This is a genomic window from Myxococcus guangdongensis, from assembly GCF_024198255.1.
GTDB classification, from domain to species: Bacteria; Myxococcota; Myxococcia; order Myxococcales; family Myxococcaceae; genus Myxococcus; species Myxococcus guangdongensis.
Window position 1 is genome coordinate 1 of the sequence record NZ_JAJVKW010000012.1, and the last position, 115343, is coordinate 115343.

Below are 115343 nucleotides of genomic sequence, written 5' to 3' on the forward strand. Positions count from 1 at the left end.
TGTCTCCGTCCAAGTCTCCATCCTTGTCCGGATAGAACATTCGCGGGGCTTGCGCATTGCATTCGACACCATTCTGGGCGGCATTGCAGACGACCGTCCCAGTGCAACTCAGGTTGTTGCAGGAATTACCCTTCGTGGTGAAGGTCTCGTCAGTATCTCCGTCGCAGTTGTTATCTTTGTTATCACAAAGCTCCGGTTTGCCAGGTGCGACGCTAATGTCATCGTCTCTGCAGTCGAACGGAGGCCCCGAAGGATATTGCTTGTACTTCGCTCCAGGCGAGTCACATTGAACGGTGGCGCCTGCTCGCGGCACCCCGTCACCGTCATCGTCCAGATACCAGTTCTTGTCGAAGCCTTCGTCGGTACGCCCGTCACAGTTGTTGTCTTCGTTGTCGCAGACCTCGGTCTTGCCGGGAGCGATGTTCTCGTTGTCGTCCTTGCAGTCCCCGCCAACCGTCGCATATCCACGGACACCGGCCACTGGGGCACAGTGCTGGATCGCCTCGCCACCCACCCCGTCTCCATCCAAGTCCCGGAACATCGCAACCAGAGGCAGTCCCTCGTCGACCCCGTTACGACAGTTGTTATCCTTGTCGTCACAAACCTCCTGCTGCGAGGGGTTGCGCATCGCGTCCCCATCGTCGCAGTCGGTGCCGCCCTTCCCCGCCTCGCTCGAAACAGCGACAAACCCGTCCCCATCCGCGTCCGGGGTCTCAAGCTCCACGGTCCTCTTCGGCTTCGCCCCCGTCCCCGAGAGGTCGACCACCAGGCTTTTCTCATCCACCTGCTTGCCGCTGCAGCCCTGCTCGTGCGCGCGGACGGTGACTCGAACGTCCGTCCCCCACCCCTCCCGTAGGAGCACCGCCAACTTCAGCGGGGGTGCCTGATTCGCGAGCTTCTCTCCGTCAAAGGAGTGCGTCAGCACATTCTCCGCATTCGCTTCATCGACGGCCTGCATCACGATGCAGCCCTTCTTGAAGCTGGGAGTGTAGGCAATGTCGATGGCGACGTTCGCCTGCTCCTTGTCTTTGGAGCACGCGACCAGCAGCAACGGGAACAGGAATAGGGCTATGCGACGCATGGGGCCGCACTCTACCGCACCCCTCCGTCCCCTGGCGCTCTCCTCGTACTCCGCGCCCCCTTGCCGTCAGCCTCCCGGCAAAAGTCCCACCCTGCCGTCCCGGCTCCCCCTTCCCCCAGCATTCCAAGGTTCCGAGCGCCACATCCACGCACCCAGGGACACCAGGGGCCCTGCGGCCCCCGGCATCCCCAAGGCTGTCGCCTACTTACACGTGAAGGACCACCGACACGTGCCCGACAGGCACTCGCGGCCAGAGCCGCAGGCCGCCCCTCGGCCCTTCTTGTTCTGGCACTTGCCCGAGTTCAGCCCCCAGCCACAGTACTGGCTCGCACCACAGTGCGAGTCGCTGTCGCACAGGCAACTGCCCGTCGGATTCAGGTAACAGTCCGCGCTGCAACGGTCCGTCCTGCACTCCCTATCCGACTTGCACGTCTCCCCGTACCCCTTCGAATCCGGCGTGTAGCACCACCCCACCGCGTTCGCACACCCGCCACACGCCCCCGACTGGCACTGCCCATCCCGACTGCATGACACCCAGTCCGCCTTCTTCGGCACACAGTCGTTGTCCGCCGGATTCCCCGGCGTGTCCTTCTGGCAGTACCCCACCCCGCCACAGTCCTCGTCCCCGTTGCACACACACCGCCCCTTGATGAGGCTGCACAACACCGACGAACACTGCTCCGTCAGGCACTCATCGTCGAACCGGCACTGCTCGTTCATGTCCTTGCTGTCCGGCGCGTAGTGCTTCCCACACACCGTCGGGTACGCCGCCTCCCGGTCCTCCGGCTTCACCCACGCCGCCACCCCCGACGTGTCGATGTCGTTCGCCGGGTCCGCCATCCCCACCCGCGGCAACGCCGCCCGCTCCCACATCCGGATGAACGTCTCCGACGAGCCCGTCAGCCCCGCCGTGTTCACCCCCAGGTTCTTCAGGTCCTTCACCATGTCCGGCAACAACCCCACGTGCGCCAGACCCGCCTCGTCGAACGCCGTCCCCAACCGCCCAGGCCCCTGCAGCTCCTGCTGACGCGCCTGCGCGTCCGCCTCCGCCTCGAACCCCGCCGAGCACGCCCCGTGGTCTCCGAACCGCGGCCGCGTCTGCTGGATGAACCCGTTGAAGTCCGCGCCGAACGCCATCGGAACCTTCAACCCCTGACGGCCAAACTCGTACGCCTGCGCGAACGAGCGCGTCGACCCCTGGCAGTTGTTCGCCACGCCGGACTTCGTATACGTCCGCGTCTCGTCATGCGCCGTGCGCAGACCGAACATGCCGCCCGTGCGCCGCAACATCTGCACCACCCACGCCGGCGTCGTCTTCTCGTTCTCCGCCAGCTTCCCGTTCATCACCTCACGGAAGTGCCCGTGGCTCACGTACAGCGGGTAGTACTTGTTCGTCTCCGCCACCGAGTACGCATCCTGGATGCCCTTCTCCGACAGGTGCGCCAGGTCGATGAGCATCCCCTTGTCCATCATCGCCTGCACCAGCTGCCGCCCCTCGCCCGTCAGACCCTTCGTGTTCTTGCAGCTCCCATCCACGTCGAACCCCAACGTCATCCCGCCCACCGTCAGCCCACAGTCCGAGTCGATGTGACAGTTCTCCAGGAACTGCGCCGCCTGGAAGATGGCGTTGTGCGGCGCCGCGCCACCGAACCGGTTGTCCAGCTGGTGCACCGGCTGCAACGTGCGCACCCCCAACCCGTGGAAGCGCTCCAGCTCCGCTCGCCAGTCCCTCGTGCCGAACAGCTTGCTCGTCTCGATGGACAACACCATCGCCAGCTTCCCCTCGCCGATGATGCGTCGCGCGTCCGCCGGCGTCAGCGCCAGGTCCACCCAGTCCCGCGTCGCCGCGAAGTCGCGCGCCTTCTGCAGCTGCACCTCCACGTCCATCATCTCGTCGCACGCCCGCGTGCGGTTCTGCGGCGGCAACGCATCACACAGGAAGCCGTTGCTCACCGCCGACACCACCACCAGCGACATGCCGCCCTGGTGCGCCTGGCGCAGCCACCCCTCCCACGACTGCTGGTGCGCAATCGTGTCCCAGCGCGGCCACTCGCTGTTCGGGTTGCGCCGCCCGTCGTGCAGGCCCGTGTCGCCCTGCGTGCCCTCAATCTTGCCCAGGAACTCCGAGCCCACCGCGCCCGCCACGCCGAACAGCTGCGACAGCACCGGCACCCCGCGCAGGTCGATGTTCTTCGAGTTCGGACACAGGTTCAGCAGGTGGCTCAAGTCCATCCGCACCCGCGCGTGGTCGCTCTCCGGCCACCCTCCGTCACACCGCGTGAGCGCGTCCGTCACCGTGCCGTGGAACCAACCACCACCAAACGCCTCCTCGGCGAACATGTGGTGGTGCAGCTCCGCGAAGCCCGGCACGCCGGCCAGCCTCGCCGTCTTCTCTGTTTCAGCCTCCGCGGGTGACGAGGGGCTCTCGCCCTCTTCGACAGGCACGCAGGACAACGCGGATGCCATGACCAAGGTGGTACACCATCGCAGCAGACGCGGACGGGACATGGGGGACTCCCTTCAGGTGGAGATCCCCACTTAGCGACACCTCACACCCGGAGTTCAAGCCAGTCGACGCCATGCCGTGACTGACGCAACGCTGATGCACCGCGTCGCGAATCAGGGGCCCGCGGGCTCCGACACCACGGGGGCCTCGTAGACGGGCGGCACGTAGGCTGGAGGGATGTATGCGGTGGCTCGCTGTCGCAGCGCGGGGGAGGCGACGGCGAAGCCCTCGGGCAGCATGCGGAGGATTCGCTCCCTGCGGTGACGGGAGCCATCCAGCCGGCGCTCGAGCTCCGCGCGCTCCTCCTTCGTCTCCTTGTCCTGCGGGGCGGGACGCGCGGCCAGCGTCGCCAGGCGCTCCGTCACCGCCTCCAGCTCCCGGTCGATGAGCACCGGCTGGATGTTGCGTGTCTCCTTGCGCTTGCGGCCCACGGCGTTGTTCTCAATCCAGACGGGCAGCACCGCGACGTCGCCCAGCACCACCCTCGACTCCGGGCTCGGGCGCGTCAGGGAGACTCGCAGCAGCATGGAGTCTCGCTTGTCGCCGGCCACGCCCTTCTTCGGCTTGGGCGCGTGGAGATAGAAGCGGTCCTGGTTCGCCACCAGGTTGCCGAGCGAGAACGCGATGAGCCCTCGCCGTCCGTCCGCGGTGGTGTAGCCCTCCAGCGGCTGGAGCACGTGGGGATGATGCCCCACGACGGCCAGCGCCCCCGCGTCCAGCAGCGCCTGCCCCAGCTTGCGGTCATCCGGGTGCGGGCTGTCCGCGTACTCGACACCCCAGTGCACCAGGACGATGAGCGCGTCACACTGGGCCGAGAGCTCGCGCACCTTCTGCGTCACCTCGTCCGTCGTCAGGCCTCGGTGGAAGCGGTGCTGCGGGTACGGCACGAAGGCCACGTGCGGCGCCTCGGCGTCCTTCGGGTTGCTGAAGCCGTTGAGCCAGCGCGTGAAGGACAGGAAGCCCACCTTCATGCCCCGCACGTCCATGAAGACGGGCTCCCACGCGGCATCCCTCGTCGCGCCCGTCCCCGTGTGGCGCAGACCCATCGCATCCAGGTGTCGCAGCGTCTCCACCAGGCCCGTGGGGAGCTGGTCCCTGGCGTGGTTGTTCCCGGTGGACACCACCTTCACGCCGGCGCGAGCCATGGCGCGGGCCATGGCCGACGGTGCGTTGAAGAGCAGCTCGCGCGTCACCGCCTTCTTGTTGTCCGTGACGGGCGTCTCCAGGTTCAGGACGCCGATGTCCGCGGTGCGCAGCACGTCCGCGATGGGGCCGAAGATGTGGTCCCAGCCCTCGTTGTTGAGCGACGGCGAGGGCCCGCCCTCGGGAGGCTCGGCGCCGTTGCGCGCGTGCAGCTTCGCCACCGTCTTCACCTCCCCATGCGGAATCACATCCCCGCCGAACACGAGCTCGACGTGGGTGGGCGCGGCGGCGAACAGCACGGGGACCAACAACAAGACAGGCGAAGGCACGCCCACACCTTAGTCCAGCCCCACCACCCGCACGGAATCCCCCGCCCCCGCGGGCTCGACGCGGTGTTTCATCGAATCCCTCTCTTGGAGGATGAGAACAAGAAGGGCCTCTCGACCGACGTTTGTCTTCCCGGCCCGCCGCGCGTTCGGTGTTCTGCAGCCCCTGACGGAGCCCGTTTTCCGAGGGAAGCCCAGCAGGCAGGCATCAATCTATGGGCCGAAAACCTGTTCTGCGACCAATAGATTGGTGGTATCCTCCACGGCCCACGCATGCCTCGACAGAACCTGACCCAGGAGACGATTCCCCTCACAGTGACCCGGTCAATCACCACCCTGGGCGCCAACATCACTCGCGCTCGGCTTCGTCGCGGACTGAAGCAAGTCGACCTCGCGAAGAAGACAGGGCTGGCCCTGGGCACCCTCAAGCGCATCGAGGCGGGAAGTCCCACCACCGCCATCAGCGCGTACTTCGTGGTGTTGTGGGCCTTGGGGCTCGAGCGCGAGTTCGCGAATCTCGCCTCTCCTGACCGTGACGAGGAAGGAAAGACACTCGAAGCCGCTCGCCAACCCAAGCGGGCCTCTTCCTCGAGGAGCTTGGATGCCGACTTCTGAAGCCCTCCGCTGTTACGTCTACATCCAGCTTCCGGGTTCGCTCGACGTCGTCACCTGCGGGCTCTTCGAACAGAGGGACGGCGTCGGTCGCTTCGTCTACGGAAGGAGCTACCGGTCCAATCCCCTCGCCGTCGAGCTGGAGAAGTTCGACCTCCCCCTGGGCTCGAACACCTTCGAGACCGCCAGGCTCGGCGGCATCTTCGGCGCGCTGAGGGACTCCTCTCCGGATGCCTGGGGACGCACCGTCATCGAGCGTCAGCTCGGCCGCGCGGAACTCACCGAGGTCGACTTCCTCCTGCACTCGCCCGAAGACCGTGCGGGAGCATTGTCCTTCGGCGTCGACACCGCACCACCCGCGCCCATCCACCAGTTCAACAAGGTCCTCCAGTTGGACGTCCTCATGCGCGAAGCAGCTCGCATCGAGCAGGGCCTCGCGCCATCGACGCCCCAGGTGGACTCACTCATCCAGCCCGGCAGCTCCCTGGGTGGCGCACGGCCCAAGAACGTCGTCGAGGACGACGAGGGCCTGTGGGTCGCCAAGTTCCCCGCGCGCAACGACCGCTGGAACAATGCCGTGGTCGAAGCCGGCATGCTGCGATTGGCGCAAGAGTGTGGACTGCGCGCCGCCTTCGGCAGAGTCCTCTCCGTCGCCGGACAGGATGTCCTGCTGGTGCGTCGCTTCGACCGGGAACGCGTGGACGGCGGCGGCTACTTGCGACACCGCATGGTCAGCGCGCTGACCGTCCTACGTGCCGACGAGAATCCACTGGACCGCTCGAAGTGGTCCTATCTCCTGCTCGCGGACGAACTGAAGCGCTGGGTCGCCCATCCGGACCAGGACCTGCGGGAGCTGTTCTCCCGCATGGTGTTCAACGCGCTCATCTCGAATGTCGATGACCATCCGCGCAACCACGCGCTCATCGCCCCAGGCACGGCGTGGAACCTCTCTCCCGCCTATGACCTCACACCCGCACCCCAGGCCAGCATCGAGCGGGACCTGGCCATGGAGGTCGGGAGCACGAAGAACCGCCGCGCCAACCGCACCAATCTGCTCAGCGAGTGCGGTCGGTTCCGCGTGTCCCGTGACGAAGCGAGCCGGCTCATCGACCAGATGAAGGCCACCGTGTCCGCGCGCTGGCGTGACGTCGTGACGGAATGCGGAGGCACGGCGGCCGACCTGAACGCCATCTCACGCGCGTTCGACTACGAGGGTTTCGAGTACACCCCCTGAACACCTCCAGCGCGAAGGCCCGCAGGCCCACGCGCCGGAGGTCCTCCTCACACAGTCCTCAGTGGACCACGACGGAGCCGACGTAGGCGTGGTGCTTCGGGTGGCACTCGTCGCCGACGTCCTGACGCTTCAGCGCTCCCGTGAAGACCTGGTCCGCCTGCCCCGCCCGCTTCACCGTCACCGAGTAGGGCACCGGGCTCGCTTCCCCCGCCGCCGGGTGGAAGTTGGCCGCCTTCAGGCACACGTCGTACGTCCCCGCCGGCGGCGTCGTCCCCGCGGCCCAGGCCACGTTCTCCGGCCCCATCCCGCTCGCCACGTCCCCCTCGAACCGCCCCTGGTCCGTGGCAACGCCAGGCCCCGGGTTGCCGTAGGACACAATCTTCCCCGTCGGCGTCCGCACCACCAGGTCCGCGTCTCCGTCCCGACCCCACGTCGCCGTGAACCGCAGCGGCTCCCATCCGCCACCACCACCGCCCACGCACACGCCCGACGCGCACGTCCTCCCCGCCCCACAGACGTTGCCACAGCAGCCGCAGTTGTTCGGGTCCGACGACAGGTCCGCGCACACCGAGCCGCACTGGACCCTCGGCGACATGCAGCTCGCCGGATTGCACTCGAAGCCCCCCGGCGTGTTCACGCACTGCTCACCCGCCGGGCACGTGTCCATCCCCATCGCGCACTCGTCGATGTCCACACACGTGAAGCCATTGCCCGTGTAGCCCGGCCGGCACGTGCACGTGTAGCTGCCCGGCGTGTTCGCGCAGTGCGCGTTCGGCGAGCACCGCGCCGCGCCGTTGGTGCATTCGTTGACGTCATGGCACACGCTCGGCTGGCCCAGGCACGTGTAGCCCGGCTCCATCTGGCACGTGGCGCTACAGCCATCACCCGCCACCCGGCCTCCGTCGTCACACTGCTCGCCCGTCCCCACCATCCCGTCCCCACAGAGCCCTGTCCCCGCGCTCCCCGTGGCCTCCACCGCGTCCACCTGGTACAGCGACAGCACCGCGCCTCGCAGCGTCACGTAGCGGTAGGGCGCCGGCTGGATGTACGACACCAGCGTGGAGTGCGTCCCCAGGCCCAGGTCGAGCAGCTGCGCCTGCCCCGTCGCGATGATGCTCATGTCCGAGCGCCGGAACTCCACCTGCGTCACCACCCCCAGCGACAACCCCTGGTAGTAGATGCGCAGGGGCCCCGTGCCCTCCTCGCCCTGCCCCATGTCCAAGGTCAGCGCGCCGCCCAACAGGCTCAGGAAGCTCGCGGTCTGCCCGTCCGGCGCCCCCACCGCGTTCTGCGGATTGGCCACCAGCGTGACGCCACTCTGGACCACCGCGTTCGCGTAGTTCGGAGCCAGCGCCTGCTCCCGCGTCACCACGTCCTCCGTCGGCAACGTGTCTTCCTCGAGCCCGACTCCGCAACCACCCACGACGAATGCGAACGCCGCGCTCAACCAGCGCGACGCCGTGACACCACGATCGACCTTCATGTCTTGCTCCATTCCGCTTGTCTGGCTGGACGGAAAAAGCCCGCGTGCAAGCAGATGACGTCGGGGATTTCCGTCGCCCCCATGGAACGCATGATGGATTTTTCCTGCCGCGATTTTCCGCGAGCAGCCCCTCACGCCGTGCGCGAGCCGACATGCCAGCCGCGCAGGCCCGCCTGGGCGAGAGACAGTCGACATCCTCATTGAACCTTCGTCATATTCATAGACATGAGCACCAACATGTCTCTCTTTTCGAGAACACGGCAGACACATGTTTCTCGAAACATGACGACATGGTTCATGTCAGACCCACGGGTCCACCCGGAGACCCCTCCCGGATGGACCGCGTGTCTCAATCAAAGACAGACACGATTCGGCTCAGCGCCCGGCGTGACGACTCCGGAGCATCGCGCCCAGGAGGGCCAGCACGCCCCCGAGCAACAGCCCGCCACCGGTGGACGTGGCAGAACAGCCTCCCGACGACGTGTCCCGCGACACACAGGACACGTTCGCCGAGACGACGACGTCGTGCTCCTGGCCGTCCACGGAGACGACGTAGTGCTCCTCCTCGAAGCGCTCCTCGACCTGCCCCTTCCGCAGCGGGTCCTCGCGCTTGTCGTTGGCGAAGTAGAAGGAGACCTCCTCGTTCGGCAGGAGTTCCTCGTCACAGACTGTCGCGCCCTCACAGCCCGCCAGGGGCCAGCCCACCAGCGTCACGGGCTCGTCACAGGCATTGCGGATTCGGCTGGTGCCACACGTGGCGTAGGTGGAGATGATGAGGCACGGCTTCTCCGACACCACGCTCTGTCGCTCGGTGACGCAGTCACACGGCTCGCTCTCGGCCCGGGCCGGCCACGCCGAGCCCACCACCACCGCCGCCAACACCATGGACAGACCCCGGGGAATGAACGTCGTTCGCATCCTCGAAACCTCCGCCTCGAATGTCGGCCCCTGCGCGGGTTCGCATCCTGACCCCTCACGGAGCGCGGAGCCAGACATCGTTGCCCAGGGCAACCTTCTCCACCCAGACAGCCTGTCACCCGACGTCCGGCCCGGGTCCACCCAGCCCACCTGCCTGGCGCGGACCCGGGCCTCGTGTCACGGATAGCTGACGGACGCGATGTGGCCATCCTCGCCCGGGGCGCACTCGAAGGAGCGCGGGGAGACGGTCACCTGCCCGGTGATGACGAGGTCCGCCTGTCCGAGGCGTCGGACCCTGAGGACATAGGGCACCGGCGTCTCGGGGCTCGGGGCGGGAGAGAAGCTGACGGAGTACAGGCAGACGTCATAGGTCCCGCTCGGTGGCGTCCGTCCCGAGGCCCAGAAGACATTCTCGGGGCCCATGCCCCCCATGGCATCCACGTCCAGCTCGCCGAAGTCCGTCCCCTCGTCGGGGCCTCTGTTCGCGAAGAAGATGCGCTTGCCCGTCGGCGTGTCGACGGCGAGGTCCGCGTCCCCCTCCCGTCCCCAGGTCGCGGTGAACTGGAGGGTGCCCGTCCCCACGCACGTGCCCACCGCGCAGTTGCGGCCCGGTCCACAGGCGTTGCCGCAAGCGCCACAGTGGCTGTCATTGCTGCTCGGGTCGACACAGACGCCGTCACAGACGAGCCGCGGAGGCAGACAGGCCGGTGCCTCGCACTCGAAGCCGCCCGGCGTGTTGACGCAGACCTCCTCCGGCGCGCAGGTGTCGGTGCCGTTCGCGCACTCGTCGATGTCCTCGCACACGCTCGGCGCGGAGCCCTCGCACGCGTAGCCCGGCTCCACCTGGCAGACGCTGTCGCACCCATCCCCGGACTGCTGATTCCCGTCGTCACAGACCTCGGCGCCGCCCACGCGTCCGTCACCACAGAAGGCGTACCCCTCGGCCTCCACCGCGTCGACGCCGTACAGGCCGAGCACGGAGCCGCGCAGCCGCACATAGCGGTAGGGCTTGCCTGGCTTGGGGTTCAGCACCACCGCGACGTGCGTGCCCAGGCCCAGCTCCACCAGGTGCAGCAGGCCCGTCCCGATGAGCGCGCCGTGCGCATCGAGGAAGTCCACCTGCGCGACCAGGGCCAGCGACAGGCCCCGGTAATACACCCGCAGGTCGCCCATCTCCGGCTCGCCCATGTCCAGCAGGAGCACCGTGTTCAACACGGACACCAGCGTCGCCACCTGCCCATCCGGAGCGCCCACCGCGCCGTTCGGGTTCAACACCACGGCGCTCGTCCCCGGCGCCACCGCGTTCGCATACGGGTGCGCGGACAGCGCCTGCGCCTGGCCCGACTCCGGGCGCTCGTCAGGCGCGATGACATCACACGCGCCGAGCAGCCCCAGCCCCAACGCGCCCCACAACAAGACCGACGACCTTCCATCCAGACGATTCGCCACTTCGCGCTCCTGGCATCCCCCCGGAATTGGGGACGGCCATGCTGCTCGCCGTCCTCCGCGGGCCCCGTTGGACCCTGGGACAAGGCTGATGGATGTCGAACCCTTGGCCCCGCATCCCACCCCGCTGCCGCGCGACGCGGGCCCGCCCCAGCGCTTCCGCGGCGGGCCCAGGCACCTCACGTCACGGCGAAGGCTGCCAGCTGAAGGTCCCGATGCGGGCCTCGCTGTCCTCGGTGCACTCGAACGAGGCCGGCGGGGCGCTCAGGCGTCCGGTGATGGGGGAACATCCTGCCCGTTGCTGCGTATCCGCAGGGTGCAGTCCACCGGCGCCGTCTCGCCCATCGGCGGGTCGAAGCCCTGGGCGAGCAGGCAGACCACATACGTCCCGCGCGGAGGCGTCTGCCCCCGGGCCCAGAAGACCGCCTCGGGCCCCTGGCACTCGAAGCCACCCGGCCCCAGCCGCATCCTCCGCGCATCATCGTGTCCCTCGGCCCCCCGAGGAAGGCCAGGCCCGGCATGGGCTCACGGCCCCCAGGAGGGATGCGAGGCGATTCGGCCCCCGCGCCCGCGACAATCAAAGACACAGACGCCCCTGGGCCCGAAAGAACCCGGGGTCATCCATGACAGGCATTGGCGAGCGTCAGGTCTTCGTGCCGAAGAGCCGGTCGCCCGCGTCGCCCAGGCCCGGGATGATGTAGCCGTGCTCGTTGAGCTTCTCGTCCACCGCGGCGGTGTAGACGTGCACGTCCGGGTGATGCTCCCGCAGGTTGGCGAGTCCCTCCGGACAGGCCAGCAGACACACGAAGCGCAGCGAGCCGGGCTTGCTGCGCTTGACGCGCTGGAGCGCCGCCACCGCGGAGTTGCCCGTGGCGAGCATCGGGTCACACACCACCACGTCGCGGTCCGCCAGCTGCCCAGGCACGCGGTAGTAGTACTCCACCGGCGTCAGCGTCTCCGGGTCGCGGTACAGGCCGATGTGGCCCACGCGCGCGGAGGGCACCAGCTGGAGCATGCCGTCGAGGATGCCCTGACCCGCGCGCATGATGGCCACGAGCACCAGCTTCTTGCCCTCCAGCACCGGCGCGCGCATGGGCGCCATGGGCGTCTGGATGTCCTCGTCGCGGACCTTCAAGTCCCGCAGCGCCTCGTACGCCAGGAGCAGCGAAATCTCCTGGAGCAGCGAGCGGAAGGTGGCGGTGCTCGTCTCCGTGCGCCGCATCAGCGTCAGCTTGTGCTTCACCAGTGGATGGTCCACCACGGTGCAGTTGGGGAACTCCATTGCGTCCCTCCCTCGTCGGGCCTGCGGGTTTTCAGAACACCGTTCCGTCGCTGTCCACGCGGATGGGCGGCACGCCGCCGGGGCGCGCCTCGGCGGCCACCTTGCGCCCCGCCGTCCACGTGCCTCCCTGCAGCACCTTGCCCAGGGGCAGCTCCTCCGCGCTCATCCCCAGCCGGCCGCGCACCAGCGCCGCCACCCGGTCCAACAGCGCCACCGTCAGCGCGCGCCACTCGACGATGGGCTCCTCGCTCGGGCGCAGGGCCTCGCTCGTGAGCCGCGCGTCCCGGGGCACCAGCACGCCCAGGTCCACGAAGAGGCCGCCGTTGCGGTACTCGGGCAGGCCGGTGAGCCCGTCCAGCTCCACCACGCGCACGCCCGCCTCCTCCAGCGGCTCCACCAGCGAGTACGTCAGCCACTGGGACAACTTGTGGAAGGGCACCAGCGCCTCCACGCCCTCCACCGGGCCCAGCGCCGAGTGCGGCCACACGTCACCCAGGTTGACGGCGTCCACCATCACCCGCCCCGGCCAGATGGGCCCCAGCTGCTCCAGCACGTGCCCCAGCAGCTCCGAGGCGCGCACGCTCTTGCCCTGCGCGACCACCAGGTCGAACAGCGTCCCGGGCCGTGGCAGCACGCGCCCCAGGCCGTGCATCAGGTGCAGCCGGCCCTCGAGCCCATCCAGTGGATTCGACTCGGAGACCTGGAGCCCCCGCGCGAGCGCGTCGAGCGACAGCCGGCTCAGCCCCTCCGCGTCCGCGCACAGCGGCCGGGCCGGGTCCGACGAGAAGACGCCGTCCATGAACATGCGGAAGCTGGCCACCGCCAGCCCTTCCGAGCGCGCCCACGTCTTCCCACCCTGCTCGACGTAGCGCCACTTGGGGCCGCTGCCCGCGTCCAGCAGCACGCTCACCACGGCCAGGTCCAGCTTCGCCCGCGCGCGCTCCTCGGGCGACACGTCCTTCAGCCGCGCCTCCAGCTCCGCCACGCGCGGGACGCCGCCCGCGTCGAAGTGACGCCAGCGGCTGTGCAGCGGGATGTCCAGCGTGGGGTACGCCTCGCGCGTGACGGCCAGCACCGTGTCCACCACGGCCGACAGCCGCGCGGGCTCCACGTGGAAGTGCGTGAGCTTCCCGGCGAGCCCCAGCTCCAGCAGCTGGTGGCAGCGCTCACGGATGGCCGCGGGGGTGCGCAGCCACGCGACGGCCGGGGACACCTGCGTCCTCCCCACGGGCCGCTCAGACATCGAGGCCCCGTCCCTTCACCTGCGCCAGCCCCACCGCGTCCGCCACGGGGCCCTTGGTGAAGTAGCCCGCCGCCTTCTTCGCCTCCATCTCCACCTTCGCGTCGGCGGGGACCAGCTCCTCGGGAATGGGCACGCGCTCGAGGATTTCGATGCCCGAGCGCACAATCGCGTCGTGCTTCATGTCGCTCATCGACACGAAGCGGTGGATGCGGGTGATGCCCAGCCAGTGGAGCACGTCCGGCATCAGCTCCTGGAAGCGCATGTCCTGCACGCCCGCCACGCACTCGGTGCGGTGGAAGTACGTGGCCGCGGAGTCGCCGCCCTCCTGGCGCTTGCGCGCGTTGTAGACCAGGAACTTGGTGACTTCGCCCAGCGCGCGGCCCTCCTTGCGCAGGTAGACGATGATGCCCGCGCCGCCCGCCTGCGACGTGCGCACGCACTCCTCGATGCCGTGCGCCAGGTACGGCCGACAGGTGCAGATGTCGCTGCCGAACACGTCCGAGCCATTGCACTCGTCGTGCACGCGCACCGCCAGCGGGATGTCCTTGTTGGACACCGAGCGGATGTCGCCGAAGGCATACAGCGTGAGCCCGCCGATGGGCGGCAGGAAGACGTGCAGGTCCGGGCGCGTAATCAATTCCGGGAACATGCCGCCCGTCTGCTCGAAGAGGCCGCGGCGCAGCGCGCTCTCCGTCAGGCCGAAGCGCCGCGCGATTCCCGGCAGGTGCCACACCGGGTCCACCGCGGCCTTCACCACCTTGATGTCGCCGTTGGCGGTGAGCAGGTCGCCGTCCGGGACGAGCCGGCCCGCCTCCACCGCGTCGCGCAGCTCCGGCAGGTTGATGTGCGCGCGGGTGACGGCGATGGTGGGACGGAAGTCGACGCCCTGCTCGTAGAAGGGACGGAAGGCCTGCGGCGCCACCGCGCCCCACGGGTCCAGGGAGACGATGCGGTCCGGGTTGCTCCAGGACGGATGCGGGCCAATCTCCGCGGCGGGCGAGGTGTCCTTCAGGTCCGCGCGGTGGTCCTGCGGCAGCATGCCCGCGGCCACGGCGAGCGCGCGGTAGACGGCGTAGGAGCCCGCGTGCGTGCCGATGACGTTGCGGTGGCCGGGCTCGGTGAGCGTGGCCACCACGGGCCCTCGGCGCAGCGGCTCCGCCTCACCCCAGCGGATGGGCACGCTCGGCGTGTCGCCATCCGGATGCGAGGTGAGACGGATGGAATTGAAGGGCTTCTTGTCTGCCATGGGAGCGCCCTCCTTGCGGGCGCGACTGGAGCTCGTGCGAGGAGACGCTCAGCTCATCCACGAGCCGTCGGTGCGAGCCGACCACTTGCGGGTGACCTTCTTGAGCTGCGTCCAGAAGTCGAGGCTGGAGACGCCGGTGATGTCGCCGTGGCCGAAGCGCGACTCACCGGTGCCGCCGAAGGAGAACGGCTCGCGCGGGACGGGCACGCCCACGTTGACGCCCACCATGCCCGCGCGCACGCCCTCCACCGCCGCCTGCGCCACCGCGCCGCTGGTGGTGAAGATGGACGCGGCGTTGCCATGGGTGGACGCGTTCTCCACCGCGAGCGCCGCCGACAGCGTGGGCACGCGGATGATGGACAGCACCGGGCCGAACAGCTCGCGCCTGGCGGCCTCCATGTCCGGGCGCACGTGGTCCAGGATGGACGGGCCCAGCCAGTTGCCGCCGGCCCACGCCTCGCCCACCGGACGCTTGCCGCGCCCGTCCAGCGTGACGCGCGCGCCCTCGGTGGCCGCGCGGGCGATGGCCGCCTCCAGCCGCTCCACCGCGCCCTTGTCGATGATGGCGCCCATGCCGGGGCCCACCTCGAGCCTCGCCGCGCGCCGGGCGATGTCCTCGAGCAAGGGCTCGATGTCGCCCACCGCCAAGAGCACGCTGCCCGCCATGCAGCGCTGGCCCGCGCAGCCGGTGAACGAGTCCACCACGGCCTGCGCGGTGAGCTCCGGGTCCGCGTCCGGCGCGACGATGAGGTGGTTCTTCGCGCCGCCCAGCGCGAGCACGCGCTTGCCGCGCTCACCGCCGCGCGCGTAGAGCTGCCGCGCCACGGCCGACGAGCCCACGAAGGCCAGCGCCTTGACGTCCGGGTGCGCCACCAGCGCGTCCACCGTCTCGCGCGCGCCGTGCACGACGGAGAAGACGCCGGGGGGATAGCCCGCCTCGCGCATGAGTTCGCCCAGCGCGCACGCGGTGAGGGGCACCTTCTCCGACGGCTTGAGGATGAAGGCGTTGCCCAGCGTCACCGCGATGGGGAACAGCCACATGGGCACCATCGCCGGGAAGTTGAACGGGGTGATGCCCGCGACGATGCCCAACGGCTCGCGGCGCAGCTCACACGTGACGCCCCGGCTGACCTCCAGGTGCGCGCCGCTGTCCAGGTTCTGCAGGGACAGCGCGAACTCGCACACCTCCAGACCCTTGAGCACCCCGGCGCGCGCCTCCGCCACCGTCTTGCCCGCCTCGCTCGCGGCCAGGTGGGAGAGTCGATTCAAGTCCCGCTCCAGCAGGCTCCGGAAGCGGAACAGGGGCTGGGTGCGCTCGCGCGGCGACAGGTTGCGCCACAGCGCGGCGGCGGGGCGCGCGGCCTCCACCGCCTGCGCGACACCCTCCGCGGGCGTGAGGGGAACCCGGCCGATGACGGTGCCGGTGTAGGGGCTGCGGACATCGAGCAGCGTCGCGCCCTGCGGCACCAGCCACTCGCCTCCCACCAGGTTTCGACACGGAACGACGCTCTCGGGAAGCTCGACGAACGACAAGCGCACACCCCAGACATGGCAACGAGGACGTGCGCTTCATCGTATCCGCGAACACAGACATCACCGCAACCCACCCCGGCGCCGCCCGCCAGAATGCCGGGCGACTGTCCTGCACCCAGGCACTCCACCTGTCGGGAACAGGACCCGCCTCACGCAAAGACATCCGACACCGACTCCAATGCATGGCGTCATGGGCCGCGCCGCGTCATTCATTGACGGGTGCGGGCGGACTCAGGCGGCGGTGTTGTCTTTCACGCGCTCGCGCCGGGGCCCAACCACCCGCGGAGGCGGGCGAGGACGGCGGAGTCCTCCGCATCGTGGGGGAGGCCCAGGCGGCGCGACTCGGCATACAGCGCGAGCGCGTATTCGAAGCGCTCGGTGGCCATTCGCGAGTCGCCCTGCTCCAGGTGCAGCTCGCCGTCCTCGGCCACCAGTCGCGCGAGCACCTTGACCCGCATCGGGTCGCCCAACAGGCGCGCGGTGGACGCGGCGTCCACCATCAGCAGGGCCGAGTACTCCATCCCCAACGTGTCGAGCGCCGTCGAGCGGATGAGCGCCGCCGCCTCGGCGAAGCGCTTCTCCTGACGGGCCTTGAGCAGCCGCGACAGCGCGGCGGCGAACTGCTCGATGAGACGCTCGACGTAGTCCTTGCGGATGGACATGGCCCGCCCAGGCTCGCGCCTTCCGACGCGCGGACACAAGCGCCCCGGCGCCGTGGGCGTGTGCACCTGGATGAACCTCCGCGACAGGTGTGGCCTTCCCACATCACGGCCTGTGCTCCGACCTCGCCCGCGGGAGGAGAGGTCCTGGCGGACACCTCACATTCGGGAGGTGGGAGCCACGGCACGTCTGTCCTGGAGCAACCAGGCGACTGACGCGAGACGGCGAGAACCTCGGAGTCTGGAGGAGCTTGGGTACACTTGCAGGGAAGGGTGCGCCAGGAATGACCAAGAACGACACAGGCGACAGGGGCGAGGGCTCCGTCGGCACGGGCAGCGACGACGAGGGAACCGCCTCGCTCGTCCCGGCGCCTGCGGACGAGGGGACGATGTCCCTGGGCACGGGCGACAAGCTCGAAGGGCCCCTGTCCCTGGGCACGGGCGGCGAGCACGAGGGGACGATGTCCCTGGGCACGGGCGACAAGCTCGAAGGGACCCTGTCCCTGGGCGCCGGGAGCTCGGGTGCGGGCTCGGGCGCCCGCGGCGCGGGAGACCGGGACGTGGCCTCACGCTCCTACGGAACCGGGGACCGGGAGGTGGGCTGGAGCTCGCACGGTGACGACTCCGCCACGGGGCCCGACGAGGCGCGCCGCCGGGCGCCGCCCTTCTCCCAGGTGGGCCGGTACGTGCTGCTGCGCCGGCTGGGCCAGGGCGGCATGGGCGTGGTGTACGCGGCCTATGACCCGGATCTGGACCGGAAGGTGGCGCTCAAGCTGCTGCACCCGGACGGCCGTCACGACGAGTCCGAGGAGGCGCGGGCGCGGCTCTTGCGCGAGGCGCAGGCCATGGCGCGCGTCTCCCACCCGCACGTCATCCCGGTGTTCGACGTGGGCATGTGGGGCGATCAGGTCTTCGTCGCCATGGAGCTGGTGGATGGCGGCACGCTGGCGTCGTGGCTGAAGGAGTCACCGCGCTCGTGGCGCGAAATCCTCACGCGCTACGTGGACGCGGGCCGGGGCCTGGAGGCCGCGCACGCGGCGGGGCTGGTGCACCGCGACTTCAAGCCGGCCAACGTGCTCATCAGCCGCGCGGGCCGCGTGTACGTGATGGACTTCGGCCTGGCGCGCCCCATCGGCGAGATGCGCGAGGAGGACCCGCTCCCCGAGGAGACCCGCGAGACGCTCGCCTCCAGCCGGCGGATGCTGGACACCACGCTCACCGGACACGGCGCGCTGGTGGGCACGCCCAACTACATGTCCCCGGAGCAGTTCCGGGGCGCGACGTTGGACGGACGCACGGACCAGTTCAGCTTCTGCGCCGCGCTGTACGGCGCGCTCTACGGCGCGCGCCCCTTCGACCCGGGGAGCGTGAAGGCCTACGTCGTCTCGAGCATGGGCGAGACCTCCCAGCGCACCGAGTCGCTCGCCACGCCCGCGGGGGCCCTGGCGACCACCGCCACCCGGCCGCCGCCGCTCGCGGTGCGCGAGCCTCCGCGCGACTCGAAGGTGCCCGGCTGGGTGCGCGACGCGGTGCTGCGCGGCCTGTCGCTGGAGGCCGACGCGCGCTTCCCCTCCATGTCCGCGCTGCTGGAGGCCCTGTCCCAGGAGCACAACAGGCTCCAGCGCCGCCGGTGGGTGACGGCGGCGGGCGCGCTGGGCACCACGCTGGCGCTGACGGCGGGCGCGGCGTGGCACCAGTCGCGGACGTGCGTGGACGCGGGCGCGCAGATGGACGCGGCGTGGTCACCCTCCACGTCGGAGAAGCTGGCCACCGCGTTCGAGGCCACGGGCCGCCCCTTCGCGAAGGCGATGGCCGAGCGCGTGACGCACGCGCTGGGAGACTACGCGCAGGCGTGGAAGCAGCAGCGCGTGCAGGCCTGCGAGGCCACCCAGGTGCAGGGCGTGAAGCCCGAGGAGCAGCTGGACCGGCAGTTCGTGTGCCTGGAGCGCCGGCGCAAGGACTTCACCGCCACGGTGTCGCTCTTGTCGAGCGCGGACGCGGCGATGGTGGAGAAGTCGCTGGACGCGGCGCTCGCCCTGCCCGCGTTGGGGGAGTGCGAGGACGCGGAGGCGCTCGCCTCGGCGCAGCGGCTGCCCACCGACCCTCGGCGCCGCGCGGACATCGAGGCGCTGGAGGAGAAGCTCTCCCACGTGCGCGCGCTCATGGACGCGGGGAAGCACCCCCTGGCCCTGGAGGCGGTCAAGCCGCTGATGGCGCCCATCGAGGCCACGGGCCATCTGCCCTTGCGCGCCGAGGCGCGGTACCTGAACGGCTGGCTGCTGGAGCAGACGGGGGAGTCCACCGAGGCCGCGAAGCTGCTCTCACGCGCCGTGTTCGACGCCGAGGCCGGCCACGCGGACCGGCTGAAGGCGACGGCGCTCAACAAGCTGCTCTTCGTGGAGGACGGGCTGCGGCACTTCGAGCCCGCGGCGCGCTGGGGCGAGCTGGCCGAGGCCACCCTGGAGCGCATGGGCGGAGACCCGGTGCTGCTGGGCGACGTGCGCGTCAATCAAGCCAACCTGGCCATCACGCAGAACCAGTTCGACGTGGCCAAGGCGCGCGTGGAGGAGGCCCGCGCGCTCTACGCGAGGGAGCTGCCGGAGGAGCACCCCAAGCGCGCGCGCACCACGTTCCTGCTCGCGCACGTGGTGAACTCGCTCGGCGACCCGGCGCTCGCGCTGAAGCTGATGGAGGAGGCGCTCCAGAAGACCACCGCCGCCATGGGCCCCCAGCACCCCGACGTGGCCCGGCGCCACGGCCTGTTGTCCATGACGCTGCGAGAGCAGGGGCAGGACGACAAGGCCCTGCCCCACGCGCAGGCGGCGGCGGACATCTTCCAGGCCCTCTACGGCGCGGACAACCTGAAGCTGGCGGAGGCGCTCGACGAGGTGGGCATGTGTCAGCTCGCCCTGCGCCGCTTCGAGGACGCGCTGAAGACGTATGAGCGCGCGCTCGCGATGAAGCAGAAGGTGCTGCCCCCCGGCGACGACAAGCTGCAGTTCTCCCTGGACGGCGTGGGCCAGGCGCTGCTCGGGCTGGGCCGCGCGGGCGAGGCCGTGAAGCCGCTGCGCGAGGCGGTGGGCTTCCCGTCCGTGCCCCCGGACGCGCTGGCGGAGTCCGGGTTCGCGCTGGCGAAGGCGCTGGCCCAGACGGGACAGGTGCCCCAGGCGCGCGAGGAGGCCGCGCGGGCCAAGGGGTGGTTCACGGAGGCGGAGCTGCCCGAGCGCGCGGGGGAGGTGGACGGGTTCCTCGCCTCCCTGCCCGTGGAGAGGAAGGCCGCGCGGCCGGTGCGCGCGCTGGTGCGTCCCCGGAAGAGGTGACACGCGTGGAAGGTGGCACCCCCGCCGGGGCGTGCTACCGTCCGCCCCCGTGTCGCTGCCGCCGGACGAGGAAGAGGCGAACCTGGATGCCACGGCCACGCTGACGCGCGGACGGGCGGGTCAGGTGAAGATGGTGCTCCGCATCCTCTCGGGTCCGGACTCCGGCAAGGTGCATCCGCTCCGACAGGGCACGCACGTGGTGGGCAAGGCGCCCACGTGCGACATCATCCTGGCGGACAAGGCCGTCTCCCGACAGCACCTGCGGCTGGAGGTGCATGACGAGCACGTGGTGGCCACGGACCTGGAATCGCACAACGGCTCGTTCTGCGAGCGGCTGCGCTTCACGTCCCTGGAGCTGCGCCCCGGCTCCGTCATCACCCTGGGCACCACCGAGCTGAAGCTGATGCCCGAGGACACGCGCGAGCGCGCCGTCCTGCTGTCGGACAAGGACCACTTCGGGGCGCTCGTCGGGCAGAGCCGCAAGATGCGCGAGGCCTTCACGCTGCTGGAGCGGCTGGCCCCCGGCGGCGCGGACGTGCTCATCCAGGGCGAGACGGGCACGGGCAAGGACCTGTGCGCGGAGGCCATCCACCAGCAGAGCCCGCGCAAGAAGGGCCCGTTCGTCATCGTGGACCTGGCGGGCGTGCCGGGCACGCTCATCGAGAGCGAGCTGTTCGGCCACGTGAAGGGCGCGTTCACCAGCGCGCAGACGGACCGCGCGGGCGCCTTCGAGCGCGCGCAGGGCGGCACGGTGTTCCTGGACGAGGTGGGTGAGCTGCCGCTGGAGCTGCAGCCGCGCCTGCTGCGCGTGCTCGAGCGCCGGCAGGTCAAGCGCGTGGGCGCCAACGACTACCTGTCCGTGAACATGCGCGTGGTGGCCGCCACGCACGTGAATCTGGAGCAGGCGGTGCAGCAGGGGAAGTTCCGGCGGGACTTGTTCCACCGGCTCGCGGTGCTGCGGGTGAGCCTGCCGCCCCTGCGTGAGCGCCCCGAGGACATCCCGGCCCTCATCGACCACATGCTCAAGCAGACGGGCCGGGCGCCCAGCGCGCTGTCGGTCCAGACGCGCGCGCTGCTGGCGCAGTACCCCTGGCCCGGCAACGTGCGTGAGCTGCGCAACGTGGTGGAGCAGGTGGTCAACCTGGGCGAGGAGGCCCTGCCGGAGCTGGAGTCCTCCGGCGAGGCGGGCGCCAAGGTCGAACTGGACCTCCCCTTCAAGGAAGCCAAGGAGCGCCTCATCGAGGGCTTCGAGCGCGACTACCTGAAGAACCTCCTGGAGCGTTGCGAGGGGAACATCTCCCGGGCCGCCCGAGAAGCGGACATTGACCGTGTCTACTTGAAGAAACTGCTGCGCAAGCACGACCTGGATACGGGGCGGGACCCTTAACGCGGAGGGACTTTCGGGTTAGAGTGGGATGACGACGTACCCCTATTGTCCCTGGAGGCCCCCCCGTGCGAATCCCCCTCTCTCCGACCCTGGTGAGGACCCTCGAGCAGCCACGCGTCGACGTGGCGACGACGCCGGGGGCCGCATCCTCCGGGACGGGCACGGCGACGGCTCCCGAGGTGACGCCGGTGGAGGCGCCCTCGGACGCGTACGGCGCGCAGGAGGCCCAGCTGAACGAGTGGGCGCAGCGCTTCGGGGCGCTGGCCAACGCGGTGGGCACGGCGTCCGCCGCGACGCAGCCCCAGCAGGTGGCCTGCGTCGCGGACCTGAGCTCCATGAAGGTGCCCCAGCTGGGCGGCCCCGCGGAGGGCTCGCCGTCGGTGCTCCAGCAGACCAAGGACTCCAACTGTGGGTCCGCGGTGGCGGTGATGCTGGGCAAGGACAAGGGCACCACGGGCGCGAAGCCGTCGACGGCGACGGAGACGATGGACGCGCTCGAGTCGCGCTTCACCAACGGCGACGGGACGACGCCGCACGAGCTGTCCAACATGATTGCGCACGAGGGCGCGGAGGTGACGCAGGCCTCCGGCTCCTTCGACAAGAAGCTGATGGATGACGCCCTGGCGCGCGACGGCAAGGCCGCGGTGCTGGTGGACTCCAACAAGGTGGACCCGAACGCGAAGGACGCGGGCAAGGGCCGCGCGCACTGGGTCACCGTCGATGGCAAGGACGCGCAGGGCAACTACACGGTGAAGGACCCGGGGACCGGCAAGAGCGTGAAGATGGACGCCGGGGCGCTCGAGGACGCGGTGAGCACCGCCTGGAGCGAGCACAACGGCGGCGGCATGCTCGTCGTCGAGCAGGCCGCGGGCACCACCGAGGCCGAGCGCGCGCAGCGGGGCGGCGAGATTGCCACCGCGCTGGGCAACTCCGATGGCGGCGGCTCCCGCAAGGCGGCCTTCGCCCGCGAGTCCTCCTGAGCCGGGGGCCTCACCCGGGCCGCGCGTCACGCTCGCCGCGAGCGCTGGCGGACTGACGCGCGGAGCAGGACCCGCATGGAGCAACCTCGTCCACGGGCGTCTCTCTTCAGACGAAGAGCAGCTCGACGGCCTGGAGCCGGAGCAGCTGCTTCGCCAGCTCCTGAACGCGCTCCACCTCCGCGTCACCCAGTGGCTTTCGCAACGCGAGCTTCAAATCCGTGGAGGCGCGGAACAACAGCGTGCGCACCTGCGCGTTGCTGAGCATCGGGTTGAGCGTGCGCAGGTGGCCCACGAGTGAGCCCAGCTGCTGCAGCGTCAGGCCGGCCACCATCACCTGCGTGGCGCTGCCCTCGTCGGCGAAGCGCGCGACGGCGAGCTGGCCCGGGGACAGCAGCAGCGAGCGGGTGAAGTCCGGCTCGCACGTCAGCTGGAGCCGGGCACACTCGGCCACCATCGGGCCGGTGTCGTGGCCCTCGATGACGGTCTGGATGCGGGCCGCGTCGTAGCGGGTGAGCACCGCCTCGTACGCCGCGCGGACCTGCTTGCCCGGCTCCGAGCGCTGGAACACGTCGAAGGCCAGGTGGATCTCCTCGCGCAGCAGCTCGAGCAGGTACGCGTCATCCACGTTGGCCGGCACCCCGAGCACCTCGGTCAGGAAGGCCCGGTCCTCGGGCGTCCCGGCGGCCACCGCCCAGAACTCGAGCGTGATGGAGCTCTCGCTCATCATGATGGGCACGGTGACCACGCCCTGATGGCGCCCCGGGGCCTGGACGAACTGGGAGAGCTTGGCCTCCAGGTCGGCGTAGCCTCGCATCAGCCGGTCCATCACGGCGGCCCGCACCCTCGCGCGGCCTTCTCGCGAGGCCGGCGTCTCCTCGCGAGGCGCGCGCTCCGCGATGTCCTGCTCACGCGGAGCCTGTGCGGAGGAGGACTCTCGCGCGGACTGCGGCGTCGGCGCGGGCGCCTGCGGCTCGGCGCGCGGGGACTGCTGCGCACCGGCGGGCGTGGACATCGCCGCCTGTGCGGGCTTCGCCGCCATCCCCGTGGAGGTGCCCGTCGGGGGCGCCGTGCCGAGCGCCTCGGCGCCGCCCTGGGTGAAGCCCTCGAGCCCGCCGGAGCCGCCGCGCTGGGCGCCGGCGTCCATCCCGTCGCGGTGGACACCCCCCTGCGCGCCCTGCTGCGCCTGTTCACCCTCGGCGGGGCGGGCGCCGGTCTTCCCACCCGTCGCGGGCTTGCCGCCGGTGCCCTTCGCCTGGGTGGACTTGTCCGACTTCTTCGCCTCCGCGGGCTTCGCCTGCTCGCGCGCCGCCTCCTCCCTCGCGGACCGCGTGGGGACTCCGGGACGGGGGGCATTCTGCGGGAGGCGGACGCTCATGGAGGGACACGGCCGGCGCGCGCGGCGCCGGTGGAACTCAGGTGAGGTTCTTCATGCGGACGACCAGGTTGCTGTCACCGCTGCCCAGCGTGCTCGCGTCGTCGGTGGGGATGACATAACCCTGGTCCGCGCCGACGTGCTTGCGGAAGAAGTCTACCACCGCCGGGTCCTTCACCTCCGAGGTGGTGGTCTTCTTGATTCCATACACCGACCCGTCCTCACCTCGGGCCTTCACCGCGTCCGGCGCGGAGGCGAGCAGGTTCTCCAGCGTCCCGGACGTCCGGCCACCGCTGACGGGCTGCATCGTCATCGCGGTGTTGTGCCCCTCGATGTAGCTGACGTCGTAGTAGGTCTTGCCGAAGCCCCCGTCGAACTTCACCTCGCCGAGCGTGGCGTTCTTCCCGTCGCCCGACGTGCTGCGGAAGTTGCCCGACCACCCCTCGGGGAACTTCACCGTGCGGTTCTCGCCCGGCTGGAGGGTGACCGTGTCCACCGCCTTCTCACCCGCGTTCGGGGTGAACTGGATGGTCATCGGCTTGTCGCCGTCGTTGTAGAGCGAGAGCGTGTTGCCGTCCCTCTTCGCGCCCTGCGAGTCGGAGACCTTCTCCTTCGCGCCGACCGCCTCCGCGCCGGCGGCGGGCTGGCCGATGGAGGGGGCCGCGGCCTTGCTCACGGCGGACGGGGCCTGGGCACCGAGGCTCGGGACCTGCTGCGGGCCCGCGGAGGGGGCCTCGGCGCAACCCGCGAGCGCTCCCGGACCCGCGAGGCCGTCCAGCGGAGGCACGCCCGTGCCGCCCTGCGCGCCCCCCAGCGGGGGCACGCCCGTGCCGCCCTGACCCTGGGCGCCACCGAGCACCTGCGCCAGCTCATTGAGGGCCTCCAGCTGCGAGGCGAGCACCTTCACCAGCTTCTGGAGTCCCTCCGCGCTCTTGAGGCCGCCCGTCTCGAAGCGGTCCTTCTGGAAGAGGGACTGGGCCGAGGGCGCGTTCATCGGCGTCGGCCGCGCCGCCTGCGACACCGACTCGGCGCGGGACGACAGCGAGGGCGCGACGGGGGAGACAGCGGAGCGGGAGATGGGGGAGAGCGCCATGACGAAGTCCTCGGGAGCAGGGCTGCGAGGGCTGAACCAGGTCAGCCGATGCACCTGCCTTGAGCACGGCGTGTGCCAGGGTCCCCGGCTTCCCTACCTCGCGCCAAGCCCCTGGAATCACGGCGGAAGCCAGCGATTCCAGGGCCAGGAAAGGCGCGCTCCTGATGACCGCCGTCGAGGGCCTGATGACCGGTGTCATCAGGGCGGCGGCCACCGGATGACGGCTACTTCAGGCGCAGCACATAGGCCTCGAGGAACACCGTGGGCAGGTTCATGTCGCCCTCGGGCGCGCGCACGTAGCCGCGGGACATGTACATGCGCGCGACGCCGACGGCGCCGCGACGGACGTGCAGACACACCGCGTCCACGCCCCAGCGCCGGGCCAGGTCCTCCGCGGCGTCGAGCAGCGGTCGCGCCAGGCCCTGGCCATGCACCTTCACCGCGGTGGCCAGCCCCCGCAGGTCCGCCGCGCGAGGCAGCCACGCCTCCGAGCTCGGCGCGCCGGGAGGAAAGAGGGCCACGGTGCCGATGACCTCGCCCTCGAGCTCGGCCACCAGGAGCGAGGCAATCTTCCGTCGAGAGGCCACGTCGCGCAGCTCGCGCTTGCGCTCCTCCGTGTAGACCACCTCCGGCAGCTTCTTCGCGTACTGGGTGATGAAGGCCTCGACCAGCAGCTCTCCCACCACACCATCGTCCTCGGGCCGAATCTCTCGGATGACGGCCCGCCCCACCACGTCCTGGGTGCTCATGCCCCGAGCCCTTACCACGCGTGGCGCGTCACTGTCCGGGGCGCGTCCGACGACGCACCGCGAGTCCTCGGCCCGCTCACCGCGCCGCCCTCGTCAAGCTCGCGCCCGGCGCCGGTGAGCATCGCCACCCGGAGGACGCGGTGCTTCGCGAAGCGCGCTTCGCGCTTGTGCATCGCGTTGCGCATTCCGCGCGTCCCAGGGGTTGTCATCTCGCCGGGTTGCCGCCGGCACATCCCTTGCCATTGGGGCCACGCAACCATGAACCTCCACTCGTTGCGTCACGGCGTCCTGAGCGCACTCGTCGCACTCCCCCTCCTCGCCCACGCCCAGGAGGACGCGCCGCCCTCGCCCTTCCTCGACGCCGCCACCGAGGTCGAGGTCGACCGCTGGACACGGTCCTTGAACCTGGCGATGCGCGGACAGTCGTTCTCGTTCGACGAGTCGCCCGCCGGGTTCCCCCTCCTCACGGTGAGCATGGAGCAACAGCTCTTGCGCTACCTGTCCCTGTACGGGGGCCTGCACTTCACGGTGCGCCTCGACACCTTCGGAGGGCAGGTGGGCACCCGGGTCTTCTTCAGCCAGACCTTCAACGAAGGCGTCTTCGTGTCGGCGCAGGCCAGCCACTCACTCATCGAGGTGGACTCCCGCACGGACGGCACCCGCACCTCATTCGGCGGGCTCGTGGGCTATTCGCATGCGCTGGGCCGACGGTGGCTCATCTCGGCGGGGGCCGGCGCACAGACCACCCGCACCCGGACAAAGACCGAGCCGCCTCCGAGCTCCTTGGGGCCACCCTGCATCCTCTATTGCAAGCAGGCGGCGCCCGCGCAGGAAGAAGAAGGTGTCTCGAAGACGGAGTCCGTGGAGCCCGTGCTGCAACTGGCGCTCACGCTCCGGTTCTGACGCCCAACCCCCTCCCAGGCCCACGCCATCATGAGCCCCGACCTGATTCGACGCAGCCTCCTGAGCGGGCTCGTCGCCCTGCCCCTCCTCGCCCAGGCACAGGGAGACACGGCCCCCTCACCACGCCCCTCCGAGCACGCACCCGCGGACCTCGAGTCCCGGACCTGGGCGGTGAACGTGGGAGCGCGGAGCCACGCCTGGGAGTTCGACCGGAGACGCGCCAATGCGCCCATCCTCATGGTGAGCATGGAGCATCAACCCTTCCGGCACCTGTCCATCTTCGGCGGCACCCACTTCGGCCCGGACATCCACATCGTGGGCGCGCAGGTGGGCAGCCGCCTCTTCTTCGGCGAGACGTTCCACGAAGGGGTCTTCGTCTCGGCGCAGGCGAGCTACACCCTGTTCACCGTGGACGACGACACGTTCGGCCGACGCTCCTCCGTCGGCGGGCTCGTGGGCTATTCGCATCCCCTGAACACCCGGTGGCATCTGTCGCTCGGCGTGGGAGTCCAATCCACGCAGACCCGGACGACGACCTATCCTCCCCGGCCCCTGCTCTGCCCCTTCGGCATGTGCGGCCCCACCTCCGCGCCACGCACCGAGCGATGGGAGGGCGAGGAGCCGCTCGTGCAGTTGGGCACCACGTTCCAGTTCTGAGACACGGCGCCGCGCTCACAGGTAGTCGCTGATGAACCAGGGCAGCTTCTCGCCCAGCCGCTGCAGCAGTCCGCGGCGGCGCCAGCCGTCCCAGTGGATTTCGCGTGAGTGGAGCATGTCCTTCTCGAACGCGGCGGCGAGCGACGCGGCCAGGGCCGGGTCCTCCACCACGAGCGAGCACTCGTCCGAGGTGCTCAGCGCCAGCGGGTCCATGTTCGTCGAGCCCACCACGGACAGGTCCTCGTCCACGAGCATGGTCTTGGAGTGCATCATCGACAGCTCGTACTCCCAGATGCGCACCCCACCCTCGAGCAGCCTCGCGTAGGACGCGCGCTGCGCGGCGTGCACCGGCGCGATGTCGTGATGTCGCCCGGGCACGAGCACGCGCACGTCCACGCCCTGCTTCACCTTCTCCAGCAGCATGTCGCCGATGGCGTCGGAGGGGATGAAGTACGAGTTGGAAATCCAGAGGCGTCGCTTCGCGGCGGCGATGGTGAGCAGCGTCATGCGGCGCGCGTCGGAGAGGAAGCGGTTCTGCGTGCTCGCGACGAAGCCCGCGCGGGCCTCTCCTCGGGGGGCGAGCTCCGGGAAGGCCTCGGATGGAAGGAAGTCTCCGCCCGCCTCCTGCCAGTTCTGCGCGAAGGCCACCTGCATCTCGCGCACGGCGGGCCCCTCCGCGCGCACGCTCATGTCGCGCCAGGACTCGGGCCCCTCCGCGTCGCCGAGCCAGCTTCGCCAGATGCCGAAGCCCCCGGTGACGCCGACCTCGCCATCGCGCACCACGAGCTTGCGATGCAGGCGCGTCTTGATGCGCGCGGCGTCGAGCGAGGGCAGGGCGCCCTGGATGGGGCGGAAGATGCGCACCTCGCAGCCCGCGTTCGAGAGCGCGATGCCCACGGAGTCGAAGTTGACGCTGCCCAGCGGGTCCACGAGCACGCGGCACGCGACGCCGGGCTGTCGCTCGCGCAGCGCGCGCACCAGTCGCTCCGAGGGCTCCCCCGGGCGCCAGATGTAGCTGGCGATGTGGATGCTGGAGCGCGCGGCGCGAATCTCCTCGTCCAGGACATCGAAGACGCGGCCGTTCTCCACCAGCTCCACGTGGTGGCCGGGCGTGAGCGCGACACCCAGGGACTGGAAGAAGGCCAGCGAGCGCGTCTCGTCGGCCGCGGTGGGCAGCGCACGCAGCCGGAGGTCGTGCCGATGATTCGGAGCATGGCACCCGGCGACGAGCAACGCGACGAGCACGGAGCAGGCCAGCTTCACCTTCGGAAGCTAATGGCGCTCCGCCATCGCGGCACCTGCCATGTGACACCGCGAGCGCAAACACGGCGTCCACCGGACAACATCTCGGCGCGAGCACAGTGTGTGACGCACGTCACTCGGACGGCGCACGGTGGAGCGGCGCCGCGCGCGTGCGCACCCTCCCCGTTCCTCCTCCGGCCCGAGCGCGCATGTCACGACACCTGGTCCTCTCGAGCATCTGGCTCCTCGTGGGCGCGGGCCTCATGCCCCAGGCGTCACGCGCCGATGTTCCGCTGCGAGCCTCTCGGCTGGAGCCCACCACCCCGCCCCCACTCGGCGCGAGCAGCACGTACCAGCCCACCCGCCCCGAGGACGCGCCCCTGTCCACCGGCGCCTGGGTCGCGCACGGCGGCATCGCGCTGCTACCGCTCGGCGGCATCTGGGGCGCCACGCGCGTCGGCGGTGACACCCGCCTGGGCGCCACGAGCGCGCAGACGGCCGCGGGGATGCTCGGGGGCTACCTGCCCTCGCGCCTGCTCTTCTTCCGCCCCGCCACGCCGGGCAGCGGACGCTGGATGGACCTGGAGGTCGCGGCCGTCGGCGGAGGCCTCCTGCTCACCCCGCCCCTCGCCGCGCTCGGAACCTGGGGCCTCGGAGAGCTCGCGTTCGGCCGCGGCGAGGACAGGGCGGACGCCTACCTCGGAGCCCTCGCCGGCGCCGCCGCGGGCACCCTCCTGGCCGCCGCCGTCGATGGCCTGCTGACGAAGCTCTCCGAACCCAGCACCCGCCTCCAGGCCGTGCGCCAGCTCATCGCCCTGGCCTTCGTCGGCTCCGGCGCGACGCTCGGCTACCAGTGGGCCGGCGGCGGTCCTCGCTCGCACCAACCCACGCGATAGTTACAAGCGCGCCGCAATCCCTCTCCAATTCCGGATGTCTCACCGGGGCGCTCCGTGCGTGCCTCACCGGCAAAGCCACACGCGCAGCACTACTCCTGAATTCTCGGTTGTCATCAATGACATCCAACGCCATTGTTGCCGGGCCGTACGGACACGCTGTCTGGAGACACACCCCAATGAAGGCTCTCAAGCACCTCCGCGTTGCCGTCGTCTTCACCGCCGTCGCCGCTGTCTTTGGAGTGACCACGGGCTTCACCACCCAGTCGGCTCCGAAGTCCGAGTGTGTGCCTGTTTGTTACAAGCACCCCATCACCGGCGAGCTCATCTGCACCCCGCCCTGCCCGTAGTCCCCACGCCCTCGCGCGTGGAATAGGAAGGGGCCCGGTCCGCGGAACACTCGCGGGCGGGCCCCTTTCACCAGACACGGTGCGACGCCAGGTGGCGCATTTATTCGGTGCGCATCGCCTCCACCGGGTCCAGCTTCGCGGCGCGAGCGGCCGGATAGATTCCGAAGCCCAGGCCCACGCCGCTGCTCATCGCCAGGGACAGGCCCACCGCCCAGCCCGGCACCTCGGTGGGCAGGCCCAGCACCCAGCGCGCCAGGTGCGCCAATCCCACCCCCAGCGCCACGCCGAGCAACCCGCCCGCCAGGGACAGCACCACCGCCTCCGTGGCGAACTGCGCCAGGATGCGCCGCTTCTTGGCGCCCAGCGCCTTGCGGATGCCAATCTCCCGCGTCCGCTCCGTCACGGCCACCAGCATGATGTTCAGGATGCCGATGCCGCCCACCAGCAGCGACAGCAGGCACACGCCGAAGCTGGCCACCGAAATCACCTGCGAGATGTTGTTGAACATCTCCGTGGAGCTCTCGTTGGAGAACACGAAGAAGTCATCCGGCTCCAGCGGCTTGAGGTTGTGACGCCGGCGCATCAGCACCGTCACCTCGTCCTGCGCGCGCTTGATGACCTCCGCGGACGTCGCCTGGATGCTCACCCGGAAGTCGCGCACGCCGAACAGCGGACGGAAGGCCGTCAGCGGCGTCATCACCTGGTTGTCCTGGCCGCTGCCGCCCAGGAAGCCGCCCTTGCGCTTGAGCACGCCCACCACGATGAAGTTGCGCCCCTTCAGGCGGAACGACTGGCCCAGCGGGTCCAGCGAGGGCCACAGCGTCTCCGCCAGGTCCGGGCCGATGACCGCCACCCGGCGGCCATCCAGGTACTCCGTCTGGGTGAAGGCGCGCCCGTGCGCCACCACCACCGAGTTCGTCTGGAAGTACTCCGGCGTCCCCGACCACACGCCCACGTTCGCCCGCGACTCGCGCAGCGGCGTGGACGCCTTCTGTCCCCCCTGCGAGTCCTCGCCCGCGGCGGTCAGCACCGAGGGCAGCTCGCGGATGGCCTCCAAATCCTCATGGGTGAAGCGCGGCCGGCGCGACAGCTCCGCCAGCGACAGGTTGCCCGCGCCGAAGGGCAGCCGCTGCACCTGGAAGCAGTTGGCGCCCAGCTCCGACAGGTTCTCGTTCACCTGGTTGCGCAGGCCCTCGATGAGGCCCATCATCGACACCACCGTGGTGGCGCCGATGACGATGCCCAGCAGCGTCAGGAAGGAGCGCAGCGGGTTGGAGACGAACGTCCCGAACGCCAGCCGCAAGGTGTCCAGCAAGGCCATCATGGGCAGTCGTCCTCAGTCGTGGCGGAGTGCTTCCACCGGGTCCAGGTTCGCCGCGCGCGCCGCGGGCCAGATGCCGAACAGCAGGCCCACCATCGCCGCGAACCCCACGCCCGCCACCACCGTCAACGGCTCCACCGTCGCGGCCAGCGGCGTGATGAACGACACCGTCTTCGCCAGGCCCAACCCCACCACCGTCCCCAGCGTCCCGCCCACCGCGGACACGCTGGCCGCCTCCATCAGGAACTGGAGGATGATGGTGCGCTTCTTCGCCCCCAGCGCGCGGCGCACGCCAATCTCCCGCGTCCGCTCGCGCACCGACACCAGCATGATGTTCATGATGCCGATGCCGCCCACCAGGAGGGTGATCAACCCCACGCCCGTGGCCGCGCCGTAGAGCGCGCCGGTGAGCTGCGAGTAGATGTTGGCCAGCTGCTCGGGCCGGTTGATGGCGAAGTCGTCCTTCGCCTCCGGCGGCGTCCTGCGCTCGCGCCGCAGCGCCACGGTGAGCTGGTCCTGCACCTTGAGCACGTTGTCCGGCGAGTCCACCGACACCGCGATGTTGGGCGAGTTGCGCTTGCCGAAGTCCGCCTGGAAGGTGCGGAAGGGCACCACCACCACCGTGTCCTGGTTCTCCCCCAGGATGGTGCCCTTGGCCTCCAGCGAGCCCACCACGCGGTAGGACTTGGCGCCCAGGGTGATGCGGTGGCCCACCGGGTCCAGCCCCGGGAACAGCGTGCGCGCCAGCTCCGCGCCGATGACCGCCACCTGCGCCCGGTTGTCCACGTCCGCGTCCGTCAGGAAGCGGCCCTTGTCCACCGTGAACGAGGAGATGAGCGCGTAGTCCGCCGTGGTGCCGATGGCCGTCACCGACGCCATGCGCCGCTCCAGGAAGCGCGCCTCCACCCGGTCGAAGTAGAGCGGCGCCGCGGCCACCACGTGCTCGGAGGCCTGGAGGATGGGCTCCACCAGGTCCGCGGACAGGTTCTTCCGGTTGCGGTACTCCCACCAGTCTCCACGCATGGTCCAGGGGAACTTGGACACCTGGAGCGTGTTCGCGCCGATTTGCGCGAGCTGGTCCGCGAAGGACTGGTTGATGCCCTGGATGATTCCGACGATGGCCAGCAGCGTGCACACGCCCACGCCGATGCCCACCGTCGTCAGCACCGTGCGCAGCCGGTTGGCCCGCAGGGAGAACAGCGCGATGCGCCCTCCCTCCCACACGTCGACCCTGAAACTCACGTGAAACCCTCTCGCGTCGGCGGGTGGCGCCGGACCGTTGGCCTGCCCCGGTAGAACGCCGTACGCCGGACGAGGTCGGGTGATTGCACGGAAGTTTTCAGCCCGCCACCTGCTTCCACCCGCGCGCGAGCACAACCACCGCCCGGGCGACTTCTTCCTGAGAGGTGTCCGGCCCCAGGGACAGGCGCACCGCCCCCAGGGCGTCCGCTTCCGGGATTCCCATGGCCCGGAGCACCGGCGACGCCGTCTCGCCCCCGTCATGGCACGCTGAGCCCGTGGACGCGGCCACCTCCGGCGTCGCCGCCAGCACCGCCCCACCCCGGACGCCGGGGAAGCGGACGTTGAGCGTGTTGGGCAGCCGCTCGGCGTCCTGCCCGCTCAGGGCGAGCCCCGGCACCGCCTCGCGCAGCCCGGTCCACAGCTGCTCGCGCAGCGCGAGCATCGCCTGGGCTCCCTGGGAGAGCCGCCGGCCCGCCAGCTCACACGCGACGCCCAGCCCCACCGCGTACGGGATGTTCTCGGTGCCAGGCCGGAGGCTCCGCTCCTGCCCGCCGCCCAGCGTGACGGCCCTGAGCGGTGTGCCCTGTCGCACGTACAGCGCGCCCACGCCCTTGGGGGCGCGCAGCTTGTGGCCCACCAGCGTGAGCAGGTCCACGCCGAGCGCCTTCACGTCCACGGGCACCTTGCCCACCGACTGCGCCGCGTCCGTGTGCACGCTGGCGCCGTGGCGGCGCGCGAGCGCGGCGATGTCCGCCACCGGCTGCAGCACGCCCGTTTCGTTATTGGAGTGCATCAGTGACACGAGGGCGGTTTCGCCGCCCGCCGCGTCCAGCGCCTCGCGGGCGTCCTCCACGCGCACGCGGCCCTGTTCATCCACGGGCAGCCACGTCACCCGCCAGCCGCGCCACTCGAGCGCGTCGCAGGGCAGCTTCGTGGCGGGGTGCTCGATGACGGAGGTGAGGACGTGGCGTCGGTCCGCGCGGGCCTCGGCGGTGCCGCGGATGGCCAGGTTGTTGGCCTCCGTGCCGCCGGAGGTGAAGAGCACCTCGAACGGCTTCGCGCCGATGAGCGCGGCGACCTTGCCGCGGGCGTCCTCCAGCGCCGCGTGGGCACGGCGGCCGTACGCATGGCCGCTGGAGGGGTTGCCGAAGTGCTCGCGCAGGTACGGCAACATGGCGTCCACCACCTCCGGGTCCACGGGGGTGGTGGCGTTGTGGTCCAGGTACAGCGGGCGCTCGGGGCTCATGGCCCCGCAGCATTACGGCAGCACCGTCACCGTGTCTCCCTGCAGGCGCACCGGGAAGGACACGGTGTTGGGGTGCACCGTCCCCTCGTCAACGATGTCGCGCGTGTCCACGCTGACCTGGAAGGTGTAGGTGCCGTCCGGCACGTCCGTGACGTCCACCCACTGGCACGGCACGTCGAGCGTGTAGATGTCCGACCAGCCCGCGGAGATGCCCATCGGCTCGTAGTAGTTCCACGGCTCGGCGTCCGAGCAGTAGCTCTGCACGTCCACCAGCGCGTAGCCCTGCTTGCGGCCGGACATCACCTCGCGCCCCTGGGCGTCGCGCAGCTCGTACGCGGCGAAGTTCGCCAGGTGGTAGTGCCCGTGGCACTCGTCGAAGACATACATGTCCGGGTGCTCCTCCACGGGCGGGAAGATGGCGGCCTTGCTGCCCAGGTTCATGATGGAGGTGCTGAAGCGAAGCAGCTTGCGGCGCCCCGGGGCGAGCACGCACTGCTCCTGCACCTCGCAGGAGTCGGCGGCGAAGTCCTTCCACGTCACGTGCGCGGTGCGCTCGAGCACGTCCTGGTCCACGGTGAGGTCCGGCTTGCCGTTCACCGGGTCCAGGTTCAGGCCGCAGGACACCGGGGCCTGCATGCGCGGAGGCTCCGCGGGCGTCTTCGGGACGCGGCCTCCGGCGAGGATGACCACCTCACCCGCGGTCAGCTCCATCAGGTCTCCGAACGGAGAGATGGCGACAATCAGGTCCTCGTTGCCATCGCCGTTGAGGTCCCCGGGCACTTCGACGCTGTAGCGATGATAGGTGTCATAGCCGTTGGGGATGGTGTCCGCGCGGGGCCAGGCCCAGACGGGGTGGAGCGACTCGGAGAGGTTGTCCTTCGGCGAGAAGAAGTAGAGCCGCCCCGCGGCGCCTATCACGAAGTCCTGGCGATGACCGTCGCCGTCCAGGTCCCCCACGGCGCGCACGGGGCCACCCAGCCCGGGGAACGCGGGGTCCCCCTGCGTGGACCAGAGCGCAGCCGTCGCGTACGTCCCATCGGCGTTGGACAGGTGCACGGAGAGCGGCCCGTTGTCCGCGGAGGCCAGCGCCTCCGGATGGCCGTCCGCGTTCAGGTCCGGCAGCAGCGAGGCCATCCCCGGGAGGAGCTCCTCGCGCAGCGGCTCGGTGGACACCGCCCCCGCGCACGCGAAGGTGCTGCCGGGTTTGCAGCCGAGATGGTACGCCCTGCCACTCGTGTCCGTGCTCAACAGCACGTCCTCGGCGCCGTCCGCGTTCAGGTCTCCCACGCCCTGGGCGGAGTGGAAGCCCAGGCGGGTCTGGACGAGCGTGAAGGGGCCCTCGGCCGCGCCGGGCGTGGCCCGATAGAAGCGCTGCTCCGTGGTGAGCGCCACGATGAGGTCATCGCGTCCGTCCCCATCCATGTCCACCAGGCCGCTCCCGAAGAAGGTGACGGAGCGGCTGGGGGGCGGCACGCGGAAGGTCGGCGCCGCCAACATCGCCGACAGGTCCGCCTGCCCCAGGAAGACCTGGGTGCCGAAGCGGCCATGGACGAGCAGGTCCGCGAAGCCGTCCCCGTTCACCTCGCCGGCCACGACGCGGAGCCCCACGCCGGAGACCTGGGGATGGGGGTGCTCCCAGCGCATCCGAGCGAACACCGGCTCCTTGGAGAAGTACGGCGCCTGTCCCTTGTAGATGTACACCCCGCCCGGGTGCCGCGTGCTGGTGAGCAGCCGCTGACAAGGCAGCGAGCCCACCACCAGGTCCTTCTGGCCGTCGCCGTCGAAGTCCGCGAGCGCCACCGAGCCGCCGAAGCACTCTCCGGGCTCGGCGACGTCTCCCTTCACCTGCCACAGAGGAGTCTCGGACAGCTCGGGGCCCGGCTCGGGCTGGGGCTCCGGAGGGTCCGGGTCATCACACCCCCCCAGGACAACCCACAACGTGGCTACCGACACGACGAATGACAGACGCATCACGGCCACCCTTCTCGAGCGCTCCGGCGCAAGCACCCCGCCAGGAGTCGTGAGGCGTGACAGGCTATGTCCGTCGTCGAGGCCCTGTTTCCGATGCTTGCCGGATGAAGGGCATCTGCGCCCTACGTCGACTCGCGCGGGCACAGTGTCAACGCGTGGACCTCCGAGCCCACGAGCACACGCGAGTCATCCCAGCTCCACACCCCGTCGGTGCGGGCGGGCGCCGCGCCACCGAAGGTGGGCAGCACCGTCCAGGGCAGGTCCACCAGGTGGCGGCCCCAGCGGCGCAGCACGTCCGCCAGCGCGTCGAGCGAATCGAGCGTGCCGGACTCCCCGTGCCCGTGCGGGCAATCGAAGTGGTAGTGCCAGGGCATCGCCTCGGTCGCGGGGTAGATGTGCAGGGTGGCGGACAAGCGTTCCTCCAGGGCCTCGTGGCGCGGGTCTTCGGTTCGCATCAGCGCTCCACCGTCAGCGCGAGCCCCTGCCCCACGCCGACACACAACGAGGCCAGTCCCCGCCGCGCCCCCTGACGCTTCAGCTCGTGCACCAGCGTGGTGACGATGCGCGCCCCACTGGAGCCCAGCGGATGTCCGAGCGCGATGGCGCCGCCGTTGACGTTGACCTTCTCCGACGGGAGCTTCAGCTCGCGCATGCACGCCAGGGCCTGCGCGGCGAAGGCCTCGTTGAGCTCCACCAGGTCCACGGAGTCAAGGCTCCACCCCGCGCGCTCCAGGGCCGCGCGTGACGCGCCCACAGGCCCCATGCCCATGACGCGAGGGTCCACGCCCACGCTCGCGCTGCTCACGAAGCGCGCCAGCGGCGTCGCGCCCGAGGCCTTCAGCGCCGCCTCGCTCATCAGCAGCACCGCCGACGCGCCATCGTTCAGCGTGGACGAGTTGCCCGCCGTCACGCTGCCACCCTGCCGGAACGCGGCCTTCAAGCCGGACAGCCGCTCCAGCGACGTGTCCGCGCGAGGCCCCTCGTCCACCTCGACGCGCACGGGAGCGCCCTTCGCCTGGGGCACCTCCACCGCGACGAGCTCGCGGGCGAAGCGCCCCTCCGCCTGCGCGGCCACGGCCTTGCGATGTGAGGCGAGCGCGAAGCCATCCTGCGCCTCGCGGGCGATGCCCCACTGCTCGGCCACGTTCTCCGCCGTCTCGCCCATCTGCTCCAGCGGGAACAGGGCGGCGAGCCTCGGGTTCGGATAGCGCCAGCCCAGGGCGGTGTCCCAGGCCTCCCACTTGCCGGAGGGGAAGCCGTCCTCGGGCTTGGGCATGGACCACGGCGCGCGCGTCATCGACTCCACGCCACCCGCGAGCACGATGTCCGCCTCGCCCAGGCGAATCATCCGGCAGCCCTGGATGATGGCCTCCAGGCCGCTGGCACACAGGCGGTTGACAGTGACGCCGGGCACCGAGTGCGGCAGGCCCGCGAGCAGCAGTGCCATGCGCGCCACGTTGCGGTTGTCCTCGCCCGCTTGATTCGCGCAGCCGAGGAACACCTCGTTGACCCGCGCGCCATCCAGCGCGTTGCGCTCGAGCACCGCGCGCAGCACGTGCGCGGCGAGGTCATCCGGTCGCACGCCCTTGAGCGCGCCTCGGAACCGGCCGATGGGGGTACGGACCGCGTCGACGATGAAGGCCTCTGTCATGACAAGGGGCTCCAGGAGGGTGCGTTCAGAGATAGAGGCGCTGCGGGTCCAGTCGCTCGCGCAGGAGCGACAGCACGGACGTGTCGGGCTCGCCCGTGGTGCGCACGGAGTCGGCGACGCGCAGCGGCCAGCCACAGGCGGCGCGCACCTGGTCGGACGTCACGCCGGGGTAGACCTCGGACAGCACGGCCTCGCCGGTGGCGTCGAAGTCGAGCACGCCCAGGTCGGTGATGATGCGCGTGGGTCCACCGCCGGGCAGGCCCAGCTCCGCGCGCGTCTTGCCGTTCATCCGGTGGCCCGGGCTCGTGATGAAGTCGCACTTCTCCACGAAGGTCCGCTTGCCCATGCGCATGACGATGAGCAGCCGCCGCGCGTGCACCGCGATTTCACACGCGCCGCCGCTGCCGGGCAGGCGCACCTTGGGGTTCGCGTAGTCACCGATGACGGTGGTGTTGATGTTCCCCCACCGGTCCACCTGCGCGCCGCCCAGGAAGCCCACCTCGATGAGCCCGCGCTGCAGCAGGCACTGGAAGATGTCCGCCTGTCCCACCACCGCCAGCGAGTCCGTGACGAGCGACGGGTCGCCGATGGACACGGGCAGCCGCTCGGGAATCGCGCCCACGGCGCCGGACTCGTAGATCATGAACAGGCCCGGCGCGTGCGTGGCCCGCGCCAGGTTGCACGCGAGGTTGGGCAGGCCGATGCCCACGAAGACGACGTCGCCGTCGTGGAGCTCCTGGGCCGCGCGCCACGCCATCCGCTCGGAGGCGGTGGAAACACTCTCAGTACCCATAGTCCACCCCCTCGCAGACGCGAGCCTTCGCGCGCAGCGTGTCGAGCAACCCCGTCTCCAGCTTCGCCAGGTAGCCCTGACGGTCCTTCACGCCGTAGACGAACTCCTCCAGCCAGGCGCGATACGTCTCCGGCTTGCGGGAGATGTCCTCCCACTTCACGTAGAAGTCGTTGTCCCGGTCATGGAAGCCCTGCACGAAGCTGGGGTGGCACCCCCAGGGCTCGTGCACCACGTGGCTCACGATGATGCCGGGCACCAGCGTGCGGTTGGGGTCCTTGCGGATGACCTCGGTGGGGACGATCTGCTCGGCCACGACGATGACCTTGCGCGCGGCGAAGGCCACCTCCTTCTGCGAGCCGAGCAGGCCCCACACCTGCGCGTTGCCCTCCATGTCCGCGCGCTGGCAGTGGATGATGGCCACGTCCGGATGGAGCGCGGGCACGGTGGCCAGCTCACGGTCCGTGTACGGACAGCGCACCGTCTTGATGGCGGGGTTCACCCGTGCGATGTCCGCGCCCTGGTAGTTGTCGAGCGGCCAGAACGGCAGGCCCGCGCTCGCGGCGAGGAAGCGCGAGAGCAGCCCGAAGTGCGAGTACTCCTCCAGCTCCAGCCGCTCCGTGGAGGACGCCTCGCTGCGACGGCGGAGCGCGTGCAGGCTGCCCACGCCGGGGTTGCCCGCCCAGCTGAAGACGAGCTTCTTCACCGCGCCCGCCTCGATGAGCTGGTCGTAGACCAGGTCCGGGGTGAGCCGGATGGCGGTGAGGTCCTTCACGCCCTGGCGGATGATTTCGTGGCCCGCGGCGAAGCAGATGAGGTGCGTGAAGCCGTCGATGACGATGGAGCTGCCGTCCTTCACGCTGGCCGAGATGGCCTCGCGCATGGAGCAGCGCTTGTCCACGGCCCCAGGCTTCACAGCTTCACCCCCGCCGCGACCCGGGCGGGCGCGACCTTGGACACGTCGAGCGACAGCTCCCGCAGGCACTCCTCGAGGATGCGAAGCATGACGGCCACCTCGTGCTCACCGATGATGAGCGGCGGCGCGAAGCGGATGGTGGACTTGCCACACGACAGCAGCAGCAGGCCCTTGCGGAACGCGAGCTGCTCCAGCTCGCCCACGTAGGCGCTCGCGGGCTCCCGAGTCGCGGGGTCCACGAACTCCGCGCCCACCATCAGGCCCACGCCGCGCACGTCGCCGATGACGGGGTGCCGCGTCTGCAGCTCGCGCAGTCCCCGCTGGAGCAGCGCCCCGGTGGCGCGCACGGAGTCGAGCAGCCCCTCCACCACGTCCAGCGTGGCGAGCGCCGCCGCGCAGCACACGGGGTTGCCGCCATAGGTGCTGCCGTGCGAGCCGCGCGGCCACGTCATCACCGACTCCTTGGCGATGATGGCGCCCAGCGGCATGCCGGAGGCGATGCCCTTGGCGGACAGCAGGATGTCCGGCATCACGCCGAAGTGCTCCGCCGCGAACATGTGTCCGGTGCGGCCGATGCCCGACTGCACCTCGTCGAACACGAGCAGGATGCCGTGCGCGTCGCAGATGCGGCGCAGCTCTGTCAGGAAGCTCTTCGGGGGCACCACGTAGCCGCCCTCACCCAGGATGGGCTCCACGAAGATGGCGGCGACCTCGCGCGGGTCCACGTGGTTGACGAACCACTCGCGCTCCAGCGCCAGGGCCGGGTTGCACGCGTCGCCGCACGTCTGGGGCGCGCAGCCGTTGGGACAGCGGTACGGGTTGGCGTAGGGGACGTGGATGACGCCTGGCAGCAGCGGCCCGAAGAAGGCGCGCTGGGCCACCTTCGACGAGTTGAGCGAGATGGCGCCGTACGTGCGCCCGTGGAAGCCGCCCTTGAAGGCGACGATGTACTGGCGGCGCGTGTGGTGCCGCGCCAGCTTGATGGCGCCCTCCACCGCCTCCGTGCCGGAGTTGGTGAGGAAGACCTTCTTGGGTCCCATCTCGGGCAGGTAGCTGGCGAGCCGCGCGCAGAGCTTCGAGAAGGCGTCGTAGTAGAAGTCCGTGCCGCAGATGTGCAGGAAGCGGCCCGCGGCCTCCTGGACGGCCTTCACCACGTGCGGATGCGCGTGGCCCGTGGAGGCCACGGCGATGCCCGCCATGAAGTCGAGGAAGCGGTTGCCGTCGACGTCGTGGACCCAGGGGCCCTCGCCGCGCTCGACGACCAGCGGATACTCCTTGATGTACGAGGGGGAGCTGAAGCGCTGGTCCAGCTCGATGATGGCGCGCGCCTTCGGCCCCGGCAGGGCGGTCTTCACTTCGGGATGGAGCATGGTCATGGAGGTCTCCTGTCGAGGGCGTCAGCCCATCCGTGTCTGCGCCTGCTCGCGCATGAATTGAGCGACGTAGTAGGGGCCGCAGCCGCCCTTGCCGGACCCGCCGCTGCCCTTCCAACCGCAGAAGGACTGCACGCCGGGCCACGCGCCCGTCGTCGCGCCCGTGCGGCGGTTGGCGTAGAGGACGCCCGCCTCGGCCTGGGCCATGAAGCGCTCCACGTCCTCGTCGCCGCGGCTGAAGATGCCGGCGGTGAGGCCGTAGTCGCAGTCGTTGGCCAGCCGGAGCGCCTCGTCCAACGTGGAGAAGCGCGTCACGCCGACGAAGGGCAGGAACAGCTCTTCGCGCATGAGGCGATGTCCGTGCGACAGCGCCACCACCGTGGGCTCCACGAAGTACCCCTTCGCGAGCGCCGCATCCAGGCGAGGACGTCCACCGCCGGCCATCACCGCGCCGTCCTGACGGGCCTCGTCCACGGCGCGCTCGAAGCGCTTCACCGCCGCCGCGTTGATGACGGGGCCGGTGAAGACGGACGCGAGCGACGGGTCCCCCACCTGCGCGGCGCGCGCCTTCGCGGCGAGGCCATCGGTGAACGCGTTGTACAGCGACTCGTGCACGTAGATGCGCGACAGCGCGCTGCACTTCTGGCCGGACATGCCGAAGGCGGAGCGGAAACAACCCTCGATGGCGGCCTCCAGGTCCGCGTCGCGACAGACGATGGCCGGGTTCTTCCCGCCCAGCTCCAGGAGGCACGGCCGCACCCGGCCCGTGGACATCTGCCGGTGGAGCTCCATGCCCACCGCCTTGCTCCCGGTGAAGGACACCCCGTCGATGCCGGGGTGGCGCACCAGCGCCGCGCCCACCGTCTCGCCCTCGCCGTGCGCGACCTGGAAGACGCCGGGAGGCAGGCCCGCGTCGGCGAGCGCCTGGTACAGGCCCTCCGCGCACCAGGGCGTCTCCTCGCTGGGCTTGAGGATGACGCTGTTGCCGCCGAGCAGCGCGCCGCCGCTCATCCCCGCCGCGAGCGCGAGCGGGAAGTTGAACGGCGAGATGATGACGAAGACGCCGTAGGGCCGCAGCACGCTGCGCGTGTCCTCGTTGGGGGACAGCCGCGCCATGGGCCGCGAGTAGCCCTCCGCCTGCTCGAGCTGACCGGCGTAGTAGCGCAGCAGGTCCGCGGACTCCTCCACGTCACCGAGCGACTCGAGGCGGCTCTTGCCCACCTCCAGCGTCATGCGCGCGGACAGCGCCATGCGCCGCTCGGAGATGAGGTCCGCGGCGCGGCGGAGGATGCGCACGCGCTCCTGCCACGGCGTCGCGCCCCAGCCGCGCTGGGCCTCGCGCGCCACGCGCACCACCCGGTCCACCTCGGCCACGGGCGTGCGGTGCACGGACACGAGCACCTCGTCCGGCCGCGCCGGGTTGCGGCTCTGAAGCAGGTCTCCGCTCCGGAACGCCTCGCCCCCGAGCCACGACGGCAGCTCTCCGCCCAGCTTCGAGCGCACGGCGGTGAGCGCCTCGTCGAACTGCGCGTGCAGCGCGGACAGGTCCGCCTCCAGCACCGAGTAGGTGATGCGGAAACTCATGACGCCTCCTGGAAGAAGTGGTGGATGCCGCGGGCGAGCGTGTCGACCAGCTCGTCGACCTCCGCCTCGGTGATGACCAGCGGGGGGCCGACCATGAGCAGGTCCCCGTTCGTCCCGTCCGCGTGGCCCGTGTTGGACCAGAGGACGAGCCCTCGCTCGAACAGCGCCGCGAGCAGTCGCTCGATGACCTTGCGCGCGCGCGGGAAGGGGCGCTTGCTCGCGATGTCCTCGACCAGCTCGATGCCGGCCATCAGCCCCACGCCCTGCACGGAGCCGACGTGCGGCAGCGTGCCCAGCGCCTCGCGCAGCCGTCGCTGGAGGTGCGCGCCCACGCGCTCGGCGTGGGCCACCAGGTCGTGCCGCTCGTAGTAGTCGAGCACCGCCAGCCCCGCCGCCGTCATCGCGGGCGCCTGGAGGTACGTCTGCGCGTGCATGAAGCCGCCCGAGCCCCGGCGCAGCTCCTCCAGGTGCTCTTCGCGGATGAGCAGCGCGCTCAAGGGCGCGTAGCCCCCGCTGATGCCCTTGCCGAGCACCAGCACGTCCGGCGTGAAGCCGTAGAGGTCGCTGGCGAAGAAGCGGCCGGTGCGACCACAGCCGCACATCACCTCGTCGGCGATGGTGAGGATGCCGTACTCGCGACACACGGCGCTCACGCGCTCGAAGTAGCCGGGCGGCGGAGGCGACGCGCCCGCGGACGAGCCGATGACGGGCTCCGCGATGAAGGCGGCGATGGTGTCCGGGCCCTCGCGGCGAATCGTCTCCTCGAGCAGCCGCGCGTAGTGCTCGGCGCCGTCGCGCGCGTAGTCCTCCAGGCCGGAGCGGTACGGGTACGGCGCGGCCGTGGTGACGACCTCCGCCAGCATGGGGCCGAAGAAGGTCTTGTAGTGGGGCCGGCCCGACAGCGAGAGCGCGTACAGCGTGTTGCCGTGGTAGCCGGGCACGCGCGCGATGACCTTGCCGCGCTGGGGCTCGTCTCGCTCCACCCAGAGCTGGCGGACGAACTTCACCGCGGCCTCCACCGCCTCGGAGCCCGAGCCGAGGAACGCGGCGCGCGTGAGCCCCTGGGGCGCGTGGGCGCACAGGCGCGAGGCGAGCTCCTCGGTGACGTCGGTGGTGAAGTGGGTGCCGTTGACGTAGGCGACGCGCAGGAGCTGCTCGTGGATGCGGTCCGCCACCTCGCGGTTGCCGTGGCCCACGCTGGCCACGAGCGCGCCGGCGGAGGCGTCCAGGTAGCGCTTGCCGCTCGCGTCGAAGAGGTGGACGCCCTGACCGTGCGTCACCACGGGGAAGTCGCGCGCGAGATTGCGCAGCAGCACGTTCCCCTGGGGGTAGCGCACCGTGTGCCTGGCTTCTTCCCGCATCGTCCGTCCTCCACGCAGCGCGGACGACCGGAGGTCGCCCGACAGGGCTCCCGCGTGGAAGAAGGGCAGTCGCGATGCACGCGTGAGCGCACACCAGGCTCCGACTGGAGCCCACGGACCGACCTTCGCCCCCACGGGCGACTGGAGACACGGGGGATGGAGGTCGGAGAAGTCGAGCGTGCGTGAGGGCCCGTCGAGGCACGAGCGCCGCTCGAACCTTCCGGCCGTCCCACGCGGCTCCAGGTCGAAACCGTCCGTGGATTTCTCCCACGGCCGGATGCGGGCAGGTCTTCGGGCTCGTGAGCGCTTCGGCTTTTGAGGGCCGGCTTCCTACGACTCGTCGCTTCCCAGCTCCCCGAGGGAACCAGTGCGGATGACGAGGCTCGTTCTCACTTACCGCTGCGGGGCAGCCCCGGAATCGAACCGGGTTCCCTTTTAAGCTCGGACCGAGGTCCGGGCACCAACATGGGGCGGTATGTACTGTTCGCCTCTTCGGACTGTCAAGCGAAGCGCCGGTGCGCGCTCGACGCGCATGGACGCGACGTCCGCTGTGCGCTCACGGATGTTCGACGAGCAACCTGCCGTGCATGAGCGCTGGCGCATCCCGTGCGCAGGCGTCACCTTCATCGGTGGCCCTCCGCGTCGGAGGACGCCCCGAGACTATGGCTCCGTCCGCCGCGACCACCGCTGCCGCGCCCTTCACGTTCACCCGCGCACAGAAGGTGTTCACGATGTCGGGTGCGCTGCTCGGGCTGCTGCTCGCGGCGCTGGACCAGACGATTGTGGCCACGGCGGGCCCCTCCATCCAGGCGGACCTGGGCATCTCTCCGGCGCTCTATCCGTGGCTGACGACGTCGTACCTGGTCGCGTCGACGATGATGGTGCCCGTGTGGGGGAAGCTGTCGGACCTCTTGGGCCGGCGCGCGGTGCTGGCGGCGGGAATCATCGTGTTCCTGCTGGGCAGCTTCCTGTGCGGCGTGTCGCGCTCGACGCTGACGCTCATCCTGTATCGCGCGGTGCAGGGAGTGGGCAGCGCGGCGCTCTTCACCGCGTCGCTGTCGGTGGTGGCGGACCTCTATCCGCCGCGCGAGCGAGGCAAGTACCAGGGCCTGTTCGGCGCGATGTTCGGTCTGTCGAGCGTGGTGGGGCCGCTGGCCGGGGGCTTCATCACGGACCGGCTGGGATGGCACTGGGTGTTCTTCATCAACCTGCCGGTGGGCGCGGTGGCGCTCGCGCTCGTGCTCTTGCGCATGCCGGCGCTCAAGCCTCCGGGGGCCTCGCGCGGGAAGCTGGATGTGACGGGCGCGGTGCTGCTGGCGCTGGCGGTGGTGCCGCTGTTGCTCGCGCTCAGCCTGGGACGTGGCGCGGAGCAGGTGGCGCACGGTGGAGGATGGGCATGGGGTTCGTGGCAGGTGCTGGGGTTGTTCGCGCTCGCGGCGATGGGGACGGTGTTGTTCCTGCGCGAGGAGACGCGGGCGCAGGAGCCGCTGTTGGACTTGAAGCTGTTCCAGGACCGGACGTTCGCGTTGGGGAACGTGGCGGTGTTCATCATCGGCGCGGTGTTCCTGTCGGGCGTGGTGTTCCTGCCGTTGTTCATGGTGAACGTGGTGGGGCTGTCGGCCACGCACTCGGGGCTGACGCTGACACCGCTGACGTTGGGCGTGGTGGCGGGCAACGTGCTCAGCGGGCAACTGGTGTCGCGCATCGGCCGGTACAAGGGGCTGATGCTGGGCTCGCTGGGGGTGTTGATGGTGGGCTTCACGGTGATGGGGTTCACGCTGACGCCCACGTCGACGCAGACGGAGGTCACCGTGAAGATGGTCCTGGTCGGCGTGGGCCTGGGACCGTCGATTCCGCTCTACACGCTGGCCATCCAGAACGCGGTGTCACCGCAGCGCATCGGCGTGGCCACGGCGATGGCCACGTTCTTCCGTCAGCTGGGGATGACGTTGGGTGTGGCGTTGTTGGGCGCGGTGTTCGCGACGACGCTGTCGCATCAACTGGGCACCCGTGTGGCGAGCGCCACGGAGGGGCTGCCGCCGAAGCTGCGCGCGGAGCTGGCCTCCGCGGTGCCGGGTGTTGGGGGAAGCGAGGCGGGCCCGGCACAGTCGGCCTTCCAGGCGGAGAAGGTGAAGGAGCGCGTGCGCGCGGAGTTGGAGGCCGAGCGGAAGACTCTTCAGAGCCCGGGGGCGCGGGAGAGCGATGCGGCCCCACGCGAGCAGCATGTCTCCGACGTGGACGCAAAGGAACAGCGAGCGCTGGAGGCGGTCGACCGGACAGCGCTGGCGCTGAAGGAGTCCTTCACGCGGGCGGTGGAGGCGGTGTACCGCTGCGCCATCTTCGTCGCGCTGCTCGCGTTCCTGGTGACGCTGAAGCTGCCCGAGCAGCCCCTGCAACGCGGGCGCGCGCGGGTACCGGCGCCATCGGAGTGAATCGGCTCACGCGGCGGTGAGCGCGGAGGACTCCGAGTCCAGCGTGTAGATGCGCACGGGATGAGGTACGCCCTTGACGGGGTGGTGACCCAGGTCCTTCACATCGCCACGGTAGTGGGAGACGAAGGACTCGGAGAGGAGCACGGGCTCGTTGAGCCCCGCGCACAGGCCCGCGATGCGGCTGGCCAGGTTCACAGCGGGGCCGATGACGGTGAAGTCGAGCCGGTCCGACGCGCCGATGTTCCCGTACATCACGTCGCCGACATGGAGGGACGTTCCGAACTCGTAGGTGGGCAGACCCTTGCGGCGGCGTGAGGCATTGTCCTGCTCGCTGGCACGCACCGCATCATGGACGGTGCGCGCGGCGGCGGCGCAGCGGTCCTCCACGAGCGCATGCTCGTCGATGCGGAAGATGGCCAGCACGGCGTCGCCCATGAACTTGAGCACCTCCGCGCCGTGCGAGTGGAAGGCGCCGACCATCGTCTCGAAGTAGGCGTTGAGCAGCTCCAGCAGCGCGTCGCGAGGCAGCGCGTCCGACAGCACGGTGAAGCTGCGCAGGTCACTCAGGCAGATGACGGCGGAGGTCGTCTCGCCGTCGCCGCGTCGAATCTGTCCCTGGAGGACACGGCGTCCCGCGTCTCGACCCAGGTAGGTGTCGAGCAGCACGCCCGTCATGTCCTTGCGCGCGAAGACCTCCATCACCAGCTCCAGCATGGGATGCAGTTCGTGAAGCAGCGCACGGTGCGCATCGGTGAAGCCCCCAGGCGCGGAGGTGGCCCAGGAGACACCGTGACGCGAGTCGTCGCTGAAGCACACCGGCAGCGCGAGGTACTCGGTGAGCCCCTCGGCGCGCAGCTCGGCGAACATGGGGAAGTCGCCGTCCGGGAGTGGCTGCTCCAGGCGGCGATGGATGACGGGCAGTCCCTCACGCAGGGCCTTGAAGGGGCTCTTCGAGAACGCGGGGAGGTGCTGGAGGCCGTGGGGATGGACCTCCGAGGTGGCGTCATGTCCAGGGCGCCAGCGGAAGCTCTTCGCGTGCAGCAGCGGGTGCAGCGTGAAGAGGACGATGGAGGCGCGCGACACGGGCACGCCGCACGCGGTCAGCCGTTCGCACAGGCCCGAGAGCAGCGGCACGGGATTGGGCAGACGCCTCGCTTCCACGGCGAGCCAGCCCACCACGGAGGAGAAGGCATGGTCGCGAAGGCTTCGCGAGTCTCCGGCATTCACTTTCACGAGGCGCTCACCACTCCCCAGCGGGCCGAGCCGGGCCGGGCGCCAAGCAACCATGACGAACCCGGAGCGTCAACGAAGACCGTGGGGAGCGAGCGGGAGGGTGCCTGTCCCCGCCGCCCCTCCCCCGAGTGTGCGTGGACCTCACAGCTCTTCGAACAGATCGACGACGGCCTGCGCCAACAACTCCTGCTCGTCGGTGGAATGCTGCGAAGCGTACGTGAGGACATCCTGAACGCCCGGCGCGTCCCTGCTCCAGAAGAGGTCCTTCAGTCGCGCTCGCAAGAGCCGGCCTTCTTCCCCTGCAGATTCGAGCGCCGCACGCACAGACTCGGCTCCCACCAGCTTCACGTAGACGAACATGTCGAAGCTGTCTTTGAACTTTTCCGGGCGTTGCTCGCGCTTGGCTCGCTCCTTCATCGTGAGGAAGCCCACGGCGTCGGGCAGCAGAATCACCAGGGACTTGCCACCCACGGGGAGCGATACGCTCTGGCTCCGACGCAGGGCGACACGCGAGTCCGGCAGGCGCGTCATCTGCGTGGGAAGGTCGTCGACCTCCACGTCATCCGGCGCGAAGAGGTCCAAGTCCATACTCGTGCCGCTGAGCAGCGTCTTCGACCACCGGTACGATTTCGTTCGCGCGAAGTTTCGAGACTTGAGCACCTCAGGAAGCCGCTCCGCCATGAACCCTGAGCCATCCATGTCGAACAGCAGGTCGGGCTCGAACGAGAAGCCTCGCTCCACAGCCACGCCCGTGTCCGTCTCGACGGAAATGACTCCCGTGCCCCCGCGGCGCTTCGACTCCACTGCAAGCACCTGTCCGCCGATGAGCATCACAGGCGTCGAGAGCGCGCCCAGGTCGAGTAACAGCTCCCGGAGTTCACCCAGGATTTCGTCGAACCGCTCCTCGTCGGTCATTCCAATTCCTCGACGAGCGGCAACGACTTCGCGAAGCGACGCAGCAGCTCGTCCGCCTGTTCCTCGCCGCGCCCGCCACTGTGCTGGAAGTCCACGGCCAACTGCGGGAGCGATACGCCCGGGCCGTGCGCGAGGGACCTCTCGCCAAAGTAGACACCACCCACCTCCGTCTCCGCCGCAGGATCCGCGCGGAGAATCCAGAAGTTGTATGGCGTCATCCGGCGCAACCCGAAGGCATCGATGGCCCTCTCCAGCGAACCCGAGAGATAGAGCCCGTGAGGTAGCCCCGAGACGAATCGCTCATCGGGCTCAAGCCCACTCGCCAGGGAGAAGATGGAGCGAATCCCCTGTGACTCCAGCCTTCGATATCCGCGGTCGAGCACATCCGGCGTCGTGGAGGGCGCGTTGAAGCCCTCCTTCGAGATGGCCGTGGGACGCCCGTGCTTCATCCAGGTCTTCAACAGGCCCACAGGCTCGCGAAGTCGCACGCCGCCACTGACATCTACCAGTCCCTCCTGGGTGAGCCGCTTGATGACCCCGTGGGCATACGTGTAGCTCGTCTGGGTCTGGTCCGAGAGAGCGCGCACCGTCCAGCGGCGGCCGGGGAACTTGAGCAGCACGCGCACGATGCGACTGCCCTTGCCGTGGAACACGGGCTCACGCGGGACACGACTCGATGAACCGCTCCCCTGAATCCTGATGAAGGTGCTCCCCGCGCGCAGGAAGAACGTTCCGCGTTGATCCACCAGCGCGAGTTCGTTGTTCGCGCACGCCTCGACCACACGGGGCGACGCGGAGTCGGTGACGAGCATCGGAACTCGGAAGGTCGGCAGCTTGCCGACGTCCGACTCCCTGAGGCGAAGCTGCTCACGGAGCGACTGCAACTTGTCCTTCTGGGCCACCACCTGCGCGGGGAACAAGGGCGCACGGTAGCTCAACAACACTGGGACCTTTGCCTCGGAAAGCCGGACCTCCGCGAGGTCATAGGCCGACTCCCCTCCCGGACCTGTTCGAGGGACGACGAGCCCCTCCTGGCGCACCAGTTCCACGCCCGGCGGAAGCGCCGGTGGGTTCTCCCAGAACTCTTCTCTGAAGTGGGGTCTCTCAGGCTTCATTCAATTTTGTCGATACTGGCGCATTCAGCGCCAAACTGGCGCAAGATTAGCGCCATTCTTGGCGCTATCGACAAAATTAAGTCACCAGCATCAAAGCCCGCGCAGGTGCCACAGAGGGCCCGCAAGGCCGAGCCCCCGCCCTGCGCTCAGTGCCCCGACGCGGCCTTCGGAGGAGTCGCCACGGGCGCACCGCCACCCGGGGGCGCGGTGGGCGCCTCCGGCCGCGCGAGCGTCTCCGGGGACTCCGCCATCGCGTACGTCACCCACGCCGTGGCGGCCGTGCTGCGCGCCAGGTCCTGTGGCTCCACCTTGTCCAACGTGTCCGCGTGCGTGTGGTGCACATCGAAGTAGCGGCTCGCATCCACCTCCACGCCGAAGAACGGCACGCGCGCGGGAACGAGCGGGCTGATGTCCGCGCCCCCGGCCTCACGCGTGGAGAACTGCGCCGCGCCGAGCGCCACCAGCGGCGACAGCCACGGCTCCAGCAGCTCCTTGCCACCCGGCCCCGAGCGCAGGCTCACCGCCACCGGCCGCCCGCCACCCGAGTCCATCTCCATGGCGGCCACGTGCTTGGACAGCTCCGCCGCGTGCGCCTCCGCGTATGCACGTCCACCGCGCAGGCCGTTCTCCTCGTTCATGTACAGCACCACCCGCACCGTGCGCCGGGGCGCCTGGGGCAGCTTCGCGATGAGCCGCGCGGCCTCCATCACCATCACCACGCCCGCGCCGTCGTCATGCGCGCCCGTACCCACATCCCACGAGTCCAGGTGCGCGCTGATGAGGACGATCTCCTGCGGCTTCTCACGGCCACGCACCTCGGCGACCACGTTGTGCGAATCCGCGTCCGGAAGCTCCGAGCACCCGAGCACCATCTTCACGCGCACCGGCCCCTTCGCAATCAGACGGTGGAGCTGGTCCGCCTCCTCCGTCGTCACCGACGCGGCGGGGATGCGAGGCCCCTCGTCATCGAAGCGCGTGGAGCCCGTGTGCGGCGTGCGCAGCGACGCCGTGGCCAGCGAGCGCACCAGCGAGCCCACCGCGCCCGCCTTCGCCGCGAGCGCCGGGCCTCGACCGCGCAGCCCCGCGAAGCGTCCGTAGTCCGCGGGCGACGACATGGTGTGGTTGAAGAAGACAATCTTCCCCTTCACCGAGTCACCCAGCGTCGCGAGCGCCTCCAGCGACGTCACCTCCACCACCTCGGCGGTGAGGCCCTCGGGCGCCGTCGGCGGGCTGCCACCCAGCGCGAGGATGAACAGCGGATGGCCGCGCGTGAGCTCGGACGGGAGAATCTCCGCGCGCTCCTCGCCGCGCACCCAGCGAGGCACCTTCACGGGCTCGGTCCACGCCTTCACGCCATCCGCCTTGAAGCTCTTGAGCGCCCACTGCACCGCGGCGGCGGCGCCCTCGGAGCCCGACAGGCGCGGGCCAATCCCATCCGTCAGCTCCGCGAGCCGCGCGTAGGAATGTCCTTCCGTCAGCGCGGGGCCCACCAGCTTCTCCGCCACGGCCAGCGGCGGCGCATACGCCTTCTTCGCGGGCGCGGCGGACTTCACGGGGGCCGAGGACTTCGCGGGAGCAGCGGGGGCGGCACCCGACACGAGCTGCAGCGCCAGGGATGACGACAGGATGAGCGTGGAGACGGGCAAGAGGACCTCCGGAAGAGGCGCCCACTCTCCGCCCGGCCCTCAGGCCTCGCAAGCCCGATGCGCTCGACGCACCGTGCGAGTCCAAGACGCTTGCTGCGTGAACCTGGAGAGGATTTCGGAGAATCCCAGGGGCCACCGCGCGCCGAGAGGGGGAACGCGGCGCGCGGGGCTCAACTGGGACTTCATACGGCGGTATCGCTTTTGGGGGAGGCAATAGCCGCCGCTGCGTCTCACTCTTTGGGAGGAAACGTGGCGGGCATGTTGAAGATCATTCGCAACGCCGTCAAGCCCGGTACCTCACTCAGCGTACAAGCGGACAATCTTTTCCCAGGAAGTGGTTCATTTTTACAGCCACATCATCATCAAGAGGTGATGAAATGTGGTATTCAGCGGATAATCGGTCCATGACGACAGACGAGGCATTCTTCACCCTCTACGGCGACCTGCCACGGCTGGGTCCTGGCAGTGACGCCTGCACACGTGAGGCATTGGGGCGCCTGCCATCCCTGCCACCCGCCCCCCGCGTCGTGGACCTGGGCTGCGGCAACGGAAGACAGACGTTGGTGCTCGCCGAAGCCTTGCGGACCCCCATCCTCGCGGTGGATCTCCACCCACCCTTCCTCCACCAACTCGAACAGGACGCCCGCGCGCGAGGACTGCAAACCTTCATCCAGACACGCTGTCAGGACATGGGTGCGCTCGACCTCCCCCACGAATCCGTGGACCTGCTCTGGTCCGAGGGTGCCATCTACCATCTGGGCTTCGGCCCCGGCCTCACGCGCTGGCGGCCCCTGCTCGCCCCCGGAGGCGTCACCGCCATCACCGAGTGCACCTGGCTCACCGACGCCCGCCCCACCGAGGCCGTGGACTTCTGGGCCCAGGGCTCCCCCTCCATGGGCACCGTCGAGGAGAACCGCGCCGCCGCCCACGCCGCGGGCCTCGAGGTGCTGGACACCTTCACCCTCCCGCCCTCCGCGTGGTGGGACAGCTATTACACCCCGCTGCTCGAGCGCGCCCGGCGCCTCGCCCCCACCGCCGACGAGCCCCTCCGCCAGGTCATCGCCGACGCCCACCGCGAGACGGACCTCTACCGTCACCACGGCCACGCCTACGGCTACGTCTTCTATCTGTTGCGCCGCCCCACCTGAGCGATTGCGCTGTCCTGGGAATGCGACAGGAATTGAGCCCCACCGTCAGGGCTCGGCCTTGTGGTTGCCCTGCACCCGGGCACCCACTCACACCCCTGGGTCAAAGAAATACGGACATGCATTTTTTCCAGAAATGGTGTCTATGTCGCTGAAGGCAAGTTAGTCCCCGTCACGCACCCAGCGACGCCATGTCCCCTCCCCCCAAGGGCCGTGGTGTGTCGAGCCTCAGGACGTCGAAGGAACGCAATGTTGATGGAGCAGTGGGCTCACCGATTCTTCGAGCTCTCGACCGAGCTGTTCGCGGTGCTGGGCTCGCAGGGACGGATTCTGGAAGCCAACCCGGCCTGGAACGTGACGGTGGGTTGGTCCCCCACGGAGCTGCGGCTGGAGGGCTATCGGGGCTTCATCCATCCCGAGGACCTCGCCTCGGTGGACTCCCGGTTGGAGTCGCTGACGCGGATGATGGGCACCACCCGCTTCTCCTGCCGCTGGCGCTGTCGGGACGGCACGTGGGCCTGGCTGGTGTGGAGCGTGGCCTGCTCCGCGGTGGGCGGCCCGCTGTACTGCACGGTGCGCAGGCTGGAGTCGCCTCCCGCGCTCGAGCCGGGGCGCGCCTCGTCCGAGGCCAGCGGCCCGCTGCCGCCGTGGGCGATGAGCGACAGCCTGCCCCTGGGGCTCTACGTGGTGGAGGTGCGCACGGGCACCGTCCTCTACGCCAACCACCGCTTCTGCCAGCTGTGGGGCATCGAGTCGCTGGAGGCCGCCCTTCGAAAGGGCCAGGTGTCCCACGAGGACGTGCTCGGCCACTGCCTGCGCGCGGGTGACGCGGCGAGCGTGCTGCGCCTGGTCTCCGCCGAGACGCAGCTGGACGTGCCGCCGCTGCACGCGGATGAAGCGCGGCTCACCAACGGCCGCACGCTGCGCAGGCTGTCCACGCCCATGGGCGCCAGCGGCGACGAGTCCCGCTACCGGCTGTTCGCGTTCGAGGACGTCACCGAGCGCAAGCGCACCGAGGAGGCCCTGCACCGCTCCGAGGAGAGCTTCCGCAAGCTCATCGAGACGGCGCCCGAGGTCATCTTCGTCCACCGCGACCAGCGCTTCGTCTACGTGAACCCCACGCTGCTGCGCGCGCTGAAGTACGACCACGCCAGCGAGCTCATCGGCCGGTCCATCTGGACCATCGTCCACCCGGACGACCTGGACCTGGTGCGCCAGCGCGTGCACGCGGTGGTGGCTCGGGGCGAGCTGGCTCCGCTGCGCGAGATTCGCTACCTGCGCCGCGACGGCACCTGGTTCGACGCGGAGAGCGCGGGGCTGCCCGTGGACTTCGACGGCGTGGGCGCCGTGGTGGTGATGGCGCGCGACATCACCGAGCGCAAGCGCATGCAGGCCCAGCTGCTCCAGTCGGACCGGATGGTGCTCGCCGGCACGCTCGCCGCGGGCGTGGGCCACGAAATCAACAACCCGCTCACCTACGTCATGGCCAACCTGGAGTCGGCCCTGGACGCGATGCACCGGCTGGGCGGAGAGCTGGGGAGGACGTTGCCCGACGGCGCGCTCGCGCCGAGCTGGTCCATGACCTTGAAGGACACGGTGGAGCTGCTCAAGGAGGCGCACGAGGGCGCCACCCGCGTGCGCAACATCGTCCGGGACTTGAAGTACATCTCCCGCCAGGAGGAGGAGCGGCGCGAGCTGCTCGACGTGCGCGAGTCACTCGAGTTCTCGCTCAAGCTGGCCTCCAGCGAGCTGCGCCCGCGCGCCCAGGTCATCAAGAGGTACGAGGACGTGCCGCGGGTCCACGCGGACGCGTCGCGGCTGGGGCAGGTGTTCCTGAACCTCGTCGTCAACGCGGCGCAGGCCATCCCCGAGGGGGACCCGACGAACCAGCGCGTGACGCTCTGGGTGCGCCCGGGGCCTCACGGCGGCGTGGCGGTGGACGTGAGCGACACGGGCAGCGGCATGCCCCCCAGCGTGCTCGCGCGCATCTTCGACCCGTTCTTCACCACCAAGGCGGTGGGCTCGGGCACGGGCCTGGGTCTGTCCATCTGCCATGGCATCATGCGCAGCCTGGGCGGTGACATCACCGTGCGCAGCGAGCCGGGACGCGGGACGACCTTCACGGTGCTCCTGCCCCCCGCGCCCGCGGACGCGGCGCCTCGCGAGGTGCCCGTGCTGCCCCCGCCCTCATCCGAGCGCGCCGGTCGGATGCTCGTCATCGACGACGAGCCCGCGGTGGGGCGCTCGCTGGCGCGCATCATCGGCAAGCGCCACCAGGTGACGGTGGTGAGCAGCGGCGAGGAGGCGTTGGCGAAGCTGGACTCGGGTGCTCCGTTCGACGCCATCTTCTGTGACCTGATGATGCCGGGCATCACCGGCATGGACGTCTACGAGCGGGTGCGTGAGCGGGAGCCCGGGTTGAGCCTGCGCTTCATCTTCATCACGGGCGGCTCGTACACGGCGCGGGCGCGACAGTTCCTGGAGCGCATCCCCAACCCGCGCATCGAGAAGCCGTTCGACGCGCAGATGATTCAGCAGCTGGTCGGAGAGGTATTGGCCGTCGGGGTCGACGGCGATGTCTCCGGCTTGAAGTGAACCCACCGCGCCGGACGTCCCGGCGCGCCCCTGAAGGGAGTTCCCTGGTGATTGGCGGCGGTTTCGTCATCGATGCGGTTACGCACGCGTACAACCTGCACCCGTCCAACTGGCGCGCCGGCAAGTACGCCGAGTCCCTGGCCCAGCTCATCTTCGGCCTGCACTCGGGGCTGTCCGGCGACACGCACCGTGTCGTGAAGCCGGAGCAGTTCATGAAGGACTGGTCCGTGGACGAGCTGGCCCACATCCTCTTCGTGGAGAGCGACATCGACCTCGCGGTGCACCACGTGCTGCCGCTGCAGACGCTCTACACGGACGGGCTGTGCTCGTACGAGAAGACGCTCGACATCAAGCGGCGCTTCCCGGACCGCTTCCTGGTGTACGCGGGCGTGGACCCGCTGCGCGGCACGGCGGCGCTGGAGGATTTGGAGAAGCAGGCGGAGGAGCTCAAGCCCACGGGGCTGAAGCTGTATCCGGCGGCGTGGCTGGGGGACTCGTTCAAGCACACGGGCTGGCGGATGGATGACCCGCGCATCGCGTTCCCGCTGTTCGAGCGAGCGCAGAAGCTGGGCATCAAGAACATCGCGGTGCACAAGGGCCTGCCGATGGGGGCGGTGCCCATCGAGGCGTACAAGGTCGACGACATCGGCGGCGCGGCGGATGCGTTCCCGGACCTGAACTTCGAAATCGTCCACGGCGGCATGGCGTTCCTGGACGAGACGGGCATGCAGCTGTCGCTGTTCCCCAACGTGTACGTGAACCTGGAGGTGACGGGGGCGCTGTTGGTGAAGCGCGAGCGCTGGTTCGCGGAGTCGCTGGCGCAGCTGCTCAAGTGGGCGGGCCCGGGGAAAATCATGTGGGGCTCCGGCACGGTGTTCAGCCACCCGCAGCCGGCGCTGCAGAAGTTCTGGAACGACTTCCAGCTGCCCGAGGAGCTCACCCAGGTGTGCGGCATGCAGGTGACGCCCGAGGTGAAGCGGATGATTCTCTGCGACAACTACGCGCGCTACGCGGGCGTGGACGTGGACGCGGTGAAGAAGCGCATCGCGAACGACGAGTTCGCGCGCAAGAAGGCGCAGGGGAACATCCAGCCGTACAGCTACAAGGGGGGCCAGCCGTGACGGCCGTGGAGAGCGCGTTGCGCGAGCGCATCCAGGAGATCCCGGACCCGTGCAGCCTGGCCACGGGCGTGCCGCTGGGCATCGGGGAGATGGGGCTCATCGAGAGCGTGGTGCACCAGGAGGGGAAGGTGACGGTGCGTCTGCACATCACCTCGCCCATGTGCATGATGGCCGCGTACTTCATGCGGGAGATCGAGCAGCGGCTCACGGGACAGGACGGTGTCGAGTCCGTGCACGTGGAGTTCGACCACGACTTGAAGTGGACGCCGCAGGACATCCACCCGGAGGCCCGGGAGCGGCTGGCGGCGAAGCGAATCACGATGCTCGGGGGGCGGATGATTCCCCGCGGTGAGGCGCCGACGTCGCGCTGAAGCGTGCTGTTCGTCTGGATTGGAGCGGGCTCGTCATCCGGGTGGGTGACGGGCCCTTTGCTTTGGGATGGGTATGGCGCGATGGATGGTGGTGTTGCTGTCGCTCGTGATGGGCTGTGCTTCCGAGGACCACGGGCTGCTGCGGTACCAGCGGTTCGGTGAGGGCTCGCCGCGGGGTGGGCGCGAGGACGTGGCGTCGGTGCATGGCGCGGTCCTTCACTCCGTCGATGAGGTGAAGGGCTCCTTGGGTGGGACGCGCGCCGCGCTTGTCGTGCTCGAGGAGCGGCCGTCGGACTTCGGGGGCCGGGGGTTCGATGGGGTGTTCGGGAGGTATCTCGAGCAGGGGACGCGACAGCTGACGTGGGCTCGGGGCGAGCTGGGGAGCGCGATGCTGTGGATGGGCGAGGCCTCGGAGGTGGAGGACCCGGACATGGAGCTGGCGCTGCTCCGGATGGCGGGGCCTCGGCTGCAGGCGGCGATGTTCGGAGCGCTGCTGGCGGCGACGTGGGTGGACTTCCTCCAGCTCGCGGACGCGGTGCTTCGACACTGCGCGGTGTGCGGGTCGGAGAAGTTGTTCGTGGACCTGGACCGGGTCCAGCGGTTGATGGAGCCCACGCTGAAGGAGCTCGCGTCAAAAGACTCCGTGCGCATCGAGGCGGCGGCGACGGCGATGCCGGTGTTGATGGGGACGTTGACGCGCGAGTTCGAGGGGATTCGTCGGGAGACGCGCGAGGCGATGGAGGTGGGCGGGAAGGTGATGGTGGCGGTGCAGGTGCTGGAGATGGCGGCGATGGTCTCCACGCTGAAGATGTCGCTGCCCCGGGTGCCTCCGGCCGCGCCCATGACGATGGGAGTGGGGCTGGTGATGAGCTCGGGAGGGGTGATGACAGGCTCGCGAATCGTCGTCTCCGCGGAGTGGGTGGAGATGATGCGGAGGCTGGTGCAGGCGGGTGTCATCTCCGCGCCGGCGGTGAGCGCGGCGGTCCGCATCCACGGTGGCCAGGTGCTGATGGCCCAGGCGAATCAGGACCTGCCCGAGGGCGTGCGTGAGGCGCTGGGAGACAGCCCCGAGGTGCGCGGCATGCGGGTGACGGACAGAGCGGGCGCGGGCATGGCCGACACGCCGAAGCACCATGTACTACCGAGAGAGCACCGCAAGTGGTTCGAGCAGCGCGGCTTCAAGGGGGACATGGACATCGACCAGTTCTGCGTCCGGTTGGAGCAGGCTCACCATGAGGCGATTCACGGTGGAGGCAACTGGAAGCTGGGACGCACGTGGCCCGGGGAATGGAACCGACTGACCATGGAGGCTTTGCATGCGGCCGAAGTTGAACGTGGCCGGATGTTGACGCGGAATCAGGTCCTCGACATCGTCGCGGAACTCATGGAGATCTATGACGTTCCGATCAGATTCGTGACAGGACGCAGCCGATGACTGACGGCCGTTCCTGGCAGGGCAATTGGAAAGCACGACTCCATGAGCGCGTCCGTTCGCGAGGCTACGAGTCACTCACAGCTTTCGCTGAAGCTCGCCCCACCGCATCGTTGGTTGCGTTGGCCGAGGAACTTGGTCCGGACGATGTTTCCGGAGTGCAGGTGTACAACGAACTGGTTGCCGAAGCGGTACGCAACCATCGAGTCACTCGGTTGGTGCGCGGGCAGCTCGTGCGCCACCTATGGGGCAGCCTCCCCAACGGCTGGCCAGCGGAGATGGATGACGACAATCGATTCAAGGTCGCCAAGGCACTTGGATTGTGGGCTGGATTCATCCCTGAAACCCATAAGGAGCGAGGCCGACTTGCCAGGGAGGAGCTTCGCTCCAATCCCCCGCCCGCGGGCTGGCGTCCACTCGGTCCCGACGACGAGCTTCTCCGTACGCTCCTGCCCGACGAAGAAGCCTGACCCCTCAGTCGCGCAACAGCCGCTTTCCCTCCAGCACGTGCTCGGACCAGGACTGTGACGAGTTCAGCGTGGGCACGAGCCGCGCCTTGAGCGCATCACCCTCGATGGGGTCCGGCACCGACTCCGGGAGATAGATGGCGCCACGCTCGCTCGGCCGCAGCCACGCGCCGATCTTTGCCTCACCGTGGACGACCAGATGCGCCGCATCCGTCACCTCCGTGACGAGGTTGCCGGACAGCTTGAGGTCCCCCTCGATGAACACCTGGGCGTCGTCGACCAGCAACAGGTCTCGCGCAATCAGCGAGCCCTTGATCCACAGCGGCACATAGACGTCCACGTCGTGAATCACCAGCGGGCCGTCGACGATGAGGTCGCCTTCGATGACACACACCCGCTGCTCCTCATTCTGCACGGACGTCGGACCACTCAACGAGAGCGAGCCCTCGTGCACCACGAAGTTGACGTCACCTCCGCCGAAGAGGTCCGCGTAGTCGACCGAATCATCGCTGACCTCGAGCAGGTCGTAGCGCTCGAGGCCCTCCTCCGTGTCCAGGGGTTGGAACCGCGCACCAGGGAGCGTCGTGTAGGGCTGGGGCTTGAGGGACATATGAACCGAGGCTACAGCACCCGCCGCACGAGCTGGGGAAACACCTTCGACACCTTTCCCAGCAGATAGTCCCCATACGTCCCACTGAAGGCGTGGACGCTCGCACCATCCCATCGATGTGCACGGTCTTCATCCACGGCCACGTTCGGCAGCGGCGGCACCTCCGCGGCGAAGTCCGGGTCGAAGAACAACGGGAACGAGAGCCGATCCCTTCCGCTCACGTTCTTCACCCGGTGCGGCGTGGAGCGATACCAACCTCCCGTGAGCCGATCGAGCATGTCCCCGATGTTGCACACCAACGTCCCGGGAATCGGCGGCGCCTCGACCCAGCCCCTTCGTGACTTCACCTGCAGCCCACCGTTCGCGTCCTGCGCGAGCAGCGTCAGCAACCCATAATCCGTGTGCTCACCCACGCCCCAGCGCTCCTCACCATCCACGGGCTCCGGCTCCGCCGGATAGTGGAAGATGCGGAACAGCACCGTGGGGTCCGCCGTGTACGCACGGTGGAAGTAGTCCCGCTCCAACCCCAGGCTCTCCGCCACACCCTCCATCAGCGCATGCGCCGCGCGCGTGACCCGGTCCATGTACTCGAGCACCACGCCGCGCAGCTCCGGCAGGTCCTCCGGCCACAGGTTCGCACCGTGCAACGGCCAGCCCGCCTTCACGCGCGGATGCTCGGGCCCCAGCTCCGTGCCCAGGTAGAGCCCCTCCTTGCGGTCGGGCTTGCCCGACGTGAGCTCGCCTCCCAACGGAAACCACCCTCGCCACGCGGGACCACCGCGCGCCATGTCCATGGCCTCCTTCGCCTCACGCGGCAGCGCGAAGAAGCGGTGACTCAGCGCCTCCATGCGCGCGACAAGCACATCGGGCACCCCATGCCCCGAGACGTAGAAGAAGCCCGTGTCACGACACGCCTGCTCGATGTCGCGCGCCACCTGCCTCCGAGCCTCGGAACCAGATGTGTCGAACAGCGGGGACATGTCGATGACAGGCAGACTTCCGGACGAGGAGGGGACTCCGGCCATGCCCCGAGCCTACACCGGCCCGCACTCGGACCGTGTGGGGTCGATGACGCCTGACGCGGCACTGCCGACGCTCCAGTCCTCACCCGAGGCCCCAAGCGTCCACCAGGGTCGCGCGTCGCGGGTGTGCAGAGAACCTCCGCGCGGGTCAGCGACTCACGTCGCTGACACCTGCTTCTGTGGGCACACACGAAACCGCGCACGCACTCCTGGCAACAACGAAGAAAGACGCCTCGGAGCGCCACTGCCGCGTGGCGTGGGTCCTCGTGGTCCCATGGAGAGCAACCCGAGCACGGACGTGTGCCGCACATCCCGAGCAGGCGAGCGTGACGTCACGCACGTGGCGCTGGACCCGACCTGTCCCCGGGTGGAGAGTGCGCCGCGTCTGCCATGTCCACGTCAGCACCTCCTGAATCGTCTCACGCCACGCTCAGCCCCGGGCTCGTGTGGCTCATGGCCGCCGCCTCCGGCGCGACCGCCGCCAACCTCTATTACAACCAGCCCCTGCTCGGAGACATCGGCCGGGACCTCGGTGCCTCGGGCGGGATGCTCGGCCTCGTGCCCACGCTCACCCAGGTCGGCTACGCGGCGGGCATGCTGCTCATCGTCCCGCTCGGTGACAGCCTGGAGCGACGGCGCGTCATCGTCACCATGTCCGCGCTCGTGAGCCTCGCCCTCGTCGGCGCCGCGCTCGCCCCCACCCTGCCCTGGCTCGTCATCGCCAGCTTCCTCGTGGGTGCCACCACCGTCGTCCCCCAGCTCCTCGTCCCCTTCGCCGCGCACCTCGCCCCCGCCGCGCAGCGCGGCCGCGTGGTGGGCACCGTGATGAGCGGCCTGCTCATCGGCATCCTCCTGTCGCGCACCGCCGCCGGCTTCGTGGGCACCCACCTGGGCTGGCGCGCCATGTTCTGGCTCGCCGCGGGCTTCATGCTCCTGCTCGCCATCGTGCTGCGCTTCACCCTGCCCTCGCAGCCGCCCGTGGCCGCCATGCCGTACCCGGAGCTGATGCGCTCGCTCGTGCACCTGGCGCGCACCGAGCCCGTGCTGCGCATCCACGCCGTGCTCGGCGCCCTCACCTTCGGCGCCTTCAGCGTCTTCTGGTCCACGCTCGCCCTGTATCTGGAGAGTCTCCCCGAGCACTACGGCTCCCAGGTCGCCGGACTCTTCGGCGTCGTCGGCGTGGTGGGCGCGCTGATTGCCCCCGTCGTCGGCCGCTACGCCGACTCGCACGGAGGCCGGCGCATCAACATGTTCGCCATCGGCGTGCTGCTGCTGTCCTTCGTCGTGATGTGGCCGCTGGGTCGCTGGCTGTGGGGCATCGCCCTGGGCGTGGTGCTGCTCGACCTGGGAGTCCAGGGCAACCACATCTCCAACCAGACCCGCGTCTACGCCCTGCGTCCCGAGGCTCGTAGCCGCCTCAACACGCTCTACATGGTGACCTACTTCGCCGGCGGCGCGGCCGGCTCGTGGCTCGGCACCACCGCGTGGACCCACGCCGGCTGGACGGGCGTCTGCGCCGCGGGCGCGGCACTCTGTGTCCTCGGCCTCGCCATCCTCGCGCTGAGCCACCGACGCGAGGCCTGAGCCTCCACTCAGGCCCCTCGTGACGGGCGACTACGTGCTCGCCACCTTCAGCACCACCTTGCCCCGCCCATGCCCGGAGTCGAGCCGGCGGTGCGCGTCTCCCACCTTCTCCAACGGCAGCACCTGGTCCACCACGGGACGCAGCTGCTTGCGCTCGATGAGCGCCGTCATCTCCTCCAGCCGACGCCGCTCGCGCGTGAGGAACACCCCGTGCAACGTCTGGTTGCGCGGGTACATCCCCGACACATCCCCCTTCACATCCAGGATGGTCGCGAGCCTCCCGAAGGCCCGCGTCGCCGGGATGCTCGGGACGATGTTGCTGCCCACCGTGTCGAACACCGCGTCCACGCCCTTCCCGCCCGTCTCCCGCAGCGCCACCTGCGCCACGTCCTCCTTGCGGTAGTCGATGGCCAGGTCCGCGCCGAGCTCCCGCAGCAGCTCCAGGTTCGCCGGGCCCGACGTCGCCAGCACCCGCGCGCCCGCCGCCTTCGCAATCTGCACCGCGAACGTGCCCACGCCGCCCGCGCCGCCGTGGATGAGCACCGTCTCACCCACCTGCACCTGGAGCCTGCGCACCAGCGCGTCCCACGCGGTGCCTCCCGCCAGCGGAATCGCCGCGGCCTCCTCGTGCGAGATGCTCGCCGGCTTGCGCGCCACGATGCTCGCGCTCACCAGGTTCAGCTCCGCGTAGGAGCCATGTGGGTTGCCGAAGATCTCCGGCGTATAGAAGACCTCGTCCCCCGGCTTGAAGTCGGTGACGCCCGGCCCCACCTGCTCGACGACGCCCGACGCGTCATAGCCCAGGACGACAGGCGGCTTCAGCCCCGCCCAGGAGCCGTCGTGCCGCAGCTTCGCGTCCACGGGGTTGGTGCCCGACACCAGGACACGGACGACGAGCTGCCCGGGACCCGGCGTCGGAGCGGGGACATCACGAACCTCGAACAGCTCAGGACCGCCGAAGCGGGGAAGCACCATTGCGCGCATGGCCAGCCGGAGTAGCCGCCCACCCCACGCCTCGCAACACGGACGCCCGACGAGCGTCCATGTCTCGACGATGCGAGCACCCCGCTGCTCGCGACCTCACGCTTCCTTCGGCTTCGCCTCCGGGGTCAACACCACCAGCAGCTGCTTGGCGCTCACCTGACCGCCCACCGAGGCGTTCACCGCCTCCACCGTGCCCGGGATGTCCGCGACGAGCTGGAACTCCATCTTCATCGCCTCCAGCACGACGAGCACATCCCCTGGCTTCACCGTGGCCCCGGGCTTCGTCTCCACGCGCAGGATGCGTCCATCCATCGGCGCGAGCAGCCGCCCTGTCCCCGCCCCCTCCGCCGACTTCGGCGGACGGAACGTGACGTCCGTGAGGCACCGCGCCCCCGCGCCCAGGTCCAACCACAGCGAGTCCCCAGCGCGCAGATACCGCCCTCGCCCCCGAGCCCCCGCGACGGCGTAGTCGAACACGCCCTCCGCGAGCCCCAGCACGGAGACCTCCAGCTTCTCCTCGCCCGCGACGACCTCGTACTGCTCCGCCGTCACCGGGCGCACGGAGACCTTCGCCTCGCCGCTCCGGTCCTCGAGCGTCATCGTCACTGCGTGCGAATACGCCGTGTTCCAGTTCATCAGCGAGGCATCCACCCCGCGCGTCCGCGACAGCCGCAGCGCCTCGTCATGGAACAGGGCCACCGCCGCCAGCGTCCGCTCGCGCGTGCTCGTGCGGTACAGCCGCTCCAGCGTCGCGCCGTCCGCGTGCTTGCCGATGAAGCCCGTGTCGTACGCCCCCGAGCGGAACGCGCCATCCTCCAGCACGTGCAGCAGCAGGTCCTTGTTCGTGGTGACGCCGAACACGGTGAGCTCGTGCAGCGCCTCCACGAGCCGCCGCCGCGCCATCTCACGGTCCGCGCCGTACGCAATCACCTTCGCCTGCATGGAGTCGTAGAAGGGCGGGATGTCCTGCCCCTCGCGCACGCCATGGTCGATGCGCACACCCTCGCGCGAGGGCAGCCGCCACGTGAGCAGCTTCCCCGCCTGCGGCGCGTACTGGTTCGCCGGATCCTCGGCGCACAGCCGCACCTCGATGGCGTGGCCCGTCCAGGTGATGTCCTCCTGCGCGCGCGGCAGCTTCTCGCCGGAGGCGACCCGCAGCTGCCACTCCACCAGGTCCAGCCCGGTAATCAGCTCCGTGACGGGGTGCTCCACCTGGAGACGCGTGTTCATCTCCATGAAGTAGAACTCGCCATTCGGCGCCAGCAGGAACTCGATGGTGCCCGCGCCCTTGTAGGCAATCGCCTTGGCCGCCGTGACAGCCACCTGCCCCATCTTCTCGCGCAGCAGCGGGTGCACCGCGGGTGACGGGCTCTCCTCGACGATCTTCTGGTGACGCCGCTGCACCGAGCAGTCGCGCTCGCCCAGGTGCACCGCGTTGCCGTGCTCGTCCGCGAAGACCTGGATCTCCACGTGCCGCGCGTTGATGACCGCGCGCTCCAGGATGAGCTCTCCGCTGCCGAACGCGTTCGTGGCCTCCGAGCGGGCGCCCTTCAGCGCGGCCTTCAGCTGCGACGCCTCGTGCACCAGCCGCATGCCGCGTCCACCACCACCCGCGGCCGCCTTCACCATCAGCGGGAAGCCGATGCGCTCGCCCTCCTTCACCAGCGCGTCATCGTCCGCGTCCGAGGCCTCGTAGCCCGGGATGCAGGGCACGCCCGCGGCGATCATCCGCAGCTTGGCCTGACGCTTGTTGCCCATCAGCGTGATGGCCTCCGCGTCCGGACCGATGAACACCAGCCCCGCGTCCTTGCACGCGCGCGCGAAGGCCGCGTTCTCGGAGAGGAAGCCGTAGCCCGGGTGGATGGCCTGCGCCCCCGACGCCTTCGCCGCGCCGATGAGCTTCTCGATGACCAGGTACGACTCCTTCGCGGGCGACGGGCCGATGGGCACCGCCTCGTCCGCGGCGAGCACGTGCGGCGCGCCCCGGTCCGCCTCCGAGAACACCGCCACCGTCCGGAAGCCGAGTCGCTTGCAGGTGCGAATCACCCGCACCGCGATTTCACCCCGGTTCGCGATGAGGACCTTGTTGAAACGCTCCATCCCGTCCGCTCCTCTCACAGGCGTGCGACTCCGAAGCTGTTGGGGTTCACCTGCCGCCCCTCCGCCTCGCGGCAGATGGACAGCACGAACCCGAGCACCCGCCGCGTGTCGCGCGGGTCGATGATGCCGTCGTCGAACAGCCGCGCCGAGGCGTTGAAGGGATGCGACTCCTTGTCGAACTGGTCGACGATGGGCTGCGTGAAGGCGCGGATGGCCTCCTCGTCCACCACCTCGCCCCCGCGCGCCAGCTTCTCGCCGAAGACGATGGACATCACCTTCGCCGCCTGCTCGCCGCCCATCACCGCCGTGCGCGCGTTGGGCCACGCGAAGATGAAGCGCGGGTGGAACGGACGTCCGCACATGCCGTAGTTGCCCGCGCCGAACGAGCCGCCCACCAGCAGCGTCACCTGCGGCACCGTGGCGTTGGCCACCGCCTGAATCATCTTCGAGCCGTGCTTGACGATGCCGCCCTGCTCCGGCTGCGTCCCCACCAGGTACCCCGTGGTGTTCTGCAGGTACACGATGGGCGTGTTCGACTGGCAGCACAGCTGGATGAACTGCGCCGCCTTCGTCGCGCCCTTCGGGCTGATGGGCCCGTTGTTGCCGATGATGCCGATGGGCGCGCCGAACAGGCTCGCCCAGCCGCAGACGGTGTGCGCGTCGTACGCGTCCTTGAAGCCCGTGAACTCCGAGCCGTCCACGACGCGCGCGATGATTTCGCGGCAGTCATAGGGCTTGCGGTAGTCCGGAGGAATCGCGCCGGCCAGCTCGTCCGGCGAGTACAGCGGCTCCGCGTAGGGCGCCTTCGCCTGGGCCGCCAGTCGCTCGTTCCACCCGAGCTTCGACACGATTTCGCGCGCCATGCGGATGGCGTCGGCGTCGTCCTCGGCCAGGTAGTCCGCGGTGCCCGCGACCGTGGCATGCATCTCCGCGCCGCCCAGGTCCTCGTCCGTGGCCACCTCGCCCGTGGCCGCCTTGAGCAGCGGCGGCCCCGCGAGGAACACCTTCGCCTTCTTCTTCACCATCACCACGTAGTCGGACAGGCCCGGCAGGTACGCGCCGCCCGCCGTGCTGGAGCCGTGGACCACGGTGACTTGCGGGATGCCCGCCGCGGACAGCCGCGCCTGGTTGTAGAAGGTCTCCCCGCCCGGGATGAAGATCTCCTGCTGGTACATCAGGTTCGCGCCGCCGCTCTCCACCAGCGACACCATGGGCAGCTTGTTCTGCAGCGCGATGGCCTGCCCGCGCAGCGCCTTCTGCACGCCCCACGGCGACGCGGTGCCGCCCTTGATGGCGGAGTTGTTCACGAAGACGAAGCACCGCACCCCGGACACGTAGCCGATGCCCGCGATGCTGTTGCCTCCCGCCAGCGAGCCGTCGCTGTCGTCGTGGTAGCCGTAGCCACACAGCGTGGACAGCTCCAGGAACGGCGAGCCCCGGTCCAGCAGCATCATCAGCCGCTCGCGCGGGAGCATCTGGCCGCGCTTGTGGAACTTCTCGCGCGCCTTCTCCTCGGTGGCGCGCACCTTGGCCTCGACGCCGCGCAGCTCGCCCAACCTCGCGAGCATGTCCGCGCGCTGCGCCTGGAACGTCTCCGAGCCCGTGTTGACCCTGGAAGTGATTTTCGGCATCGACCTCACCCCTCTCCTTCGCGCAGCAGCGACTCGGGAATGTCCACGTGGCGCGAGCGCAGCCACTCGCCCAGCGCCTTGCCCTGCGGGTCGAAGCGCGTCGACGACGACACGCCCTCACCCAGGATTCCATCGACCGTGAAGTTCAACCCCCGCAGCTTCGGGAACACGTGCCGCTCCACCGGGAAGGCCGCGGCCTCCGGGAGCAGCTCCTTCAGCTTCTCCGCCGTGAGGAAGCGCGACAGCCAGCGCCACGCCTCGTCCGAGCGCGCCCACACGCCGATGTTCGCCATGCCGCCCTTGTCACCACTGCGCGTCGCCACCAGCCGCCCCAGCGGCACCCGGCGCGTCGGCTCCGAGGCCAGCGGCTCCTGCAACGGGAGCGGCTCCACCGGCGCCAGCGCCTGCGATTGCGCGGGCGGCGTGACGACGGTGCGCGTGCCATCAGGCAACACCGCCACGTGCTCCACCTTGCTCGCGTCGACATAGGCGGGCGTGTAGACACCATACGGCGCGCCATCCGAGGGCGGCGCCGTCATGGTGAAGCCCGGATACGTGCCCAGCGCCAGCTCCACCGCGGCGCCGCTGAACGCCCGGCCGATGAGTTTCTGGTCCGGGTCCTTCACCACCACCCGCAGGAACGCGGCGGCCTGCTCCTCCGTGGCCGCGTCCTCGCGGTCCGTGCGCACCAGCGTCCAGTGCGCCTCGCTCGGCTTGCGCGTGAGCGCCGCCTCCATCTGCTCGCGGATGAGCCGCGCCTTGTCCTCGATGTCCAGGCCCACGAGGACGAACGTCGCCTCGTTCTTGTAGCCGCCCAGGTGGTTGAGGCACACCTTCACCGTGGGCGGAGGCGGCTCGCCGCGCACGCCGCTGATGCGCACCCGGTCCTTGCCGTCCGCCGTCAGGGCAATCGAGTCGAACCGCGCCGTGGCGTCCGGCCCCGCGTAGCGCGCGCCCGTGACTTCATAGAGCAGCTGCGCGAGCACCGTGTCCACCGTCACCGCGCCGCCCGTGCCCGCGTGCTTGGAGATGACGGACGAGCCGTCCGCGAACACCTCCGCCAGTGGGAAGCCCGGACGGCGGACGTCGATCTCCTTGAAGAAGGAGTAGTTGCCGCCCGTGGCCTGCGTGCCGCACTCCAGCACGTGACCCGCGACCATCGCGCCCGCGAGCCGGTCCCAGTCGTCCTTCTTCCAACCAAAGTGCGCGGCGGCCGGCCCCACCACCAGCGAGGCGTCCGTCACGCGTCCGGTGACGACGATGTCCGCGCCCGCGCGCAGGCACTCGGCGATGCCCCAACCGCCCAGGTACGCGTTCGCGGTGATGGGCGAGCCCAGGCCCAGCGCGTCCGCGCTGCCGGAGAGGTCATCCCCCTCCACGTGCGCGATGCGAGCCTTGAGCCCCAGCTTGTCGTTGAGCGCACGCAGCGCCTCCGCGAGCCCGGCCGGATTCAGGCCTCCCGCGTTGGCGACGATGCGCACCTTCTTCTCCAGCGCCAATCCCAGACACTGCTCCATCTGCCGCAGGAAGGTCTTGGCGTAGCCGGTGGCCGGGTCCTTCATCCGGTCCCGACCGAGAATCAACATCGTCAGCTCCGCCAGGTAGTCGCCCGTGAGGACGTCCAACTGGCCGCCCTCGAGCATCTCCCGGACGGCCGAGAACCGGTCACCGTAGAAACCCGAGGCGTTGCCGATACGGAGGGGGGACTCGCTCATGCGCTCTCCACGTCCAGCCTGAATGCAGGCAGTGTGGGAGGCCATGCCTAAAAAAGCAAGCGCGCTTGCTTTTTTCCAAGGTGGCTTCCAAGCTGACCTCGTGAGCGAGGCACCGGCCGCGACAGGACGACAGGAGCAGGAGCGCAGCCGCGTCACCCGGCAGCGACTGATGGAGGCGGCCATCGGCGCCCTGTCGGAGCTGGGGTGGGCGGGCGCGACGATGACGGTCATCGCCGAGCGGGCCGGCGTGTCGCGCGGCGCCTGTCAGCACCACTTCCCCACGCGCGGTGATTTGGTGGCGGCCGCCGTCGAGTACGTCGGCCATCAGCAGATGGAGGAGCTCGGTCGGCGGGCGGCCCGGCTGCCAGCGGACCAGCGGCGCACGGAGAGCATCCTCCACATGCTGGCGGGCTTCTACACGCACCCCCTGTTCGTCGCGGCCGTGCAGCTCTGGGTGGCGGCGAGCACGGACGAGGAGCTGCGCTCGCAGCTGGTGCCGGTGGAGACGAAGGTGGGGCGGGAGGTGCACCGGCTGACGGTGTCGCTGCTCGGCGTGGACGAGCGCGAGCCGGGGGTGCGCGAGCTGGTGCAGGCGACGCTGGATCTGGTGCGCGGCCTGGGGCTCGCGAACCTGCTGCGCGACGACAGCGCGCGGCGAAAGAAGATTCTCCACCGCTGGGCGCTCACGCTGGAGGACGCGCTGCGTCCCCGGTCCGGGCGCAAGGCGGGGGACTGACGGGCCGCGACGTTTCCAGGCGGCAGGCGACAACACGCCCCGACGACACTCGGGCGGGGCCACATCGGGAGAGCACATGGGCTACCGCTCCGTATTCGCGCCAGGGTTGTTCAAGGGACAGAACATCATCGTGACCGGAGGCGGCAGTGGCATCGGCCGCTGTACCGCGCACGAGCTGGCGGCGCTCGGCGCGCACGTCGTCCTGGTGGGCCGCAAGCCGGACAAGCTGGAGAAGGTGGCGGCGGAGCTTCGCGAGGACGGCGGCGAGTGCTCGCTGGAGACGGTGGACATCCGCGACGAGGAGGGCGTGAAGGCCACCGTGGCGCGCATCGTCGCCGCGCGTGGGCGCATCCACGGGCTGGTGAACAACGCGGGCGGACAGTTCCCCTCGCCGCTGTCGGCCATCTCGAAGAAGGGCTTCGAGGCGGTGGTGGCCACCAACCTGACCGGTGGCTTCCTGGTGGCGCGTGAGGTGTTCAACCAGTCGATGAGCCAGACGGGCGGCGCCATCGTCAACATGCTCGCGGACGCGTGGGGCGGCATGCCGGGCATGGGGCACTCGGGCGCGGCGCGCATGGGCATGCTCAACCTGACGCAGACGGCGGCGGTGGAGTGGGCCTTCGCCGGGGTGCGCGTCAACGCGGTGGCGCCCGGGTGGGTGGCCTCCAGCGGCATGGACAGCTATCAGGACGAGGGCGTCAAGGCGCTCATCCCCATGCTCAAGCAGGAGGTGCCGCTGCACCGGCTCGCCACCGAGGCCGAGGTGAGCGGCGCGATTGTGTTCCTGCTCTCGGACGTGGCCGCGTTCATCACCGGCGAGGTCATCAAGATTGACGGCGGCGCGTCCTGCAACACCAAGATTTTCCCGCTGGAGGAGACCAGCGCCTCCAAGCCCTACGAGGGCTTCCACCGCGCCGCGGCGCCGCGCATCCTGGGGGGTGGCTCCGCGAAGGAATGAGTTCCGTCCCACCTCACCGCCATGACAAGAATCCGGGATGGCATTCCGGGTTCTCTGGGTGGGGTGGATGCTGGCGATGATGTCGGGCTGCGCGAGCACGCGGACGCTGCCTCCTCGCGAGGATGACGTTGTCTGGACCGAGGTCCGCAGCCGACACTTCCGCGTCCTGACGAACGTGGAGCCCCAGGCGGCCACGCGCGCAGCGCTCGAGCTGGAGACGCTCCGCGGCGCCGTGTCGCGGCTGTGGGGCGGGGGCGAGGACATCCCTGGTTCGATGGACGTCGTGCTCCTGCGCGACGCGGCCGAGCTGGAGGCGCTCGTCCCTGGGAGCTCCGGTGGGTTCTCCGCGATGTCCTCCGAGGGGGCGCTGCTCGTCATCGCCCAGGAGGATTCGGAGCGAGGAGCGCGGACGCGGGCCCGCGCGCTGGGCTACGAGCTGAGCCGCCGCGTGTTGCAGAGTCGTCCCCGGTGGCTCGCGGAGGGGCTCGCCCGCTACCTGGAGACCGCGCACGTCGAGCGCGACACCCGTGAGGCCGTGCTGGGACGGGAGGACACTGCCAGCCTGGAGCTCGTTCGCGAGAAGGGGTGGCTCGACATCGACGCGCTCTGGGCGCAGGAGCACGTGCTGAAGCCGAGCCCCGAGGAGCAGCAGTGGCGCGATGCCTCCGCGTGGCTCTGGGTGCACTTCCTCGCGCAGGAGCAACCGGCGCGCTTCGGCAAGTGGCTCGCCTTGCTGGCCCAGGGAGAGGGCTCGCGCGCCACGTGGGACGCGACCTTCGGGGACCTGGACGCGCTGCGGAAGGGTGTGCGCCAGCATGCCGCGCGCGAGCGGTATGTCCCTCGCGCCTCGCCGCTTCCCGCAGTCACTGAGGAGGTCACCGTGCGCGCGCTCAGCGCCGCCGACGGCCACGTCCTGCGCGCGCGGGTCCTGATGGATGCGCCAGGGAGGGACGCTCGCAAGGAGGCGCTCGCCGAGGTCCAGCGGGCCCTGGGCGAAGCGCCGACCCACGTCGACGCGGCGACGCTCGCCTCGCGCTTGTCGGAGGACACACCGGAGCATCTCCAGCGAGCCCACTCGTTGGTGCGAGACCATCCCGAGAACGCGCGCGCCTGGATGCTGCTGGCGGAGTTGCTGGACCCGTCCCTCGAACCGGGCGCGCAAGCGGATGCGCGACGACGCGCGGCCAGCCTGGTCCGCGATGACGTCTCCACCATCGTGCGCGTCGCCGACAGCTACAACGCGACGAACCACCTGGAGGAAGGCCTGCCCACGGCCCGCCGCGCCCTGGGACTGGACCCTCGCAGCCCCGCCGCGCTGACGTCCCTGGCCTTCCTGTCCTTCCGCTTCGAGGGCTGCTCCGAGGCGAAGCGTCTCCAGTTCCAGGTCCGGGACATGCTCGATGGGTCCACCACCGCCGACTTCCGTGAGGCGATGGAGCAACGACTCCTCACCTTCGAGCGCAAGTGCAACGCCAACCGGCCTCATCGCTGAGCCTGCCTACCCCCGCGTGAGTGCGTACCTACATACCGCATGAGCGGCATCGAAGCTTCCTAGCCAGGCACGAACTCCACGCTTAGTTCTCCCGCCGCTCTACCTGACTCGCGAGCGACCGGTACAGCCCCTCGTGCTGGGACAGCTCGCGAATGACTCGCCCCACGGGGACGACTGTGTCAGTAATCCGGCATGGCAATCCGGGTGGGTTGGATGGGGTTGATACTGGCGCTCGTGTCCGGATGCGCCAGCTCCCGTGCGCTGTGTCCTCTCGAGGGCGGCAGCCCATGGACGGAGGCCCGCAGCCAGCACTTCCGCGTCCACACGAACCTGTCGCCCCAAGCGGCCAAGAAGGCCGCGCTCGAGTTGGAGAAGCTCCGCCGCGCGGTGCTGCTGGCCTGGGGACCAGACTTCGATCCGGAGGGCTCCGTGGATGTCATCATCCTGCGCGATGAAGCCGAGCTGGAGGAGTTCAGTCGGGGTCAGTACCAGGGATTCTCGTCGCTGACGCCCGAGGGGCCGTTGCTCGTCATGGCGGGTGAGGGACATGTCCTGGATGCCGGACCGACCCGATGGATCCAGACGCACGAACTGGCACATGACGTGAGCCGCCGCGTGCTTCTCCGCCAACCCCGATGGCTATCGGAGGGGCTCGCCCAGTACCTGGAGACCACCGACGTGGACGACCGCACGGGAGAAGCAGTGCTGGGTCGAGCGCACTGGCAGAGTCTGGGCTACGTGCGAGAGCACGGTTGGCTCGACCTCGACGAACTGTGGCGGTGGGACCGCAAGAAGTCGCTGAGTCAGGAGGAGCAAGAGTGGCGCTACCACTCCGCCTGGCTCTGGGTGCATTACCTCATCAACAGACATTCCCAGCGCTTCGACGCGTTCCAGACGCGCCTCGCCCTCGCCGAGGCGCCGCGTGCGGCGTGGGACGCGGTCTTCAACGATGGGGTCGACCTGGGGGACGATCTGCGGACCTATGCCACGAGGGGCATCTACGCCGTCCTCACCCAACCCTTGCCACCCATCTCCTCGGACGTCACCGTACGCGAGCTGGACACCACCTCCGTGCACGCCGCACGGGCACGCATCTTCATGCATTCACCGGACGGGCGCGCACCCCAGGAGACCCTCCGGGCCGCACAGGCCGAAGTGTTGAAGGGCGTGGGGGAAGACCCCAACAGCGTAACCATCGCCGTGCTCGCCGCGCGGCTGAAACCCCAGCGCCGGCAGTTCCTCGCGGGGATGCGCGCCCTGGTGCGAAAACATCCCGAAGACGGTCGAGCCTGGGACCTGCTGGCGCAGTACCTGGACCCGGTACGTGATACAGCCCAACGGGAGCAGGCCCATGAACGAGCCGCCACGCTACGCCCCCAAGACGTACCTGTCCTCGTCCGGCTGGCCAGGCATTACGACAGGACGAACCAGCTTGAGAAAGGCCTCGCAGCGGCACGCCGGGCAGTGCAGCTCGCTCCAGGCAGCCCCGACGCACTCTCTACCGAGGCAAACCTTTCCTTCCAGCTTGGCGACTGCGTCGCGGCACGCAAGCTCCAGAATCGAGCCCTCGACATGCTCCACGAGTCCATCGCACCTACGATTCGAGAGACGATGGAAGCTCGACTTCAGGCCTTCGAGCGCCAATGCGATGCCATCCCACCGAGCAAGCCCTGAGTCCATTCAGGGCGCGTGGCGTTCAGAGTGGGACGGCCTCGGCCCTCTTCAAAGGGGGCGAAGCAGGTGTGCAGCCCGCACGACGGGCCCGCACCGGAGCGGGCGCGCATCGTCCGTTGGACCTGGGTACACGTCCATTGGTCGACATCCACCATGGTCGGCTCGCGGACCGGCGGCACGGAGTGGTCCTCACTACCGTGGTTCCACCTTCAACCCCGAGGTGGACATGCACATGCACATCCGTTCGCTGTGGTTCTCGATGTTCGTCCTGGTCTCCGGCGCCCTCACTGCTTGTGGCGCGGCGGACAGCCCGGTCCTCCAGGAGGACTCCTCACTGGCGTCGAGCGAGGCGCCGCTGCTCGGCACCGTCACCTGTCTGCTCGGGACGTCGACCCTCTCCTTCTCGCCGCCCCTCACCAACACGCCCCAGGACACGACGGTCTCCGGGAGTGGGCCGCTCACCAATTGCACCGCCGTGCTGGCGGACCCGGTGCACTCGGCCACCACGCGCCTCGGGCCCGTGCTGCGCAGGAATCTCGCCTGCGACTCATTGCTGAACCTCATCGGTGGCGGGCTGACCGTGACGTGGAACACGGGCGAGACGTCACAGCTCGCACTCACCCAGGTCGTGGTCTCAGGCGGCACCACGACGCGGACCACGCAGCAGATCGGCACCGTGGTGTCGGGCAAGTACGAAGGAGCCACGGCGGTGCGGACGCTCGTCTATGTCGTCGCGGATGTGGAGAACGCCTGCGCCTCTCCGGAGGGGCTCGCCCAGTACACCAGCACGCAGACGCTGGCGTTGACGCTCATCCCCTGACGACACGGGCCGCGGTGCGGCTCGGCGAACCGGGAGCCCGCAGCGCTGCGGGCTCGCATCGCCTGTTGGACCTGGGTACACGTCCATTGCTCGACATCCACCACGGTCGGCGCATGAGGCAGCGGCACGGCGCGGGCCCTCGCTACCGTGGTTCCACCTTCAACTCCGAGGTGGACATGCACACGCACATCCGTTGGCTGTGGTTCATGGCATTCATCCTGGTCTCCGGCGTCCTCACTGCTTGTGGCACGGAGAACAGCCCGGTCCTCGAGGAGGAATCGTCACTGGAGTCGAGTGAGGCGCCGCTGCTCGGCTCGGTCATCTGTCCGCTCGGGACGACGACCATCTCCTTCTCGCCGCCCATCACCAACACGCCCCAGGACACGACGGTCTCCGGGAGTGGGACTTTGACCAACTGCACCGCCGTGCTGGCGGCCCCGGTGCACTCGGGCACCACGGGCTTCTCTCCGGCGCTGCGAAGGAACTACACCTGCGACTCGCTCCTGGGCATCAGCGGAGGTGCGGTGACGGTGACGTGGAACACCGGTGAGACGTCACAGCTCTCGCTCACCCAGGTCGTGGTCCAGGGTGGCACGACGACGCGGACCACGCAGCAGATCGGCACCGTGGTGTCGGGCAAGTACGAGGGAGCCACCGCGGTACGGACGCTGGTCTTCGTGGTCGCGGACCTGGAGAACGCCTGCGCCTCTCCGGAGGGGCTCGCCCAGTACACCAGCACGCAGACGCTGGCGTTGACGCTCATTCCGTGAGGTGAGGGACAGGCTCCGGAAGCCCCTCTTCCGGAGCCCGTCGTGTTGCTAGAGCGCCAAGGCTGGCAGGCACCTGGTGATTTCGGTCGTGCTCAGCCCGCACCTCCCCAGGCACGGGACCAGGTCGAGTACGGACCCCTCGACACAAGCCACCAAACACACCCGGAATTCCTCCGACCCCGGGTTCACACAGGCGAGGAACTCTGGAAGGCCAGCGGCCTCGACATTCGCTTCTCCCGTGGGAGGCACCTGCTCGGGAGCCTGGGGCTCCGGGGCGGGACCACAACTCACGGCCATCATCAACACGAACGCTCCAGCCAATCGCTTCATCGGATTCATCATGAGGGGACGCCTCCTGTTGGTGTTGCAATGGACAGGGTCCCAGCTCAATGGATGACTCGACAGTCGGCCTGGGTCTCAGGTCGCGTCCACGGGGCACCAGTTCCCCCGCCCTCGAGTGTGAATTCGCGGTGCGGGTCGACGGGCGCGCGCCACGCCTCATCGTGGAGTTCCACCATCCGGGGAGGAGGAAGGCGCCGTGCCTCCGTCGAGCCACGAGGATGGCACCGACTCCATGGGCGCACCCCAGGTCGTATCTCCCACAGGGATGTCCGCGCCGGGCATCGACGCGGGAAGCCCTGCATCAGGAGGAGGCGGGAGATTCGATGGCGCTTCGGGCTCACCCTCGAAGTGGCGTCGCAGAATCCGCCCCTCGCTGTCGATGGCATACCGCACGCCACCATCCAGCATCCGCGGCTCCGACCCGCAGGCCCCGGGGTTCGCGGAGATGCCCACGAAGAACAGCGCCCCCTGCTTGAGCACACAATAGCGATAGGACTCCTGCCGATTCCAACACGAGCGCTCACGCGCCTCCGCCGGGAGGAAGTCGTTGGCGGCAATCGACAAGGCTCGCAGCATCTCGCCGTCCACCATCCAGGGATGCTCCGGTGCATCCAACGCCTCGGGAAAGGAGACAGACAGGTCTTCTTGGGGCAGGGCCACGCGTGCTCCCGGGTGATGCACGCAGCTCGACACCAGCGCCAGCAGCGCCAGCAGCAGAGGTCTCATGGCGTGTTGCTCCTGTCGCAGGGGCGACTCACCTTCTGGACGGTGAACTTCCTGTCATCGGTGTCGGACCAACGCACCGAGCCCGTCTGCTCACATCGCCAGCTTGCATCGGCACGCGTCCACTTCAGCATCTGCCCGGTCAAGGGGATGTATTGATGGAAGCCGTCACATGACGGCTCCGATGCGCTTCGAGAGAAGAACGCGACGACGGACAGCCGCAGGCGTCCGTCCTTCGTCTCACTCTCGAATCCATGAACCATCCCTTCCGACACGATGAACTGGATGTCGCTCTCCGTCAGGCTGCTGCCATAGGGATGGTTGTGGAGTGCATAGATGTAACGAATGGAGTCCGCCGGGTAGCGGGGGTCATCCACCATCGACGGCAACAAGCAGCTCTTGCTCCGCTGGAGGGGATCCACCCTCGACTGGTCGGTCAGCTTGCTCATCACGTATTGCTGCTCGGGCGTGTAATAGACCCACGCGCAGTACTCGCTGGAAGCACGCCAGCGGACCTCGAAGTCCGGGTGCTCCCGCGCTCCCGCGCTCGCGTTGGGCTTGGCGAGGATCTTCCGACACGCTGCGAGCAGGGCACTCGATGGTGAGCTGAAGGGCCCGAGCAAGGGCCCCGGCAGCTTGTCGAGAAACGGTGCATCCGGGGCGGGTCGCACGACATCTGGGTCCACCGTCGGCGAAGAGGCACAAGCTCCCGCTAGCAACGACAAGGGCAGGAAGCACCAGGCCCCACATGCCACTGCCTTCATCGGTGCATCCTCCAGACGCGCCTCCCACGACTGGAGCCCAATCTATCGACCCTGTCCCGCTCCCTCAACAGCAATCCATTAAAACCCGTCTAACAAGGAAATATCCCACCGAGTTTCGTGGAACCTGGGAGGTTGTCACTCCCTCAGTCATGGCGCATCCAGGGTTCGTGGCGGGCATAGACCTCCAAGGTCCGATGCCCGCCACGCCTCACTCAGTCACACGAATGCGTGTGCGTATGCGCGCTGGCCTTCGGGCTCCAGCCCTCGTTGCCGTCCTTCTCGAAGAAGAACTTCGCGCGCTGGCGCTGCCGCGTGCCCACTTCATTCAACGTGGCCGCGTCGTACAGCCGCCCGTTCACCATCGTGTAGCGCACGGAGCGGCTGTTCATCAGGTCCTCCAGCGGGTTCCGGTCCAACACGACGAGGTCCGCCAGCTTCCCCTCCTCCAGCGAGCCAATCTCCCCATCCATGCCCAGATAACGCGCCCCACCCAGCGTCCCCGCGCGCAGCGCCTGCAACGGCTTCATCCCACCCTGGCCGAACATCGACAGCTCCCAGTGCGCCGCCAACCCCTCGCGCTGTCCATGCGCGCCGAGCTGCACGTTCACTCCCGCCTCGTTCAGCTCCCGCGCCGTCCTCGCCGCGTCGACGTGATTCAACTCATCGTCCGGCACCATCATCCGCCGACGGCTGCGTGAATCCACCACCCGCCGCGGCACGAAGGACAACAGCCGCTCGTCCTCCCAGACGTTCGTCTTCTGGTACCAGTAGTTCTCACCCCAGTTGCCGCCATACGCCACACCCAACGTCGGCGTGTAGCCCGTCCCACTCTTCCCCCACAGCTGCTTCACGTCCGCGTAGATGCGCGCCACCGGAATCGCGTGCTCCACGCCCGTGTGCCCATCCACCACCATCGTCAGGTTGTGCTGCAACAACGAGCCACCCTCGGGCACCACCAGCATGTCCAGCTCCCGCGCCGCCTGGAGCACCTTCTGCCGCTGGTCCCGCCTCGGCTGGTTGTAGCTCTTCACGCTGAAGGCCCCCATCGCCTTCATCCGCCGCAGGTGCGAGCGCGCATCGTCCAGCGTCTCAATCGGCGCCCGATACCCCACCCCCGCCGCGCCATACAGAATCGTCCCCGTCGAGAAGATGCGCGGCGACACCAACGCCCCCGCCTTCCCCAGCTCGCTCGCCGCGAACACCTCCTCCGACGCGTTCGACGGGTCATGCAACGTCGTCACCCCGTACGACAGCGACGCCGCCTGCACCCAGCTCTGCTCCGGCATCAGCCCATCCACCCCCATGGCCCCGTGCCAGTGCACGTCCACCAGGCCCGGCATCACCGTCTTGCCCTTCACATCCACGACCTTCGCCCCGGCCGGCACCTGCACCTTGCCCACCGGGCCCACCGCGACGATGCGGTTGTTCTTCACCACCACCACGCCCTGCTCGAGCACCTCGTCACCCTTCATCGTGATGACGCGCCCACCCACCAACGCCAGCGTCCCCTCCGGCATGTCCGCCTTCACCGGGAACGACAGGTCCACGCCCTTCTCCGGCGCCGGCGGCAGCTTCTCCGGCGCCCCCTCCACGAAGGTGAACGCCTGCTTCAACTCCCGCGTGAAGAGCTCCGGCCCCAGCGCCCAGTGCAGCCCCTGGCTGTTGCCCGCCCAGTGCAGGTACTCGCCCGCGTCGCGGCTCACCTTCGCCACCGGCAACGCCTTCGCGTCCGGCCCCACCACCGCCGCCTTCGCCCCCTTGGGGAACGGCGTGATGAACGCGTTGAAGTTCTCCCGGAACGCCACCCACCGCTCGTCCGGAGACACCTTCAGCTCCGTCGCCTCCGCGCTCGTCACGTGCGTGCGCTCCTGGCTCCCGTCCAGACCCACGCTCTTCAACGAGCGCACGTCCTCCTTCTCCTTCGACTCCACATGCAGGAAGTACACGCGGTCCGAGCGCACACCGAAGTGCGGCTGCTCGCCATCCCGCGCCAACCTGCGCGGCGTGCCTCCCGCCACCGGCTGCACGAACAGGCCCGTCTCCCGGCTCCACTGTCCCGGCATCAGGTAGCCATCCCCCGACGCGCGATACACCAGGGACTTCCCATCCGGGCTCAGCGCCGGCTCCACGTAGTAGCCCGGCCGTGTCGACACCACCTTGCCCTCGCCACCCGTGGCCGACACCACGCGGATGGCGCCCAGCTTCTCGTCGTCCCACGTCGTGTAGACGATGGAGCGCCCGTCCCGCGAGAACGACGGGTAGAACTCCAGGTGGTCGTCCTGCTTCGTCAGCCGCTTCGGCGTGCCCCCCGGCAGCTCCTTCACGTAGAGCTTGCCCAGCGACTGGAACACCACCCGGTCCCCCTTCGGAGACACCTGCACCCAGCGCAGCATCTTCGTGTTGAAGCGCTCCGGCGCCACCGCCTGCGGCGAGCGCACCGCCTCGAAAATCGTGCGCGTGCCCTTCACCCGGAACGGGATGGGCGTCACCTGCTTCGTCGCCACGTCGATGCGCTGCAGCTTGCCGCCCGCCCAGAAGACAATCGCCTTGTCGTCACGCGTCCACGCCAGCGTCGGATACACGCCGTGGATGGCCCACGTCTCCTGCATGTCCCGGTCGAGCCCGTCGTACAGCGGGCGCTCCGCCCCCGAGGCCACGTCCGTGACGTAGAGCACCGTCTTCGTCCGCACCCGGCGGATGAACGCCAGCTGCTTGCCGTCCCGCGACGGCGTCGGACGGATGGAGCCTCCCGGCCCGGTGACGAAGGGGTCGATCTCCTTCGTCTCCACATCCAACCGCTGGATGGCGTAAATCTCGCCGTTGGGGTCCTTGTTGTATTCGAACGTCCGGCCCGGCGTGACGTCCTGGCTGAAGTAGACGTAGCGGCCATCCGGGGAGAACGCCGGCTCGCCCAGGTCCTTCTGCTCGTTGGCGCGCTCGGTGAGCTGCACGCCGTCGCCGCCGGAGCGGTGATACATCCACACCTCGCCCGCGCCCAGCGAGCGGCGCGCGGTGAAGTGCTTGCGCGCGACGATGAACTGTCCATCCGGGCTCCACGCGGGGCTGTTGAGCAGGCGGAACTTCTCCTGCGTCACCGCCTTCACGTCCGAGCCATCCCGCTTCATCACCCAGATGTTGTCGCCCCCGCCCCTGTCACTGGTGAAGGCGATGGACTTCCCATCCGGGCTGAAGCGCGGCTGCATGTCCCAGGACACCCCCGAGGTCAGCGCCTTCGCCTCGCCGCCCGCCAGCGGCAGCACGTAGATGTCGCCGAGCAAATCGAAGACGAGCTCATCCCCGGTGGGGCTCACGTCCACGTTCATCCACGTCCCTTCCGAGACGTCGATGGACACCTGCTTCGCCGGGAACCCGGGAGCGTCCACCTTCCACGCGTCCTTGTCCTTGTCGGCCTTGGCGGACTCGGTGTCGGACGGGGCGTTGGGGTCCACCTCCACGGCGCGGCCGGCCTCACGGGCGGCGTCATCCTTCTTCACCGGGATGGGGGGCGTCGGGTCCTGCCGGGCGGCGGGGGGCGTCTGCGCGGGCTGCGCGGCGAGGAGCGCGCCCGGAACGAGCAACAGGGCGCAGAGAGCAGAGGTCAGTCTTTTCACCAGAGGTCCTCGTGTTGGGGGACTGTGCGAGACAGGGCCGTGCGGGGCGCCACACTATCCGGCTCCCCGGGGACACGCTCGGCGCGACGTGAACAGGGGGACAGGCGGGCCTCTTCCTGAGCGGCCGCGGTGGGCTCGACGCGATTCGTCACGCGCCATCCGGAGGTGTTTCTGTTATCCGCATCCCATGTCGGACGACTTCAAGCTCCCTGAAGACAAGGCCGGGCGGATGGAGCGCTGCTCCCTGTTCTACTCGGACATCGTTCCCCACAACCACGCGCTGGGTCTGAGGCTCGTGGACGTGGCTCCCACCGAGGCCACCGTCGAGCTGCCCTACGCGGACTTCCTCGTCGGCAACCCGGAGACGGGCGTCATCGCCGGCGGTCCGGTGACGACGCTCATCGACGCCACGTGCGGCACCTCCGTCATGCTCCGGCTGGGTCGCATGGTCCCCATGGTGACGCTGGACCTGCGCATCGACTACCTGCGCCCCGCGCGCCCCGGTGTCTCGCTCACCGCCGTGGCCGAGTGCTACCGCACCACGCGCCAGGTCGCCTTCGTCCGCGCGCTGGTGCACCAGGGCGACAAGAACCACCCGGTGGCCTCCGCGCAGGGCACCTTCATGCTGACGGAGGAGTGACATCCATGAGCGACACCAAGCCCTCCTCCGCCATCGCCGAGCTGGTCCTCGACGTGCGCAAGACGCGCGAGTACAGCCGCCTCACCGACGCCATCCCCTACACGCGCTTCATGGGCATCGGCGTGGAGAACCTGGCCGGCGAGATGATGTGCCGCATGCGCTACCAGCCCATGCTCATCGGCAACAGCTTCCTGCCCGCGCTGCACGGCGGCACCCTGGGCGCGCTGCTGGAGTCCGCCTCCATCTTCGAGCTGCTCTTGAAGACGGAGACGCCGCGCGTGCCCAAGGTCATCTCGCTCACGGTGGACTTCCTGCGCTCGGGCAAGCCGCAGGACACCTTCGCGCGCGCCATCATCACCCGGCAGGGCCGCCGCGTGGCCAACGTGCGCGTCGACGCCTGGCAGGACGACCGCACCCGCCCCATCGCCAGCGCGCACGCACTGTTCCTGCTCGCCGAGCCCTGACACCAGCCTTCGTCCGTCCGTCCGTCGTGCCCTGGCCGCGCCTGCTTTGTCGTCGCCACCTTCGAGAGGTTCGGTTTCGCACTTCTCGGAGGCAGGCGATGAAGCGATGGAGCGGTTGGATGCTGATCGGCTCGCTGGTGCTGGGCGGCGCCGCGGGCGCGCAGGATGACGACGTCGCGACCCAGAATGGCACCGGTGACAGTCAGGGCATGATTCGCATGGGCGAGTCGGAGGCCATCGACCACGGCGAGGACCTTCAGAAGCTGGGGGACGCACAGCCCGGCACGGGTGGCTCGGGACAGGGTGACGCCCAGGCCGCGAAGTGGATGCAGCAGGGCCTGTTGCCCGTGCCCACCGAGGAGAAGGCGTTCCTCGCGGAGCTGCACCAGGCGAACCAGATGGAGGTCCAGATGGGACGGCTCGCCCAGAAGAACGGCGCGTCCCAGGCGGTGAAGGACTTCGGCGCGCGCATGGAGCGCGAGCACGGCCAGGCGGACGAGAACCTGCTGGCGTATGCGAAGTCGAAGAACCTCACGCTCGAGGAGCCCAAGGCGGACTCCACGCTCGCCCAGGCGATGCAGGCGTCCGAGCACGCGACGATGAAGAAGCTGGAGGCGCTCCAGGGCACCCCGTTCGACCGCGCGTACCTGGCCGACATGGTGGGGGACCACGACGTGTACATCGCCAAGGTGATGGCCGCGCAGCAGCAGTTCGCGAGCAACACGTCGCTGAAGGCGCTGCTCGACAACCTGCTGCCCCAGCTCCAGCAACATCGTCAGGCCGCGTACCGGCTGCTCGGACAGGAGACGCCGCGTCAGGCGAGGCAGGCCCCTCGCGGTGCTCGCTGAGTGCCGCCGCTCTCAGGACACAGGCGCACTGAACGCCCTTTTCTTAAATCAACTCAGTTAAATTCCCAGGCCTGCAATAGTGGCTTTGAGGCTTGGCACAGAGGGCAGGTCTCAGTGCCAGGCTTATAGGTTTCCCATAACGAAGCCATCAACCATCCTCCCTTCAACTTCAGCTCCTGAAGTTTATGCTCCACCTCGGGTTCGCGGGTGGCAGCGAAAGCCAGGATGCCTCGAACATTCGCTCCCTGGTCACGTGCAAGTTGGACCAAGCACTTCATGGAGGATCCTGTCGTCGCGACGTCATTGACGACAACCACATCCATTCCACTCGACAGACCACCCGCGCCAAGGCTTGCCAGCGGACGGCGTCGCTCGTCAACTCGGGTCACAGCCAGCGACGAATTACCAGCCTGACGCGCAATTTCGTATCCAAGAAGATATCCTGCGGATTCAGGACATAGGATAGTGGCATTCTCAACTGAGAATTGTGAGCAAGCAATGAGTCTCCGCGCAGCCTCCTGAACGAGAACCGGCTCCCAACCGACTTGCGAGAAACGCAGGAAGTACTGACTGTGAGCGCCTGCCTGGAGCTCGAAATGACCATCCAAGACAGCCCCTGATTGCTCAAGAAGCTTGAGCACAGCATCCGTCTCTTCAGCGGGCCTAACGAGTACGAGCTTGCTCAGTTGCTTTCTATCGCGAACCTTCACGACGGCGCCCCGGTAGAGGCTCTGATTTCAGCAGGGACCTGTTCGTGGTGCATCAAGCTCTGCAACGAAGAGAATCCTTCGGGTAGCAATCCAGTCGCGCCATCCAAGCAGATACGTTGATGCGCTCCACGGATGAGTGGGCGCATTGACTCCATCTCCGCATCAGTCTTGCAAAGCGCGAGACTCTCATAGACAAGCGAGTAAGAATCCTCATCATCCAGTTCCAAGCCGACATCAAGGTCCCCATCATCTATCAACCTATGCCTTGGATAGGGATGAGAGCCTTGCTTCAAGAACATCATCCACGTACTGCGAGAGAGATCTGAGGCTCTGAAAAGGACCAGATGCTCATCCACTGGTGGGATCTTCTTTCGCAACTGCGCGAAGAAACTCGGCTCCTCTTTTGTGCTCAGTGCATTCTCCAACTGCTCCTTCATTTGCGTCGATGTCGCTTCCAGGGCGGTGAGATACAATCCGTTGCGTTGACTAAGCAATCCCCATTGTCTCCCCTCCTCTGCCAGCCGATGACTCAATACAGATGAGTCTATGCCCGTGCCAGCCAGAATCCCCCGACAGAAGGCATGAAAGCTCTGCTGGAACACTTGGCGCTCCATCGCCAGACGCGCGAAGAACGCCACTGAGGCAGCCACTATCCGCTCTGCCACTTCTGGCAGGTCCTTGCCGAGCCGCTTCGCGACGCGCTGGCCTCTGAGTGTGAGCCGGTATGGTCGCTCTCGACCATCCAACCCTTCATATGCATAGAGGTGGACCAATCCCGCATCTCGCATCTCGTGAAGCCGTTTCGAAATAGAGGTCGGGTGCTTACCCGTGCGTGTCGCGAGTTCTCCGGAAAGGATGGGGCCCTCCTGGAGGACACGGAGTAAAGGCTTCCAACCGTCCTTGCGAGCCAATTGCTCGACCTGCGCCTCTTCGTGCAGGGGCGCCAAGCTGGCCTCGTAGGCCGCTGTGAGGTCTGCAAGGGCACCAAAGTACCCCTTCACTTCGTCGGAAGCGGTCGAGGTATCGAGGTCAGCGAGAGCGACCCGAATTTCACTCAGACTGGAAGATTCTTGACGACAGAACGCATCGCCAAGGTCTCGAGCCAAACGACGCCAATCCTCCATCTGAGTGGGTCGTGTGCGAACCCCCCTCAGCATCTTCTCGACGAACATGAGTCCCCCTGGGCGCGGGAACACTGGCTACCAACTATATAGAAAACAAGCCGGAAACTATCTAGCAAATATCGGACGGGGTCAAGTCGACACTCAGTAGTACGGGCGGGCAGGCATCTTTACGACGCACCACGTAGGTAGGGACTTTGCGCAATGGTCTAGAGAGAAGCCCAAGAATCTCATTGGCTCCAGACGGCCCAACCGTGTTGGCCACCAGCACACAACTCTGTCGCAGGTCGGTAAGGGCGCTTGACAGCTTCTCGAATACAAGTCCATTCGGGGACAGCGCCGCAACGCAGACGAATCCCACCCGAAAGTCCTGCAGCAACCGCAAGGTATCGTCGTGCAGGAAATCTTTGCAAATCAAGAACGTGCGTGCCTGAGCACCACTCATCTGAAGAGTGAGCATTCTGGGAGAGACATTGATGCGCTCTTCACGCCTAACCTCAACTAGGCGCCCATCGTCGTCCTTGTCATCCACGAATGAGAAGGGGTTGAACTTAAAGTGAACGGTCTCGCGTCCTCCGCGCAGGAAAATCACACATCGATTGCGCCGCTTCAGGCCCTCGTTGTCCGACAAGGAGACATGCTGACTACCCGCGACGACTAATCTCAGATGATGAGCTTTGGAGCGAAACCAACCCCGAACCGCGTCAACGCCCATCGCATCAAGCGACAACTCCGGAAAGACCATCAAGGCCAATCCTTCGCGCTCTCCCTCTTCCAGCAAATCCAGAACCCTTTTCTCCTGAAGGGCCCTGTCCTTGGGACGCACATTAAAGAAAAGCTTCTTTCCCTCGACTGTTTCCCTATCCCATTGCAGTTCCTCCAGCGGATTCGCATTTGGCAACCCAATGCCGAGGCGGACCTTCTTCTTCAGGAACACGAAGCTATCTTCGAGTTGCCAATCCATCCGAACTTGAATTCCCCTCATGTCTTTGGGCGAAAGTTCAAGGTGGTTCAAGGCATCGAGTTTCTTCCCAGACCGGCTCTCATTGCTGGGAACGAGTCCTGACCTCCCAAAGAGCGTAGTCATCTCATCAGGGTCAACAGGGAAGACTTCTTCCTCGCCAATATCGAGAACGCGTCCACGAAAGCACTGGGCGAACCGATGCCCCATCGCTTCATCCAACCCTTCGGCTACAGCACGCGCGGCCACAACCGTACAGGCCATCTGCTCGCTGACTCGAGCCAGGATCTTCGATAGCCAAGCAACGTCGTCTGCGAATACCACTTCAAGCCGACGCTTTTCGTCATACTCCATCGCGACCTCACGGGTCGCTTCGCTCATCTGACTAATAACCCGGGGTGCGTCCATGCCATCTAGGATCGCCACAAGTTCGGCAAGCCCTCGACGACACGCGCGCAACAGAACCTGCGCCAACTCAACAACAGTTTTCCCCTCGCATGCGCGGATGCCGTCCAACAGACTCCCCAACTGCACTTCCCACTTCGCTTGCTCTTTAGGTCCTCCCCCCACGACAGTCTCCTTTCCGCACAACGCCACGCGCTGATGCGCCTATCGACCTGCCTACTCCACTAACGATATCCGAAATCCTGCCAACATCTTCATGGATAGGGAATGGTCAGGATCCCGATTCAGAGTGTGCCCATGCAGGGGTCGAAGCCACCCACCCAGGTGCTTGCCAATCCCTTAAAACCAGACTTGTCTAGGACCTTTCAGCACCCTGCTACCCCAGCTCCAGCAACATCGTCAGGCCGCGTACCGGCTGCTCGGACAGGAGACACCGCGTCAGGCGAGGCAGGCCCCTCGCGGTGCTCGCTGAGTGACGGGCGCTCAGTCGCGGGTGATGGACACGGTGTAGAGGTGTCGCTCGCCGTCGCGGGTCCACACCAACAGGTGGCCCGCGCCGACCTGCAGCGGCGTGAGCAGCAACGCGCCGGGCTCCGACTTGATGTCAACCAGGTCCGTGCTGCCGATGGCGATGCGCGAGAGGCCCTCGATTCGCAGCTCGAGCGGCGTGCCCAGCACCATGGGGAAGAACGTGTTGCCGCCCGTCCGCCGCGCATCCTCGACCTGCTCCATGAAGGTCGCGTCCTGCACCGATGGTGGCGGCTCCGTGCCGGGCTGCCACCAGAAGGCCCCGGCCCCGACCAGGAGCCCCACGCACAGCACCGCGGCCCAACCCAGCCACGCCCTCTGGCGTGGTGTCTGCATCGAGAGCGCCTGGAGCAGCGCCTCCATCGAGGGATGACGGGCCTCGGGCTCACTCGCGAGCCCCTTCGCCAAGGCCGCGCGCACGTGGCCCGTCAGCCGGGGCGGCTTCTTCACCGGCGCGCCGTGCTTCGTCGGTTGTCCGGGCCGCGCGCCGTACAGCGCTTCATGCAGCGCGACGCAGAAGCTGAACTGGTCGCTCCTCGCGTCCACGGGTTGTCCGCGACGCTGCTCGGGTGACATGTACGCGGGGGTTCCTGGTGCGATGCCCTCGCGGGTGAGCGCCGTCTCCTCCGCGTCCACGCCGAGCGGCGCGGCGATGAGCGAGTCGTCCGCCGTGGGACCCGTCACCACCGTCTCCCGCCACTTCCTCGCGAGCCCGAAGTCCGTGACCCGCGGACGGCCGTCCCGGCCCACCAACACGTTGGCGGGCTTGAAGTCCCGGTGCACCAGTCCTCGCTGATGCGCGGCGACCAGCCCCTGTCCCGCCGCGTGGAACATCTCCAGCACCTCGCGCCAGGGACGCTCCTTCTCACGCAGCCAGCCCGCGAGCGTCGGACCCTCCACCCACTCCATCGCCAGGAAGTCCCGCCCCTCCGCCGAGCCGAGTTCGAAGATGGGCAACACATTGGGATGGGACAGCCGCGCCATCGCCTGCGCCTCGCGCAACAGTCGGGCGCGGCTCTCCGCCTCGACGCCCTCGCCCATGGGACGCAGGAGCTTCACCGCCACCTTGCGTCCCAGCCTCGGGTCCTCCGCCGCGTACACCACGCCCATGCCGCCCTCGCCCAACAGCTCGCGCAGGACGTAGCTCCCCAGCCTCGTGCCCTCCAACAACCGCGCTCCGGAGGACGGGCGCGAGCCCTGGGTCGACTGTTCCTCCGAGTCCGGCCGCGTGAGCGAGCCCGCGTCCGGTGAGGAGGCCTCGGCCGCGACCACCGCGACCAGGGCCCGACAGTCCTCACACGAGTCCAGGTGCGCCGCCACCTCCGGCACCCGCGCCCCCGACAACACACCGCTGACGAACCCGGCGAGCACGTTCTCGTCCGGGCACACCTCGGGCATCGGAGGGACAGGGGGCGTCATGGGCGCGCGTCACATCATCCCCGCTGCCCTCTTCGGTGGGAAGGCAGCGGGCCCCTCGGGCTACTTCGCCGCGGCCGCCTTTTCGGGGTCCGTCACCACCACGGCGTAGTCCCCCTGCTGCCCACCGCGCGTCCAGGTCAGCAGCCGCGTGGTGCCCGCCTCCAGCCCCGTGATTTCGAGCTTCCCACCCCCCAGCGTCTTCACGTCCGCCGTCTCCTGGTTCCCCAGCGCCACGCGGGTCAGGTCCTTCACGGTGAGGACGTGCTTCTCACCCACCTTCAGCTCGATGCGCTCCTCCGCCAGCGCCGTCGTGCCCACCACCGTCAGCGCCACCAGGGCCAGCTTCTTCAGTGCGTTCCGCATGATTCGGTCCTTTCAGGATGAGAGCGAGGCTTCCTCGCCTGCCTTCATCGGGGTGACACCGGCCACCGGGGCGCGTTGCACGCGGACCGCGAAAAAGTTCGCGAGGAGGGTCCGGCCCCCCGTGGAGGCCGTAATATCGAGCCCTGTCCCGAAGGCACCGCTCACCCGGAGCAATCCTTGTTCGCACCGCGCACGCTCATCCTTGGAATCACCACCGCGACCCTGTTGCTCACCACCTCCGCCCAGGCCAGTGGCCCGTGCGCGAAGGCCGTGGAGGAGACCGCCGACCAGCCGCCGATGCCGGGGCGCTTCGTGCCCCAGTGCACCGAAAACGGCCAGTACAAGCTCGTGCAGTTCCACGGCTCCACCGGCTACAGCTGGTGCGTGAATCCCTCGACCGGCGCCAAGGTCGAGGGCACGGAGGTCGCTCCCGGAAAAGGCACGCCGACGTGCCCCGTGTGCGTGGAGCAGTTGGCCAGCTCCCTCGAGAAGACGCTCGTCGGCGTGTACAGGCCGCAGTGTTCCGCGGACGGCACGTTCCAGAAGGTGCAGTACAACGCCTCGACCAACATGGCCTGGTGCGCGGACACCAAGACGGGCAAGAAGCTCACGAAGCCCGTGCGCAATGACGGCAAGCTGACCTGTCGTTGACCCGGGTGCTAACCGGGCTCGTTCAACAGCCCCAGGAGGCTCACGTCGAGCTGACTGTGCACCACCCGCATCAAGCTTCGCAGCTCGTCCGCGGACAGCTGGAGGCGCTCGGCCAGACGCTCGCGCGCGCCCTCCAGCACCGTCCTCCGCGTCTGTGAAATCCAGCGCGACACCGTGGACTTGTGCGTCTGATACATGGCGCCGATGCGCTCCAGGCTCACGCCCTCCACCACGTGCAGCCGCAGCACCGTGCGCTCGCGAGGGGACAGGCTCGCCAGGGCTCCCGCCAGGGCCTCGCGGAAGTCTTGCTGGTGCCGGCGGCGCAGGTAGTCGAGCTCGACGTCAGCGCCTCGCTCGACCCACGCGGAGCCCTCCGCCTCCGCGTCCTCCTCGGCCCTGGCGCGTCGGCCTTCCGCGCGCTGGAGGTTGAGGGCCATGCGCACCACCGCCGCGCGCAGCCACGCGGCCAGAGGGCCCGTGCCCTGGTACTCGGCGATTCTCGGCTCGGTGTCTCCCTGGGGGACGAGGAGTCGTTGACGCAGTTGCTGGAGGACCTCCGCGGTGTCCAGACCGCCGCCTCGCACCCGTGTCAGAGCGCTGGCCATTCGGGGGAGGAGCTGTCGCTCCAGCGCGGCGTGCGCGGTGGGCAGTCCCTTCGCACACGCGCAGGCCAGATAGAGGTCCGCCACCGGCAGCGCGGCGAGCGTCACGGCGGGCTCGTTGCTGGGGTTCAGTCGGGTCGCGACATGGCGCAGGAAGTCTTCTTCCGGAAGCATGACGTCCGGCCACGCCTGTCTCGCGATGGACAGCCATGCGTCCAACAGTGCCTCGAGCCCAGGCACCTCCGCGTAGCACCGCGCCTGGGGTGACAGGTGCTGGAGGAAGAGGTGGGAGCGGCTCGACTGCTTCGACATTCACGCCTCGGAATGAACACACCCACCGGTGCGGTGGCTTTCCTTGTTACAGCGCGGGGCGCCTTTTCTACAGGCTCACGCGTGCGCCTCGCGCGACTCCATGACTGACGGGCCCGCCTGGAGTCCGAGGGGGATGCTCGCCCGAAGACGGGCTTTCGCGCCATGGGCCAGTGTCTCCGATGAGCAGTGGATTCAACGAGGCCGCGCGCGCTCCTCGGCATGAGCCCTGCTTTCCCCCGCAGGGCATCCGTTCCGGAGGACAGGACGATGAGCGAGCACGCGCGGGCCCAGTTGAGAGCGTTGAAGGAGTCCGCGCGGTCGTTGTTCCTCCAGGAACGGTATGGCGAGTGTGCACTGGAGCTGGAGCGGATCCTCCGCCTGGTGCCCAAGGACCCGAATGCGCGCGTGCAACACGCGGAGACCTGTCGTCGCGCGGGGGACCTGCGCGCCGCCATCGCCTCCTATCGGACAGCGGCGTCACTGCTGCTCGCGCAGGGATGTGAGGCCCGGGCCCGTGCCGCGCTGCGAGCCGCGCTGGAGTTGGACCCTCGGGATGCGGGGCTGACCTCGGACTTCGCGCGGTTGGGGCAGGCGCCAGTGCCTCCCTCGACGGCGCTCGAGGATGAGCGGCTCTACCGGGATGTGGCTGGGCTCGCCGTGGAGAAGGAGTCGCCTCGGCTGGAGTCGCGGACGCGCACGCCACCGCCGCCTCCTCCCGCGTTCGTGTTGCGCGCGGCGGAGGAGGCTCGGGTCCGGGGGCCGCTGCCTTCGGTGCCGTCCATCGCTCCGGTGAGCGTGCAGGTGCCGGTGGCGCCCAGTGCACCACCGGTGCATGAGGACGATGAGTCGTCCATCCTCGAGCTGGTCGATGAGGTGACCGTCGACATCGACGTGGAGCCCTTGGCGACGCCCGCGCCCACCACGGTGATGGGGATTCTGCTGGATGAGCTGCCCTCCGCGGACTTCCTCGCGGAGCTGCTGGCGCTGACGCCCCTCCAGGTGGCTGCGTCACCGTCGCCGAAGTCGTCTCCTCCTGTTCCGGAGGCACGTGCGCCCGCGGTCTCGACGCCTCGTGGATATGAGCTCGCCATCGTAGGGGAGCGGTTGCCCGTGCCCGTGCGCACCGCGGCGCCTGTGCAGACGATGACTTCGTTTCCACCTCGGGGTGCCGTGGCGCCTCGGCAGGTGGAGGCCCCGCGCACTGCTCCTGCTCCCGTGACGCCTTCGCGCGGCTCGGTTCAGAACACGGGCTCCGCTGTTCGCACGCCCTCCATGGAACGGAGCCAGGCGCGGCCGATGACTGCGGGGACTGCGCCTCGGCAAGTCGATGCGTCCAGTGGGCAGGCCCGTCAGCCCGAGCGCCACGCAAGCACGTCGAATGCCCCGCACACCCTCGAGCCTCGGGGGACGCAGACGGGTACGACGCCTCACACGGCTGGTACTCCCGATCCTGCATGGGCTCGGGCGAAATCGCCCTCGACTGCGTCACCCGCGCAGGCGCTTCACGCCACGGCATTGGCCTCGTCTCCGGTGCAGGCCATGGGCACGGGGGATGCTCGCGAGCCACAGAAGGTCGAGGTGAGCGCGAGTCTGTGGACCACGGGAGGCCCGGTGACGGTGAATCCCGTGACCGCGTATCGACCCGAGCTGCGCTGGCTCAGCCCCAACGCGGTGGCGCTGAGGGTCTCGCCTCAGTCGCGCTGGGTCATCATCCGCGCCGATGGCCCGTTGTCCCTGAGTCGCGCGGAGACCCTAGCGACCGAGTCGCGTGAGGATGCTCGTGCGACTTCGTCGGACCTGACCGTGGCCTCCGTAGCGCCCCTGCGCTGACGCGGCACCGGGCCGCGCTCGCGATCCACAAGTTCTCCACATCAGGCAGCCCCGAACCTCGGCGTGCCCCAGAGCCCCTTCACGCGCTGGAGCGCTTCACCGTCCGAGCTCCTGTCCCACCCCGAGTCCGCGCACAGCCGCGCCGGACCGCTCCGGCCCACGGGCCCGGAGCTTCCTGGCTCACTGTCACTGAATGCACGGACCCGCGAGGGGAGGGCCTCACCTCCGGAGGCCCCACCCGTCCTGCCTCACATCGGCACGGACTTCTTCGGGTCGAAGCGCTTCTTCTCCGGCGCCGGCCGCACCTGGGCGGGCTGGACCTGCTCCGGCGTCGGGGCGGCTTCCGGCTCGCGGCTCTCCACCACCGGCTGCGCCTCCGCCTTCTCCTCCGACACCTGCGCCTTCACCGGCGCCTCGCAGTGCTCACCCTTCCGGTTCGGGTGGCAGTGCCGAATCCCGTACACGTGGTGACAACCACACGCGTCCACCCGCTTCTTGGCGCAGATCGACGGGTTGAACACCGGACCCGCCACCGTATCCGCCGGCACCGCCTGCAACGCCATCGCCAGGAAAACCCCGCCGAGGAAACCCATCGCCCACCCCCTACCTGGATGGGAAATGGATGCGCCTGGGAAGGGAATGCGGCAAGCCCCGATGCGATCTAATTGCCGCGCATCGCACGCGAGCCGACTTTCGCTCGGACGTCCGCGTGTGCGCGGCCCCACCGCACCACCCATCAGGATGTGTCCAGGACGTCCTCACGGCAACAACACCACCCCCTCACCTCGTCCCCAGGTCCGGGGCAGGCCCACCCCACGCACCGCGTCGTCCCCCACTCCTCCCGAGTGAAACCCCTGGATTTCGCTCGCCTTCCCGCCCGCTCCACCCGCATCCTCCGGAGTCCCTGGCGTACCCGTGTCGGACAGTCAGCTTGTTCCGGACGTTTGCGTCGCTCGCGCGTGTTCACCCCTGTCCGGGGAGGAAAGCCATGAGTTGGAAGCAACGTCTGGAGAAGGCCGCCGAGGGCCACTACGTCCTGCCCAAGACCAAGAGCATGCGGGTCGACGCGGACTTGTTCCTCTCGGACAAGCTGCTGTGGGGCGACGGCCCCGAAATGCCCGGGCTGGAGGACACCGTCTTCGACCAGGTGGTCAACGCCGCGTCGTTCCCCGGCGTCACCCGCGTCGCCGTCACCCCCGACTGTCACGTGGGCTACGGCGTGCCCATCGGCACCGTCGTGGAGACCGACGGCGTGCTGCTCCCCACCGCCGCCGGCTATGACATCGGCTGCGGCATGGTGCAGCTGCAGACCTCCCTCATGGCCGAGGACGTCGCCGACCCCGTCAAGCGCCGCCAGTGGATCGACCAGGTCACCCGCCGCATCGCCGTGGGCGTGGGCGCCAGCCGCGCGCAGCGCCAGCGGAAGGTGTCGGACCGCTCGTTCGCGGAGGTGGTGCGCCACGGCGCCAAGGCCCTGGGCCGGGGCTCCGCCGTCACCGAGCGCGACTTCATCCCCGTGGAGGACGACCGGGTGGACATCCCCGACCGCGCCTACGAGAAGCGCGGCCAGCTGGGCAGCCTGGGCGGCGGCAACCACTTCACCGAGATGCAGGTGGATGAGAGCGGCCGCGTCTGGGTGATGCTCCACACCGGCAGCCGCGGCTTCGGCTGGAACATCGCCAAGCACTTCTTCGTGCAGGGCGCGGCGCACCTGGGCCTCAAGAGCCGCAGCGAGGACTTCGTCTGGCTGGACGCCGACAGCGCGCTGGGCCGCGAGTACTGGAACCTGCACAACATGGCGGCCAACTTCGCCGTGGCCAACCGGCTCATCATCGGCGAGGCCGTGTGCGCCGCGCTCGAGGACGTGTTCGGCGGGACGGCGAGCGTCTACTACGAGATTTCGCACAACCTCATCCAGAAGGAGGCCGGCAAGTTCGTCGCCCGCAAGGGCGCCACGCGCGCGTTCCCCGCCGGCCACCCCTCGCTCAAGCGCACCGCCTGGGAGGCCACCGGCCACCCCATCCTGATTCCCGGCTCGATGGAGACCGGCAGCGCCATCCTCTTCGCCGAGGAGGGCGCGTCCAAGTCCATCTACTCGGTGAACCACGGCTCGGGGCGGCGGCTGTCCCGAGGCGAGGCGCGGCGCGTGCTGAAGCAGGACGCCACCGACGCGCGCATGGCCGAGGCCGGCATCATCCTCAACACCCGGCAGACGCCGCTGGACGAGTCCGGCCCCTGCTACAAGAACCTGGATGACGTGCTGGAGACGGTGGAGATGGCGGGGCTCGCCCGGGTGGCGCACCGACTCAAGCCGGTCGCCTGCATCAAGGGCGCGGATTGACCCACACGCCGTGGCACGTGGACTTTCCGGGGGGCCTGCTACAGTGGCCCCCCTCCGGAGTCCCACGACATGACCTCGTCCCCTGCCTCCCGCGCGCCCGCCTCGGGCCTCCGTGAGGCCGAGCTGGCTCGCGCCGAGAGCGAGCTGTCCACCCAGGAGTCCCGACTCGCCGAGCAGGTGACGCGCGCCCTGGCTGACGCGGCCCTGCTCTCCAGTCGATTGGATGCCGCGCGCTCGGCGCTGGCCCTCGCCCACCAGGAGCCGGACGCCGACCCCCAGTTGGGCGAGCAGGCGTCCAGGCTCCAGGCCTCTTCCGTGCCCTCACTCGACGTGGAGGCCGCACGGGAGAAGGCGCTGGAGGCGCGAGAGAAGGCGCTGGAGGCGCGCAAGCGGATGGGCCTGGAGGTGCAGGCGGCGCTGCGCATCCAGCAGGAGCAGGCGGCGAAGGTGGCGCGCGCGGTGACGGACGCGGAGGCCGCGCTGAAGCAGCACGAGGCCACCCAGGCACGCGCGAAGGCCCGGCAGCAGGAGGCCGCGAAGGCCCGGCAGGCGGAGCTGGCGAAGGCGGCCCAGGTCGCGCGCGAGAAGGGCCAGTCGCTGCCCACGCCTCCCGCGGCGCCCTCGCGCTCCACCAGTTCGGAGGGCGCGGATGCCCGGCGCAATGGTCGGGTGCGCATGCACACGTCCATCGACATGCGCAGCGACTCCAACTTCTTCACCGGCTTCTCGATGGACATCAGCGAGGGCGGCGTCTTCATCGCCACGGTGGACGCGGTGACGCGCGGCACGCAGGTGGAGCTGGACTTCACGTTGCCCGGTGGACGCCCCATGAAGGTGACGGGCGTGGTGCGCTGGGTGCGCGAGGCCAACCCGAAGATGCCGGAGCTGATGCCGGGCGTGGGCGTGCAGTTCACCGGCCTGCCCGAGGAGGTCGCGTCCGTCATCTCCTCGTTCGTCACCACGCGCGACCCGATGTTCTATCCCGACTGAAGCGGGGGCCTTGCTTCGTCGGATACTCGACCCCAGCGGGCACGGGGTGTCCGTGAGAGGCAATGCCCGGGGATGAAGACAGACATCCCAGGGGGAGGATGAGAAGGTTTCGTTCCCTATGAGCGCGCCCACTCGAAGCCCCACCGTCCCCGTTGCCCGCCCGCCACGGTGGGACTCGCGCCGACGCGTCGAGCCCGCCAACGTGGCGGACGGTGAGCAGGTGGGCGGCGGCGAGCCCTCGGTGCGCTCCGTCGACAAGGTGAACCTGGCCGAGGCGCTGGCGATGTTCTCCGAGCACGGGGCGCCCCAGGCCATCGGTGAGCTCAACGGGCAGCACCTGCGGTTGGCGAAGCTGTCGGGGCCCTCCGCGTGGCGCCACCACGAGCACGAGGACGCGCTGTTCCTGGTGCTGCATGGGCGACTGCGCATGGAGTTGCGCGAACGCACGCTGGAGCTGGAGCCCGGCGAGCTCCTCCTCATCCCCCGCGGTGTGGAGCACCGGCCCGTGGCGGACGCGGAGGCGCATGTGTTGCTCTTCGAACCCACGGCGGACACGCTGTAGTCGCGTGAGGCCGGGGGCCCGGCCGCCCGTCGGGTGTTGTGCGCCGTGTGATGGCCGCAGGTCTCCCAGACGAGCGAGCGCTCCAGGCGGCGAGCAGCCCGGGCTCCTCGTCCGTGAAGCACGTCCCACCTTAGACACGGACTCGAGCGGCCTTGCGGCCTGGGACGTGTCGGCATGCGCATCCACCACCTGAATTGCACCACGATGTGTCCACCCGGGGGCCGGCTCATGGACGGGCGCCGGGGCTTCCGAGGTCCCGCGGCGCTGACCTGTCATTGTCTGCTGCTGGAGGGCGCGAACGGGCTCACCCTCGTGGACACCGGCTTCGGATTGCAGGACGTGCTCCACCCGCAGGTCCGTCAGAGCCCGCTCTTCCTGGACGTGCTGTGCCGACCCCAGCTGCACGAGGGCGCCACGGCCATCCGTCAACTCGAGCGGATGGGGTTCAAGGCGCAGGACGTGCGCGACATCGTCCTCACCCATCTCGACTTCGACCATGCCGGTGGGCTGGATGACTTCCCGCATGCGCGGGTGCACCTGCTCGCGGATGAGTACCTGGCGGCCACCGCGCGGACGTCACCGTTGGATCGGCAGCGCTACCGCCCCGAGCAGTGGATGCACGAGTCGCACTGGGTGACGTACCCCACGGGACAGGTGGGTGAGCGTTGGTTCGGCTTCGACTGCGTGCGCGACCTGAAGGGACTGCCGCCCGAAATCCTGCTGGTGCCGCTGGTCGGTCACACGTTGGGGCACGCGGGCGTGGCGGTGCGCTCCGGGAACGGCTGGCTGTTGCACGCGGGCGACGCGTACTTCTTCCACGGTGAGATGGATTCGGGTCGCTATCGCTGCACTCCGGGGCTGCGCGCCTATCAACGGCTGATGGAGAAGGACCGGTCCATGCGCCTGCACAACCAGCGACGGCTGCGGCAGCTCAAGCGCCTGCACGGAGACGAGGTGACGGTGTTCTGCGCGCACGACTCGCTGGAGTTCGAGCGGCTGGAGTCGCGGGAGAAGCACACGGAGACCTCGGCCTTCCGGTCGTTCGTCACGCCGCCCGAGGAGCATGTCCATCCGTTCTGAAGTGACTCAGGCGGGAGCGGACTCCAGGGGCTGCTCGAGCAGCGGCAGCTCCACCGTGCAGGTGACTGCGTCCCCGGAGGTGCCCTCCATGCGCAGGGTGCCTCCGTGGGAGTCCACCCACTGCTGGACGAGGTGGCGGCCCAGCCCGGTGCCGCCGTCGAGCAGGAGCATGCCCTCGACCACGAGTCGCGCGCGGGTGCGCCCCACGCGCTCCACCCGAAGCCGCACCAGGTGCCCCGCTCCGAGCTCCAGCGCGTGGGCGAGGAGGTGGGTCAGCACCTGCTCCAAGCCCAGTCGGTCCCATCGGCCCACGAGCCCTGGCTCCGCGTCGAGGTGGAGCGGGCTGCCTGCTTGCGCCGCGGACTCGGTGAAGCGCTCCATCACCTCGTGAGCCAGGTGCGACAGGTCCACCGGCTCCGCGAGCTGGCGCCCCGTGAGCTGGTTCGACACGTCCCACAGGTCCAACAGCAACTGGCCCAGGCGGCGTGACTGTTCGAGCGCGCGGCCCACTCCAGCTCTCACGCGGTCCGGCTCCGAGGAGGGGTCCACCCGCTCCAATCCGCACAGGAGCCACTGCAAGGTGTCGAGCGGGATGCCCAGCTCATGCGCCCTCACGCCGATGCGCGCCATCATCTCGCGTGTGTCGCCCAGGGGCGTGACGCCGTCCACCGTCCGCGCGGACCGGTGGCGCGCCTCCATGGACCTGTGCGGTGTGTTCTCGGAGACATCCCTGGGTTCCGGGGTCGCAACACGTGACGGGCTGTTCTCGTCGAGCAACGAATCGATGAGCGCCTCCGCGAAGAAGAAGGTGCCAGCCCTGCGCTCCTGCGTGCGGGGACGCGCGGCCTCGTCCAGTTCCGTCTCCGAAACGCTGCTCGCGCGGCTTGCCTCCTGGGCGTGCTCGACGAGCGGCTTGATTCGCGAGGGGCTGGCCTCGACTCGTGGCCGCGACAGCCGGGAGAGCAGCAACCCGCCCGAGGTCGCGACCAGCGCGAGGAGCAGGCCCATCGTCACCAGGGAGAGCAGCAGCGCCTGCGCATCCGTCTCCACCACGGACTGGAGGCTCGTGCCCAACCGCGACTCCATCCGGGTCGTGAGCTGATGGAGCGTCGCGTAGGTGCGCAACCGCGTGTCCCGGGCTCGCTCCTCGAACAGGGCCTCGCGGCGTGAGTGCGAAACGCGCGTGGCGTGGATGGCGACCCACTCGCGCACGGCCTGCTCGTGCTCCTGCTCCGCTCGCAACACCGACTCGAGCAGCGCCGCGGCGGGCGGTGTCACCAGCCGAGGCACGAGTCGCTCGTGCGTGACGATGAAGCGCTCACGCGAGCGCACCCGGTCCTCGGCGAAGAACGCATCGTCGGACAGGACGACGCTCCGCTCACTGGAGACCTTGTCGCTGAAGGCCCTTCGCAGGCCCTCCACCTCCAGCCGGTCCATCGTCAGCTCGAGGAGGTTCGCCCTGCGACTGGAGCGCGCGGACACGAGTTCCACGGCCAATGTGCATGTCAGCACCAGCGCGACCAGCAGGGCCACGATGAAGCCAGCACCCACGCGCTGAAAGAACGTCCACGGCCGCCCCACACCCGCCCCTCTCCGCACAGGACCCCAAGGTGCGGCCACGCGAGTCGCGCCTACACCCCCACCCGAGGAGCGTCGACGCGCTCACGCCTGAACAGTCAGCGGCTCGCTCAGGCCTCGCGCTCCAACACCCGCCCCACCATCCCGAAGGCACGGAACAGCTCCGCCTTCACCTTCAGCCCCGCGCCCGCGAGCAACACGTCGAGCCGCTCGCGCGTGAGCAGATGGAAGCCGCCCATCAACCGCCCCCGCAGCGTCTCCGCGCGCTCCCTCGGCAGCCCCGCCTCCAGCGCGCAACGCATGTGGGCATCCACGAGCACCCCATGCGCCGCGCCCGTGTCCTCCAGCTCCGCGAGGATGGCCACCCCACCCGGCCGCAATGCCCTCGCGAGCTGATGCAGGAACTCCTCGCGCGCCCCGTCGTCCGGAATCATGTGGCCGACGAGCATCACCACCGCTGCGTCATAGTGCTCCTCGAGCACGAAGCCGCCCAGGTCCGCCTGCACCACCCGGATGCGCTCCGTCATCCTCGCCGCGCGCACCGTCTCTCTCGCCGCCGCCACCATCGCCGACGACGGGTCCAACGCGTCGAGCAGACTCCCCGGCAGCGCCCTCGCCAACGCCACCGCCTCGTGCGCCGGTCCACACCCGACGACGAGCACCCGACTGTCCTCCGCGAGCACCGCCCCCAGCACCGCCGCCGGCATCGCGTGCAGCACGTCGTAGCCCGGCAACAGCTGGCGTATCTCCCGCTCGTACTGTCCCGCGTCGTCGAACCGCTTCACCGCGGCCGTCACGGCGCCACCGTCTTCACGTGCACGATCGCCGGAGGCAGGTTCCGGAGCACCGGCACCTGGGAGAACAGCCGCAACACCGCGCCCGCGACGCCCCGCGCATAGAGGCCGTACGACACCGACTTCACCGCCGTGACGCGCGCACTCCAGCGCCGCAGCAGCGGCTCCACCTCGTCGCGATTCACGCCCCACGGCATCGGCGGCGCCCGGTAGTGCTTCGTCTTGTGGAACCCCTGGAGCGTCTTCCTCGAGAACCACCGCGGGATGACGTCGAACATCAAGTCCACCCCGGGGAACCGGTCGATGATGGCCAGCAGCAGCCGGCGCACCTCGGCCTCGTCGAAGTACATCAAGAGCCCCTGCGCGCTCACGAACACGCCCTTCGACGCGTCCACCTCGTCCAGCCACGCGAGGTCCAGCGCGCTCCTCGGCACGTGCCGACACCGCTCCGACGCCGGCAGGAACCGCTCCCGCACCGCCAACGCCTCCGGCACGTCGACGCACACCCAGCGCACCTGCCCGTCGTCACACCGCTGCAGTTGCGTCTCCAGTCCCACCCCCAGCTCCACCACCGTGCCGCCCGGGTGCGCCGCCATCCACGGGCGCACCACGTCGTCGAACGCCCGCGAGCGCATCGGATGTGAGCCATCCGCCTTCCCGAAGCTGCGCTCGAAGTCGTACGTGATGGACTCGTAGATGCGCACACACGCCGGGTCGTGGAGGAACGTGTCCGCGCGCCGGGCCTCCGTCGCGCGGTTGTGCAGCGTCCAGAGCATGGTCTCCGGAACACCGGTGAGATTGACGGTCGCGGTCATGGAACCCTCCAGGCGGACGAGCGCATCGGCTGCGCTCGCACCGGCCTCATGGGGGCGTCACGGTGAACGGGGCGTCAGCGGCGATGCTCGGGAATCTTGCGAATCAGTCGCACAGAAGCCCGGGGCCGTCAATCCGACAGGAGGGCAGGTTCAGGTCCTGGCGACGGGCTCACAGGTCGAGCACACCCCGAACAGCTCGTGGATGTGCCCGGTGAGCCGGAAGCCGAGGCTCTCCGCCACGTCGTTCTGGAGCAGCTCGATGGCCTCGAAGTGGAACTCGACCACCTTGCCGCACGAGGAGCAGATGATGTGGTCGTGGTGCTCGCGCTCGAAGGCCCGCTCGTAGCGCTGGCCCTCGCCGCCGGAGACCAGCGTCTGGTGGATGAGCTCCGCCTCCACCAGCAGCGGCAGCACCCGGTAGACGGTGGCGGGGTGCACGTCCTCCACGCCCCGCTCCCGCACGGAGCGCACCAGCTCCTCCGCCGTGAAGTGCCCCACGTGCTCCAGCGCCGCGCGCGCCACCGACTCGCGCACCAGCGAGCTCTTGAGCCCCTTGCGCCGCACGAACGCGCGAAGGTGCTCCAGCGCACGGTTCAGCCCCTCGGGGCCCAGCAGGGATGGATGAGAGGCCCGACGCATGGCGACATCATGCGACTGGGTCGCACTTCACGTCCAGTCAGACCGACACCCCCAAAGGGGCCGTCAGCCCTGGGTCGTCCCCGGGGCGGCGGGGGCCTGCGGCGGGGAGGAGGGGGCGTCGTCGCCCGAGGGCGCCTCGAAGCTGCCCGTCTCTGGATCCACGGACCAGGCGGAGAACTTCTGCTGCTTCACGTCCTTCAGCTTCCCGTCCTGGTAGCAGACGGAATAGACGAGGAAGAACTCCTTCTCCATCGACGGCGTGCCGTGGCGGTAGCAGTCCGCGCCCGTGGCGTCCTGCTCGCGCGTCATGGGCCGGCCCAGCAGCGCCACCACCTGGTCCGCCGTCATGCCCCCGTGCATGGACTTGAAGCCATGGGGCGTCACGACGCGGAAGGTGTTCGCCTCCTCGCGGGCCAGCACCCAGAAGCCCACCGCCAGCGTGACGGGGATGAGCGCGGCGACGAGCGCCAGGGCCCAGCGGCCCTTGGAGGCCTTGCCTTCCTTCTGGAAGGCCGTGAAGAGGTGGCTCGAATCCGTTGGCTCAGCAACCAGGGCGGCGTTCGGCGGGTTCTCTGTCGGGCTCACGTCGACTGACATGCCGTTCCAACAGCCCGGATGCAAGAAACTCCACGCGTCCTGTCCGGTAACGCCTGCCCGGCGCCTTCCCAGGCCTTACATCGTGGGCCGAGGGCCTGCCCTTCGTGACACGGAAGTTCACAATCGGGGTGTTGCCGTCCTGCTACATCCCCCGCCGAGGTAGGAACCCAGGAGCCGTGAAAGATGGCGAAGCGAGGGGCCGCCGGACGCAACGTCACCCAGAAGCCGTTGGAGCGAGATGCCCTGCCCGCGGGGACGGAGCCGGAGGACGGGCTCTTCTTCAACCGCGAGCTGTCCTGGCTGGCCTTCAACGACAGGGTGCTCCAGCTGGCCGAGTCGGCGGACGAGCCGCTGCTGGAGCGGCTGAAGTTCGTGGCCATCTACGCGCGCAACCTGGATGAGTTCTTCATGATTCGCGTCGCCCGCCTGCACGAGCAGGTGCGCGGCAACGTGGCCAGGCTGGTGCCGGACGGCGCGTCCCCGGGGGCGACGCTGGACAAGCTGCACGAGGGCATCTTCGAGCAGAGCAAGCGCCACAGCGCCATCTTCGAGAAGCTCCTGCGGCCGGCGCTCGCGGAGAAGGGCCTGCGCATCCTCACCGCCAAGGACCTGGACGCCGAGCAGCGCGCCCAGGTGGACCAACGCTTCAAGGAGCAGATCTTCCCCGTGCTCACGCCGCTGGCCATCGGCCTGGGCCGGCACTTCCCGTACATCTCCAACCTGTCGCTCAGCCTCGCGGTGCTGCTGAGGGACCCGGAGGTGGGCGAGGAGAGCGTGGCGCGGGTGAAGGTGCCCAAGGAGCTGCTGCCGCGCTTCCTGCCGTTGAAGAACAACGTCTTCGTGCCGCTGGAGGAGGTCATCGCCCAGCACCTGGGGGACTTGTTCCCGGGCATGGAGGTGCTCAGCTGGAGCCTGTTCCGCGTCACCCGCGACGCGGACTTCACCGTGTCCGAGGACGCGGAGGACCTGCTCAAGGCGGTGGAGACGGAGCTGCGGCAGCGGCGCTTCGGGGACGTCATCCGCCTGGAGGTGCAGGCGGGGATGAGCCCCAAGCTGCTCGAGCCGCTGGTGGAGGCGCTGGGGCTGGAGTCGCGGCAGGTGTACGAGGAGCAGGGGCTTCTGGGCCTGGGGGATGTGCAGTCCATCGCCTTCGCGCCCGGCTTCCCCGAGCTGAAGGACCCGCCGTGGACGCCCGTCACCCAGCCGCGGCTGCGCCCGGACTCGGACGCGCCCGAGGGCATCACGGTGATGGCGGCGATGCGGCGCGGGGACCTGCTGGTGCACCACCCCTACGACTCGTTCGCCACGTCGGTGGAGCGCTTCGTCACGGAGGCGGTGGCGGACCCGGACGTGCTCGCCATCAAGCAGACGGTGTACCGCACGTCGGACAGCTCACCGCTGGTGCCCGCGCTGATTACCGCGACGGAGAACGGCAAGCAGGCCGTGTGCATGGTGGAGCTCAAGGCGCGCTTCGACGAGCGCACCAACATCAAGTGGGCCAACGCGCTGGAAGAGGCGGGCGTGCACGTGGTGTACGGCATTCCGTCGCTCAAGACGCACGCGAAGGCCATCCTCATCGTGCGGCGCGAGGGGGAGCGGGTGCGGCACTACGTGCACGTGGGCACGGGCAACTACAACCCGAAGACGGCGCGGCTCTACACGGACATGGGGTTGTTCACCACGGACCCGGACATCGGCGCGGACGTGGCGGACCTGTTCAACTACCTCACCGGCTTCGGCCGTCCCAAGAGCTTCCGCAAGCTCTTGGTGGCGCCGCTCACCATGCGCGAGGGGCTGCTCGAGCACATCAAGGCCACCGTCGTCGCGCACACGCTGGAGCGCCCCGCGCGCATCCAGATGAAGATGAACGCGCTGGTGGACCCCATCATCATCCGCGCGCTCTACGACGCGTCCCGCGCGGGCGTGAAGGTGGAGCTCAACGTGCGCGGCATCTGCTGCCTGCGCCCGGGCGTGCCGGGGGTGTCCGAGAACATCCGCGTGGTGTCCACGCTGGGCCGCTTCCTGGAGCACGCGCGCCTGTACATCTTCGAGCGGGGGCAGGAGCTGCGCTGCTACATCGGCTCGGCGGACCTGATGCCTCGCAACCTGGACCACCGGGTGGAGATTCTGGCGCCGGTGGAGGACCCCACGCTGGCCGCGCAGGTGCGCGACTCGCTGGAGCGCAGCCTCGCGGACAACACCCACGCGTGGGAGCTGCAACCCGATGGCACCTGGAAGCGACTGGTGCCACCGGCCGGCGGGGAGAAGCGCTGGGCCCAGGGCGAAGTCATGGAGCGCTCCACGCGGGCCGCCCAGTTCCCCGGGGCGCGTCCTTTGCCCTGAGCCGTCTTGAACCGGCGTGACGCGGCGGGCCACGGCCCCGCGTCCGCCGTGTGGGCTCCCTTTCAGCTCAGCGCGCCGAGGTGGACCTCGCCGTCCACCAGGAGCACATCGCCTTGCGGCGGGGCGGGCGCGCCGGAGGGCGGGGGCGTGCCCGGGGGGTGCAGGAGAGGAGCCTCGGGGGCTTCGGACTCCGAGCGATGGCACGCACCCGGTACCAACGCGGGGAGCGTCCGGCAAAACGAATGGACCTGCTGGCCACGGGGGCCTCGCTTCCTTCAGGGGTGTGGAAACAGAGGAAAGACCGAGAATCAGGCGCGCCTGTGCCACAGTTGAAGGTCCTAATTCAAGCTTTAATCGTAATTTTCCGTCAGGGCTGAATCCGACTCACCCCGGTCCCCGCTCCGAGTCCTCGCGGCGGTGGGCCTCCACCTCCAGGACCTCCTTCCACTGAATCCACCCGGAGCGGGCGGCGTGACGCGCCGCGCTGGTGGTGTCGTCCACGGCGAGCAGCTGACTGCCGGCGTCGCGGATGTCGGCGGCGATGGCCTCCAGCTCCCGGGCGCGGCGGGGGTGGCCGGGCACGTTGCGGATGTAGACGCCGAGGATGCGGCCGGGGAACTCGCGGACGATGGTGCGGTAGTGCTCGGCGTCCTCCTGGCCGCTGTCGCCGATGAGGATGAAGGGCAGGTGGTCCAAATCCGTGAGCAGCCCGCGAATCTTCTCCAGCTTGTGGCCGTGGCCTCCGCCGGGCGCGAAGCCCGTGCTGGACAGGCCCCAGTCGCGCAGCAGCAGCGGCCCGGTGGGGATGTGGTGGAGCGCGAGGAACTCGTCCAGGTGCTCGTACAGGTTCCACGGGCTGCTGGAGACGTAGAAGATGGGGTTGTCGCCCTGGCCGTCCGCGCCCGCCTGGAGCGCCGCGTAGAAGGCGTCCACGCCCGGGAAGGGCAGGCGCACGCGGTGCTCGGTGAGGAACAGGGCCCAGGCGCGCTTGAGCAGGTCCGTGACGCCCGTGACGATGACGGTGTCGTCGATGTCGCTGATGACGCCGTAGCGCGCGCTCGTGCCCGCCACGCGCACGGGGGCGGCCACGCGGGGGACGCCCTGGGGCTCCGGCGAGAGCAGCTCCAGCTCCACCATGTGCCAGCCCGAGCGCACGCCCTCGGGCGGGGGCACCCACAGCTCCAGGAAGCCCTCCTCGTCGGTGGTGCCCTCCCAGCGCTTGTCACCCCAGCGCACCGCCACCTTCGCGCCGGCGATTTCGCGCGTCATGTAGCGCTTGTAGGAGGCCACCGCGCTGCTCCACACCGTGTGGCGCCGCTGCTGCGGTTGGATGTGGCGGTCCTCCAGCACGCGCGCCTTGATGACCGCGTGCTCGGGCGTGCCGTGGCCCCGGTACGGGAGGATGCGCAGCGGTGGGGCGATGCCCAGCGAGCGGCGGAGGCTCCGGCTCACTGCGTCATAGCGGGCGTCGACGCGGACGGCGAGTCGGTAGAGGGCGGGTCTGAAGTCGGCCATGGCGCGGAGCGTAAGGAGTGGGAGGGGGGACTGTAGAAGACTCCGGGCCCCGTGGCGGAGCAAAGCCGCGCACCAGGTCGCGGGCACGCTCCGTATTCCAGGTGCCGTATCCCACTCGACAAGGAGTCACCCCTTGCTGCGTCGACATGTCCGCTGGTTGCTGGCCGCCGCTTCCCTGCTCCTCGCCTCGGTGGCCGCGTCGCAGTCCACGCCGAGCATCACCTTCCAGTCGCCCTCGCAGGGCTGGAGCGTGTTCGCGTCGTCCAACCCCCTGCCCTTCGGTGGCGCGGCGAGCATCGTCTTCGACGTGTCGCGCCTGACGCAGTGCCGGGGCAACATCAACGCCACCACGCCGGGGTGGACGATTACCGGCCACTACCAGTTCAACAACGGGCCGGTGCAGAGCTTCTGGGTGGCGGGCTTCTCGTCCACGCCCAACCCGCCCGCGCCGTCCATCCCGCTCAACACGCGCGGAGATTTGGCCATCTGGTTCGAGAACACCAGCCGCTGGGGCTGCCAGGCGTGGGACTCCAACTTCGGCAACAACTACCACTTCAACGTGCAGTGATTCGCGAGGGGGGCCCGGAGGCTCCGGGCCCGCCTCACTCCGGCCACGTGACGAGCTCCACGCGGCCGAGCGGGCTCTCCCCTCGGGCCAGCAGTGCCCGGGCGGCGAGCACGGAGACCCGAGCGTCCGTGCCGTGGAGGTCGCCGTAGAAGGAGAGCAGCGTGGAGGGCTCCACCACGCGCACACCGCCGCGCGCCTCCACCGAGGGCACGTGGCGCACGAAGACATCGAGGACGACCTTGCCGCCGTCGTCGTGCCGCGCGTAGCGGTAGAAGTGGGTGCTGGTGGCGTCGAAGCGGGTCCAGACGCGGTGGTAGCCGCGCGCGGTGAGGACGGGGAGGAGCTCCGGGAAGCGCGCCGGCTCCACGAAGAGGTCCACGTCCTTGTGGTCATGGAACCGCTTCAGCTCGTTCCCATCGTGAGGTGGGGCCATGAAGTGCCAGGCCCAGCCACCGGACACCGTCACCCACGGCGACAGCGCGAGCACCTCCGCCTCGCCCACGCGCAGCCGCTCGGTGTTCCACCGCTCCTCCACCCGCTTCGGATTGCGTGGGTCGCCCATGGCGTGAGTCCTCCGTGCGCCGCCCGGACGGGAGCGGAGCGGGAGGGCTGACTCACATGCCCGCGATGCCGCCGATGCCGGGCTTGAAGCGGTAGATGAAGTACGGCGCGTTCTTGGCGATGTGCGCCTTGGACTGGAGCATGTGGTGGGGGATGGCGCTGTCGGCCACGTAGAGCCAGCCGTCCGGCCCGTGGTTGAGCGCGTCCGCCCAGCGCAGGCGCGGGGACTTCACCAGCGTCTGCAGCCGCCCGTCCGGGCTCATGCGCAGCACCGCGCCGTGCTCCACGTCCGTCACCAGCACGTTGCCCTCGGTGTCCGCGCTGAGCCCGTCGTTGAGCGGCTTGCGACCCACGGCCTGCAGCCGCGTGCCCAGGGCCTCGTCATCGAGCGCACGGTCCCTCAAGTCCGCGGTGCGCACGCGATACATCGTGTCGTGGTTCATCGCGCCGAACCACAACCACTCGTCGCTCGGGTCCAGCGCGATGCCGTCCACGCCGCACTTGAGCGCGGCCAGCCCCCCGAAGAACTCCATGTCCTTGATGGGGTTGCGGATGATGAAGTCCTGGGGGAACACGGCGTCGTGCTTCTCCAGCACGCGGCGCGACTCCTTCGTCGCCACGTCGTGGATGATGAGCGCCGGGGAGCGCCGCCAGAAGCCCACGTCCGCGATGAACACCGTCTCCCCGCGCGCGTCCACGCGCAGGTCCTGGAGGAACGAGCCCGGCGGAGCGACTTGCGGCGGCACGTCGTACTCGTGCGCCAGGTGCCCGGTGGCCAGCTCGAACGCGAGCAACCGGGGCACGCCGAGCCCGTGGTTGCCGTGGTCGATGGTCCACAGCCAGCCGCGCCGGTCGATGGTGATGCCGAGCACCGTGTCGAACAGCCGCGCCTGCACCGCCTCCGAGGGGAACGGCACCGCCTTGCCATCCACCCACTCGAACAGCTTCGCGCCCTGGGGCCGGCTCTCCGGATGAATCGTGTAGAAGACGCGGCCCGTGGAGGACACCGCCACGTTGCCGATGGGCTCGGGGCTGCGCACCACCTCCTCCAGCGCGCTGTCCGGCAGGAGGGGCATGCCGGTGACATCCGGGTACGGTTCACCTCCTCCGTAGCGCAGCCGCACGCCGACCAGCGCGAGCGCCACCAACCCCACCACGGCGATGACGGCCTTGAGCCCCCGGGCGACGAGCGCGCGGGGTGCGGGTGACGACGAGGGAGCGGAGACGGTCGGAGGGGACATGCGCGGGATTGGGGAGAGGAACACCCACCAGACGTGGTGAGTCATCACTCTCCCTCAATACGGAGGTCGACGACGAGTGGTTCTCTTCGCCGTCAGTCCCTGCGCCCCAGCGTCCGGTCCAGGTTGTAGGCGGCGCTGATGAGCGACAGGTGGGTGAGCGCCTGTGGGAAGTTGCCGAGCGACTCGCCCCCCATGCCCGTCTGCTCCGCGTACAGCCCCACGTGGTTGGCGTAGCCGAGCATCCGCTCGAACATCAGCCGCGCCTCCTCCAACAGGTCCGGCCGCGCCGAGTGCGCCCGCGTCATCGCCTCCACCAGCCAGAAGCTGCACAGGTTGAACGTCCCCTCGCTGCCGGGGATGCCGTCCAGCGTCGCCTCCACGTCGTAGCGGTACACCAACCCGTCCGACGTCAGGCCTCCTCGAGACGGCGGCTGACGCAGGTGGTCCAGCATGGACAACATCCTCGGGTCCACCGGCGACAGGAAGAAGACCAGCGGCATCAAGAGATTGGCCGCGTCCAGCGTGTCCTTCCCATAGGCCTGGATGAAGGAGCCGCGCTTCTCGCTCCAGCCCTGGGCCATGATGTCCTCGAAGATGGCGTCGCGCGTCGCGAGCCACCGCGCCCGGTCCGCCGGGAAGCTGCGCTTGTCCGCCAGCCGGATGGCCCGGTCCAACGCCACCCAGCACATCAGCTTCGAGTACACGAAGTGCCGCCGGCCCCCGCGTATCTCCCAGATGCCCTCGTCCGGTTGGTTCCAGTGCTCGCACACCCAATCCACCAGCCGGCGCAGGTGCTTCCAGAAGTCGTAGGAGATGGGCGCCGCGTACTTGTTGGACAGGTACACCGAGTCCATCAGCTCGCCGTAGATGTCGAGCTGCAGCTGGTCCGCCGCCGCGTTGCCGATGCGCACCGGCTTCGCGCCGCCGTAGCCCTCCAGGTGCGACAGCTCCTCCTCCGCGGGCACCGGGCTGCCGTCCAGCGCGAACATCAGCGGCAGAGGCCCGTCCCCGTGCTCCGCGCACCGCGCCTCCACCCACCGCATGAAGGCCGCCGCCTCCTTCTTGAAGCCAATGCGCAGGAACGCGTAGACGGTGAAGGCCGCGTCGCGCAGCCAGCAGAAACGGTAATCCCAGTTGCGACTGCCACCGGGTGACTCGGGGAGGCTGCACGTGGGCGCCGCGACGATGGCCCCTGTCGGCTCGAAGGTCATCAGCTTGAGCGCCAGCGCCGAGCGCTGCACCGTCTCCCGCCAGCGGCCCGTGTACTGACAGCTGGACAGCCAGTGGCGCCAGTAGTCCACCGTGTCGCGGAACAGCGTCTCCGCGGACTCGTGGTCGTGCACCAGGTCCTCGCACGACTTGCGCAGGCCCTCGCGCAGCGAGAACACGGCGGACTGGTTCTCCTTGAGCTTGAAGCGCGCGATGACACCCCGCTCCCCGCGCTCGAGCTTCACCGAGGACGACAGCGTCATCTGCAGCGTGCTCGACTCGAAGGCGGCCCCGCCGTCGATGAGGTGCGTCTGGTGGGTGTCCCGGGCGTAGTTGAAGGCCGGGAAGCACTCCATCTCGAACGACAGCTCACCGCGCACCACGCGCACGCGGCGGATGACCTCGCGCACCTGCTTGGTGCCCTTGCGCTCCATGGGCATGAAGTCGACCAGCTCCCCCACGCCGTCGGTCGTGTAGAAGCGCGTCACCAGCACGTTGGTGTCCGGCCAGTAGAACTGCTTGCGCAGCACGCCGTCCTTCTCGGGGCGGATGCTCCAGTGGCCGCCCTTCACCGGGTCCAGCAGCGACGCGAAGATGCTGGGGCTGTCGAAGTGCGGATAGCACAGCCAGTCGATGGTGCCCTCGTTCCCAATCAACGCCACCGTGCGCAAGTCACCGATGACGCCATGGTCCTCGATGGGGACCGAGTCCCCCGCCACCGCCTCTCTTCCCACCCCCATGCGCACCTCGCTTCAACGGAAGGAAATGACGTTCTTGATGCCGCCCGACACCTTGCCCTTCACCACGTCGACGAAGGCCTCGGGAGGATGGCGCCCGGTGAGCAGCCGCTCCACCACGCCGGGCCACGTCGCCCGGAAGTGGCTCAGGTCCTCGAGCGCCATGTCGAAGTCGAGCGCCGCCGCGTTCACCGTGCCGGACACCACCTGGTTGTGCAGCACCAGCTGCTTGAGCAGCGCGGCCCCATCCAGCGTCAGCTCCTCGCCGTGCGACGGCACGCCGGTGAGGATGAGGACGCCGTTGGGCGCCAGCGCCCCGAGCACGTCCACGGTGGCCTTCGCCACGCCCGTGGCCTCGTAGATGACGTCCGCGGCGCCGACGCGGCGGACCAGCTCCTCCGCGGACACGTCCTGCGTGGACAGGTAGGGCGCGCCCACCTCTGCCGCGATGGCCTCCTTCGGGTTGGGCGCGCGCTTGTGCGAGTACACCGTGGTGGCGAAGCCCCGCCGCACCAGCGCCAGCATGCCCAACAGGCCCACCGGTCCGCCGCCGAGCACCACCGCGCGCCCCGGCGCGGGTCTCCACGGCAGGCGCTCCTGGATGTGTCCCAGCTGGCGCAGGCCCTTCTGGGCGATGGTGAGGGGCTCGGTGAGGACCGCGATTTGGCGCAGCTCCGAGGGGACGCGGTGCACGTAGGCCACGTCCTCGACGAAGTACTCCGAGCAGAAGCCGTGGGCCTCCTTGATGCCGCGCTCCGTGAAGTCGCCGGTGATGCAGTAGTCGGGGTGGCCTTGACGACAGGCGGTGCAGATGGCGTGGGGACAGGGCCTGCGCACGCGGGGCACCACCAGGTCGCCCTTCTGCACGCCCTTCACGGCGGAGCCGACCTCCACGACCTCGCCCAGGCACTCGTGGCCGAGGATGAGGTAGTCCAGGCCGGGCGGCGGCGAGCCGTAGGTGAAGGAGACGATGTCCTTGTCCGTGCCGCACACGCCCACTTCGTGGGTGCGCACCTTCACCTGCGTGGGCGATTGGAGCTGGGGCTCGGGCGCATCGTTGATGACGCGCACCTCTCGCTTCCCGGGAAAGACGGCGACGGCCTTCATGCGCGGCTCCTGCGACAGGCGGGTGCGGAATCTGGGGTTGAGGTGTTCACCCCAAGGCCGTGACACCAGGGGGCTCGGGGTGGAAGGCGTGGTGCGCCCGCTCGCCCGCTGCCTGGGGGTTGTTTCCGACGCGAGGGGTGCACGAAACCGCTGCCAGCCGGAGGCCCTCGGGTCTATGAGTGGAGCCTGTGAGCGAGCCCACCCCCGCCATCTCCATCGACGACGACAAGCCCCTGGCCAGCCGCTCCACCGCGATTGGGACGGTGGCGTTCCTCATCCTCGCGCTGCCGTTCCTGGTGCTCGGCCTGTGGCTGCTGGATGGGAAGTCACGGATGGATTTGCACTGCGGGCCGGGCGGCCCGTGCACGCTCACCCAATCCGGTTGGCTCACGCGAGAGCCGGTGGCCACGCTGCCGCTGGACGCGATTCAGTCCGTGAAGGTGGAGCGCACGAAGAGCGCCCGTCGCAAGTCGGTGCCCATCTTCCGGCCGGAGCTGATGACGACGCAGGGCAAGGTGCCCCTGTTCGCCCAGTGGGCCACCGTGGAGAGCGAGGCCACCGCGGTGAAGGAGCAGGTGGAGCGCTACCTCGCCTCGCCCGCCACGCAGACCCTGGAGGTGACGCGGGACGACCGACGCGCCTCGCTGCGCGTGGGCGGCGCCTTCACGGGCGTGGGCGCGGCGCTGGTCGTGTTCAGCCTGTGGCTCGCGTGGCGCACGCGGATGCACCGGCGGGTGGAAGCGGCCCGCGTCGCCCGGTGACGTGAGCCCGGGTGGACCTCGCCTCGGGGGCGGGTCAATTCCTGTCTGGGGACTCCGTGTTAGCGTCGCCAGACATGGAAGCGTCTAGAACCCTGAGAAGCTGGGGGACATGGGGGATGGTGCTGTGGGCCTGGTTCGCGCCGGGGCTGGCACTGGCGGAGGACGTGAGCCCGTTCCGCCACCGCATGCAGCGCGCGGCGGCGCAGTACGAGGCGCTGGAGTACGAGAAGGCCCTCAACGGGTTGACCCAGGCGAAGCAGGTGGCGTCCACCACCGACGAGCAGGTCGAGGTGGCGCTCTATCGGGGTCTGGTCCTCTCGGATTTGGGACGCAGGAAGCAGGCGCTGGAGGAGTTCCGCGTGGGCCTGTCCCTGAAGCCCGATGCCGTGCTGCCCACCGCCACGGGGCCCAAGGTGGAGCGCGACTTCGAGTCGGTGCGCAAGCAGGTGCGGCAACAGCAGGGCACCGCCTCCGAGACAGCGACGGCGAAGGCACCTGCCGCGAAGGCGGAGGAGCCCGAGGCGCCACGAAGCGCCGAGGTGCCTCAAGTCGTCGCGGTCCAGGAGACGCCAGTCCCCGCCCCCGTCGCACCCGAGCCGGAGCCCGAGGCGCCGCCGAAGAAGGACCTGCGCTCGAAGCTGGGCGCCGCCGGGTCCACGCTGGGCAAGAACGTCGGCAACGCGCTGGGTTCGGCGCTGGACTCGGTGATGGGCTCGAAGAAGAAGCCCGAGGAGCCGGCTCCCGCGGCCTCGGATACAGCGAAGAAGGACGAGCCATAGCAGGCGCGCGCTCACGCACGGGGACGATGCGCCTCGAGAACCTCCGCATCGCACGATGAACCGCGATGCAGGGGACCCGACGTCGCTCACTGCTGAGTCAGGTTGAGCTTGAAGACGTTCGCGGTCCCCGCCTTCACCTCGAAGCTGCGCGTCACCCGCTTGCCCAGACGTGAGTTCACGGCGGTGACGGTGTGGCTGCCCTCGGGCACGTCGATGATGCCCAGCGGTGTCTCGCCCAGCTTCTTGCCATCGAGATACACGACGGCATAGGGCCGGATGCGGAACTCCACCGTGCCCGTCGCTCCCTTCACCGCTCGCGCGGAGCCGTCCTTCCGCGCCGTGCCCTCGGCGGTTCCCGACATCGGCGCGAGCAGGTCATCGTCCTCGTCGGGCGCGGAGGGCTCCGTCGGCCGTGGCGCGACCTCCTCCCCCTGGGCGAGCTTCACGTCGGAGGGCTCGGGCTGTGCTCCCTCCGTGGGCTTCACGTCGGAAGGCAGGGGCCGCGCGGCATCGGTGGGCTTCGCCTCGGCGAGCTTCGCGTCGGAGGGCACGGGCGCGACCTCCTCCGTGGGCTTCGTCTCGACACCCCTGACCTCGGGCCCGGACGGTGCTCTGCCGAGCAACGCATAGCCTCCACCCGCGAGGAGCAGCACCGCGCCCGTGACAGCCACGGGCACGAGCTTCTTGCCGCGCGTCGCACCCGCGCTCTTGTGAGGCCGCTGAGGGGTCGTCTGTTCGAGTCCGACCGCGTCGCTCGCCTCGGCCCGCTCCTCGCGCGCGGGCCCCGAGGGCGCGGTGCGCTCGGCCTCGCGGTTCGTGATGGGCGCGGGCGTCGCGGTGGCGCGCTCCTCCACCACCAGCTCCACGGACTGCGCAATCTGATACGCGCCCACGGGCTCGCCCGTCGACAACACGAAGCGCTCGAGGTCCGCCTGGAGCGCGCGACAGTTGGGATAACGCCTCTCCCGGTCCTTCTCGAGCGCGGTGGAGATGATGTCCTGCAAGGCGCTCGGGACATCGGCGCGGTGGCGACTGACTGGCGCCGGCGGACGCGAGACGATGGACTGCATCATCGCCAGCTCCGTGGCCCCCTCGAAGGGCAGCCGCCCCGTGAGCAGCTCATACAGGACGACCCCCAGCGCATACACATCCACGCGCCGGTCCAGCGGGTCCGCCTGACATTGCTCGGGTGGCATGTACGCCACCTTGCCCTTCACGATGCCCGTCTGCGTGCGGTGCTTCTGCCCCGCCACCTTCGCGATGCCGAAGTCCACCACCTTCACCGCGCCCTGCCGCGACACCAGGATGTTGTCCGGACTCACGTCCCGGTGAATCAACCCGAGCGGCTGCCCCGTGCCCGGGTCCGCGAAGTCATGCGCATACGCCAATCCCTCCGCCGCGAGCGCCACCACCTTCGCGCAGATGTTGGGTGCCAGCGGGCGTCCTCTCGACGCGGCCTGTCGCTGCCAGCGGCGCAGGTTGGGCCCGTCGATGAGCTCCATCGCCAGGAAGTAGCTGCCCTCCGCCTCGCCGAAGTCGAAGATCTGGACGATGTGCGGATGGTTGAGCTGCGCGACCAGCCGCGCCTCCTCCAGGAACATCTCCACGAAGGACGTGTCCTCCACCAGGTGCGGGAGGATGCGCTTGAGCACCAGCGTCTTCTCGAATCCCCCGGGCCCGGCCACCTTCGCCAGGAACACCTCCGCCATGCCGCCCGTCGCCAGCTTGCGGACGAGCTGATATCTCCCCACGTGCATTGCACGGAGGTTCCTCCAGCTCACACCGCGAAAGGAACCCCCCTGGTCCCGGCCGCTAGAACAACAGCAGCCCGATGACGCGCCCCAGCCCCACGCCCAGCGTCACGCCGAAGCCCAGACCGAACCGCGCCCGGTCGAACGCATAGCGCCAATCCCAGACGCTCACGCCCCGGAAGCCCGCCACCAGCGCGCCCGCCAGGAGGGGTGCCCCCAACCCCAGGAGCAGCGCGCCCTCGAAGTCGTCGACGAGCGGCTCGGGCCAGAACATCGCGCTCAGCCCACCCAGCCCCACACCCAGGAGCAGGTAGAGCGCCAGGGCCCACGCCCCACCGCGCTTGTCCCTCGCGAAGACCGACAGCACCCCGTACACCAGGTCCCCGAGCACATCGGTCACGACACTCAGCATGCCCCCGGGTCTAAGGCGGTCGAGCAGGCGAGGAAAGCAAGCGGCGGAGGCATCCCTAGTTTTCGGACGTCCGGCGAAGAGGTCCGGAGGCCGCTGGCGGAGTGTGGAGGAGACGACACGCCCCCTCGCGGTGAGCGAGGAGGCAGGGTGACGGGTGCCCCGAGGCAACCCGACACCCCCTTCCGTCTTGCGTACATGTGCCTAGCTTGTGGCCGATGTTGCGTGCCCTCCTCGGCCGATGGCGAAGCTCGCTGCGCTTCTTGCGTCCGGCCGACGTCAGCGCCGCGCGCGCGAAGATTTCCGTCACCCAGCTGGGGCATCGCTACGGCAATAAAGTCGTGGCCTTGAAGGACGTGGACCTGAACGTCCGCTCCGGCGAGTTCGTCTGCCTCCTGGGCCCGTCCGGCTGCGGCAAGTCCACGCTGCTCTATGCGCTCGCGGGCCACGTGCGCCCCACCGGCGGCACGGTGTCCATTGATGGACACAGCATCGGAGGTCCGGGGCCGGACCGGCTCCTGATGTTCCAGGAGGCGGCGCTGTTCCCGTGGCTCACGGTGCGGGGGAACATCACCTTCGCCCTGGCGGCCCGGGGGGTGCCTCGCGCCGAGCGCAAGGAGCGCGCGGACCAGTACATCCGCCGCGTGCAGTTGCAGGGCTTCGAGGACACGCTGCCCCATCAGCTCTCCGGCGGCATGAAGATGCGCGCGAGCCTGGCCCGAGCGCTCGCGGTGGACCCGACGGTGCTGCTGATGGACGAGCCGTTCGGCTCGCTGGACGCGCAGACGCGCATCCACATGCAGGAGCTGTTGCAGTCCATCTGGATGCGCACGCACAAGACGGTGGTGTTCGTGACGCACGACGTGCACGAGGCCCTGATGCTGGGCTCGCGGGTGGTGCTCATGGCCCCGCGTCCGGGGCGCATCGTGCGGGACTTGGAGGTCCACCTGCCCATGCCCCGCCATCCGGACGACGCGGCGCTCACGGAGATGGTCCGTCACATCCAGGGGCTCTTGCGCGAGGTGGAGCGCCACAGCGAGCCCGAGCCCGCGCTCCCGCGCGCCTCGAGTGCCCAGGAGCCTTCTCCCGCCCTGCCCGTGACAGGGCTGCCCCGTCCCGTGAGGTGAGCCATGAAGCGTGATTCGGCGCTCAAGAACTACTCACAGAAGCTGGGGCTGTTGCTGGTGCTGCTCGGCGTGTGGGAGGCCGTGGCCCGGATGGGCATCTGGTCCTCGTACCTGTTCCCGGGACCGATGACGGTGGCCGAGAGCCTGTGGCGCATGGCGGCCGATGGGCGACTGTGGGGCGCGACGCTGCGCTCGCTGGGGCGGCTGGGCCGGGCGTACGTGGTGTCGGTGGGCATCGGCGTGCCGCTGGGCTTGCTGATGGCGCGGCTGACGTTCTTCCGCAACGCGGTGAAGCCGGTGGTGATGGGGCTGCAGGCGCTGCCGTCCATCTGCTGGTTGCCGCTGGCGCTGCTGTGGTTCGGGCTGACGGACGGGGCCATCCTGTTCGTGGTGGTGATGGGCAGCGTGCTGGGCATCGCCATCGCCACGGACGACAGCATCCAGGGTGTGGATCCGCAGTTGTTGCGCGTGGCGAGCACGTTGGGGGTGCGGGGGCTGCGCTTCCAGTTCGGCGTGCTGTTGCCGGCGGCGCTCCCGGGCATCGTCACGGGGTTGAAGCTGGGGTGGAGCTTCGCGTGGCGCGCGCTGCTCGCGGGGGAGTTGCTGTTCGTGTCCGGGGGACTGGGACAGTTGCTCACGGTGGGGCGCGAGCTGATGGACGTGCCGCAGGTGATGGCGGTGATGGTGGCCATCGTGCTCATCGGCGTGACGGTGGACCGTGTCTTCTTCCAGACGGTGGAGGGACGGCTGCGTCGCCGCTGGGGCTTGCAGCCGGCGATGTGAAGCGTCCGACGCTCGTGTCGTGAGTCCGTTGCCAGTGCTGGCTTCGCGTCCTTCTGCTGGGTGCCTATGCGTCTTCTTCGTTTCCTGACGGTCGTCGTGGTGCTGGGAGTCGGGTGCAAGCGCGAGTCGGCGCGGGGGCCGGACGATGCGCTGCGGCTGGGGTTCTTCCCGAACATCACGCATGCGCAGGCGCTGGTGGGGAACGCGGAGGGGATGTTCGCGTCGGAGCCCGGGGTGGGGAAGCTGGAGGTGAAGCAGTTCAACGCGGGGCCCGCGGCGATGGAGGCGTTGGTGGCGGGCTCGTTGGATGTGTCCTACGTGGGCACGGGGCCGTCCATCAACACGTTCCTCAAGGCGGGGCGGGAGCTGCGGGTCATCGCGGGGGCGGTGAACGGGGGCGCGGTGTTGGTGACGCGCACGGCGAAGAGCGCGGCGGAGCTGAAGGGGAAGAAGCTGGCCACGCCGCAGTTGGGGAACACGCAGGACATCGCGCTGCGCTACTGGCTGAAGCAGCAGGGCGTGGAGACGAACCTGGACGGCACGGGGGATTTGCAGATCGTGCCGCTGAGCAACTCGGACATCCTGGTGCAGTACCTGCGCGGGGGAATCGAGGGCGCGTGGGTGCCCGAGCCGTGGGGCACTCGCATGCTGTTGGAGCCGGGGGGTGGCGGGCAGGTTCTGGTGGATGAGAAGTCGCTGTGGCCGGGAGGGCGGTATCCGACGACGGTGGTGGTGACGACGCGGAAGGCCATCGAGACGCAGCGGTCGCGCATCGTCGCGCTGTTGCGCGCGCACGTGAAGCTGACGGAGCGGTGGGAGAAGGAGCCGGAGGCGTTCGCCACGGCGGTGAACGCGGCGTTCGGGCAGTTGACGCAGAAGCCGTTGAAGCCGCCGATTCTCCAGGGAGCGTTCTCACGGTTGGAGCCGAGTCTGGACCCCGTGGGCTCCGCGCTGGCCGCCGCCGCGCAGCACGCGCAGGAGCTGCACTTCATCCCCGCGTCGGACATCAACGGGCTGGTGGACTTGAGCCTGCTCGAGGAGGCTCGCGGGGCGAGGGATTGAGGCAGCGCGCTATGCGCTT

101 protein-coding genes and 1 riboswitch (1 of these 102 running past the window's edge) are annotated in these 115343 nt (G+C 69.2%); of the genes, 40 read left to right on the top strand and 61 right to left on the bottom strand.

Annotated elements, in window-relative coordinates; genetic code table 11:
• The 3 genes from LXT21_RS31315 to LXT21_RS31325 form a co-directional block, all read right to left on the bottom strand.
• Positions 1–1081 (bottom strand): putative metal-binding motif-containing protein (locus LXT21_RS31315; protein WP_254041882.1); only part of this gene is annotated, 1081 nt, incomplete at its 3' end.
• Between the two features lie 201 nt (positions 1082–1282).
• A complete protein-coding gene (locus tag LXT21_RS31320) occupies positions 1283–3547 on the bottom strand; it encodes a membrane dipeptidase (RefSeq protein ID WP_254041883.1) in 2265 nt (754 codons plus the stop codon).
• 153 nt (positions 3548–3700) lie between these two features.
• The gene (locus LXT21_RS31325; RefSeq protein ID WP_254041884.1) at positions 3701–5059 is read right to left on the bottom strand and encodes a CapA family protein; all 1359 of its coding nucleotides are present in this window, start codon (positions 5057–5059) and stop codon (positions 3701–3703) included.
• A gap of 312 nt (positions 5060–5371) precedes the next feature.
• Here LXT21_RS31325 and LXT21_RS31330 point away from each other — a divergent pair, with 312 nt between their 5' ends.
• Together LXT21_RS31330 and LXT21_RS31335 are read left to right on the top strand one after the other, a co-directional pair.
• Complete coding sequence (locus tag LXT21_RS31330; RefSeq protein WP_254041885.1) at positions 5372–5671, top strand: helix-turn-helix domain-containing protein; 300 nt, start codon at positions 5372–5374, stop codon at positions 5669–5671.
• A complete protein-coding gene (locus tag LXT21_RS31335; RefSeq protein ID WP_254041886.1) occupies positions 5658–6902 on the top strand; it encodes a type II toxin-antitoxin system HipA family toxin in 1245 nt (414 codons plus the stop codon). The genes LXT21_RS31330 and LXT21_RS31335 overlap by 14 nt, the downstream gene beginning before the upstream one ends.
• Positions 6903–6960: 58 nt before the next feature.
• Here the strand turns inward: LXT21_RS31335 and LXT21_RS31340 are convergent, their stop codons facing one another.
• From LXT21_RS31340 to LXT21_RS31380, 9 genes are all read right to left on the bottom strand, one after another.
• Positions 6961–8385, bottom strand: coding sequence for an EGF domain-containing protein (locus LXT21_RS31340; protein WP_254041887.1), 1425 nt, complete (start codon positions 8383–8385; stop codon positions 6961–6963).
• A gap of 375 nt (positions 8386–8760) precedes the next feature.
• Positions 8761–9303 (bottom strand): MXAN_0125 family MYXO-CTERM protein, encoded by a 543-nt coding sequence (locus tag LXT21_RS31345; RefSeq protein WP_254041888.1) that lies wholly within the window; start codon positions 9301–9303, stop codon positions 8761–8763.
• 177 nt (positions 9304–9480) lie between these two features.
• Positions 9481–10752, bottom strand: a complete 1272-nt coding sequence (locus LXT21_RS31350) for a DUF4215 domain-containing protein (protein WP_254041889.1) — start codon at positions 10750–10752, stop codon at positions 9481–9483.
• Positions 10753–11013: 261 nt separating this feature from the next.
• Positions 11014–11217, bottom strand: coding sequence for a hypothetical protein (locus LXT21_RS31355; RefSeq protein ID WP_254041890.1), 204 nt, complete (start codon positions 11215–11217; stop codon positions 11014–11016).
• A gap of 175 nt (positions 11218–11392) precedes the next feature.
• The gene (gene upp, locus LXT21_RS31360; protein WP_046710324.1) at positions 11393–12031 is read right to left on the bottom strand and encodes a uracil phosphoribosyltransferase; all 639 of its coding nucleotides are present in this window, start codon (positions 12029–12031) and stop codon (positions 11393–11395) included.
• A 31-nt stretch (positions 12032–12062) separates the two neighbouring features.
• Positions 12063–13274 carry a URC4/urg3 family protein gene (locus tag LXT21_RS31365; RefSeq protein ID WP_254041891.1) on the bottom strand — a complete coding sequence of 404 codons (1212 nt, stop codon included), beginning with the start codon at positions 13272–13274 and terminating at the stop codon, positions 12063–12065.
• The gene (locus LXT21_RS31370) at positions 13267–14520 is read right to left on the bottom strand and encodes a GTP cyclohydrolase II (protein ID WP_254041892.1); all 1254 of its coding nucleotides are present in this window, start codon (positions 14518–14520) and stop codon (positions 13267–13269) included. The genes LXT21_RS31365 and LXT21_RS31370 overlap by 8 nt, the downstream gene beginning before the upstream one ends.
• 48 nt (positions 14521–14568) lie before the next feature.
• Positions 14569–16053 (bottom strand): CoA-acylating methylmalonate-semialdehyde dehydrogenase, encoded by a 1485-nt coding sequence (mmsA, locus tag LXT21_RS31375; protein WP_254041893.1) that lies wholly within the window; start codon positions 16051–16053, stop codon positions 14569–14571.
• Positions 16054–16304: 251 nt separating this feature from the next.
• Positions 16305–16715 (bottom strand): hypothetical protein, encoded by a 411-nt coding sequence (locus LXT21_RS31380; protein ID WP_254041894.1) that lies wholly within the window; start codon positions 16713–16715, stop codon positions 16305–16307.
• Positions 16716–16996: 281 nt separating this feature from the next.
• On the opposite strand from LXT21_RS31380, the gene LXT21_RS31385 reads away from it, so the two are divergent.
• The 3 genes from LXT21_RS31385 (at position 16997) to LXT21_RS31395 (ending at position 22399) form a co-directional block, all read left to right on the top strand.
• Positions 16997–20032: a protein kinase domain-containing protein gene (locus LXT21_RS31385; RefSeq protein WP_254041895.1), complete on the top strand. Its 3036-nt coding sequence runs from the start codon at positions 16997–16999 to the stop codon at positions 20030–20032.
• Between the two features lie 49 nt (positions 20033–20081).
• Positions 20082–21419, top strand: a complete 1338-nt coding sequence (locus LXT21_RS31390; protein WP_407667077.1) for a sigma 54-interacting transcriptional regulator — start codon at positions 20082–20084, stop codon at positions 21417–21419.
• A gap of 65 nt (positions 21420–21484) precedes the next feature.
• Positions 21485–22399 carry a hypothetical protein gene (locus LXT21_RS31395; RefSeq protein WP_254041896.1) on the top strand — a complete coding sequence of 305 codons (915 nt, stop codon included), beginning with the start codon at positions 21485–21487 and terminating at the stop codon, positions 22397–22399.
• A gap of 106 nt (positions 22400–22505) precedes the next feature.
• Here LXT21_RS31395 and LXT21_RS31400 read toward each other — a convergent pair whose 3' ends face one another.
• The 4 genes from LXT21_RS31400 to LXT21_RS31415 form a co-directional block, all read right to left on the bottom strand.
• Complete coding sequence (locus tag LXT21_RS31400) at positions 22506–23774, bottom strand: ICP22 family protein (RefSeq protein ID WP_254041897.1); 1269 nt, start codon at positions 23772–23774, stop codon at positions 22506–22508.
• Positions 23775–23811: 37 nt separating this feature from the next.
• Positions 23812–24864 carry a glycoside hydrolase 64/thaumatin family protein gene (locus tag LXT21_RS31405; protein ID WP_254041898.1) on the bottom strand — a complete coding sequence of 351 codons (1053 nt, stop codon included), beginning with the start codon at positions 24862–24864 and terminating at the stop codon, positions 23812–23814.
• Between the two features lie 224 nt (positions 24865–25088).
• On the bottom strand, positions 25089–25613 hold the full coding sequence (locus tag LXT21_RS31410; protein WP_254041899.1) for a GNAT family N-acetyltransferase: 525 nt from the start codon (positions 25611–25613) through the stop codon (positions 25089–25091).
• Positions 25614–25624: 11 nt separating this feature from the next.
• The gene (locus LXT21_RS31415) at positions 25625–25786 is read right to left on the bottom strand and encodes a hypothetical protein (RefSeq protein WP_254041900.1); all 162 of its coding nucleotides are present in this window, start codon (positions 25784–25786) and stop codon (positions 25625–25627) included.
• A gap of 85 nt (positions 25787–25871) precedes the next feature.
• Between LXT21_RS31415 and LXT21_RS31420 the strand changes: the two genes are divergently transcribed.
• Complete coding sequence (locus LXT21_RS31420) at positions 25872–26516, top strand: hypothetical protein (protein ID WP_254041901.1); 645 nt, start codon at positions 25872–25874, stop codon at positions 26514–26516.
• Positions 26517–26546: 30 nt separating this feature from the next.
• The gene (locus LXT21_RS31425) at positions 26547–27173 is read left to right on the top strand and encodes a DUF3575 domain-containing protein (RefSeq protein ID WP_254041902.1); all 627 of its coding nucleotides are present in this window, start codon (positions 26547–26549) and stop codon (positions 27171–27173) included.
• Positions 27174–27188: 15 nt separating this feature from the next.
• Here the strand turns inward: LXT21_RS31425 and LXT21_RS31430 are convergent, their stop codons facing one another.
• Complete coding sequence (locus LXT21_RS31430; RefSeq protein ID WP_254041903.1) at positions 27189–28436, bottom strand: phospholipase D-like domain-containing protein; 1248 nt, start codon at positions 28434–28436, stop codon at positions 27189–27191.
• Between the two features lie 188 nt (positions 28437–28624).
• Here LXT21_RS31430 and LXT21_RS31435 point away from each other — a divergent pair, with 188 nt between their 5' ends.
• Entirely contained in the window at positions 28625–29311 is a 687-nt protein-coding gene (locus LXT21_RS31435; RefSeq protein WP_254041904.1) for a hypothetical protein, read from the top strand.
• 176 nt (positions 29312–29487) lie between these two features.
• Positions 29488–29658, top strand: coding sequence for a hypothetical protein (locus LXT21_RS31440; RefSeq protein WP_254041905.1), 171 nt, complete (start codon positions 29488–29490; stop codon positions 29656–29658).
• 100 nt (positions 29659–29758) lie between these two features.
• Here the strand turns inward: LXT21_RS31440 and LXT21_RS31445 are convergent, their stop codons facing one another.
• The 11 genes from LXT21_RS31445 to LXT21_RS31495 all read right to left on the bottom strand — a co-directional run bounded on the left by LXT21_RS31445 (position 29759) and on the right by LXT21_RS31495 (position 43113).
• On the bottom strand, positions 29759–30982 hold the full coding sequence (locus LXT21_RS31445; protein ID WP_254041906.1) for an ABC transporter permease: 1224 nt from the start codon (positions 30980–30982) through the stop codon (positions 29759–29761).
• A gap of 12 nt (positions 30983–30994) precedes the next feature.
• Positions 30995–32221, bottom strand: coding sequence for an ABC transporter permease (locus tag LXT21_RS31450; protein ID WP_254041907.1), 1227 nt, complete (start codon positions 32219–32221; stop codon positions 30995–30997).
• 97 nt (positions 32222–32318) lie between these two features.
• Positions 32319–33467 (bottom strand): cysteine desulfurase family protein, encoded by a 1149-nt coding sequence (locus LXT21_RS31455; protein WP_254041908.1) that lies wholly within the window; start codon positions 33465–33467, stop codon positions 32319–32321.
• A 12-nt stretch (positions 33468–33479) separates the two neighbouring features.
• Positions 33480–35438 carry a lysyl oxidase family protein gene (locus LXT21_RS31460; protein WP_254042172.1) on the bottom strand — a complete coding sequence of 653 codons (1959 nt, stop codon included), beginning with the start codon at positions 35436–35438 and terminating at the stop codon, positions 33480–33482.
• Between the two features lie 122 nt (positions 35439–35560).
• Positions 35561–35893 (bottom strand): hypothetical protein, encoded by a 333-nt coding sequence (locus LXT21_RS31465; protein ID WP_254041909.1) that lies wholly within the window; start codon positions 35891–35893, stop codon positions 35561–35563.
• Positions 35893–37089 carry a thiolase family protein gene (locus tag LXT21_RS31470; RefSeq protein WP_254041910.1) on the bottom strand — a complete coding sequence of 399 codons (1197 nt, stop codon included), beginning with the start codon at positions 37087–37089 and terminating at the stop codon, positions 35893–35895. Before LXT21_RS31470 ends, LXT21_RS31465 begins: the two co-directional genes overlap by 1 nt.
• 25 nt (positions 37090–37114) lie before the next feature.
• Complete coding sequence (locus LXT21_RS31475; protein WP_254041911.1) at positions 37115–37882, bottom strand: CoA-transferase subunit beta; 768 nt, start codon at positions 37880–37882, stop codon at positions 37115–37117.
• On the bottom strand, positions 37872–38780 hold the full coding sequence (locus LXT21_RS31480; protein WP_254041912.1) for a CoA transferase subunit A: 909 nt from the start codon (positions 38778–38780) through the stop codon (positions 37872–37874). Before LXT21_RS31480 ends, LXT21_RS31475 begins: the two co-directional genes overlap by 11 nt.
• Positions 38781–38791: 11 nt before the next feature.
• Positions 38792–40171, bottom strand: a complete 1380-nt coding sequence (locus LXT21_RS31485; RefSeq protein ID WP_254041913.1) for an acetyl ornithine aminotransferase family protein — start codon at positions 40169–40171, stop codon at positions 38792–38794.
• Positions 40172–40192: 21 nt separating this feature from the next.
• Positions 40193–41752 (bottom strand): aldehyde dehydrogenase family protein, encoded by a 1560-nt coding sequence (locus LXT21_RS31490; RefSeq protein WP_254041914.1) that lies wholly within the window; start codon positions 41750–41752, stop codon positions 40193–40195.
• Positions 41749–43113 carry an aminotransferase family protein gene (locus tag LXT21_RS31495; protein ID WP_254041915.1) on the bottom strand — a complete coding sequence of 455 codons (1365 nt, stop codon included), beginning with the start codon at positions 43111–43113 and terminating at the stop codon, positions 41749–41751. The genes LXT21_RS31490 and LXT21_RS31495 overlap by 4 nt, the downstream gene beginning before the upstream one ends.
• A gap of 265 nt (positions 43114–43378) precedes the next feature.
• A riboswitch (cobalamin riboswitch) is annotated at positions 43379–43593 on the bottom strand.
• A gap of 182 nt (positions 43594–43775) precedes the next feature.
• Between LXT21_RS31495 and LXT21_RS31500 the strand changes: the two genes are divergently transcribed.
• On the top strand, positions 43776–45545 hold the full coding sequence (locus tag LXT21_RS31500) for an MDR family MFS transporter (protein WP_254041916.1): 1770 nt from the start codon (positions 43776–43778) through the stop codon (positions 45543–45545).
• A gap of 6 nt (positions 45546–45551) precedes the next feature.
• Here LXT21_RS31500 and LXT21_RS45500 read toward each other — a convergent pair whose 3' ends face one another.
• From LXT21_RS45500 to LXT21_RS31520, 4 genes are all read right to left on the bottom strand, one after another.
• The gene (locus LXT21_RS45500) at positions 45552–46778 is read right to left on the bottom strand and encodes an adenylate/guanylate cyclase domain-containing protein (protein WP_254041917.1); all 1227 of its coding nucleotides are present in this window, start codon (positions 46776–46778) and stop codon (positions 45552–45554) included.
• Between the two features lie 141 nt (positions 46779–46919).
• Entirely contained in the window at positions 46920–47693 is a 774-nt protein-coding gene (locus LXT21_RS31510) for a hypothetical protein (RefSeq protein ID WP_254041918.1), read from the bottom strand.
• Positions 47690–48808, bottom strand: coding sequence for a hypothetical protein (locus LXT21_RS31515; protein ID WP_254041919.1), 1119 nt, complete (start codon positions 48806–48808; stop codon positions 47690–47692). Before LXT21_RS31515 ends, LXT21_RS31510 begins: the two co-directional genes overlap by 4 nt.
• Before the next feature lie 146 nt (positions 48809–48954).
• Entirely contained in the window at positions 48955–50454 is a 1500-nt protein-coding gene (locus LXT21_RS31520) for a M20/M25/M40 family metallo-hydrolase (protein WP_254041920.1), read from the bottom strand.
• Between the two features lie 258 nt (positions 50455–50712).
• On the opposite strand from LXT21_RS31520, the gene LXT21_RS31525 reads away from it, so the two are divergent.
• The 7 genes from LXT21_RS31525 to LXT21_RS31555 all read left to right on the top strand — a co-directional run bounded on the left by LXT21_RS31525 (position 50713) and on the right by LXT21_RS31555 (position 57588).
• Positions 50713–50862 (top strand): hypothetical protein, encoded by a 150-nt coding sequence (locus tag LXT21_RS31525; RefSeq protein ID WP_254041921.1) that lies wholly within the window; start codon positions 50713–50715, stop codon positions 50860–50862.
• Positions 50859–51602, top strand: coding sequence for an SAM-dependent methyltransferase (locus LXT21_RS31530; protein WP_254041922.1), 744 nt, complete (start codon positions 50859–50861; stop codon positions 51600–51602). Before LXT21_RS31525 ends, LXT21_RS31530 begins: the two co-directional genes overlap by 4 nt.
• Positions 51603–51854: 252 nt before the next feature.
• The gene (locus LXT21_RS31535; protein WP_254041923.1) at positions 51855–54194 is read left to right on the top strand and encodes a PAS domain S-box protein; all 2340 of its coding nucleotides are present in this window, start codon (positions 51855–51857) and stop codon (positions 54192–54194) included.
• A 47-nt stretch (positions 54195–54241) separates the two neighbouring features.
• On the top strand, positions 54242–55315 hold the full coding sequence (locus tag LXT21_RS31540; protein ID WP_254041924.1) for an amidohydrolase family protein: 1074 nt from the start codon (positions 54242–54244) through the stop codon (positions 55313–55315).
• Positions 55312–55686 carry a metal-sulfur cluster assembly factor gene (locus LXT21_RS31545; protein WP_254041925.1) on the top strand — a complete coding sequence of 125 codons (375 nt, stop codon included), beginning with the start codon at positions 55312–55314 and terminating at the stop codon, positions 55684–55686. Before LXT21_RS31540 ends, LXT21_RS31545 begins: the two co-directional genes overlap by 4 nt.
• Positions 55687–55759: 73 nt before the next feature.
• Positions 55760–57121: a DUF2380 domain-containing protein gene (locus LXT21_RS31550; RefSeq protein WP_254041926.1), complete on the top strand. Its 1362-nt coding sequence runs from the start codon at positions 55760–55762 to the stop codon at positions 57119–57121.
• On the top strand, positions 57118–57588 hold the full coding sequence (locus LXT21_RS31555; RefSeq protein WP_254041927.1) for an NUDIX hydrolase: 471 nt from the start codon (positions 57118–57120) through the stop codon (positions 57586–57588). Before LXT21_RS31550 ends, LXT21_RS31555 begins: the two co-directional genes overlap by 4 nt.
• A 4-nt stretch (positions 57589–57592) precedes the next feature.
• Here LXT21_RS31555 and LXT21_RS31560 read toward each other — a convergent pair whose 3' ends face one another.
• The gene (locus tag LXT21_RS31560; protein ID WP_254041928.1) at positions 57593–58195 is read right to left on the bottom strand and encodes a hypothetical protein; all 603 of its coding nucleotides are present in this window, start codon (positions 58193–58195) and stop codon (positions 57593–57595) included.
• An 11-nt stretch (positions 58196–58206) separates the two neighbouring features.
• On the bottom strand, positions 58207–59220 hold the full coding sequence (locus LXT21_RS31565; RefSeq protein ID WP_254041929.1) for an isopenicillin N synthase family dioxygenase: 1014 nt from the start codon (positions 59218–59220) through the stop codon (positions 58207–58209).
• Between the two features lie 450 nt (positions 59221–59670).
• Between LXT21_RS31565 and LXT21_RS31570 the strand changes: the two genes are divergently transcribed.
• A complete protein-coding gene (locus tag LXT21_RS31570; RefSeq protein ID WP_407667074.1) occupies positions 59671–60801 on the top strand; it encodes an MFS transporter in 1131 nt (376 codons plus the stop codon).
• A 30-nt stretch (positions 60802–60831) separates the two neighbouring features.
• Here LXT21_RS31570 and LXT21_RS31575 read toward each other — a convergent pair whose 3' ends face one another.
• The 4 genes from LXT21_RS31575 to LXT21_RS31590 all read right to left on the bottom strand — a co-directional run bounded on the left by LXT21_RS31575 (position 60832) and on the right by LXT21_RS31590 (position 67231).
• Positions 60832–61776: a zinc-dependent alcohol dehydrogenase family protein gene (locus LXT21_RS31575; RefSeq protein WP_254041931.1), complete on the bottom strand. Its 945-nt coding sequence runs from the start codon at positions 61774–61776 to the stop codon at positions 60832–60834.
• A 105-nt stretch (positions 61777–61881) separates the two neighbouring features.
• Positions 61882–63885, bottom strand: coding sequence for an acetyl-CoA carboxylase biotin carboxylase subunit (locus LXT21_RS31580; RefSeq protein WP_254041932.1), 2004 nt, complete (start codon positions 63883–63885; stop codon positions 61882–61884).
• Positions 63886–63899: 14 nt separating this feature from the next.
• Positions 63900–65516 (bottom strand): acyl-CoA carboxylase subunit beta, encoded by a 1617-nt coding sequence (locus LXT21_RS31585; protein ID WP_254041933.1) that lies wholly within the window; start codon positions 65514–65516, stop codon positions 63900–63902.
• Positions 65517–65521: 5 nt separating this feature from the next.
• Positions 65522–67231: an acyclic terpene utilization AtuA family protein gene (locus LXT21_RS31590; protein WP_254041934.1), complete on the bottom strand. Its 1710-nt coding sequence runs from the start codon at positions 67229–67231 to the stop codon at positions 65522–65524.
• A 100-nt stretch (positions 67232–67331) separates the two neighbouring features.
• Here LXT21_RS31590 and LXT21_RS31595 point away from each other — a divergent pair, with 100 nt between their 5' ends.
• The 6 genes from LXT21_RS31595 to LXT21_RS31620 all read left to right on the top strand — a co-directional run bounded on the left by LXT21_RS31595 (position 67332) and on the right by LXT21_RS31620 (position 73681).
• A complete protein-coding gene (locus LXT21_RS31595; RefSeq protein WP_245772687.1) occupies positions 67332–67967 on the top strand; it encodes a TetR/AcrR family transcriptional regulator in 636 nt (211 codons plus the stop codon).
• Positions 67968–68043: 76 nt separating this feature from the next.
• Entirely contained in the window at positions 68044–68925 is an 882-nt protein-coding gene (locus LXT21_RS31600; RefSeq protein WP_254041935.1) for an SDR family oxidoreductase, read from the top strand.
• Positions 68926–68962: 37 nt separating this feature from the next.
• Positions 68963–70417, top strand: a complete 1455-nt coding sequence (locus LXT21_RS31605; protein ID WP_254041936.1) for a tetratricopeptide repeat protein — start codon at positions 68963–68965, stop codon at positions 70415–70417.
• 192 nt (positions 70418–70609) lie between these two features.
• Positions 70610–72091: a DUF1570 domain-containing protein gene (locus LXT21_RS31610; RefSeq protein ID WP_254041937.1), complete on the top strand. Its 1482-nt coding sequence runs from the start codon at positions 70610–70612 to the stop codon at positions 72089–72091.
• A gap of 232 nt (positions 72092–72323) precedes the next feature.
• Positions 72324–72911, top strand: a complete 588-nt coding sequence (locus LXT21_RS31615) for a hypothetical protein (protein WP_254041938.1) — start codon at positions 72324–72326, stop codon at positions 72909–72911.
• 176 nt (positions 72912–73087) lie between these two features.
• Positions 73088–73681, top strand: coding sequence for a hypothetical protein (locus tag LXT21_RS31620; RefSeq protein WP_254041939.1), 594 nt, complete (start codon positions 73088–73090; stop codon positions 73679–73681).
• 498 nt (positions 73682–74179) lie between these two features.
• On the opposite strand, the gene LXT21_RS31625 is transcribed toward LXT21_RS31620, so the two are convergent.
• The 3 genes from LXT21_RS31625 to LXT21_RS31635 form a co-directional block, all read right to left on the bottom strand.
• On the bottom strand, positions 74180–74749 hold the full coding sequence (locus LXT21_RS31625; protein WP_254041940.1) for a hypothetical protein: 570 nt from the start codon (positions 74747–74749) through the stop codon (positions 74180–74182).
• Positions 74746–75417 (bottom strand): hypothetical protein, encoded by a 672-nt coding sequence (locus tag LXT21_RS31630; protein ID WP_254041941.1) that lies wholly within the window; start codon positions 75415–75417, stop codon positions 74746–74748. Before LXT21_RS31630 ends, LXT21_RS31625 begins: the two co-directional genes overlap by 4 nt.
• Before the next feature lie 305 nt (positions 75418–75722).
• Positions 75723–79121, bottom strand: a complete 3399-nt coding sequence (locus tag LXT21_RS31635; RefSeq protein ID WP_254041942.1) for an amidohydrolase family protein — start codon at positions 79119–79121, stop codon at positions 75723–75725.
• Between the two features lie 187 nt (positions 79122–79308).
• On the opposite strand from LXT21_RS31635, the gene LXT21_RS31640 reads away from it, so the two are divergent.
• The 3 genes from LXT21_RS31640 to LXT21_RS31650 all read left to right on the top strand — a co-directional run bounded on the left by LXT21_RS31640 (position 79309) and on the right by LXT21_RS31650 (position 81073).
• Positions 79309–79761 (top strand): PaaI family thioesterase, encoded by a 453-nt coding sequence (locus LXT21_RS31640; RefSeq protein ID WP_254041943.1) that lies wholly within the window; start codon positions 79309–79311, stop codon positions 79759–79761.
• Between the two features lie 5 nt (positions 79762–79766).
• Positions 79767–80225, top strand: a complete 459-nt coding sequence (locus LXT21_RS31645) for a PaaI family thioesterase (RefSeq protein ID WP_254041944.1) — start codon at positions 79767–79769, stop codon at positions 80223–80225.
• Between the two features lie 98 nt (positions 80226–80323).
• The gene (locus LXT21_RS31650; protein ID WP_254041945.1) at positions 80324–81073 is read left to right on the top strand and encodes a DUF4142 domain-containing protein; all 750 of its coding nucleotides are present in this window, start codon (positions 80324–80326) and stop codon (positions 81071–81073) included.
• A gap of 53 nt (positions 81074–81126) precedes the next feature.
• On the opposite strand, the gene LXT21_RS31655 is transcribed toward LXT21_RS31650, so the two are convergent.
• The 5 genes from LXT21_RS31655 to LXT21_RS31675 all read right to left on the bottom strand — a co-directional run bounded on the left by LXT21_RS31655 (position 81127) and on the right by LXT21_RS31675 (position 86580).
• Entirely contained in the window at positions 81127–81714 is a 588-nt protein-coding gene (locus LXT21_RS31655) for a phosphoribosyltransferase family protein (RefSeq protein WP_254041946.1), read from the bottom strand.
• A 65-nt stretch (positions 81715–81779) separates the two neighbouring features.
• Entirely contained in the window at positions 81780–82955 is a 1176-nt protein-coding gene (locus LXT21_RS31660) for a winged helix-turn-helix domain-containing protein (RefSeq protein WP_254041947.1), read from the bottom strand.
• A 61-nt stretch (positions 82956–83016) separates the two neighbouring features.
• Positions 83017–84435, bottom strand: coding sequence for a carbon-nitrogen hydrolase family protein (locus LXT21_RS31665; RefSeq protein WP_254041948.1), 1419 nt, complete (start codon positions 84433–84435; stop codon positions 83017–83019).
• 318 nt (positions 84436–84753) lie between these two features.
• On the bottom strand, positions 84754–86217 hold the full coding sequence (locus tag LXT21_RS31670; RefSeq protein ID WP_254041949.1) for a protein kinase domain-containing protein: 1464 nt from the start codon (positions 86215–86217) through the stop codon (positions 84754–84756).
• A 60-nt stretch (positions 86218–86277) separates the two neighbouring features.
• Positions 86278–86580 carry a pilus assembly protein N-terminal domain-containing protein gene (locus LXT21_RS31675; RefSeq protein ID WP_254041950.1) on the bottom strand — a complete coding sequence of 101 codons (303 nt, stop codon included), beginning with the start codon at positions 86578–86580 and terminating at the stop codon, positions 86278–86280.
• Positions 86581–86757: 177 nt separating this feature from the next.
• Between LXT21_RS31675 and LXT21_RS31680 the strand changes: the two genes are divergently transcribed.
• Positions 86758–87231, top strand: coding sequence for a thyroglobulin type-1 repeat-containing protein (locus LXT21_RS31680; protein ID WP_254041951.1), 474 nt, complete (start codon positions 86758–86760; stop codon positions 87229–87231).
• Positions 87232–87239: 8 nt separating this feature from the next.
• On the opposite strand, the gene LXT21_RS31685 is transcribed toward LXT21_RS31680, so the two are convergent.
• On the bottom strand, positions 87240–88145 hold the full coding sequence (locus LXT21_RS31685; protein WP_254041952.1) for a sigma-70 family RNA polymerase sigma factor: 906 nt from the start codon (positions 88143–88145) through the stop codon (positions 87240–87242).
• A gap of 267 nt (positions 88146–88412) precedes the next feature.
• Here LXT21_RS31685 and LXT21_RS31690 point away from each other — a divergent pair, with 267 nt between their 5' ends.
• Positions 88413–89975 carry a hypothetical protein gene (locus tag LXT21_RS31690; protein WP_254041953.1) on the top strand — a complete coding sequence of 521 codons (1563 nt, stop codon included), beginning with the start codon at positions 88413–88415 and terminating at the stop codon, positions 89973–89975.
• A gap of 248 nt (positions 89976–90223) precedes the next feature.
• Here LXT21_RS31690 and LXT21_RS31695 read toward each other — a convergent pair whose 3' ends face one another.
• Positions 90224–90568 carry a hypothetical protein gene (locus LXT21_RS31695; RefSeq protein WP_254041954.1) on the bottom strand — a complete coding sequence of 115 codons (345 nt, stop codon included), beginning with the start codon at positions 90566–90568 and terminating at the stop codon, positions 90224–90226.
• Between the two features lie 395 nt (positions 90569–90963).
• Here LXT21_RS31695 and LXT21_RS31700 point away from each other — a divergent pair, with 395 nt between their 5' ends.
• The 4 genes from LXT21_RS31700 to LXT21_RS31715 all read left to right on the top strand — a co-directional run bounded on the left by LXT21_RS31700 (position 90964) and on the right by LXT21_RS31715 (position 94948).
• A complete protein-coding gene (locus tag LXT21_RS31700; protein ID WP_254041955.1) occupies positions 90964–92316 on the top strand; it encodes an RtcB family protein in 1353 nt (450 codons plus the stop codon).
• 69 nt (positions 92317–92385) lie between these two features.
• A complete protein-coding gene (locus LXT21_RS31705) occupies positions 92386–93306 on the top strand; it encodes a TIGR02266 family protein (protein ID WP_254041956.1) in 921 nt (306 codons plus the stop codon).
• 118 nt (positions 93307–93424) lie between these two features.
• Positions 93425–93868 carry a cupin domain-containing protein gene (locus LXT21_RS31710; RefSeq protein ID WP_254041957.1) on the top strand — a complete coding sequence of 148 codons (444 nt, stop codon included), beginning with the start codon at positions 93425–93427 and terminating at the stop codon, positions 93866–93868.
• Positions 93869–94042: 174 nt separating this feature from the next.
• Entirely contained in the window at positions 94043–94948 is a 906-nt protein-coding gene (locus LXT21_RS31715) for an MBL fold metallo-hydrolase (RefSeq protein WP_254041958.1), read from the top strand.
• A 6-nt stretch (positions 94949–94954) separates the two neighbouring features.
• On the opposite strand, the gene LXT21_RS31720 is transcribed toward LXT21_RS31715, so the two are convergent.
• The 5 genes from LXT21_RS31720 to LXT21_RS31740 all read right to left on the bottom strand — a co-directional run bounded on the left by LXT21_RS31720 (position 94955) and on the right by LXT21_RS31740 (position 99371).
• Entirely contained in the window at positions 94955–96499 is a 1545-nt protein-coding gene (locus LXT21_RS31720; RefSeq protein WP_254041959.1) for a sensor histidine kinase, read from the bottom strand.
• A gap of 137 nt (positions 96500–96636) precedes the next feature.
• Positions 96637–97323, bottom strand: a complete 687-nt coding sequence (locus LXT21_RS31725) for a class I SAM-dependent methyltransferase (protein ID WP_254041960.1) — start codon at positions 97321–97323, stop codon at positions 96637–96639.
• Positions 97320–98135, bottom strand: coding sequence for a class I SAM-dependent methyltransferase (locus LXT21_RS31730; protein ID WP_254041961.1), 816 nt, complete (start codon positions 98133–98135; stop codon positions 97320–97322). The genes LXT21_RS31725 and LXT21_RS31730 overlap by 4 nt, the downstream gene beginning before the upstream one ends.
• 150 nt (positions 98136–98285) lie before the next feature.
• Positions 98286–98774: a Fur family transcriptional regulator gene (locus LXT21_RS31735; RefSeq protein ID WP_254041962.1), complete on the bottom strand. Its 489-nt coding sequence runs from the start codon at positions 98772–98774 to the stop codon at positions 98286–98288.
• A gap of 63 nt (positions 98775–98837) precedes the next feature.
• On the bottom strand, positions 98838–99371 hold the full coding sequence (locus LXT21_RS31740; protein WP_254041963.1) for an outer membrane protein assembly factor BamE: 534 nt from the start codon (positions 99369–99371) through the stop codon (positions 98838–98840).
• Positions 99372–99554: 183 nt separating this feature from the next.
• Between LXT21_RS31740 and ppk1 the strand changes: the two genes are divergently transcribed.
• Positions 99555–101714: a polyphosphate kinase 1 gene (ppk1, locus tag LXT21_RS31745; protein ID WP_254041964.1), complete on the top strand. Its 2160-nt coding sequence runs from the start codon at positions 99555–99557 to the stop codon at positions 101712–101714.
• Positions 101715–102098: 384 nt separating this feature from the next.
• On the opposite strand, the gene LXT21_RS31750 is transcribed toward ppk1, so the two are convergent.
• On the bottom strand, positions 102099–103229 hold the full coding sequence (locus LXT21_RS31750; RefSeq protein WP_254041965.1) for an App1 family protein: 1131 nt from the start codon (positions 103227–103229) through the stop codon (positions 102099–102101).
• A gap of 133 nt (positions 103230–103362) precedes the next feature.
• Here LXT21_RS31750 and LXT21_RS31755 point away from each other — a divergent pair, with 133 nt between their 5' ends.
• Complete coding sequence (locus tag LXT21_RS31755; RefSeq protein ID WP_254041966.1) at positions 103363–103797, top strand: DUF6209 family protein; 435 nt, start codon at positions 103363–103365, stop codon at positions 103795–103797.
• Between the two features lie 34 nt (positions 103798–103831).
• Here the strand turns inward: LXT21_RS31755 and LXT21_RS31760 are convergent, their stop codons facing one another.
• From LXT21_RS31760 to LXT21_RS31775, 4 genes are all read right to left on the bottom strand, one after another.
• Positions 103832–104359, bottom strand: a complete 528-nt coding sequence (locus LXT21_RS31760; protein ID WP_254041967.1) for a hypothetical protein — start codon at positions 104357–104359, stop codon at positions 103832–103834.
• A gap of 52 nt (positions 104360–104411) precedes the next feature.
• Positions 104412–105599: an L-dopachrome tautomerase-related protein gene (locus tag LXT21_RS31765; protein WP_254041968.1), complete on the bottom strand. Its 1188-nt coding sequence runs from the start codon at positions 105597–105599 to the stop codon at positions 104412–104414.
• A gap of 92 nt (positions 105600–105691) precedes the next feature.
• Entirely contained in the window at positions 105692–107548 is a 1857-nt protein-coding gene (locus tag LXT21_RS31770; protein WP_254041969.1) for a glycoside hydrolase family 15 protein, read from the bottom strand.
• Positions 107549–107560: 12 nt separating this feature from the next.
• On the bottom strand, positions 107561–108652 hold the full coding sequence (locus LXT21_RS31775; protein WP_254041970.1) for a glucose 1-dehydrogenase: 1092 nt from the start codon (positions 108650–108652) through the stop codon (positions 107561–107563).
• Positions 108653–108840: 188 nt separating this feature from the next.
• Here LXT21_RS31775 and LXT21_RS31780 point away from each other — a divergent pair, with 188 nt between their 5' ends.
• Together LXT21_RS31780 and LXT21_RS31785 are read left to right on the top strand one after the other, a co-directional pair.
• Entirely contained in the window at positions 108841–109413 is a 573-nt protein-coding gene (locus tag LXT21_RS31780; RefSeq protein WP_254041971.1) for a hypothetical protein, read from the top strand.
• 116 nt (positions 109414–109529) lie between these two features.
• Positions 109530–110192, top strand: coding sequence for a hypothetical protein (locus LXT21_RS31785; protein WP_254041972.1), 663 nt, complete (start codon positions 109530–109532; stop codon positions 110190–110192).
• 86 nt (positions 110193–110278) lie between these two features.
• Here LXT21_RS31785 and LXT21_RS31790 read toward each other — a convergent pair whose 3' ends face one another.
• Positions 110279–111949, bottom strand: a complete 1671-nt coding sequence (locus tag LXT21_RS31790) for a serine/threonine protein kinase (RefSeq protein WP_254041973.1) — start codon at positions 111947–111949, stop codon at positions 110279–110281.
• Between the two features lie 55 nt (positions 111950–112004).
• On the bottom strand, positions 112005–112355 hold the full coding sequence (locus tag LXT21_RS31795; RefSeq protein ID WP_254041974.1) for a hypothetical protein: 351 nt from the start codon (positions 112353–112355) through the stop codon (positions 112005–112007).
• 215 nt (positions 112356–112570) lie between these two features.
• Here LXT21_RS31795 and LXT21_RS31800 point away from each other — a divergent pair, with 215 nt between their 5' ends.
• From LXT21_RS31800 to LXT21_RS31810, 3 genes are all read left to right on the top strand, one after another.
• Positions 112571–113479 (top strand): ABC transporter ATP-binding protein, encoded by a 909-nt coding sequence (locus tag LXT21_RS31800; RefSeq protein ID WP_254041975.1) that lies wholly within the window; start codon positions 112571–112573, stop codon positions 113477–113479.
• 3 nt (positions 113480–113482) lie between these two features.
• The gene (locus LXT21_RS31805; protein ID WP_254041976.1) at positions 113483–114262 is read left to right on the top strand and encodes an ABC transporter permease; all 780 of its coding nucleotides are present in this window, start codon (positions 113483–113485) and stop codon (positions 114260–114262) included.
• 66 nt (positions 114263–114328) lie between these two features.
• The gene (locus LXT21_RS31810; protein ID WP_254041977.1) at positions 114329–115324 is read left to right on the top strand and encodes an ABC transporter substrate-binding protein; all 996 of its coding nucleotides are present in this window, start codon (positions 114329–114331) and stop codon (positions 115322–115324) included.
• A 9-nt stretch (positions 115325–115333) separates the two neighbouring features.
• Here the strand turns inward: LXT21_RS31810 and LXT21_RS31815 are convergent, their stop codons facing one another.
• A protein-coding gene (locus LXT21_RS31815) for a PIN domain-containing protein (protein WP_254041978.1) crosses the window boundary here: on the bottom strand, positions 115334–115343 show its end. It continues 578 nt past the right edge of the window; the window shows 10 of its 588 coding nt (coding positions 579–588); its start codon lies off the right edge, out of view; it ends in the stop codon at positions 115334–115336.

Bases quoted from the DNA above. Each gene is read 5' to 3' on its own strand.
- LXT21_RS31320 (WP_254041883.1), bottom strand. From the start codon at position 3,547: ATGGCATCCGCGTTGTCCTGCGTGCCTGTCGAAGAGGGCGAGAGCCCC.
- LXT21_RS31335 (WP_254041886.1), top strand. From the start codon at position 5,658: ATGCCGACTTCTGAAGCCCTCCGCTGTTACGTCTACATCCAGCTTCCG.
- LXT21_RS31340 (WP_254041887.1), bottom strand. From the start codon at position 8,385: ATGAAGGTCGATCGTGGTGTCACGGCGTCGCGCTGGTTGAGCGCGGCG.
- LXT21_RS31345 (WP_254041888.1), bottom strand. From the start codon at position 9,303: ATGCGAACGACGTTCATTCCCCGGGGTCTGTCCATGGTGTTGGCGGCG.
- LXT21_RS31355 (WP_254041890.1), bottom strand. From the start codon at position 11,217: ATGCGGCTGGGGCCGGGTGGCTTCGAGTGCCAGGGGCCCGAGGCGGTC.
- upp (WP_046710324.1), bottom strand. From the start codon at position 12,031: ATGGAGTTCCCCAACTGCACCGTGGTGGACCATCCACTGGTGAAGCAC.
- LXT21_RS31365 (WP_254041891.1), bottom strand. From the start codon at position 13,274: ATGTCTGAGCGGCCCGTGGGGAGGACGCAGGTGTCCCCGGCCGTCGCG.
- LXT21_RS31370 (WP_254041892.1), bottom strand. From the start codon at position 14,520: ATGGCAGACAAGAAGCCCTTCAATTCCATCCGTCTCACCTCGCATCCG.
- LXT21_RS31380 (WP_254041894.1), bottom strand. From the start codon at position 16,715: ATGTCCATCCGCAAGGACTACGTCGAGCGTCTCATCGAGCAGTTCGCC.
- LXT21_RS31385 (WP_254041895.1), top strand. From the start codon at position 16,997: ATGACCAAGAACGACACAGGCGACAGGGGCGAGGGCTCCGTCGGCACG.
- LXT21_RS31400 (WP_254041897.1), bottom strand. From the start codon at position 23,774: ATGAGCGTCCGCCTCCCGCAGAATGCCCCCCGTCCCGGAGTCCCCACG.
- LXT21_RS31405 (WP_254041898.1), bottom strand. From the start codon at position 24,864: ATGGCGCTCTCCCCCATCTCCCGCTCCGCTGTCTCCCCCGTCGCGCCC.
- LXT21_RS31410 (WP_254041899.1), bottom strand. From the start codon at position 25,613: ATGAGCACCCAGGACGTGGTGGGGCGGGCCGTCATCCGAGAGATTCGG.
- LXT21_RS31415 (WP_254041900.1), bottom strand. From the start codon at position 25,786: ATGCACAAGCGCGAAGCGCGCTTCGCGAAGCACCGCGTCCTCCGGGTG.
- LXT21_RS31420 (WP_254041901.1), top strand. From the start codon at position 25,872: ATGAACCTCCACTCGTTGCGTCACGGCGTCCTGAGCGCACTCGTCGCA.
- LXT21_RS31425 (WP_254041902.1), top strand. From the start codon at position 26,547: ATGAGCCCCGACCTGATTCGACGCAGCCTCCTGAGCGGGCTCGTCGCC.
- LXT21_RS31435 (WP_254041904.1), top strand. From the start codon at position 28,625: ATGTCACGACACCTGGTCCTCTCGAGCATCTGGCTCCTCGTGGGCGCG.
- LXT21_RS31440 (WP_254041905.1), top strand. From the start codon at position 29,488: ATGAAGGCTCTCAAGCACCTCCGCGTTGCCGTCGTCTTCACCGCCGTC.
- LXT21_RS31445 (WP_254041906.1), bottom strand. From the start codon at position 30,982: ATGATGGCCTTGCTGGACACCTTGCGGCTGGCGTTCGGGACGTTCGTC.
- LXT21_RS31455 (WP_254041908.1), bottom strand. From the start codon at position 33,467: ATGAGCCCCGAGCGCCCGCTGTACCTGGACCACAACGCCACCACCCCC.
- LXT21_RS31460 (WP_254042172.1), bottom strand. From the start codon at position 35,438: ATGCGTCTGTCATTCGTCGTGTCGGTAGCCACGTTGTGGGTTGTCCTG.
- LXT21_RS31465 (WP_254041909.1), bottom strand. From the start codon at position 35,893: ATGCGAACCGAAGACCCGCGCCACGAGGCCCTGGAGGAACGCTTGTCC.
- LXT21_RS31470 (WP_254041910.1), bottom strand. From the start codon at position 37,089: ATGACAGAGGCCTTCATCGTCGACGCGGTCCGTACCCCCATCGGCCGG.
- LXT21_RS31475 (WP_254041911.1), bottom strand. From the start codon at position 37,882: ATGGGTACTGAGAGTGTTTCCACCGCCTCCGAGCGGATGGCGTGGCGC.
- LXT21_RS31485 (WP_254041913.1), bottom strand. From the start codon at position 40,171: ATGACCATGCTCCATCCCGAAGTGAAGACCGCCCTGCCGGGGCCGAAG.
- LXT21_RS31490 (WP_254041914.1), bottom strand. From the start codon at position 41,752: ATGAGTTTCCGCATCACCTACTCGGTGCTGGAGGCGGACCTGTCCGCG.
- LXT21_RS31495 (WP_254041915.1), bottom strand. From the start codon at position 43,113: ATGCGGGAAGAAGCCAGGCACACGGTGCGCTACCCCCAGGGGAACGTG.
- LXT21_RS31500 (WP_254041916.1), top strand. From the start codon at position 43,776: ATGGCTCCGTCCGCCGCGACCACCGCTGCCGCGCCCTTCACGTTCACC.
- LXT21_RS31510 (WP_254041918.1), bottom strand. From the start codon at position 47,693: ATGACCGACGAGGAGCGGTTCGACGAAATCCTGGGTGAACTCCGGGAG.
- LXT21_RS31515 (WP_254041919.1), bottom strand. From the start codon at position 48,808: ATGAAGCCTGAGAGACCCCACTTCAGAGAAGAGTTCTGGGAGAACCCA.
- LXT21_RS31525 (WP_254041921.1), top strand. From the start codon at position 50,713: ATGTTGAAGATCATTCGCAACGCCGTCAAGCCCGGTACCTCACTCAGC.
- LXT21_RS31530 (WP_254041922.1), top strand. From the start codon at position 50,859: ATGACGACAGACGAGGCATTCTTCACCCTCTACGGCGACCTGCCACGG.
- LXT21_RS31535 (WP_254041923.1), top strand. From the start codon at position 51,855: ATGGAGCAGTGGGCTCACCGATTCTTCGAGCTCTCGACCGAGCTGTTC.
- LXT21_RS31550 (WP_254041926.1), top strand. From the start codon at position 55,760: ATGGCGCGATGGATGGTGGTGTTGCTGTCGCTCGTGATGGGCTGTGCT.
- LXT21_RS31555 (WP_254041927.1), top strand. From the start codon at position 57,118: ATGACTGACGGCCGTTCCTGGCAGGGCAATTGGAAAGCACGACTCCAT.
- LXT21_RS31560 (WP_254041928.1), bottom strand. From the start codon at position 58,195: ATGTCCCTCAAGCCCCAGCCCTACACGACGCTCCCTGGTGCGCGGTTC.
- LXT21_RS31565 (WP_254041929.1), bottom strand. From the start codon at position 59,220: ATGGCCGGAGTCCCCTCCTCGTCCGGAAGTCTGCCTGTCATCGACATG.
- LXT21_RS31570 (WP_407667074.1), top strand. From the start codon at position 59,671: ATGGCCGCCGCCTCCGGCGCGACCGCCGCCAACCTCTATTACAACCAG.
- LXT21_RS31575 (WP_254041931.1), bottom strand. From the start codon at position 61,776: ATGGTGCTTCCCCGCTTCGGCGGTCCTGAGCTGTTCGAGGTTCGTGAT.
- LXT21_RS31580 (WP_254041932.1), bottom strand. From the start codon at position 63,885: ATGGAGCGTTTCAACAAGGTCCTCATCGCGAACCGGGGTGAAATCGCG.
- LXT21_RS31585 (WP_254041933.1), bottom strand. From the start codon at position 65,516: ATGCCGAAAATCACTTCCAGGGTCAACACGGGCTCGGAGACGTTCCAG.
- LXT21_RS31590 (WP_254041934.1), bottom strand. From the start codon at position 67,231: ATGAGCGAGTCCCCCCTCCGTATCGGCAACGCCTCGGGTTTCTACGGT.
- LXT21_RS31600 (WP_254041935.1), top strand. From the start codon at position 68,044: ATGGGCTACCGCTCCGTATTCGCGCCAGGGTTGTTCAAGGGACAGAAC.
- LXT21_RS31605 (WP_254041936.1), top strand. From the start codon at position 68,963: ATGGCATTCCGGGTTCTCTGGGTGGGGTGGATGCTGGCGATGATGTCG.
- LXT21_RS31610 (WP_254041937.1), top strand. From the start codon at position 70,610: ATGGCAATCCGGGTGGGTTGGATGGGGTTGATACTGGCGCTCGTGTCC.
- LXT21_RS31615 (WP_254041938.1), top strand. From the start codon at position 72,324: ATGCACATCCGTTCGCTGTGGTTCTCGATGTTCGTCCTGGTCTCCGGC.
- LXT21_RS31620 (WP_254041939.1), top strand. From the start codon at position 73,088: ATGCACACGCACATCCGTTGGCTGTGGTTCATGGCATTCATCCTGGTC.
- LXT21_RS31625 (WP_254041940.1), bottom strand. From the start codon at position 74,749: ATGAGACCTCTGCTGCTGGCGCTGCTGGCGCTGGTGTCGAGCTGCGTG.
- LXT21_RS31640 (WP_254041943.1), top strand. From the start codon at position 79,309: ATGTCGGACGACTTCAAGCTCCCTGAAGACAAGGCCGGGCGGATGGAG.
- LXT21_RS31645 (WP_254041944.1), top strand. From the start codon at position 79,767: ATGAGCGACACCAAGCCCTCCTCCGCCATCGCCGAGCTGGTCCTCGAC.
- LXT21_RS31650 (WP_254041945.1), top strand. From the start codon at position 80,324: ATGAAGCGATGGAGCGGTTGGATGCTGATCGGCTCGCTGGTGCTGGGC.
- LXT21_RS31660 (WP_254041947.1), bottom strand. From the start codon at position 82,955: ATGTTCGTCGAGAAGATGCTGAGGGGGGTTCGCACACGACCCACTCAG.
- LXT21_RS31670 (WP_254041949.1), bottom strand. From the start codon at position 86,217: ATGACGCCCCCTGTCCCTCCGATGCCCGAGGTGTGCCCGGACGAGAAC.
- LXT21_RS31675 (WP_254041950.1), bottom strand. From the start codon at position 86,580: ATGCGGAACGCACTGAAGAAGCTGGCCCTGGTGGCGCTGACGGTGGTG.
- LXT21_RS31685 (WP_254041952.1), bottom strand. From the start codon at position 88,145: ATGTCGAAGCAGTCGAGCCGCTCCCACCTCTTCCTCCAGCACCTGTCA.
- LXT21_RS31690 (WP_254041953.1), top strand. From the start codon at position 88,413: ATGAGCGAGCACGCGCGGGCCCAGTTGAGAGCGTTGAAGGAGTCCGCG.
- LXT21_RS31695 (WP_254041954.1), bottom strand. From the start codon at position 90,568: ATGGGTTTCCTCGGCGGGGTTTTCCTGGCGATGGCGTTGCAGGCGGTG.
- LXT21_RS31700 (WP_254041955.1), top strand. From the start codon at position 90,964: ATGAGTTGGAAGCAACGTCTGGAGAAGGCCGCCGAGGGCCACTACGTC.
- LXT21_RS31705 (WP_254041956.1), top strand. From the start codon at position 92,386: ATGACCTCGTCCCCTGCCTCCCGCGCGCCCGCCTCGGGCCTCCGTGAG.
- LXT21_RS31710 (WP_254041957.1), top strand. From the start codon at position 93,425: ATGAGCGCGCCCACTCGAAGCCCCACCGTCCCCGTTGCCCGCCCGCCA.
- LXT21_RS31715 (WP_254041958.1), top strand. From the start codon at position 94,043: ATGCGCATCCACCACCTGAATTGCACCACGATGTGTCCACCCGGGGGC.
- LXT21_RS31730 (WP_254041961.1), bottom strand. From the start codon at position 98,135: ATGACCGCGACCGTCAATCTCACCGGTGTTCCGGAGACCATGCTCTGG.
- LXT21_RS31735 (WP_254041962.1), bottom strand. From the start codon at position 98,774: ATGCGTCGGGCCTCTCATCCATCCCTGCTGGGCCCCGAGGGGCTGAAC.
- LXT21_RS31740 (WP_254041963.1), bottom strand. From the start codon at position 99,371: ATGTCAGTCGACGTGAGCCCGACAGAGAACCCGCCGAACGCCGCCCTG.
- ppk1 (WP_254041964.1), top strand. From the start codon at position 99,555: ATGGCGAAGCGAGGGGCCGCCGGACGCAACGTCACCCAGAAGCCGTTG.
- LXT21_RS31750 (WP_254041965.1), bottom strand. From the start codon at position 103,229: ATGGCCGACTTCAGACCCGCCCTCTACCGACTCGCCGTCCGCGTCGAC.
- LXT21_RS31760 (WP_254041967.1), bottom strand. From the start codon at position 104,359: ATGGGCGACCCACGCAATCCGAAGCGGGTGGAGGAGCGGTGGAACACC.
- LXT21_RS31765 (WP_254041968.1), bottom strand. From the start codon at position 105,599: ATGTCCCCTCCGACCGTCTCCGCTCCCTCGTCGTCACCCGCACCCCGC.
- LXT21_RS31770 (WP_254041969.1), bottom strand. From the start codon at position 107,548: ATGGGGGTGGGAAGAGAGGCGGTGGCGGGGGACTCGGTCCCCATCGAG.
- LXT21_RS31775 (WP_254041970.1), bottom strand. From the start codon at position 108,652: ATGAAGGCCGTCGCCGTCTTTCCCGGGAAGCGAGAGGTGCGCGTCATC.
- LXT21_RS31785 (WP_254041972.1), top strand. From the start codon at position 109,530: ATGGTGCTGTGGGCCTGGTTCGCGCCGGGGCTGGCACTGGCGGAGGAC.
- LXT21_RS31790 (WP_254041973.1), bottom strand. From the start codon at position 111,949: ATGCACGTGGGGAGATATCAGCTCGTCCGCAAGCTGGCGACGGGCGGC.
- LXT21_RS31795 (WP_254041974.1), bottom strand. From the start codon at position 112,355: ATGCTGAGTGTCGTGACCGATGTGCTCGGGGACCTGGTGTACGGGGTG.
- LXT21_RS31800 (WP_254041975.1), top strand. From the start codon at position 112,571: ATGTTGCGTGCCCTCCTCGGCCGATGGCGAAGCTCGCTGCGCTTCTTG.
- LXT21_RS31805 (WP_254041976.1), top strand. From the start codon at position 113,483: ATGAAGCGTGATTCGGCGCTCAAGAACTACTCACAGAAGCTGGGGCTG.
- LXT21_RS31810 (WP_254041977.1), top strand. From the start codon at position 114,329: ATGCGTCTTCTTCGTTTCCTGACGGTCGTCGTGGTGCTGGGAGTCGGG.